112 protein-coding genes, 2 tRNA genes and 1 pseudogene are annotated in these 112,532 nt (G+C 66.5%); 73 read left to right on the top strand and 42 right to left on the bottom strand.

The window, feature by feature from the left end:
* Positions 1-531 precede the first annotated feature (531 nt).
* Positions 532-996, top strand: a complete 465-nt coding sequence (locus GL279_RS09960; RefSeq protein ID WP_155064476.1) for an NUDIX domain-containing protein — start codon at positions 532-534, stop codon at positions 994-996.
* Positions 997-1,353: 357 nt separating this feature from the next.
* Here the strand turns inward: GL279_RS09960 and GL279_RS09955 are convergent, their stop codons facing one another.
* Positions 1,354-2,610 carry a PP2C family protein-serine/threonine phosphatase gene (locus GL279_RS09955; protein WP_155064475.1) on the bottom strand — a complete coding sequence of 419 codons (1,257 nt, stop codon included), beginning with the start codon at positions 2,608-2,610 and terminating at the stop codon, positions 1,354-1,356.
* A 120-nt stretch (positions 2,611-2,730) separates the two neighbouring features.
* Here GL279_RS09955 and GL279_RS09950 point away from each other — a divergent pair, with 120 nt between their 5' ends.
* Entirely contained in the window at positions 2,731-3,078 is a 348-nt protein-coding gene (locus GL279_RS09950; protein ID WP_155064474.1) for an Hpt domain-containing protein, read from the top strand.
* Positions 3,079-3,115: 37 nt separating this feature from the next.
* Here the strand turns inward: GL279_RS09950 and ilvA are convergent, their stop codons facing one another.
* Entirely contained in the window at positions 3,116-4,357 is a 1,242-nt protein-coding gene (gene ilvA / locus GL279_RS09945; protein WP_155064473.1) for a threonine ammonia-lyase IlvA, read from the bottom strand.
* A 41-nt stretch (positions 4,358-4,398) separates the two neighbouring features.
* The gene (locus GL279_RS09940) at positions 4,399-5,187 is read right to left on the bottom strand and encodes a hypothetical protein (RefSeq protein ID WP_155064472.1); all 789 of its coding nucleotides are present in this window, start codon (positions 5,185-5,187) and stop codon (positions 4,399-4,401) included.
* Positions 5,188-5,303: 116 nt separating this feature from the next.
* Between GL279_RS09940 and GL279_RS09935 the strand changes: the two genes are divergently transcribed.
* From GL279_RS09935 to GL279_RS09910, 6 genes are all read left to right on the top strand, one after another.
* Positions 5,304-6,530 carry an argininosuccinate synthase gene (locus GL279_RS09935; RefSeq protein WP_155064471.1) on the top strand — a complete coding sequence of 409 codons (1,227 nt, stop codon included), beginning with the start codon at positions 5,304-5,306 and terminating at the stop codon, positions 6,528-6,530.
* A gap of 108 nt (positions 6,531-6,638) precedes the next feature.
* Positions 6,639-7,118, top strand: a complete 480-nt coding sequence (locus tag GL279_RS09930) for a VOC family protein (RefSeq protein WP_155064470.1) — start codon at positions 6,639-6,641, stop codon at positions 7,116-7,118.
* 41 nt (positions 7,119-7,159) lie between these two features.
* Positions 7,160-7,702, top strand: a complete 543-nt coding sequence (gene mog, locus GL279_RS09925) for a molybdopterin adenylyltransferase (RefSeq protein WP_155064469.1) — start codon at positions 7,160-7,162, stop codon at positions 7,700-7,702.
* 199 nt (positions 7,703-7,901) lie between these two features.
* Positions 7,902-8,816 (top strand): DnaJ C-terminal domain-containing protein, encoded by a 915-nt coding sequence (locus GL279_RS09920; protein WP_155064468.1) that lies wholly within the window; start codon positions 7,902-7,904, stop codon positions 8,814-8,816.
* Positions 8,813-9,163 (top strand): hypothetical protein, encoded by a 351-nt coding sequence (locus GL279_RS09915; RefSeq protein WP_155064467.1) that lies wholly within the window; start codon positions 8,813-8,815, stop codon positions 9,161-9,163. Before GL279_RS09920 ends, GL279_RS09915 begins: the two co-directional genes overlap by 4 nt.
* Before the next feature lie 89 nt (positions 9,164-9,252).
* Positions 9,253-11,418 (top strand): esterase-like activity of phytase family protein, encoded by a 2,166-nt coding sequence (locus tag GL279_RS09910; protein ID WP_155064466.1) that lies wholly within the window; start codon positions 9,253-9,255, stop codon positions 11,416-11,418.
* Here GL279_RS09910 and GL279_RS09905 read toward each other — a convergent pair.
* Genes GL279_RS09905 through ccmI form a run of 3 tightly spaced genes read right to left on the bottom strand, consistent with a single transcriptional unit; the run spans position 11,396 to position 13,302 of the window.
* Positions 11,396-11,578, bottom strand: a complete 183-nt coding sequence (locus GL279_RS09905) for a DUF1289 domain-containing protein (RefSeq protein WP_155064465.1) — start codon at positions 11,576-11,578, stop codon at positions 11,396-11,398. The genes GL279_RS09910 and GL279_RS09905 overlap by 23 nt on opposite strands.
* Before the next feature lie 33 nt (positions 11,579-11,611).
* Entirely contained in the window at positions 11,612-12,082 is a 471-nt protein-coding gene (gene ruvX, locus GL279_RS09900) for a Holliday junction resolvase RuvX (protein ID WP_155064464.1), read from the bottom strand.
* The gene (gene ccmI / locus GL279_RS09895) at positions 12,079-13,302 is read right to left on the bottom strand and encodes a c-type cytochrome biogenesis protein CcmI (RefSeq protein ID WP_155064463.1); all 1,224 of its coding nucleotides are present in this window, start codon (positions 13,300-13,302) and stop codon (positions 12,079-12,081) included. The genes ruvX and ccmI overlap by 4 nt, the downstream gene beginning before the upstream one ends.
* Positions 13,303-13,495: 193 nt before the next feature.
* Between ccmI and GL279_RS09890 the strand changes: the two genes are divergently transcribed.
* From GL279_RS09890 to der, 12 genes are all read left to right on the top strand, one after another.
* Positions 13,496-14,767: a sarcosine oxidase subunit beta family protein gene (locus tag GL279_RS09890; protein WP_155064462.1), complete on the top strand. Its 1,272-nt coding sequence runs from the start codon at positions 13,496-13,498 to the stop codon at positions 14,765-14,767.
* A gap of 154 nt (positions 14,768-14,921) precedes the next feature.
* A complete protein-coding gene (locus GL279_RS09885) occupies positions 14,922-15,161 on the top strand; it encodes a hypothetical protein (protein WP_155064461.1) in 240 nt (79 codons plus the stop codon).
* A gap of 87 nt (positions 15,162-15,248) precedes the next feature.
* On the top strand, positions 15,249-15,593 hold the full coding sequence (locus GL279_RS09880; protein ID WP_155064460.1) for a TfoX/Sxy family protein: 345 nt from the start codon (positions 15,249-15,251) through the stop codon (positions 15,591-15,593).
* Positions 15,594-15,596: 3 nt separating this feature from the next.
* Positions 15,597-15,965 (top strand): sarcosine oxidase subunit delta, encoded by a 369-nt coding sequence (locus tag GL279_RS09875; protein ID WP_155064459.1) that lies wholly within the window; start codon positions 15,597-15,599, stop codon positions 15,963-15,965.
* Entirely contained in the window at positions 15,962-18,895 is a 2,934-nt protein-coding gene (locus GL279_RS09870) for a sarcosine oxidase subunit alpha family protein (RefSeq protein WP_155064458.1), read from the top strand. Before GL279_RS09875 ends, GL279_RS09870 begins: the two co-directional genes overlap by 4 nt.
* Positions 18,888-19,406, top strand: coding sequence for a sarcosine oxidase subunit gamma (locus GL279_RS09865; RefSeq protein WP_155064457.1), 519 nt, complete (start codon positions 18,888-18,890; stop codon positions 19,404-19,406). Before GL279_RS09870 ends, GL279_RS09865 begins: the two co-directional genes overlap by 8 nt.
* A gap of 73 nt (positions 19,407-19,479) precedes the next feature.
* A complete protein-coding gene (locus GL279_RS09860; protein WP_155064456.1) occupies positions 19,480-19,917 on the top strand; it encodes a hypothetical protein in 438 nt (145 codons plus the stop codon).
* Positions 19,918-20,057: 140 nt separating this feature from the next.
* Positions 20,058-20,657: a superoxide dismutase gene (locus GL279_RS09855; protein ID WP_155064455.1), complete on the top strand. Its 600-nt coding sequence runs from the start codon at positions 20,058-20,060 to the stop codon at positions 20,655-20,657.
* A 235-nt stretch (positions 20,658-20,892) separates the two neighbouring features.
* Positions 20,893-21,798, top strand: coding sequence for an EamA family transporter RarD (gene rarD / locus GL279_RS09850; RefSeq protein WP_155064454.1), 906 nt, complete (start codon positions 20,893-20,895; stop codon positions 21,796-21,798).
* A gap of 83 nt (positions 21,799-21,881) precedes the next feature.
* A complete protein-coding gene (locus GL279_RS09845) occupies positions 21,882-22,577 on the top strand; it encodes a tetratricopeptide repeat protein (RefSeq protein WP_155064453.1) in 696 nt (231 codons plus the stop codon).
* A gap of 71 nt (positions 22,578-22,648) precedes the next feature.
* On the top strand, positions 22,649-23,971 hold the full coding sequence (locus GL279_RS09840) for a PQQ-binding-like beta-propeller repeat protein (protein WP_155064452.1): 1,323 nt from the start codon (positions 22,649-22,651) through the stop codon (positions 23,969-23,971).
* The gene (gene der, locus GL279_RS09835) at positions 23,968-25,443 is read left to right on the top strand and encodes a ribosome biogenesis GTPase Der (protein ID WP_155064451.1); all 1,476 of its coding nucleotides are present in this window, start codon (positions 23,968-23,970) and stop codon (positions 25,441-25,443) included. Before GL279_RS09840 ends, der begins: the two co-directional genes overlap by 4 nt.
* 4 nt (positions 25,444-25,447) lie before the next feature.
* Here der and GL279_RS09830 read toward each other — a convergent pair whose 3' ends face one another.
* The 3 genes from GL279_RS09830 to GL279_RS09820 all read right to left on the bottom strand — a co-directional run bounded on the left by GL279_RS09830 (position 25,448) and on the right by GL279_RS09820 (position 27,979).
* A complete protein-coding gene (locus tag GL279_RS09830; protein WP_155064450.1) occupies positions 25,448-26,173 on the bottom strand; it encodes a hypothetical protein in 726 nt (241 codons plus the stop codon).
* Between the two features lie 84 nt (positions 26,174-26,257).
* Entirely contained in the window at positions 26,258-27,550 is a 1,293-nt protein-coding gene (gene serS, locus GL279_RS09825) for a serine--tRNA ligase (RefSeq protein WP_155064449.1), read from the bottom strand.
* A gap of 63 nt (positions 27,551-27,613) precedes the next feature.
* The gene (locus tag GL279_RS09820) at positions 27,614-27,979 is read right to left on the bottom strand and encodes a SoxS protein (protein WP_155064448.1); all 366 of its coding nucleotides are present in this window, start codon (positions 27,977-27,979) and stop codon (positions 27,614-27,616) included.
* Between the two features lie 146 nt (positions 27,980-28,125).
* On the opposite strand from GL279_RS09820, the gene meaB reads away from it, so the two are divergent.
* Both meaB and rpmB read left to right on the top strand, forming a co-directional pair.
* Complete coding sequence (meaB, locus tag GL279_RS09815) at positions 28,126-29,085, top strand: methylmalonyl Co-A mutase-associated GTPase MeaB (RefSeq protein WP_155064447.1); 960 nt, start codon at positions 28,126-28,128, stop codon at positions 29,083-29,085.
* Between the two features lie 230 nt (positions 29,086-29,315).
* On the top strand, positions 29,316-29,591 hold the full coding sequence (gene rpmB, locus GL279_RS09810; RefSeq protein ID WP_155064446.1) for a 50S ribosomal protein L28: 276 nt from the start codon (positions 29,316-29,318) through the stop codon (positions 29,589-29,591).
* 123 nt (positions 29,592-29,714) lie between these two features.
* Here rpmB and GL279_RS09805 read toward each other — a convergent pair whose 3' ends face one another.
* Positions 29,715-30,344: an arylesterase gene (locus GL279_RS09805; protein ID WP_246175265.1), complete on the bottom strand. Its 630-nt coding sequence runs from the start codon at positions 30,342-30,344 to the stop codon at positions 29,715-29,717.
* A 339-nt stretch (positions 30,345-30,683) separates the two neighbouring features.
* Between GL279_RS09805 and GL279_RS09800 the strand changes: the two genes are divergently transcribed.
* Both GL279_RS09800 and mnmH read left to right on the top strand, forming a co-directional pair.
* The gene (locus GL279_RS09800; RefSeq protein ID WP_155064444.1) at positions 30,684-31,262 is read left to right on the top strand and encodes a L,D-transpeptidase; all 579 of its coding nucleotides are present in this window, start codon (positions 30,684-30,686) and stop codon (positions 31,260-31,262) included.
* Positions 31,263-32,312 (top strand): tRNA 2-selenouridine(34) synthase MnmH, encoded by a 1,050-nt coding sequence (mnmH, locus tag GL279_RS09795; protein WP_155064443.1) that lies wholly within the window; start codon positions 31,263-31,265, stop codon positions 32,310-32,312.
* On the opposite strand, the gene GL279_RS09790 is transcribed toward mnmH, so the two are convergent.
* The 10 genes from GL279_RS09790 to GL279_RS09745 form a co-directional block, all read right to left on the bottom strand.
* Entirely contained in the window at positions 32,274-33,086 is an 813-nt protein-coding gene (locus tag GL279_RS09790; RefSeq protein ID WP_155064442.1) for a purine-nucleoside phosphorylase, read from the bottom strand. The genes mnmH and GL279_RS09790 overlap by 39 nt on opposite strands.
* The gene (locus tag GL279_RS09785; protein WP_155064441.1) at positions 33,070-34,035 is read right to left on the bottom strand and encodes an ABC transporter permease; all 966 of its coding nucleotides are present in this window, start codon (positions 34,033-34,035) and stop codon (positions 33,070-33,072) included. Before GL279_RS09785 ends, GL279_RS09790 begins: the two co-directional genes overlap by 17 nt.
* The gene (locus tag GL279_RS09780; protein WP_155064440.1) at positions 34,035-35,126 is read right to left on the bottom strand and encodes an ABC transporter permease; all 1,092 of its coding nucleotides are present in this window, start codon (positions 35,124-35,126) and stop codon (positions 34,035-34,037) included. Before GL279_RS09780 ends, GL279_RS09785 begins: the two co-directional genes overlap by 1 nt.
* 64 nt (positions 35,127-35,190) lie before the next feature.
* A complete protein-coding gene (locus tag GL279_RS09775; RefSeq protein WP_155064439.1) occupies positions 35,191-36,798 on the bottom strand; it encodes an ABC transporter ATP-binding protein in 1,608 nt (535 codons plus the stop codon).
* Positions 36,798-37,784, bottom strand: a complete 987-nt coding sequence (locus tag GL279_RS09770) for a BMP family lipoprotein (RefSeq protein ID WP_155064438.1) — start codon at positions 37,782-37,784, stop codon at positions 36,798-36,800. Before GL279_RS09770 ends, GL279_RS09775 begins: the two co-directional genes overlap by 1 nt.
* Positions 37,785-37,865: 81 nt before the next feature.
* Positions 37,866-38,297 carry a GNAT family N-acetyltransferase gene (locus GL279_RS09765; RefSeq protein ID WP_343039767.1) on the bottom strand — a complete coding sequence of 144 codons (432 nt, stop codon included), beginning with the start codon at positions 38,295-38,297 and terminating at the stop codon, positions 37,866-37,868.
* Positions 38,294-38,881, bottom strand: coding sequence for a tRNA (adenosine(37)-N6)-threonylcarbamoyltransferase complex dimerization subunit type 1 TsaB (gene tsaB / locus GL279_RS09760; RefSeq protein WP_155064437.1), 588 nt, complete (start codon positions 38,879-38,881; stop codon positions 38,294-38,296). The genes GL279_RS09765 and tsaB overlap by 4 nt, the downstream gene beginning before the upstream one ends.
* On the bottom strand, positions 38,874-39,428 hold the full coding sequence (locus GL279_RS09755; protein ID WP_155064436.1) for a NifU family protein: 555 nt from the start codon (positions 39,426-39,428) through the stop codon (positions 38,874-38,876). The genes tsaB and GL279_RS09755 overlap by 8 nt, the downstream gene beginning before the upstream one ends.
* 62 nt (positions 39,429-39,490) lie before the next feature.
* Positions 39,491-40,093: a CPBP family glutamic-type intramembrane protease gene (locus GL279_RS09750; RefSeq protein WP_155064435.1), complete on the bottom strand. Its 603-nt coding sequence runs from the start codon at positions 40,091-40,093 to the stop codon at positions 39,491-39,493.
* A 1-nt stretch (position 40,094) separates the two neighbouring features.
* A complete protein-coding gene (locus GL279_RS09745; RefSeq protein ID WP_155064434.1) occupies positions 40,095-40,550 on the bottom strand; it encodes a universal stress protein in 456 nt (151 codons plus the stop codon).
* 171 nt (positions 40,551-40,721) lie between these two features.
* Here GL279_RS09745 and GL279_RS09740 point away from each other — a divergent pair, with 171 nt between their 5' ends.
* Positions 40,722-41,465: a sugar transferase gene (locus GL279_RS09740; RefSeq protein ID WP_343039766.1), complete on the top strand. Its 744-nt coding sequence runs from the start codon at positions 40,722-40,724 to the stop codon at positions 41,463-41,465.
* 117 nt (positions 41,466-41,582) lie between these two features.
* Positions 41,583-42,530 carry an NAD-dependent epimerase/dehydratase family protein gene (locus tag GL279_RS09735; RefSeq protein ID WP_155064433.1) on the top strand — a complete coding sequence of 316 codons (948 nt, stop codon included), beginning with the start codon at positions 41,583-41,585 and terminating at the stop codon, positions 42,528-42,530.
* Here the strand turns inward: GL279_RS09735 and truA are convergent.
* From truA to GL279_RS09720, 3 genes are all read right to left on the bottom strand, one after another.
* Positions 42,506-43,282, bottom strand: a complete 777-nt coding sequence (truA, locus tag GL279_RS09730) for a tRNA pseudouridine(38-40) synthase TruA (protein WP_155064432.1) — start codon at positions 43,280-43,282, stop codon at positions 42,506-42,508. The genes GL279_RS09735 and truA overlap by 25 nt on opposite strands.
* Complete coding sequence (locus tag GL279_RS09725; RefSeq protein ID WP_155064431.1) at positions 43,283-44,233, bottom strand: 5-bromo-4-chloroindolyl phosphate hydrolysis family protein; 951 nt, start codon at positions 44,231-44,233, stop codon at positions 43,283-43,285. It abuts the gene before it with no gap.
* Positions 44,234-44,427: 194 nt separating this feature from the next.
* Positions 44,428-44,501 (bottom strand) — tRNA-Gly (locus GL279_RS09720).
* A 102-nt stretch (positions 44,502-44,603) separates the two neighbouring features.
* On the opposite strand from GL279_RS09720, the gene GL279_RS09715 reads away from it, so the two are divergent.
* On the top strand, positions 44,604-46,052 hold the full coding sequence (locus GL279_RS09715; protein ID WP_155064430.1) for a TrkH family potassium uptake protein: 1,449 nt from the start codon (positions 44,604-44,606) through the stop codon (positions 46,050-46,052).
* Between the two features lie 75 nt (positions 46,053-46,127).
* Here the strand turns inward: GL279_RS09715 and GL279_RS09710 are convergent, their stop codons facing one another.
* On the bottom strand, positions 46,128-47,585 hold the full coding sequence (locus tag GL279_RS09710) for a peptidoglycan-binding protein (protein WP_155064429.1): 1,458 nt from the start codon (positions 47,583-47,585) through the stop codon (positions 46,128-46,130).
* A gap of 86 nt (positions 47,586-47,671) precedes the next feature.
* Here GL279_RS09710 and GL279_RS09705 point away from each other — a divergent pair, with 86 nt between their 5' ends.
* From GL279_RS09705 to glmM, 8 genes are all read left to right on the top strand, one after another.
* Positions 47,672-48,634, top strand: a complete 963-nt coding sequence (locus tag GL279_RS09705; RefSeq protein WP_155064428.1) for a glycine--tRNA ligase subunit alpha — start codon at positions 47,672-47,674, stop codon at positions 48,632-48,634.
* Positions 48,635-49,105: a DUF6446 family protein gene (locus tag GL279_RS09700; protein WP_343039765.1), complete on the top strand. Its 471-nt coding sequence runs from the start codon at positions 48,635-48,637 to the stop codon at positions 49,103-49,105.
* A complete protein-coding gene (gene glyS / locus GL279_RS09695; RefSeq protein WP_155064427.1) occupies positions 49,105-51,369 on the top strand; it encodes a glycine--tRNA ligase subunit beta in 2,265 nt (754 codons plus the stop codon). Before GL279_RS09700 ends, glyS begins: the two co-directional genes overlap by 1 nt.
* Positions 51,370-51,529: 160 nt before the next feature.
* A complete protein-coding gene (locus tag GL279_RS09690) occupies positions 51,530-54,091 on the top strand; it encodes a putative PEP-binding protein (protein ID WP_155064426.1) in 2,562 nt (853 codons plus the stop codon).
* A 216-nt stretch (positions 54,092-54,307) separates the two neighbouring features.
* Positions 54,308-54,847 (top strand): cell wall hydrolase, encoded by a 540-nt coding sequence (locus GL279_RS09685; RefSeq protein ID WP_155064425.1) that lies wholly within the window; start codon positions 54,308-54,310, stop codon positions 54,845-54,847.
* 96 nt (positions 54,848-54,943) lie between these two features.
* A complete protein-coding gene (locus GL279_RS09680) occupies positions 54,944-55,726 on the top strand; it encodes a dihydroneopterin aldolase (RefSeq protein WP_155064424.1) in 783 nt (260 codons plus the stop codon).
* Positions 55,727-55,769: 43 nt separating this feature from the next.
* The gene (gene folP / locus GL279_RS09675) at positions 55,770-56,738 is read left to right on the top strand and encodes a dihydropteroate synthase (RefSeq protein ID WP_155064423.1); all 969 of its coding nucleotides are present in this window, start codon (positions 55,770-55,772) and stop codon (positions 56,736-56,738) included.
* The gene (gene glmM, locus GL279_RS09670) at positions 56,735-58,078 is read left to right on the top strand and encodes a phosphoglucosamine mutase (protein ID WP_155064422.1); all 1,344 of its coding nucleotides are present in this window, start codon (positions 56,735-56,737) and stop codon (positions 58,076-58,078) included. The genes folP and glmM overlap by 4 nt, the downstream gene beginning before the upstream one ends.
* An 89-nt stretch (positions 58,079-58,167) precedes the next feature.
* On the opposite strand, the gene GL279_RS09665 is transcribed toward glmM, so the two are convergent.
* Entirely contained in the window at positions 58,168-59,292 is a 1,125-nt protein-coding gene (locus GL279_RS09665) for an FAD-dependent oxidoreductase (protein ID WP_155064421.1), read from the bottom strand.
* A 45-nt stretch (positions 59,293-59,337) separates the two neighbouring features.
* Positions 59,338-59,760, bottom strand: a complete 423-nt coding sequence (dksA, locus tag GL279_RS09660) for an RNA polymerase-binding protein DksA (protein ID WP_017998592.1) — start codon at positions 59,758-59,760, stop codon at positions 59,338-59,340.
* A 161-nt stretch (positions 59,761-59,921) separates the two neighbouring features.
* On the opposite strand from dksA, the gene GL279_RS09655 reads away from it, so the two are divergent.
* Both GL279_RS09655 and GL279_RS09650 read left to right on the top strand, forming a co-directional pair.
* Positions 59,922-60,761, top strand: a complete 840-nt coding sequence (locus GL279_RS09655) for an AAA family ATPase (RefSeq protein ID WP_155064420.1) — start codon at positions 59,922-59,924, stop codon at positions 60,759-60,761.
* Positions 60,762-60,772: 11 nt separating this feature from the next.
* Positions 60,773-61,210: a GNAT family N-acetyltransferase gene (locus GL279_RS09650; RefSeq protein ID WP_155064419.1), complete on the top strand. Its 438-nt coding sequence runs from the start codon at positions 60,773-60,775 to the stop codon at positions 61,208-61,210.
* Between the two features lie 67 nt (positions 61,211-61,277).
* On the opposite strand, the gene GL279_RS09645 is transcribed toward GL279_RS09650, so the two are convergent.
* The 9 genes from GL279_RS09645 to sucC all read right to left on the bottom strand — a co-directional run bounded on the left by GL279_RS09645 (position 61,278) and on the right by sucC (position 71,623).
* A complete protein-coding gene (locus tag GL279_RS09645) occupies positions 61,278-61,775 on the bottom strand; it encodes a lytic transglycosylase domain-containing protein (RefSeq protein ID WP_155064418.1) in 498 nt (165 codons plus the stop codon).
* Positions 61,776-61,930: 155 nt separating this feature from the next.
* Complete coding sequence (gene lpdA / locus GL279_RS09640; protein ID WP_155064417.1) at positions 61,931-63,325, bottom strand: dihydrolipoyl dehydrogenase; 1,395 nt, start codon at positions 63,323-63,325, stop codon at positions 61,931-61,933.
* Between the two features lie 45 nt (positions 63,326-63,370).
* Positions 63,371-63,763 carry an MAPEG family protein gene (locus tag GL279_RS09635; protein ID WP_155064416.1) on the bottom strand — a complete coding sequence of 131 codons (393 nt, stop codon included), beginning with the start codon at positions 63,761-63,763 and terminating at the stop codon, positions 63,371-63,373.
* Positions 63,763-64,020: a hypothetical protein gene (locus tag GL279_RS09630; RefSeq protein WP_155064415.1), complete on the bottom strand. Its 258-nt coding sequence runs from the start codon at positions 64,018-64,020 to the stop codon at positions 63,763-63,765. The genes GL279_RS09635 and GL279_RS09630 overlap by 1 nt, the downstream gene beginning before the upstream one ends.
* A gap of 374 nt (positions 64,021-64,394) precedes the next feature.
* Positions 64,395-65,948: a 2-oxoglutarate dehydrogenase complex dihydrolipoyllysine-residue succinyltransferase gene (odhB, locus tag GL279_RS09625; protein ID WP_155064414.1), complete on the bottom strand. Its 1,554-nt coding sequence runs from the start codon at positions 65,946-65,948 to the stop codon at positions 64,395-64,397.
* 1 nt (position 65,949) lies between these two features.
* Complete coding sequence (locus GL279_RS09620) at positions 65,950-68,916, bottom strand: 2-oxoglutarate dehydrogenase E1 component (protein WP_155064413.1); 2,967 nt, start codon at positions 68,914-68,916, stop codon at positions 65,950-65,952.
* A gap of 121 nt (positions 68,917-69,037) precedes the next feature.
* Entirely contained in the window at positions 69,038-69,364 is a 327-nt protein-coding gene (locus GL279_RS09615; protein WP_155064412.1) for a hypothetical protein, read from the bottom strand.
* A 176-nt stretch (positions 69,365-69,540) separates the two neighbouring features.
* Complete coding sequence (sucD, locus tag GL279_RS09610) at positions 69,541-70,425, bottom strand: succinate--CoA ligase subunit alpha (protein ID WP_155064411.1); 885 nt, start codon at positions 70,423-70,425, stop codon at positions 69,541-69,543.
* Between the two features lie 4 nt (positions 70,426-70,429).
* Entirely contained in the window at positions 70,430-71,623 is a 1,194-nt protein-coding gene (gene sucC, locus GL279_RS09605; protein WP_155064410.1) for an ADP-forming succinate--CoA ligase subunit beta, read from the bottom strand.
* Positions 71,624-71,932: 309 nt separating this feature from the next.
* On the opposite strand from sucC, the gene GL279_RS09600 reads away from it, so the two are divergent.
* Positions 71,933-73,951, top strand: a complete 2,019-nt coding sequence (locus tag GL279_RS09600) for a calcium-binding protein (protein ID WP_155064409.1) — start codon at positions 71,933-71,935, stop codon at positions 73,949-73,951.
* Positions 73,952-74,031: 80 nt separating this feature from the next.
* Here GL279_RS09600 and mdh read toward each other — a convergent pair whose 3' ends face one another.
* Positions 74,032-74,994 (bottom strand): malate dehydrogenase, encoded by a 963-nt coding sequence (gene mdh, locus GL279_RS09595; RefSeq protein WP_155064408.1) that lies wholly within the window; start codon positions 74,992-74,994, stop codon positions 74,032-74,034.
* A 233-nt stretch (positions 74,995-75,227) separates the two neighbouring features.
* On the opposite strand from mdh, the gene GL279_RS09590 reads away from it, so the two are divergent.
* From GL279_RS09590 to GL279_RS09530, 13 genes are all read left to right on the top strand, one after another.
* The gene (locus tag GL279_RS09590; RefSeq protein WP_155064487.1) at positions 75,228-75,962 is read left to right on the top strand and encodes a sulfite exporter TauE/SafE family protein; all 735 of its coding nucleotides are present in this window, start codon (positions 75,228-75,230) and stop codon (positions 75,960-75,962) included.
* A gap of 80 nt (positions 75,963-76,042) precedes the next feature.
* Positions 76,043-76,882 (top strand): HpcH/HpaI aldolase/citrate lyase family protein, encoded by an 840-nt coding sequence (locus GL279_RS09585; protein ID WP_155064407.1) that lies wholly within the window; start codon positions 76,043-76,045, stop codon positions 76,880-76,882.
* A 44-nt stretch (positions 76,883-76,926) separates the two neighbouring features.
* A complete protein-coding gene (locus GL279_RS09580; protein ID WP_155064406.1) occupies positions 76,927-77,469 on the top strand; it encodes an NnrU family protein in 543 nt (180 codons plus the stop codon).
* Between the two features lies 1 nt (position 77,470).
* Positions 77,471-77,677 (top strand): DUF1737 domain-containing protein, encoded by a 207-nt coding sequence (locus GL279_RS09575; RefSeq protein ID WP_155064405.1) that lies wholly within the window; start codon positions 77,471-77,473, stop codon positions 77,675-77,677.
* On the top strand, positions 77,674-78,708 hold the full coding sequence (locus tag GL279_RS09570; RefSeq protein WP_155064404.1) for a MaoC family dehydratase: 1,035 nt from the start codon (positions 77,674-77,676) through the stop codon (positions 78,706-78,708). The genes GL279_RS09575 and GL279_RS09570 overlap by 4 nt, the downstream gene beginning before the upstream one ends.
* A gap of 542 nt (positions 78,709-79,250) precedes the next feature.
* On the top strand, positions 79,251-79,643 hold the full coding sequence (sdhC, locus tag GL279_RS09565; RefSeq protein ID WP_155064403.1) for a succinate dehydrogenase, cytochrome b556 subunit: 393 nt from the start codon (positions 79,251-79,253) through the stop codon (positions 79,641-79,643).
* Between the two features lie 11 nt (positions 79,644-79,654).
* Complete coding sequence (locus GL279_RS09560; RefSeq protein ID WP_155064402.1) at positions 79,655-80,044, top strand: succinate dehydrogenase, hydrophobic membrane anchor protein; 390 nt, start codon at positions 79,655-79,657, stop codon at positions 80,042-80,044.
* Positions 80,045-80,053: 9 nt separating this feature from the next.
* The gene (gene sdhA / locus GL279_RS09555; protein WP_155064401.1) at positions 80,054-81,856 is read left to right on the top strand and encodes a succinate dehydrogenase flavoprotein subunit; all 1,803 of its coding nucleotides are present in this window, start codon (positions 80,054-80,056) and stop codon (positions 81,854-81,856) included.
* Complete coding sequence (locus GL279_RS09550; protein ID WP_155064400.1) at positions 81,856-82,212, top strand: hypothetical protein; 357 nt, start codon at positions 81,856-81,858, stop codon at positions 82,210-82,212. Before sdhA ends, GL279_RS09550 begins: the two co-directional genes overlap by 1 nt.
* The gene (locus GL279_RS09545; protein ID WP_155064399.1) at positions 82,212-82,520 is read left to right on the top strand and encodes a hypothetical protein; all 309 of its coding nucleotides are present in this window, start codon (positions 82,212-82,214) and stop codon (positions 82,518-82,520) included. The genes GL279_RS09550 and GL279_RS09545 overlap by 1 nt, the downstream gene beginning before the upstream one ends.
* 65 nt (positions 82,521-82,585) lie before the next feature.
* Complete coding sequence (locus GL279_RS09540) at positions 82,586-83,368, top strand: succinate dehydrogenase iron-sulfur subunit (RefSeq protein WP_155064398.1); 783 nt, start codon at positions 82,586-82,588, stop codon at positions 83,366-83,368.
* A gap of 118 nt (positions 83,369-83,486) precedes the next feature.
* The gene (locus tag GL279_RS09535) at positions 83,487-83,642 is read left to right on the top strand and encodes a hypothetical protein (protein WP_155064397.1); all 156 of its coding nucleotides are present in this window, start codon (positions 83,487-83,489) and stop codon (positions 83,640-83,642) included.
* A gap of 175 nt (positions 83,643-83,817) precedes the next feature.
* Entirely contained in the window at positions 83,818-84,654 is an 837-nt protein-coding gene (locus GL279_RS09530) for an urea carboxylase-associated family protein (RefSeq protein ID WP_155064396.1), read from the top strand.
* Here GL279_RS09530 and GL279_RS09525 read toward each other — a convergent pair.
* A complete protein-coding gene (locus GL279_RS09525) occupies positions 84,651-85,343 on the bottom strand; it encodes a metal-dependent hydrolase (protein ID WP_155064395.1) in 693 nt (230 codons plus the stop codon). The two genes, GL279_RS09530 and GL279_RS09525, sit on opposite strands and share 4 nt — an antisense overlap.
* A gap of 126 nt (positions 85,344-85,469) precedes the next feature.
* Here GL279_RS09525 and gatC point away from each other — a divergent pair, with 126 nt between their 5' ends.
* Genes gatC through GL279_RS09495 form a run of 6 tightly spaced genes read left to right on the top strand, consistent with a single transcriptional unit; the run spans position 85,470 to position 89,359 of the window.
* On the top strand, positions 85,470-85,757 hold the full coding sequence (gatC, locus tag GL279_RS09520) for an Asp-tRNA(Asn)/Glu-tRNA(Gln) amidotransferase subunit GatC (protein ID WP_155064394.1): 288 nt from the start codon (positions 85,470-85,472) through the stop codon (positions 85,755-85,757).
* Positions 85,754-87,238 (top strand): Asp-tRNA(Asn)/Glu-tRNA(Gln) amidotransferase subunit GatA, encoded by a 1,485-nt coding sequence (gene gatA, locus GL279_RS09515; protein WP_155064393.1) that lies wholly within the window; start codon positions 85,754-85,756, stop codon positions 87,236-87,238. The genes gatC and gatA overlap by 4 nt, the downstream gene beginning before the upstream one ends.
* 23 nt (positions 87,239-87,261) lie before the next feature.
* Positions 87,262-87,789: a hypothetical protein gene (locus GL279_RS09510; protein ID WP_155064392.1), complete on the top strand. Its 528-nt coding sequence runs from the start codon at positions 87,262-87,264 to the stop codon at positions 87,787-87,789.
* A complete protein-coding gene (locus GL279_RS09505) occupies positions 87,786-88,403 on the top strand; it encodes an N-acetylmuramoyl-L-alanine amidase (protein WP_155064391.1) in 618 nt (205 codons plus the stop codon). Before GL279_RS09510 ends, GL279_RS09505 begins: the two co-directional genes overlap by 4 nt.
* Before the next feature lie 27 nt (positions 88,404-88,430).
* On the top strand, positions 88,431-89,045 hold the full coding sequence (locus GL279_RS09500) for a TetR/AcrR family transcriptional regulator (protein WP_155064390.1): 615 nt from the start codon (positions 88,431-88,433) through the stop codon (positions 89,043-89,045).
* Entirely contained in the window at positions 89,042-89,359 is a 318-nt protein-coding gene (locus tag GL279_RS09495) for a DnaJ family domain-containing protein (RefSeq protein WP_155064389.1), read from the top strand. Before GL279_RS09500 ends, GL279_RS09495 begins: the two co-directional genes overlap by 4 nt.
* Positions 89,360-89,362: 3 nt before the next feature.
* On the opposite strand, the gene rlmJ is transcribed toward GL279_RS09495, so the two are convergent.
* Together rlmJ and GL279_RS09485 are read right to left on the bottom strand one after the other, a co-directional pair.
* Positions 89,363-90,139 (bottom strand): 23S rRNA (adenine(2030)-N(6))-methyltransferase RlmJ, encoded by a 777-nt coding sequence (gene rlmJ, locus GL279_RS09490; RefSeq protein ID WP_155064388.1) that lies wholly within the window; start codon positions 90,137-90,139, stop codon positions 89,363-89,365.
* A 543-nt stretch (positions 90,140-90,682) separates the two neighbouring features.
* Positions 90,683-90,898 (bottom strand): DUF1127 domain-containing protein, encoded by a 216-nt coding sequence (locus GL279_RS09485; RefSeq protein WP_155064387.1) that lies wholly within the window; start codon positions 90,896-90,898, stop codon positions 90,683-90,685.
* A gap of 335 nt (positions 90,899-91,233) precedes the next feature.
* Here GL279_RS09485 and GL279_RS09480 point away from each other — a divergent pair, with 335 nt between their 5' ends.
* The 9 genes from GL279_RS09480 (at position 91,234) to murD (ending at position 102,135) form a co-directional block, all read left to right on the top strand.
* Positions 91,234-92,340: an Mrp/NBP35 family ATP-binding protein gene (locus GL279_RS09480; protein WP_155064386.1), complete on the top strand. Its 1,107-nt coding sequence runs from the start codon at positions 91,234-91,236 to the stop codon at positions 92,338-92,340.
* Between the two features lie 696 nt (positions 92,341-93,036).
* Positions 93,037-93,537, top strand: coding sequence for a division/cell wall cluster transcriptional repressor MraZ (gene mraZ / locus GL279_RS09475; RefSeq protein WP_155064385.1), 501 nt, complete (start codon positions 93,037-93,039; stop codon positions 93,535-93,537).
* Position 93,538: 1 nt separating this feature from the next.
* Positions 93,539-94,507: a 16S rRNA (cytosine(1402)-N(4))-methyltransferase RsmH gene (rsmH, locus tag GL279_RS09470; RefSeq protein WP_155064384.1), complete on the top strand. Its 969-nt coding sequence runs from the start codon at positions 93,539-93,541 to the stop codon at positions 94,505-94,507.
* Positions 94,507-94,890, top strand: coding sequence for a cell division protein FtsL (ftsL, locus tag GL279_RS09465; RefSeq protein ID WP_155064383.1), 384 nt, complete (start codon positions 94,507-94,509; stop codon positions 94,888-94,890). Before rsmH ends, ftsL begins: the two co-directional genes overlap by 1 nt.
* Positions 94,887-96,692 carry a peptidoglycan D,D-transpeptidase FtsI family protein gene (locus GL279_RS09460; RefSeq protein ID WP_155064382.1) on the top strand — a complete coding sequence of 602 codons (1,806 nt, stop codon included), beginning with the start codon at positions 94,887-94,889 and terminating at the stop codon, positions 96,690-96,692. Before ftsL ends, GL279_RS09460 begins: the two co-directional genes overlap by 4 nt.
* Positions 96,693-96,706: 14 nt before the next feature.
* Positions 96,707-98,191, top strand: a complete 1,485-nt coding sequence (locus GL279_RS09455; protein WP_343039764.1) for a UDP-N-acetylmuramoyl-L-alanyl-D-glutamate--2,6-diaminopimelate ligase — start codon at positions 96,707-96,709, stop codon at positions 98,189-98,191.
* Positions 98,188-99,573 (top strand): UDP-N-acetylmuramoyl-tripeptide--D-alanyl-D-alanine ligase, encoded by a 1,386-nt coding sequence (locus GL279_RS09450; RefSeq protein WP_155064381.1) that lies wholly within the window; start codon positions 98,188-98,190, stop codon positions 99,571-99,573. The genes GL279_RS09455 and GL279_RS09450 overlap by 4 nt, the downstream gene beginning before the upstream one ends.
* On the top strand, positions 99,573-100,655 hold the full coding sequence (gene mraY, locus GL279_RS09445) for a phospho-N-acetylmuramoyl-pentapeptide-transferase (RefSeq protein ID WP_155064380.1): 1,083 nt from the start codon (positions 99,573-99,575) through the stop codon (positions 100,653-100,655). The genes GL279_RS09450 and mraY overlap by 1 nt, the downstream gene beginning before the upstream one ends.
* A gap of 79 nt (positions 100,656-100,734) precedes the next feature.
* On the top strand, positions 100,735-102,135 hold the full coding sequence (gene murD / locus GL279_RS09440; RefSeq protein WP_155064379.1) for a UDP-N-acetylmuramoyl-L-alanine--D-glutamate ligase: 1,401 nt from the start codon (positions 100,735-100,737) through the stop codon (positions 102,133-102,135).
* A 77-nt stretch (positions 102,136-102,212) separates the two neighbouring features.
* On the opposite strand, the gene GL279_RS09435 is transcribed toward murD, so the two are convergent.
* Positions 102,213-103,349: an OmpP1/FadL family transporter gene (locus GL279_RS09435; protein WP_155064378.1), complete on the bottom strand. Its 1,137-nt coding sequence runs from the start codon at positions 103,347-103,349 to the stop codon at positions 102,213-102,215.
* Between the two features lie 246 nt (positions 103,350-103,595).
* Between GL279_RS09435 and guaB the strand changes: the two genes are divergently transcribed.
* The 7 genes from guaB to GL279_RS09400 all read left to right on the top strand — a co-directional run bounded on the left by guaB (position 103,596) and on the right by GL279_RS09400 (position 112,152).
* Positions 103,596-105,044: an IMP dehydrogenase gene (gene guaB / locus GL279_RS09430; protein ID WP_155064377.1), complete on the top strand. Its 1,449-nt coding sequence runs from the start codon at positions 103,596-103,598 to the stop codon at positions 105,042-105,044.
* A gap of 171 nt (positions 105,045-105,215) precedes the next feature.
* Complete coding sequence (locus tag GL279_RS09425) at positions 105,216-105,710, top strand: hypothetical protein (protein ID WP_155064376.1); 495 nt, start codon at positions 105,216-105,218, stop codon at positions 105,708-105,710.
* Entirely contained in the window at positions 105,703-106,710 is a 1,008-nt protein-coding gene (locus GL279_RS09420) for a lysozyme family protein (RefSeq protein ID WP_246175263.1), read from the top strand. Before GL279_RS09425 ends, GL279_RS09420 begins: the two co-directional genes overlap by 8 nt.
* A gap of 65 nt (positions 106,711-106,775) precedes the next feature.
* Positions 106,776-107,921, top strand: coding sequence for an RsmB/NOP family class I SAM-dependent RNA methyltransferase (locus tag GL279_RS09415; protein ID WP_155064375.1), 1,146 nt, complete (start codon positions 106,776-106,778; stop codon positions 107,919-107,921).
* A gap of 60 nt (positions 107,922-107,981) precedes the next feature.
* Positions 107,982-110,027 (top strand): ATP-binding protein, encoded by a 2,046-nt coding sequence (locus GL279_RS09410; protein ID WP_155064374.1) that lies wholly within the window; start codon positions 107,982-107,984, stop codon positions 110,025-110,027.
* Positions 110,028-110,139: 112 nt separating this feature from the next.
* Positions 110,140-110,216: transfer RNA gene (locus GL279_RS09405), tRNA-Pro, on the top strand.
* A gap of 859 nt (positions 110,217-111,075) precedes the next feature.
* Positions 111,076-112,152: an NACHT domain-containing protein gene (locus tag GL279_RS09400; RefSeq protein WP_211371290.1), complete on the top strand. Its 1,077-nt coding sequence runs from the start codon at positions 111,076-111,078 to the stop codon at positions 112,150-112,152.
* Here the strand turns inward: GL279_RS09400 and GL279_RS09395 are convergent.
* Together GL279_RS09395 and GL279_RS09390 are read right to left on the bottom strand one after the other, a co-directional pair.
* A pseudogene (locus GL279_RS09395) lies at positions 112,071-112,406 on the bottom strand (transposase); the annotation flags it as partial. The gene GL279_RS09400 and the pseudogene GL279_RS09395 sit on opposite strands and share 82 nt — an antisense overlap.
* A 20-nt stretch (positions 112,407-112,426) precedes the next feature.
* The coding region (locus GL279_RS09390; protein ID WP_155064130.1) for a transposase domain-containing protein at positions 112,427-112,532 on the bottom strand (106 nt) is incomplete at its 5' end.

Below are 112,532 nucleotides of genomic sequence, written 5' to 3'. Positions count from 1 at the left end.
TTTGTTGGGGTTTTGGCTCGAAGTTCGAGTCCTCTCCTGGGCACCAAAAAAGCCCTGCAACCTTAACTGGTTGCAGGGCTTTTTCATTTCCGGGACTTGGGTTTCGCGGGGCGCCGGCTTTGGGTCGGTCTTGGGGCGGACCACGGCGGGCGACGATGATCGCGCATCGCGGCGAGCTATCTGCGCGTGGCTGGGGCGGGCACTTTCCAACGGGCGCGCAGATTGCGGCGCGGGCCGTCCACATGTTTTGTCCGGGCCGTCCTGCTGTTTTGCGGGCGGGTGATTCGCCCGGTCGCTTGGGCCCTCTGTCTGTCGTGCAGAAACTCGATGCCCTCGGATTCGCCTTGGCGCGTGGTGCGGTCGCGTCCCGGCTGCGAGGATGTCGATTCGCCCCCCGTGCGCTTCGCCTGTCAGTCCGGTCCGCGCCGGATCCGCCGGTCCTTGGGACAGGTGGCTGGCGCGGGCAGGCGCTTGACAACCCCGCCCGGCTGGCCCGCTGTTGCGGCGACCAGATGCATCAAAGGACCACCCATGATCCCGCGTTTCGGGCCGCCTCCGGGCCACCATTCCTATCGCCTGCGCCCCGGCGCCTATGCGCTGCTGATCCGGGGGGATGCCGCCCTGCTGACCTTTCAACAGGCGCCCGTGCCCGAGTTCCAGCTGCCCGGCGGCGGCATCGACCCGGGGGAATCGCAATTGCCGGCGCTGTATCGCGAGGTGCGCGAGGAAACCGGCTGGAGCATCGGCCTGCCGCGCCGGTTGGGCAGCTATCGCCGGTTCTGCTTCATGCCCGACTATGATTTCTGGGCCGAGAAGCTGTGTCACATCTGGCTGGCGCGGCCCATCGCGCGGCTGGCCCCGCCCTCCGAGCCGGGCCATTCCGCGCATTGGGTGCCGCTGGCAGAATTGCCCGCCCGTCTGGCCGATCCCGGCGCGCGTGCCTTCGCCCGGGGGCTGCTGTCAGGCCGCCATTCGCTACGGACCATCGGCTCCTAGTCGCAGCTTCGCGCGGTTGAATGGCCACAAAGCCGATTGACCGGCGGCCGGGGCGAGGGACAGCTCGTGGCGTGGCGTGGCGTGGCGTGGCGTGGCGTGGCGTGGCGTGGCGTGGCGTGGCGTGGCGTGGCGTGGCGTGGCGTGGCGTGGCGTGGCGTGGCGTGGCGTGGCGTGGCGTGGCGTGGGTTTCGCCCAGCGAGACGCTGCGGCGACCGCACAACCCGGATCCTGCCTTGGCACACCCGGTTTCGCGCCGCAGGGCGGTCCGGCGAACTGCCCGGCCTTTGCCGCCAAGCGGCCCTCTCGACCAATGCGGCCTGCCGAAACCCCGACCGGCGGATGACTGGCCCGCATGCCTCACCCCCCGCCCAGATATTCGATCAGCACCGCCGAGATGTCGTCGCTGCGCTTGCCGCCGGCATAGTTCGCTGCCGACCAGCAGATCGATTCCAGCAGCGCGTCGCCGCGCAGCAGGGCATTGGTGCGCAGGATCGCCTGCAAGCCTTCCTCGCCCAAGGGCTCGCCGCGGGCATTCTCGCTTTCGATCAACCCGTCCGAGCTGATGAACAGCCGGTCGCCCGGATGCAGACGAAAGGCGATTTCCTCGTAATCCGCCTCGGCAAACACCCCGACCGGCAGCCCGCCGGTGCCGACGATCTCGATGCTGGAATCGGCGCGCTGGATCACCGGATGGGGGTGGCCGGCCTGAACCAGCCGCAGGGTGCCTGCGTCATGGTCCAGCTCGGCATAGACCATGGTGAAATAGGATTCGGTGCGCAGCTCCTCAAGCATCAGCGTATTGAGTTGGCGCAGCACCTCGGCCGGCGCGCGTGGCTCGGCCGGGCCCTGCTCAGTCTGGCGCAGAGCGATATTGTGCTCGGAGCCGCCCGACAGCATCGCCGCAAGCCGGGCGCTGAGCAGGGCGGCGGCGACGCCATGGCCCGACACGTCCAGCGCAAAGATACCGACGCGGCGGCTGCAGATCGGAAAGAACCCGACCAGATCGCCGCCGATATGCCCCGCCGGCCGCATCAGCAGCGACAGTTCGAACCCGCCAAAGCGGCCGTGGCGTTCACGCACCAGCCCCTGTTGCAGCCGCTGCGCCTCGCGCAGGTCGCGGTCCAGCGCCGCCTGGGTTTCGCGCAGCTGGGTCAAGGTTTCCTCAAGCTGCATATTGGCGTTGCGCAGCCTTTCCTCCATGCGCAGGATGCGCTCGCCCGCCGAAAGCCGCGCCAAAAGCTCGGCGCCCGAGACCGGCTTGGTCAGGAATTCATCCGCCCCCGCCCGCAGCCCCTCGGCCACGTCCTTTTTGTCGTCGCGCGAGGTCAGCAGGATAAAATAGCCATAGCGGTCGGTCTGCATCTCGCGAAAGCGGCGACAGAATTCCAGCCCGGTGCGCCCGGTCATCATCCAGTCCGAGATGACGATGTCGGGTCGGCTTTGCAGGCATATCTGCATGGCCTCTTCGCCATTTGCTGCCTCGATCACTTCATAGCCCGCACGTTGCAGCTGGACCGCCAGCGTCCGGCGCTGTGCCCTGCTGTCATCGACAAGCAGAACCGACCGCCAGACCGGCGGTTTCGAGCTGGGAGGAGGGGCCTGCGGAATCATCATGGCCGATGCATAGCGCGTCAGCGTTGAAGAACCCGTTAATGCCGAAAATTCTTCCAATCTGCACGCGAAGGCGGAAATGCATGATATGAATGGTGCATTGATTCTCCCTTGGGTTGCCGAATGTTGGACTGGAACCGCATCCATGAATTGCGCAGCGAAGTCGGCGACGACGAATTCAAGCTGATCCTGGAGCTGTTCCTGGATGAGGTTGAAACGGTGCTGATGCGGCTGAAGCGGCGCCCCGTCGCGCGGCTGGCTGCGGATCTGCACTTTCTCAAGGGCTGCGCGTGGAATCTGGGCTTTCGCAGCTTCGGCATGCTCTGTGACGAGGGCGAAAAGCTGGTGGCCGGCCGGCGCAGCGCGACCTTTGATCTGGAGGCCGTGATCGAAAGCTATTCGCTGTCAAAGCACCAGCTGATCCGCACGCTGGCGCAGGAGCAGGCGCAGCCGAAGGCGCTGCGGGCCTGACATCCCGAGCGGCAGCCTATCGGGACGGCCCGCGCTGCTAGATCAGGAATTCGGCCAGCACCGGGTCGCGGGTGATGTCGCGATAGCTGATCCCGGCCCCCTCCAGCCGCTCGCGCAGCCGGTCCAGATTTTCGGGCGCCGTGGTCTCGATCCCGATCAGGATCGAGCCAAAGTTGCGCGCCGATTTCTTGAGATATTCGAAGCGCGCGATATCGTCATCCGGTCCCAGCAATTGCAGGAAATCGCGCAAGGCGCCCGGTCGCTGCGGCATGCGCAGGATGAAATAACGCTTCAGCCCCGAATAGCGTTGCGCGCGTTCCTTGACCTCGGGCAGGCGCTCGAAATCGAAATTGCCGCCCGAGCACAGGCAGACCACGCGTTTGCCGGCAAGATCGGGAATGTCGCGCAACACGTCGACCGCCAGCGCGCCGGCGGGTTCAAGCACGATGCCCTCGATATTGAGCATTTCCAGCATGGTGGCGCTGATCCGGTCCTCGGGCGCCGGATAGACCTGATCGGGCGAAAAGCGCGAAAGCAGCCGATAGGGCAGGGCGCCGATCCTGGCCACCGCCGCGCCATCGACGAAATTGTCCACCGCCGGCAGCGTCACCGGCCCGCCCTGTGTCAGCGCCTCGCGCAGGCTGGCGCCACCCTCGGGCTCGGCAAAGGCTGCGGCGCACCCCGGCGCCAGCTCGGCAAACAGTGCCGTCACCCCCGAGGACAGCCCGCCCCCGCCCACCGGCAGCACGATCAGGTCGGGCGCGCCACCCAGCTGTTCAAGGATCTCCAGCCCGGTCGTGGCCTGCCCCTCGATCACATCGGCATCGTCAAAGGGCGACAGGAACGCCGCGCCTTCGACCCGGGCGAATTCCTGTGAGGCAGCCAGCGTCTGGTCGAAATAATCGCCGGTCAGCACGATGTTGACCGCGTCGCCGCCGAACATGCGCGTCTTGTCGATCTTTTGCCTGGGCGTCGTCACCGGCATGAAGATGGTGCCGCGCGCGCTGAAATGCCGGCAGGCAAAGGCCACACCCTGGGCATGGTTGCCGGCGCTGGCACAGACGAAATGCGCCGCGCCCCCCCGCGCCACCACCTTGCGCATGGCGTTGAAGGCGCCGCGCAGCTTGTAGCTGCGCACGGGCGTCAGGTCTTCGCGTTTCAGCCAGATCTCGGCGCCGTATTTCGCCGAAAGGTGGTCGTTCTTCTGAAGCGGGGTCGGCTCGAAGAGGTCGCGCAGCGCGACCTCTGCCTGGCGGACAGAGGCGGCAAAGTTTTCCATAGGCTTGGGAATGGCGCGAAATCAGCGGATAAGCAAGGGTTTCAGCGTGTGCCCCCAATGACGTCCCGCCGATGGCAGGACAGGGCGATGATGCGCCGCTCGGCCGCGAGATAGCCCAGGACCTGCTCATCGCCCACAAAGGCCACGCGGGTCACGCCTGCGGGCCAGCCGGTGGTGTCGCAGCGGTGATCAGGGTGAAAATCGGTCGTGATCGCCACGCGGGTCACCAGAACGCGGGCACGTTGCTCCAGGTGCATGATCGAGCCGAGCGCCCAGCCGATCAGCACTGCGGCAATGCCATAGGTCAGCAGATCGCCCAGCAAGCGCCGGCCACCGATTTTCCCCAAGATCCCGGCCAGCAGGGTCCAGCTCACCAGAACGATCGTCACAGTGAACGCGACCAGCACCAGCACACTCAGCGCGCCCAGAAGCACACCGAGATAGCCTGCCACCATCAGGGCGGCCGGGAACAGATCAGGCGCCTCGCGAAAGATCGCATTCACCAGCCCTGCGGCGAAATACCGCCCGAACACCACCAGCGGCAGCGACGCCAGAAACGTGCCGGCCGCCACCCATCCCGGATGGAAGTTCCAGATATCGGGCACCCGGATCAGCCAGCAAAACACCAGCAGCAGTGGCGACAACGCGACGGCGCCGCCGATCAGGGTGCCTGTGACACCCGGCGGCGGGGCCAGCACCATGACCGCCAGACCAAGCCCCGCCAGCGATATCACCACCAACGACACGGGCAGGCAGGCCCGCCGCAACTGCCGCAATTTCTGCCGCTGTCCGATCCACCATGCCCGGAGGGCGCGCCCCTGATCCAGCATCCCGCTTCGCTTTCCACCGCCCCAGCAACGACAGGCCGTCTTATTCACGCCCTTCCTCTTGTGACAAGCGGCGAATGGCCCTATTCCCCTTCGAAATTCCACGAAGGGTTAACCGCATGTCCGACGCGCCGAAAAAAGTCGTCCTTGCCTATTCGGGCGGGCTCGACACCTCGATCATCCTGAAATGGCTGCAGACCGAATATGGCTGCGAGGTCATCACCTTCACCGCCGATCTGGGCCAGGGCGAGGAACTGGAACCGGCGCGCGCCAAGGCGGAACTGCTGGGCATCAATCCCGAGAACATCCATATCGTCGACGTGCGCGAGGAATTCGTGCGCGATTTCGTCTTCCCGATGTTCCGCGCCAATGCGGTCTACGAAGGCCTCTATCTGCTCGGCACCTCGATCGCGCGCCCGCTGATTTCGAAGCATCTGGTCGAGATCGCGCATCAGCACGGCGCCGATGCCGTGGCGCATGGCGCGACCGGCAAGGGCAACGATCAGGTCCGGTTCGAGCTGTCGGCGCTGGCGCTGGATCCGTCGATCCGGGTGATCGCGCCCTGGCGGGAATGGAACCTGAATTCGCGCACCAGCCTGATCGAATTCGCCGAACAGAACCAGATCCCGATCGCCAAGAACAAGCGCGGCGAAGCGCCGTTCAGCGTCGATGCGAACCTGCTGCACACCAGCAGCGAAGGCACCGTGCTGGAGGATCCGGCCGTCGAGGCGCCCGATTACGTCGCCCAACGCATCGTGGCCGTCGAGGACGCCCCGAATGAGCCCGAATTCATCGAAGTCACCTTCGAGCGGGGCGATGCCGTCGCCATCAATGGCGAGGCGCTGTCGCCTGCGACCATCCTGACCCGCCTGAACGAAATCGGCGGCAAGCATGGCGTCGGCCTGCTGGACTTCGTGGAAAACCGCTTTGTCGGCATGAAATCGCGCGGCGTCTATGAGACCCCCGGCGGCACCATCCTGCTGGAGGCGCATCGCGGCATCGAACAGATCACGCTGGACAGCGGCGCGGGCCACCTGAAAGATTCGATCATGCCGCGCTATGCCGAGCTGATCTACAACGGCTTCTGGTTCTCGCCCGAACGCGAGGCGCTGCAGGCGCTGATCGACAAAACGCAGGAGCATGTCACCGGCACCGTGAAGCTGAAGCTCTACAAGGGCTCGGTCCGCACGGTTGCGCGCTGGTCGGATCACTCGCTCTATAGCGAAAAGCACGTCACCTTTGAGGACGACGCCGGCGCCTATGACCAGAAGGACGCGGCGGGCTTCATCCGCCTGAACGCGCTACGCCTGAAACTGATTGCGGCCCGCAACGCCCGCGTCAAATAAGCGCACGTCCATCCAGATTCCCCAAGGCCGCGGCATCTGCTGCGGCCTTCTGCATGTCGCGGAACGCGACGCGCACCCCGGCGTTGTCCCGACAGGGAGGACAAACCGATGACGATTCCCGCAAACAGCGTCTGCCTGTGGTTCGACAGGGATGCCGAGGCCGCAGCACGCTTCTATACCGAGACCTTTCCCGACAGCCGGATCACGGCCATCTACAAGGCGCCCGGTGATTACCCCTCGGGCAAGGCGGGCGATGTGCTGGTGGTGAATTTCACCGTGCTCGGCATCCCCTGCATCGGCCTGAACGGCGGCCCGGTCTTTCACCACAGCGAGGCCTTCTCGTTTCAGATCGCGACCGCGGATCAGGCGGAAACCGACCGTTACTGGAACGCCATCACCGGCAATGGCGGTCAGGAAAGCGATTGCGGCTGGTGCAAGGACCGCTGGGGCATCTCGTGGCAGATCACGCCCCGGGTGCTGATCGAGGCCATGGCCGTCGGCGGAGACGAGGCCGCGCGGGCCTTTGCCGCGATGATGACGATGCGCAAGATCGACGTGGCCGCGATCGAGGCGGCACGGCGCGGCTAGCCCGCTTCCCTTTGCCGCCGACCGCGGTCAGGATGCGCGCCATGACCCAGGATACTCGCCCCGCCCGCATCGCCATCGTGACCGTCTCGGACCGCGCCTCGCGCGGCGAATACCCCGACAAGGGTGGCCCGGGGGCCGAGGACTGGCTGCGCGCCACCATCACCTCCCCCATGCAGATCACCCGCAGGATCATTCCCGACGGGCGCGCCAGCGTGGCAGAGACGCTGCGCCGGCTCTGCGATGTCGAAAACGCCGACCTGATTCTGATCACCGGCGGCACTGGTCCGGCCCCGCGCGACGAAACCCCCGAGGGCATGGGTGATATTATGGAAAAGGAACTGCCCGGCTTTGGCGAGGAAATGCGCCGTGCCAGCCTGCGCGAGGTGCCGACCGCGATTCTGTCGCGCCAGACGGCGGGCATTCGCGGCAAGACGCTGATGATCACCATTCCCGGCAAACCCTCGGCCATCGCCACCTGCCTTGATGCGGTCTTTGCGGCGGTGCCCTATTGCCTTGACCTGATCGGCGCCGCCCGGATCGAAACCGATCCCGCCCGCATCGCGGCATTCCGTCCCAAGGCCTGAGTTCTTTCGTGCCCAAATATCCCGGGGGGACGCACTTGCGCTCCCGTCGAGGGGGCACAAGGGCGTGGGGGCAGAGCCCCCGGCACCCCGCGCCCCGCCCTGCCGGATCTGGACAAATCACGCTGCCTCATGTCCCATGCGCGGAACGGGCGGCGCGACATGCGCGTTGCCCGCAAGACTTCTGAAAGGACGGAACGCGATGGCCGATGATCCCTACAAGGCGCTTGGGCTCAGCAAGACGGCAAGCCAGGACGAGATCAAAAAGGCCTATCGCAAGATTGCCAAGACCGACCACCCCGACCTGAATGCCGACCCGGCGGCGCATGAACGCTTCAAGGCGGCGGCGGCAGCCTATGACCTGCTGAAAGACCCCGAGCAGCGCGCCCGCTTCGACAAGGGCGAGATCGACGCCTCGGGGCAGGAACGGCCGCAGCGGCAATATTACCGCGATTACGCGCAGGCCGGCGACAATCCCTATCGTCAGGGCCAGCCGGATTTCGAGGATCTGTCGGACGTGTTCTCGGACCTGTTCGGCCAGCAGGGCTTTCGCGGCGCGCGCGGCGGCGGGGCGCGGAGTTTCGACATGCGCGGTCAGGATCAACGCTTCACGCTGGAAATCGACTTCATGACGGCGGCGCGCGGCGGCTCGACCCGGATCACCATGCCCGATGGCGCGGTGCTTGAGGTCAAGATCCCCGAAGGCGCCCGCGATGGCCAGATTATCCGGCTGCGCGGCAAGGGCGGCATCGGCATGGGCGAGGGCGCGCCCGGCGATGCGCTGCTGACGCTGGTGGTCGCGGATGATCCCGACTGGCGCCGCGACGGCGACGATGTGGAAACCACGCTGCCGATCTCGATCGATGAGGCGGTGCTGGGCGGCAAGGTCGAGGCCGAGACCATCGACGGGCCGGTCATGCTGACCGTGCCGCGCGGCGCCAGCTCGGGGCAAAAGCTGCGCCTCAAGGGGCGCGGCCTCAAGGGCGAGGGCGGCAAGCGCGGCGACCAGCATGTCGTGCTCAAGATCGTCATGCCGCCCAAGATCGACGACGAGCTTGCCAGCTTCATGGAAAAATGGCGCCAAGACCATGGCTATGACGCCAGGAGGGGAAAATGACTTCGCGACATTATACCCTGACCGAGGTGCTGCACCGGCTGCCCGGTATGGGGCAGCCGCAGCTGGACCACTATATCCGCGCCGGCGTCGTGGTGCCGGTGCAGTCGCAGACCGGCCCGCTGTTGCGCGAACTCGACATCGCCCGGCTCAATCTGGTGATGGAGCTGACCGAGGGCTATCACCTTGACGACGAGGCGCTGACGCTGGTGCTGTCGCTGGTCGATCAGCTGCACGGGCTGCGCGGCGATATGCGCGCCATGCTCGACGCCGTCGCGCGTGAGCCGGCCGAGACCCGGCTGCGGTTGAAAACCGCGATCCGCGAGGTGCGGGTGGTCCTGCGCGGCTGATCTGTCGCAAAACCGTCACCGCTTTGCCGGCGGCCTGTCATGCTGAACGGGCACATCCCCTGACGACACATAACCGTCCGAGGATTTCGATGCTGTTCCGCACCTTCTGTTCCATGCTGGCGCTTGGCGCTACCTGCCCGGCGCTGGCCGAACCCGTCTTCAACCGCATCTCCAGCTTTGCCACCGTGGACAACATGGCTGCGGGTGAGGATCGCGCCCGCCCCACCTCGGCCGAGATCATGACTGCGACGCCGGATGGCAACGAATTGATCTATTCCGACAGCCCGCTGGGGGCGATCGGCCTGATCGACATCACCGATCCCGCCGCTCCCAAGCCCTTGGGCAATATCGCCATGGACGGCGAGCCGACGACGACGGTGGTGCTGGGCGAAACCGCCTTTGTCGGGGTCAATACCTCGGAAAGCTACGTCAAACCTTCGGGCGTGCTGCGCTCGGTCGATCTGAAGACCAAGAAGGTGGTGGCCAGTTGCGATCTGGGCGGGCAGCCCGATTCGGTCGCGCTGTCGCCGAAACATGACATGATCGCGATCGCCATCGAGAACGAGCGCGACGAAGATGTGAATGACGGCGCCCTGCCGCAGATGCCGGCGGGCTTTGTTGTCCGCCTGCCGATCAAGGACGGCCAGCCGGATTGCGCGGGCAAGCAGGTGATCGAGCTGACCGGCCTGGCCGAGGTTTCGCCCGAGGATCCCGAGCCCGAATATGTCGACTTCAACGCCAATGGCGATCTGGTCGTCACGCTGCAGGAAAACAACCATATCGTGGTGATTGGCGCGGACGGCAAGATCGCCAGCCATTTCAGCGCTGGCAGCGTCGATCTGCAAGGTGTGGACACCGAAAAGGACGGCAAGCTGGACTTTACCGGCAGCCTCAAGGCCGTGGCGCGCGAGCCCGACACCGTGGCATGGCTGGACAATGACCATTTCGCCACCGCCAACGAAGGCGACTGGAAGGGCGGCTCGCGCGGCTTCACCATCTGGAAGCGCGACGGCAGCGTGGCCTATGATTCCGGTCCCGATTTCGAACATGCGCTGATCCGCATCGGCCATTACCCCGAACATCGTTCCGGCAAAAAGGGCGTCGAGCCCGAGGCGCTGAAGTTCGCCGAATTCGACGGCCAGAAGCTGCTGTTCGTCGGCTCGGAACGCGGCAATGCCATCGGCGTCTATGACGTGGCAAGCCCGGCCCAGCCGAAGCTGTTGCAGATCCTGCCCTCGGGCATCGCCCCCGAAGGGCTGGTGGCGATCCCGGCCCGCAACCTGATGGCCAGTGCCAATGAGGCCGATCTGGTCGAGGATGGCGGCGCCCGCGCCCATGTCATGCTCTATGAACGCGCCGAGGGCAAAGCCGCCTACCCGACGCTGGTCTCGGAAAAGCTGCTGGGTTGGGGTGCGCTGTCGGGCCTGACCGTCGATCCGGCCGATGCCTCGGTGCTTTATGCAATCAGCGACAGCGCCTATAAAGCGCAGCCCTCGATCTATCGCATCCAGACCGGGCAGCAGCCGGCCACGATCACCGACAAGATCGTGCTGACCAAGGATGGCGAGCCCGCGAAAAAGATCGACCTCGAAGGCATCGCCGCCGATGGCAAGGGCGGCTTCTGGCTGGCGTCTGAAGGCAACCCGGACCCGGAAAAGGCCGTGCCGCACCAGATCCTGCATGTGGACGCCAAGGGCGCGATCCAAAAACAGATCGAGCTGCCCGCCGATCTGGTCGCCGGTTCCACCCGCTTTGGCCTTGAAGGCATCGCGGTGGCTGCCGATGGCACGCTGTGGATGGCCGTGCAGCGCGAATGGAAGGACGATCCCAAGGGTCAGGTCAAGCTGCTGAACTTCAACCCCGAAACCGGCGCTTGGGCCGGCGTGCGCTATCCGCTGGACAAGGGCGAGGGCTGGGTCGGCCTGTCGGAACTGGCGATCCACGGCGACCGCATGTATCTAATCGAGCGGGACAATCTGGTCGGTCAGGCCGCAGCGCTGAAGCAGGTGACCTCGGTTGCGCTGAAGGATCTCAAGCCCGCGCCGCTGGGTGGCGATCTGCCGCTGGTCGAAAAGCGCGTCGAGCACGACCTGATCCCCGACCTGAAGCAATGGAAGGGCTATGTGCAGGACAAGGTCGAGGGCATGGCCATCACCCCCGATGGCACGGTCTGGACCGTGACCGACAATGACGGCGTGGACGATGCCTCGGGCGAAACGCTGCTGTGGTCGTTCAAGCTGGGGGCGGCGCAGTAAACCGCGCCTTGCGATCCGGCAGGCTGGCCATCACGGCCAGCCTTTCGGCCTCGGTCATGCCGCCCCAAGTCGCGATTTCATCAAGCGTGCGCCAGCAGCCCAGACACAGGCGGCTGGCGGGCTCGATCTGGCAGATCTTGATGCAGGGCGTGCTGACCATGGGTTGGGTGACCGGTGCGTGACGTGACGGGCCTCAGCCCGCCAGATAGCGCAGCCGGTCCAGCGCCCCTTGCAGGATGTAGCCCGCCGCGACCTGATCGATGACCTCGGCGCGGCGCTTGCGCGAGGTATCACCCTCGAGCAAGGCGCGTTCGGCGGCGACGGTGGACAGGCGCTCGTCCCAGAAGGCGATCGGCAGCGGCGTCAGCCGTTCCAGATTGCGGGCAAAGGCCCGGGTCGACTGCGCGCGCGGCCCCTCGCTGCCGTCCATGTTGAAGGGCAAGCCCAGCACGATGCCGACCAGCGCCCGTTCGGTGGTGATCTTCAGCAGGGCCTGCGCGTCCAGCGTGAATTTCTCGCGCCGGATCACCAGTAGCGGCGAGGCGACCGAGCGCAGACCGTCGCTGACCGCGACGCCGATGGTCTTGGTGCCCAGATCCAGCCCGGCCAGACCGCCGGTGCGGGGCAGGGCGGCGGCGAAATCCTCGATAGCGGTGCAGATCATTGCAGGCTCGCCTTTTTCGCTGCGGCCTCGATCACGGCCAGCCCTTCGGGCATGGCGGCAAAGCGCGTGCGCGCCTCGGCCAGAATGTCGCGGGCATGGGCGTCCTGCCCCATCACCACCAGCGCGCCGATCAGCCGCGCCCATTCCTCGGGCGTGCCGCCTTGGCTGGCCAGCCGGGTTTCAAGCCCCTTGACCATATTGCCGATCATCTCCTGACGCTGCGCCGGGGTCATTTCCTGCGCGGCGGCGACCGCTGCGGCATCCGGGCCGGGCAGGGCGCCCGGCGCAGCCGGGTCGGGCGGGGTGTAATCGGGCTGGCCCGCGAACCACGCCAGATCGGTGATCGAGGCGCGGATCGGCTGGATCCATGGCGCATTCTCGGGGCCTTCGGCCAGCAGCGTCGCCCAGATCGGAAAGGCGCGGTCGGGCCGCCCGTTCTGGATCTGCAACAGCCCGGCCATGAAGCGCGCCTGCGGGTTCTGCGGGTCCAGTTGCAGCGCCCGCGCCATCTCGATCTCGGCGTCGCGGGTGATCAGCCCGCCGGCGGCCTCGACGGCCAGCGCGGCCAGCCGGGCGTGATCGGTGGCCTCGGCCTTGTCGCCCTTGACCGCGACCAGCCGGGCCTGCGCCTCTTTGGCGGCGACCAGATTGCCCAGACGTTCTTCGTGCTCGGCCAGCAGCTCCAGCCCGCGCGTGTCATCGGGGTGCTGCGCCACGGCGCTGCGCAATTGCGCGATCAGCGCCAGATATTCGGCATCGGGCGTCGGGCGCTGCGGCTGCGGCGCGGATTTCTCGGCCTCGGCCTGCGTCGGGCGGCGGTCGTAGCTGGCCTGCGCCTGCGCGATGCGGGCGGCGATCGGCTCGTCGGGCCGGTCCGGCGCGCCGAGCTGGCGGTAAAGCAGGGCCGCGCCCGCCAAAAGGACCAGCAGCACCAGCGCCGCCACCGGGCCGCCGGGATTGCGCACACCGGTGGTTTCGCGTTGCAGGGCGCGGTCGGCGGCCAGCACCTTGCGGCCGATCTCGGCGCGCAGCCGCTCGGCCTCGGCCGGTTCGATCAGCCGGCGCTCGACATCGCGGCCGACCTCGCGCAGCTGGTCGCGATAGACCCGCAGGTCATAGGCCGCCGCCGGCTCCTGACCGGTTGCGCGCCGGCGCAGCAAGGGCGCGGCAACCGCCGCAGCCACCGTCAGCGCCAGTGCAGCGCAGATGATCCAGAACATCGCTCACTCCCATGCGGCCCCCGGTGTCATAGCCGGTTTGGCCGTCGCGAAACAGTCAAAGCCCTGCGACATTAGATACGGAACATCTGCGCCGCGGACTGACGCATTCTGACAATTTTCCCGTCGCAACTCGGCTTGCCCGAAAGCCGGGAAAATCAGACTGTAGCTTCCGACGAGTCGCGAGAGGTCCAGCATGTCCGCATCCCCCACCAACAGCACCGGAAAATATTCGGTCTTCGCCATCGCGCGCGAGGCGATGCGCCTGCACAGCGGATGGAAACGGGCCTGGCAGAGCCCCGAGCCCAAGAAGAAATACAAGGTCGTCATTATCGGCGCCGGCGGTCATGGCCTGGCCACCGCCTATTATCTGGGCAAGAACCACGGCATCACCGATATTGCCATCATCGAAAAAGGCTGGCTGGGCGGCGGCAACACCGGCCGCAACACCACCATCATCCGCTCGAACTATCTGCAGGATCCTTCGGCGGCGATCTTCGACAAGGCGCTGAAGCTTTACGAGGGCCTGTCGCAGGACCTGAACTACAACGTCATGTTCAGCCCGCGCGGCCTGCTGATGCTGGCCCAGACCGAGCATGAGATCCGCGGCTACAAGCGCACGGTCTATGCCAACCAGCTGCAAGGCGTGGCGACCGACTGGGTCAGCCCGCAGCAGATCAAGGAAATGCTGCCGATCATCAATATCGACGGCCCGCGCTATCCGGTTCTGGGCGGTCTTTATCAGGCCCGCGGCGGCACCGCGCGCCATGACGCCGTGGCCTGGGGTTATGCCCGCGCCTGTTCGGCCATGGGTATGGACATCATCCAGAACTGCGAAGTCACCGGGGTCGAGACCGCCAACGGTCAGGTCAAGGCCGTGAACACCGGCAAGGGTCGCATCGAATGCGACAAGCTGGCCATCGTCGTCGCCGGCCACTCCTCGGTCGTGGCCGAGATGGCGGGCTTCCGTCTGCCGATCGAATCCGTGGCGCTGCAGGCGCTGGTCTCTGAACCGATCAAGCCCTGCTGCGATCTGGTCATCATGGCCAACACCGTCCACGGCTACCTGTCGCAATCCGACAAGGGCGAGATGGTGATCGGCGGCGGCACCGACGGTTTCAACAACTATTCGCAGCGCGGCTCGTGGCAGCATGTCGAGGAAACCGTGCGCGCCCTGATCGAAACCTTCCCGATGCTGTCGCGGCTGAAGATGCTGCGGCAATGGGGCGGCATCGTGGACATGACCGGCGACCGCTCGCCGATCCTGTCGAGCACGCCGGTCGGCAATATCTTCGTCAACTGCGGCTGGGGCACCGGCGGCTTCAAGGCGATCCCCGGCTCGGGCTGGGCGATGGCCGAGCTGGTGGCCAATGGCCGTCCCGGCCCGCTGGCGGCCGAGTTCGGGCTGAACCGCTTCCGCGAAGGCCGCTTCATCGACGAAAGCGTCGCCGCCGGGGTGGCGCACTGATGCAACCCCTGCGCGTATTCACGCTTTGCCCCAATCTGGATGGGCCGTTTCCCGCCCATTTTGGGGTGCGGCGGAAAAACGTGCAAATTCAATGGAACTCTTGCCCGAAAGGGGGCTTAATTGGGCATGTCACCATGACCAAGGAGTTCCCAACATGGCCGAACAGAACAAGAGCAACCTGTGGCTCATCATCGGCGCGATCGTCGTCGTGCTGGCCATCGTTTACTGGTTCATGTCTGCGGGCACCCCGCCGGCCACTGCGCCTGAACCGGCCACCACTTCGGCGCCCGCTGCCCCTGCTGCCGGCACCGATGGCGCCGTCAGCGTCGAGCCTGCTGCCCCGGCAACCCCGGAAACGACCGCTCCGGCCACTCCCGCTCCGTCCAGCAACTGACGGATCGGCGGCGGCTGCGGCTGCCGCAACGCTTCTGGCCCGGGGAAGCATCGCTTCCTCGGTGCCTGCCGGCCCGGAGGCGCTGTGATGGTGCGCGATCCGGGGCTGGAAGAAATGCTGCACGAGGATCTGGCGGCGCTTGAGGTCGAAGCCTCGCGCCTGACCGAAAAGCCGATGTTCGGCGGCCTGTGCTTTCTGCTCGATGGTCACATGCTTTGCGCCTGCCGCGAGGACCGTGCGATGTATCGCGTCGGTCGCGCGCATGAAGCGCAGGCGCTGGCGCTGGCCGATACCAGACGCATGGTCCACAACCGCCGGGAATATCCCGGCTGGGCCTGGCTGACCGGCGAATCCCTTTCCAATGACAAGACGCGTGCCCGGCTGACCGCCTGGGCGCTGGATACCGTGCGGGCCCTGCCGCCCAAGGAGTGATGCATGCTGACCCTGACCTGTCCCTATTGCGGCAATGCCGCCGAAGAGACCGAACTGGCCCCCGGCGGCGAGGCGCATCTGAAACGCTTTGGCCCCGGCTCGTCGGACGAACAGTTCGAGGACTATCTTTTCGCCCGCAAGAACCCCAAGGGCGTGCATTTCGAACGCTGGCGCCATGCCTATGGCTGCGGCAAGTGGTTCCTGGCCGCGCGTGACACGGTGACGCTGGAGGTCTTTGGTACCTACAAGGCCCAGACCCCGAACCCGACCCCCGAGATCGTGGCTGCGGTCCAGGCCAAGCGGCCGAACTGGACGCCCGACTGGACCTCCACCCCTGCAACGACCACCTCCGCCGAAAGCCTGACCGAATGAGCGATAACGGACCCTTCCGCCTTTCCCGGGGCGGCCGCCTGATCGACCGCGCCTATCAGCTGCCCTTCCGCTTTGACGGTCGCCAGATGCGCGGCGTGCAGGGCGACACCATCGCCTCGGCGCTGCTGGCGAATGGCCAGCTGATGATGGGCCGCAGCTTCAAATACCACCGCCCGCGCGGTCCCGTCGCCTCGGGCGCCGAGGAACCCAACGCGCTGCTGGGTCTGGGGCAGGGCGGCCGGTTCGAACCGAACCAGCGCGCCACCACGACGCCGCTGGTCGGCGGCATGGTCACGACCAGCCAGAACTGCTGGCCCAGCCTGAACTTCGACATCGGCGCGGTGAACAACAAGCTGTATCGCTTCCTGCCGGCGGGCTTTTACTACAAGACCTTCATCCATCCGCGCCCGGCATGGAAACACCTGTTCGAGCCGATCATCCGCCGTTCGGCCGGTCTGGGCAAGGCCCCGACCGAGGGCGATCTGGACACTTATGAACAGGCCTATGGCCATGCCGATCTGGTCGTGGTCGGCGGTGGCATCGCCGGTCTGACGGCGGCACTGGAAGCGGGCCGCACCGGCAAGACCGTCACCCTGCTGGAGCAGACGCCGCAATTCGGCGGCCGCACGCCCACCGACCATGCCGATGGTCAGGCCCGCATCGACGCTCTGCTGGCCGAGCTGCACGCCCTGCCCAACGTCACCCTGCGCCGCAATACCATGGCGACCGGGCTTTACGATCACGGCTATCTGATCGCCCGCGAGGCGCTGGCCGACCATGATCCGAACGCCGGTATCCCGCGCCAGCGCCTGTGGCGCATCCGCGCCGGCCATGTCGTCGTCGCTTCGGGCGCGCTGGAACGTCCGCTGAGCTTTGCCGGCAACGACGTACCGGGCGTGATCCTCGCCTCGGCCGTGCGTGACTTCGTCGACCTTTACGGCGTGGCGCCGGGTCGCAACCTGGTCGTCGTGACCAACAACGACGATGCCTATCGCACCGCGCTGACCGCGCTGGATGCGGGTCTGGCCGTGGCCGCCGTCATCGACGCCCGGCCCACTGCGCAGGGCGCCCTGCCCGAAGCGGTGCGGGCGCGCGGCGTGCGCGTGCTGACCGGCAGTGCCGTTGCCGGCATCAAGGGTGGCCAAGCGGTCGAGGGCGTCAAGCTTTGCGCCCATTCCGGCTCGGGCGACGTGACCGAGGTCATCGCCGCCGATTGCGTCGCCATGTCGGGCGGCTGGTCGCCGGTGGTCCATCTGTGGAGCCATTGCGGCGGCAAGCTGAGCTGGTCCGAGGACCGGGCGATGTTCTATCCCGATCTGGCCCGTCCGCCGACCGGCGCCGATGGCGCGGCGATGGCGACCCCGCTGGGCGCCGCTGCCGGCGATCTGACCGTCGCCGAGGTGACCGGCGCGGTGGCCGAACAGCCGCTGCTGCCCGTCTGGGTCATGCCGGTGAACGCCACCCGCAAGATGAAGTTCAAGATGTGGCTGGATTTCCAGAACGACGTGAAAGTGTCGGACGTGGAACTGGCCGCGCAAGAGGGCTACCAGTCGGTCGAGCACACCAAGCGCTATACCACGCTGGGCATGGCCACCGACCAAGGCAAGGTCAGCAACATCAACGGTCTGGCGGTTCTGTCCAAGGCGCTGAACCAGCCGATCCCGGCGACCGGCACCACGACCTTCCGTCCGCCCTATACCCCCCTCACTCTGGGCACCATCGGTGCCGAGGCGCGGGGCGAGCTGTTCCAGCCGCTGCGCAAGACCGACATCCACGGCTGGCATGAAAGCAATGGCGCTTTCTTCGAGCCGGTCGGCCACTGGCGCCGCCCCTATTGCTATCCGAAGGCGGGCGAAAGCCATCACGATGCCGTGGCACGCGAGATCCGCGCGGTGCGCGCCTCGGTCGGCACGCTGGACGCCTCGACGCTGGGCAAGATCATCGTCAAGGGGCCGGATGCCGGCAAGTTCCTCGACATGATGTATACCGGCCTGATGTCGACGCTGCCGGTCGGCAAATGCCGCTATGGCCTGATCTGCAACGAAAACGGCTTCCTCGTGGATGACGGCGTGGCGGCGCGCCTGTCCGAGGACACCTGGCTGGTGCACACCACCACCGGCGGCGCCGACCGCATGCACGCCCATATGGAAGACTGGCTGCAATGCGAATGGTGGGACTGGAAGGTCTATACCGCCAACGTCACCGAGCAATGGTCGCAGGTCGCCGTGGTCGGCCCCAAGGCCCGCGTGCTGCTGGAACGTCTGGGCGGGACCATCGACCTTTCGGCCGAGGCGCTACCCTTCATGGGCTGGGCCGAGGGCGAGATCGCCGGCATCCCGGCGCGGATCTTCCGCATCAGCTTCTCGGGCGAGCTTTCCTTCGAGGTCGCGGTGCCCGCCAAGCGTGGCCGCGAGTTCTGGGAAAAGCTGCATGAGGCCGGTCGCGATCTCGGCATCACCCCCTACGGCACCGAAGCCATGCACATCATGCGCGCCGAAAAGGGCTTCATCATGATCGGCGACGAAACCGACGGCACCGTGATCCCGCAGGATCTGGGCATGTCCTGGGCGATTTCCAAGAAAAAGCCCGACTACATCGGCAAGCGTGCCCAGGAGCGCAGCTTCATGTCCTCGCCCGAGCGCTGGAAGCTGGTCGGTCTGGAAAGCGTCGACGGACGTGTTCTGCCCGATGGCGTCTATGCCGTGGCCGAAGGCAGCAACGCCAATGGCCAGCGCAACACGCAAGGTCGCGTGACCTCGACCTATATGTCGCCGACGCTGAACCGGCCGATCGCGATGGGTCTGGTGCTGCATGGCCCGAACCGCATGGGCGAGGTGCTGGAATTCCCGGTGCAGGGCGCGGAAACCTACAAGGCGCGGATCGTCGATCCGGTGTTCTACGACAAGGAAGGGAGCCGGGCGAATGGCTGAGGCGCTGGCGAAAATCACCGAACTCAAGGATCTGGGCATGGTCCAGATCCGCGCCGACCTTGTGCGGGCGGGCGATGCCATCGCCGCCGCCACCGGGCTGGCGATGCCGGCCGCGAATGCGACGGTCACGGATGGCGCGCGCACCCTGTGCTGGATGTCGCCCGACGAGCTGCTCTTGGTCCTGCCCAAGGCCGAGGCCCGCGAGGCCACGCAGGCTCTGGCCGACGCGCTGTCGACCGAACATGCGCTGGTGCTGGATGTCAGCGACATGCGCGCGGCCTTTGCCATCGAGGGCGCGCGGGCTGCGCAGGCGCTGGCCAAGCTTTGCCCTGCCGATATCGCCGCCATGCCTGCCGACGGCATCCGCCGCACCCGTGCGGCGCAGGTCGCCTGCGGCATCTGGCGCCGGGGCGAGGGCTTCGTGCTGATCGGCTTCCGCTCGGTCGGCGATTACATCGGCGGCCTTCTGCGCGGTGCGGCACGGCCGGGCACGGAACTCGATCCGCGCTGATCGCCGCTTCGTGTGTTTGCGGGCGGCGCGAGGCAGGGGTATGGCAGGCCGAACACCTGCCGGAGCCCCCGCCATGCGCCGCCTTTTCCTTGCCCTTGCCCTGATCGCCGCCGGCCCCGCTGGCGCGCAGGAATTCGGCGCAGCGCCACCGCCCAAGGTGATGATGTGCCGGCTGCAGGATGACAGCGGCACCGGCTGGGTGCCCGATTTCCTGATGCTGACCCGACAAACCGCCGGACCGCACAGCGGCCGGATCGAGGTCTTTGACCCGATCCTGCAACGGCTGGTGCGCCGCCCGGTCCCGGCCTCAGTCACCGCCGATGATGCGGCCGCGCGCAGCTATGGCTGGGCGCTTTCGGGGGTGCGCAACCAGTCGGGGCAATATGCCGCCCGGCTGGACTATCGGCTGACGGTGCGCAAGGTCGATGGCCATGCCTGGCTGACCGTCAGTGCCCAAGGCTATGAAAACACCATGCAGGGGCAGGGCAACTGCATGTCGCCTCAGGACTGAGGGCGATATGGCGCGCCGTCGCCCGGAACCCATGTGCGGGCCGGGCGTTGGCCCGCGACGGTCCGTGCAGGTCGGGGCTTCCCACCCGCCTGTGCCTGTGCCAGAAACCGTGATCGAAACTGCTGGAAAGGAACTCGAAAATGGCCTTTACCCTTCCCGATCTGCCCTATGCCCATGACGCGCTCGCCGCAGGTGGCATGTCCAAGGAAACGCTGGAATATCACCACGACAAGCACCACAAGGCCTATGTCGACAAGCTCAACGAGCTGGTCGCCGGCACCGAGTGGGACGGCAAGAGCCTTGAGGACATCGTGACCGGCACCTACCAGTCCGGCGCGGTTGCCCAGAACGGCATCTTCAACAATGCCAGCCAGCACTGGAACCACAGCCAGTTCTGGGAAATGATGGGCCCGAACGCCGGCGCCATCCCGGGCGCGCTGGAAAAGGCGCTCACCGAATCCTTCGGCTCGGTCGACGACTTCAAGAAGAAATTCTCGGAAGCCGGTGTCGGCCAGTTCGGTTCGGGCTGGGCTTGGCTCGTCAAGGACAAGGACGGCAGCCTCAAGATCACCAAGACCGAAAACGGCGTGAACCCGCTGTGCTTCGGCCAGACCGCGCTCCTGGGCTGCGACGTGTGGGAGCACAGCTACTACATCGACTTCCGCAACGCGCGTCCGAAATATCTGGAAAACTTCCTCAACAATCTGGTGAACTGGGAAAACGTGGCCTCGCGCCTCTGACCCGACCCGGCATGACGATCGAAAGGCCCGCCCCACCCGGCGGGTCTTTTTCTTTCGTGGCGAAATATCCCGGGGGAACGTCCTGCCGGCCCCGTCGAGGGGCCGGCAGGACGTGGGGGCAGAGCCCCCGGGCCAACCTTGCCACCAAGGCGAATCCGGCGCATCACGGAACCCGGCGCGCCACAGGCCAGCGCGTCACGGGCCAGCCGCAGGCCCGCGCAAAAGGGATCACGACATGAGCGAATGGGGCAAGGGCTTCTGGGCGATCATTCTCGTCTGCGTCACATGGGGCCTGTCGCCGATCTATTACCGCGAGCTGGCCGGCGTGCCCGTGCTCGAGGTGCTGGCGCATCGCACGCTCTGGTCGCTGGTCTTTTTCGTCGCGTTGCTGGCATGGCAGGGCAGGCTGGGCGAATTCTGGCAGGCGGCGACCGGGCCACATGCCCCGCGCGTGGCGCTGGCGGCGCTGCTGGTCTCGGCCAATTGGGGTCTGTTCATCTGGTCGGTGCAGGCTGGCCATGTCGTGCAAAGCTCGCTTGGCTATTACATCTTTCCATTGGTCACCGTGGCCCTGGGCCTTGTGGTCTTTGGCGAGCGGCTGAGTCTGGCGCAGGGGCTGGCGGTGATGATCGCGCTGGCGGCGGTGGTGATCCTGACCATCGGCCTTGGCGTTGCGCCCTGGATCAGCCTTGGGCTGGCCATCACCATGGGGCTTTACGGGATGGTCAAGAAATCCCTGCCGCTGGGCCCGGTGCTGTCGGTCGCCTGCGAGGTGGCGCTTCTGGCGCCGCTGGCGCTGGGATGGCTGGCGCTGCAGGCCCTGGGCTGGCTGCCGCAAGGCTGGCTGCATCCGCTGGCCTTTGGCGCCTCGGCGCGCATCAGCGGGCTTTTGGTGTTTTCCGGCGTCATCACCGCGCTGCCCTTGGTGCTCTTTGCCTATGCGACGCGGCGGATCGAGCTGACCACCGTAGGGCTGATGTTCTATCTGAACCCGACGCTGCAATTCCTTTGCGCCGTGCTGATCTTTGGCGAGCCGTTCACGCGCTGGCACATGATCGCCTTTGCCATGATCTGGGGGGCGCTGGCGCTGTATTCCGGGGCCAGCCTGCGCCAGTCGCGCCCGCCACGCCGGGTCCCGTGATCGGGCCGCGCGCGCCCGGCATTGGCAAAAGGCAGAAAGCCCGTATAGAACAGCGCCAAAGAAAAGGATGACGCGGGAACGACATGGCCAACCAGAACGACAGCTTCATCGACGAGGTGACCGACGACCTGCGCCGCGACCGGCTGTTCCGGGCGTTCCGCCGCTTTGGCTGGATCGCTGTTCTGGCCATCGTCGCACTGGTCGGCAGCGCTGCCTGGCGCGAATACAGCCGCAACCGCGACGAAAAGGCCGCGCAGGCCTGGGGGGACGCGGTGCTGGCGGCCCAGCAGGCGCCCGATCAGGTCGCGGCGCTGTCGGGCATCGACGCGGACGGCTCGACCGGCCGGGCCTTGGTCACGCAGATGCTGGCCGCCGGGGCCGAGGCAGATGCCGGCCTGACCCAGAAGGCCGCCGACCGGCTTGAAACCGCGGCGGCGACCGTCGCAAGCGATCCGATCCTGCACGATCTGGCGCTGCTCAAGGCGGTGATGCTGGCTGGCACCTCGATGGATGCGGCGCAGCGCGATTCGATCCTTTCGCAGCTGTCCAAGCCCGGCGCGCCCTATGAGCTGCTGGCGCTGGAACAAAAGGCCATCGCGCTGATCGGCGCCGACCGCAAGGATGATGCCGTGGTGCTGATCCGGCAGATCCAGCAAAAGGACGGGCTCTCCGAGCCCTTGCGTCGCCGGCTTGGCGAGATGATGATCACGCTTGGCGCCGCGCCCGAGCCGCAGGACGGACCCGGACCCCAGACCATGACGGTGGCTCCGGCGAACTGAGGCGCCGGACCAGGACGAAGCAGGCCGGCCCGCAGCAAATGCAGGGCGTGCCGGTCAAAGAGGAGACAGCAATGACCCGGTTGCCCCTGATCGCCGCCTTGGCGGGGCTGACGGCCCTGAGTGCCTGCCAGAACAAGGACGTGATCCTGCCCGGTGAACGGCTGGACCCGCGCGCGGTATTCTCGCCCGATGGCGGCGCGGTCGTGGGCGCCCCGGCGCCGGTCTCGGCCGCGCTGCACCTGCCGCCGGTGCGCGGCAATACCGACTGGCCGCAGCGCGCCGGCTCGGCCAGCCATGCCTCGGGCAATATGGCCTTGGGCCAAGGCACCAACCGGATCTGGTCGGCGGCGATCGGCACACCCTCGGACCGGCGCCACCGCGTCACCGCCGATCCGGTGGTGGCGGGCGGGCTGATCTTTACGCTCGACAGCGAATCCACCGTGACCGCCACCACCACCGGCGGCGGCCGGGTGTGGAGCGTCGATCTGCGCCCTGCCGGCGAATCCGAACGCAGCGTCTCGGGCGGCGGTGTCGCCTATGAGGGCAACCGCGTCTTTGTCACCACCGGCTATGGCGAGCTGGTCGCCATGGACCCGCGCGGCGGTGCCGTCGCATGGCGGCAAAAGGTCGATGCCCCGGTCAGCGGTGCGCCGACGGTGCAGGATGGCGTGGTCTATCTGGTCGGGCGCGATGCGCAGGGCTGGGCGGTGCGCGCCAGCGACGGCAAGGTGCTGTGGCGCGTGTCAGGCACCGATGGCATGGCCGGCGTCATGGGCGTCGCCGCCCCGGCGATTCAGGGCGGCACCGTGGTCTTCCCGTTCTCGAACGGCGGACTGATGGGCGTCGAGGCGAAATCCGGCAACCAGCTCTGGACCGCCAATGTCGGCGGCTCGCGGCTGGGCCGTTCGATCGCGCTGTTCCGCGACATGACCGGCGATCCGGTCATCGCCGGCGACACGATCTATGCCGGCACCAGCTCGGGCAAGGTCGGTGCCTATGACCTGACGACCGGAATGCAGAAATGGGAGGCGCCCGAGGGCGCGTCGAGCCCGGCGCTGGTGGCCGGCAATTCCGTGTTCCTCGTCAACGATCAGGCGCAGCTGATCCGGCTGGATGCCGCCACCGGCGGCCGGGTCTGGGCCCAGAAGCTGCCCTATTTCACCAAACAGATCGTGCGCAAGCAGGACAAGGTCTGGAACCACTATGGCCCGGTGCTGGCCGGATCAAAGCTTTACCTTGCCGGCTCGGACGGCTATCTGCGCGTCTTCGACCCCGCTTCGGGCGCTCTGATCGGCACGGCCGAGATTCCGGGCGGCGCCGCTGCGGCCCCGGCTGTCGCGGGCCAGACCCTTTATGTCGTCACCCATGGCGGCCAGTTGATCGCATACAGATGAGCTTTACCCTCGCCATTGTCGGGCGGCCGAATGTCGGCAAGTCCACCCTGTTCAACCGTCTGGTCGGCAAACGGCTGGCGCTGGTCGATGACCAGCCCGGCGTGACCCGCGACCTGCGCGAAGGGCAGGGGCGTCTGGGCGACCTGCGTTTCATCGTGGTCGATTCGGCCGGTCTGGAAATGGCCGATGACGACAGCCTGCAAGGCCGCATGCGCCGCCTGACCGAGCGCGCTGTGGACGAGGCGGACGTCTGCCTGTTCGTGATCGACGCCCGCATCGGTGTCACGGCAGCCGACGAGTATTTTGCCGAGATCCTGCGCCGCCGCGCCAAGCACGTCATTCTGGCTGCCAACAAGGCCGAGGGCCGTGCGGGCGAGGCCGGCGCGATGGAGGCCTATGCCCTTGGTTTGGGCGAGCCTCTGCGCGTCTCGGCCGAGCATGGCGAGGGCATGGACGACCTTTACCGCGCGCTGCTGCCGCTGGCCGAGCAGTTCGAGGCGGCGAATGTCCAGCAGGCGCCGGAAACCGACGTCGACCTGTCCGAGGATGACGACGAGGACGACGACGAAAGCTGGCGGCCCTCGGCTGCCAAGCCCCTGCAGATCGCGGTGATCGGCCGTCCCAATGCCGGCAAATCCACGCTGATCAACAAGATCATCGGCGAGGACCGGCTACTGACCGGCCCCGAGGCCGGGATTACCCGCGATTCGATCAGCGTCAGCACCGATTTCATGGGCACGCCGATCCGCATCTTTGACACCGCCGGCATGCGCAAAAAGGCGCGGATCACCGACAAGGTGGAAAAGCTGTCGGTGGCTGACGGCTTGCGCGCCGTGCGCTTTGCCGAGGTGGTCGTGGTGTTGCTGGACGTGGGTATCCCGTTCGAACAGCAGGACCTGCGCATCGCCGATTTCGCCGAGACCGAGGGCCGCGCCGTGGTCATCGCCGCGAACAAATGGGATCTGGAAGAGGACAAGCCGCACAAGCTCAACGAGCTGCGCGAGGCCTTTGAGCGGCTCTTGCCGCAGCTCAAGGGCGCGCCTCTGGTCACCGTCTCGGCCCGCACGGGCAAAGGGCTGGACCGGCTGCACAATGCCATCCTCAAGGCGCATGAGGTCTGGAACCGCCGCGTGCCGACCGCGCGTCTGAACCAGTGGCTGGGCGCGATGACCGAGGCGCATCCGCCGCCGGCACCGGGCGGCCGCCGTATCCGCCTGCGCTACATGACGCAGGTGAAAACCCGGCCGCCGGCCTTCGTGGTGATGGCGACGCATACCGACAAACTGCCCGACAGCTATCAGCGCTACCTGATCAACGGCTTGCGGGTGGATTTCGACATGCCCGGCACGCCGATCCGGCTGACGTTCCGCGATCAGGGGGCGAAGAACCCCTACAAGGAAAAAGCCAACAAGATCAATCAGTCCGGCGCCCTGTCCAAGCACAAGCACCGGCAGAAGCCCAAGGGCGAATAGCCTTTTAGGTCGAGGCCTGCACCAGCGCCACGGCAATGACCGCGATGGCCAGCACCGCCATTGCGGCCAGCCCGATGCTGGCCAGCATCGCCCCCGCTGCAATGGCGATCAGCCCCCAGATTAGTGCGATGCTGTAGGAAATTGTCCGGCCCAGCCGCAGCTGTATATTGACGCTCAGCAGTGTCGCCAGCATCAGGCTGATGGCGGCGGCCAGCAGCGGCGGCGCACCCAGCCGGTATTGCAACACCGATGCCAGCATCGCCATCCCGGCCAGCGTCGCCCAACCGGCGGCAAAGGCCAGAGTGGCGCTGCTGCGACCCCGTCCGTCATGGCGCAGCCCGGCCAGCGCCGCGCGCAGCAGCGCCACCAGCATCAGCCCCGCCAGAGCCAGCGCCGCGACCGGCTGGTGCAGTTCCAGCCAAGGCCAGAAGGCACCGGCCAGCAGCCCGACCTCCAGCGGGCCCTGTGCTGGCGCGGCCTCCGGGTCTTGGCGGCGCAGCGCGTGATAAAGCAGCCCGCAGCCCAGAACCGCCATCAGCGACAGCGCCACCGGCGATTGCGGCGCCAGCAGCAGATCGACCATGTCGATGGGGTTGTCGGCCATCGGCGTGGCCAGCGCATCATCCGGGGCCAGATGCGGCGCGTTCAACAGGCTCAGCCCGTGCAGCAGCAGGCTGGCGATGAACGCCAGCACTGCGCCGATCAGCAGGGGTGTTCCTCTGCGCCTCATGCAAGCCGAACGTTGCCGGCCATGGGCAGGTTGCGCGGATTCGCGGCCGCCTTGAAAATTCCCGCTAAGGTTGTGGCGCCGGCCTCAGGCCAGCGTGCCGTCCGCCGCCAGCCGGGTCTTGCCGCCCAGATAGGGGTGCAGCGCCTGCGGCAGCTCGACCGAGCCATCTTCCTGCTGGCCGTTTTCCAGCACCGCGATCAGCGTGCGCCCGACCGCCAGACCCGAGCCGTTCAGCGTGTGCACGAACTCGGGCTTGCCGCCGCCTTCCGGGCGATAGCGGGCGTTCATGCGCCGCGCCTGGAAATCGCCGCAATAGCTGACGCTGGAAATCTCGCGATACTTATCCTGACCGGGCAGCCAGACCTCGAGGTCATGCGTGATGCGGGCGCCAAAACCCATGTCGCCGCCACACAGCACGATGGTGCGATAGGGCAGGCCCAGCCGCTCCAGCACCGCCTCGGCGCATTTCGTCATCCGGCCATGCTCGGCCAGACCGCTTTCGGCATCGGTGATCGAGACCATCTCGACCTTCTCGAACTGGTGCTGGCGCAGCATGCCGGCGGTATCGCGCCCGGCGCTGCCCGCCTCCGAGCGGAAGCACTGGCTATGCGCGACCATGCGACGCGGCAGGCTGGCCGCCTCGACGACATCGCCGTTCACGGTATTGGTCAGCGTGACCTCCGAGGTCGGGATCAGCCACCAGCCCTCGCGGGTCTGATAGCTGTCTTCGCCGAATTTCGGCAGCTGACCGGTGCCATACATCATGTCCGACAGCACCAGCACCGGGGTCCAGGTCTCTTCCAGCCCATGCTCGCTGCTGTGCAGGTCCAGCATGAATTGCGCCAGCGCGCGCTGGACGCGGGCGACGCCGCCCTTCAGCACGACGAAACGCGCGCCCGACAGCTTGGCGGCGGTCTCAAAGTCCATGCCCGGCTTGACGCCCGCGATCTCGAAATGCTCGCGCGGGGCGAAGTCAAAGGCGCGCGGCGTGCCCCAGCGGCGGATTTCGACGTTGTCATCCTCGTCCTTGCCGGGGGGCACGCTGTCGACGGGCAGGTTCGGGATGGTCAGCAGCAGGTCGCGCAACTGGGCGTCCAATGCGGTCGCCTCGGCCTGCATGGCGGCAACCTCGTCCTTCTTGGCGCTGACAAAGGCGCGCAGCCGTTCGAATTCCGCCTCGTCGCCGCGTCCCTTGGCGGCGCCGGCTTCCTTGCTGGCCTTGTTCTGCTCGGCCTGCGCGGCCTCGGCGCTGGCGATGCGGGCACGGCGGTCGGCATCCAGCGCCAGAATCCCGGGCGAAACCGGCGCCAGATTGCGCAGGGCCAGCGCCGCGTCAAAGGCGGCAGGGTTTTCGCGGATGGCGCGGATGTCGTGCATGATGCTTCCCTCGGACAGGTTCTGCCGATCCAGATAGCGCAAGCCCCGGCGGGGCGAAAGCCTTCAGCCCAAGCCCCGCGCCTGGGCGAGCATGTGCTGCAACACCGCAAAGAACCGCGTCGCACCCGGATAACCCTCGAATCGCGCCATTTCGATGCCATCGCGAAGCAGGATAAAGCTCGGCGTCAGCCATGGCATGCGGTCCAGTGCCAGCCCGTCGGGATAGGGGCCGTCCACATCCACCATGAACAGCGGCGCCGCCCGCCCCTCGGGATGCTGGCCATAGACCGGCCCGATCTCGCGGTCCCATTGCGCGCAATAGACGCAGCCCTTGCGGCGCACCATCATCAACCGCAGCGCAGGGGCAGCCTGCGCAGGCCGCACCGCAAGGATGGCCAGACCGGCCAGCAGGATCCGTCGTCTCAACATGGCGCCGGACCCTATGCCCGCCCCGGCAATGGCGCAAGCGCGGCGTTTACAGTTCTTTCGTGGACAAATATCCACGGGGGCGTGGGGGCAGTCAGCCCCCACATGAAACGCAGGCCGGGAACCGCATAAGATCGGGAGCGCAAGAGATGGATGAACTGACCGATCCCTTGATCCGGGGCGACCGCCGTGCCTTGTCACGCGCCATCACGCTGGTCGAAAGCACCCGCGCCGATCACCGCACCCGGGCCTTGGCGCTGCTGGCGGAACTGCCGTCGCGGCAGGCGCTGCGCATCGGGCTTTCGGGCACGCCGGGCGTCGGCAAATCCACCTTCATCGAGGCCTTCGGCAAGATGCTGACCGCTCAGGGCCTGCGCGTCGCGGTGCTCGCGGTCGATCCCAGCTCGGCGCGTTCGGGCGGCTCGATCCTTGGCGACAAGACCCGGATGGAACTTCTCAGCCGCGATCCCAATGCCTTCATCCGCCCCTCGCCCTCGCGCGCGGAGCTGGGCGGCGTCGCGCGCCGCTCGCGCGAAACCGTGCGGCTTTGCGAGGCGGCGGGTTTCGACGTCGTGCTGATCGAGACGGTGGGCGTGGGCCAGTCCGAAACGCTGGTGGCCGAGATGTCGGACCTGTTCATCCTGCTCCTGGCCCCCGCCGGTGGCGATGAGCTGCAAGGCGTCAAGCGCGGCATCATGGAGATCGCCGACCTGATCCTTGTCAACAAGGCTGATGGCGCGCTGCGCGACACGGCCCTGCGCACGGTGGCCGATTACGCGGGTGCGTTGCGGCTCTTGCGCAAGCGGCCCCATGACCCCGAGGGCTTCCCCAAGGCGCTGCCGGTCTCGGCCTATTCGGGTGAGGGGCTGGATCTCGCCTGGGCCGAGATGACGGCACTGGCCGATTGGCGCCGGAACGGGGGGCATTTCGAGGCCCGCCGCTCCGAACAGGCCCGGCATTGGTTCCTGTCCGAGCTGCGCGCCGGTCTGTTGGCGCGGCTGGAACAGCCGCAGGTCCGCGCCCGCCTGCGCGAGACGGGCGAAGCCGTGGCGCGGGGCGAAGCTGATCCCGACAGCGCCGCGCAGGCCATGCTGGACTGGCTGGCCTGACCGCGATTCGCCGTCACGGAGGGCGTCATTGGGGCTGGACAGGCGCGGCGCCATGCCGCAATCCCTGCAAGCCTTGGGGTTTCGCCGGGCATCGGGGCACAAACCCCGGCGAAAAGGCTTGACCTCTGCGCCATCTGCGCGTATTTCCCCGCAGACCTAATTCCGGGCGCTGCCTCGCGGCGCCCTTTCATATTGCGGGCAACCGCTCAACGAATCGAAGGAACAAGATCATGTCGCGCGTTTGCGAACTGACCGGCAAGGGCCCGATGAGCGGCAACAACGTGTCCCACGCCAACAACAAGACCCGCCGCCGGTTCCTGCCGAACCTGAACGAGGTCTCGCTGATCTCGGACAAACTGGGCCGTAGCTACCAGCTGCGCATCTCGGCCGCCGCGCTGCGCTCGGTCGACCACCGTGGTGGTCTGGACGCCTTTTTGGCGAAAGCCAGCGACACCGAGCTGTCGGACCGCGCCCTGAAGATCAAGCGCGAACTGGCCAAAGCCTGATTCGCCCAAGGATAGCGGCGGGCTGGACGATTCGCAGCCCACGCCGATCCTGATCGCGCCCTGCCGGTAACGGCGGGGCGTTTCGCATTCCGGTCCGGCGAACCCGACCTGCGGTCCGCCGCCTCAGCTGCCGTCGGCGTCGGGCAGGCTGACCTTGGCCAGCAATGCCTCGACCTCGGGCCCCAAAGCTCCCACGATCAGATCGACGCCGGCGGCCGAGGCATGCACGCCATCGCCCTGCAGCAGCTCCGACCAGCGCGTCCGGGGCTGCGCCACCAGCGGCGCATAAAGGTCGGGATAGAGCAGGGTGCCGTGGCGCTGCGCCAGACGCGGCCAGATCGCCGCCCATTCGGCCTGCTCAACGGCACCAGCGCGCGGGTTGGCGATGCCGACCAGCAACAGCGGCATGTCCTTTTGCCCGGCCTGCGACAGGATCGAGCCGAGGTTGCCCTCGGCCGCCCTGACGCCCAGCCCGGCGATCATGTCATTGCCGCCCAGCTCGACCATCACCGCATCGGGGTGGTGGCGCGCCATCGAATAGCCGATGCGCACGCGTCCGCCGGCGGTGGTGTCGCCCGACAACCCGCCGTTCAGCACCACCACGTCATGGCCACGATCGCGCAGCCATGATTGCAGGCGCGGCACCAGCCCCTCGCTGGGCTTCAGCCCATATCCTTCGGTCAGGCTGTCGCCAAAGGCCAGCAAACGGATCTGCCGCGCCTGCGCCGGATTGGGGGCAGGCAAAGTCAGCATCAGGGCAAAAGCCACAGAAAAAGCGCGCAGGAACATGCGAATCGATACGATCTTGCCTAAGGTTACATGGCCGGGCCCGCTGCCCGCGCCGCTGCGGCCAGCCTAGCAGAAATCGCACCGGAATGGGAACCGCCCGGTCCGCGGGTGCCGCGCCATTGCAACCCTGCCCGGAAATCCGCCCGCGTTGCCTGCCGCCCCGGCACTGCTGCCTGCCGCCCCGCGATGCAAAGCGGGCACGTTTGCCCGGCCAATGCAGGGCGTCATGGCGCTTTGAGTTGATTGCCCGCGAGCAAGACGTTACCGCCTTGGACAAGAGTGATCGAATTCAGGACCGTATTGATGAACCGCCGTCAGATGCTGATGCTGTCCGCCTCGCTGATCGCCGCACCGACCCTGGTGCTGGCGCAGCCCAAGGCGCAGCCCGTGGCCGCCAAGGCCGAACCCAAACGCGACCCCTATGTCCCGACCGAGGTGGCGATCCGCCCGGATTTCGAGGTTGGCAGCATCGTCGTGGTCTCCAAGGATTTCTTCCTGTATCACGTCATCGCGCCGGGCCGCGCCATCCGCTACGGCGTCGCCGTGGGCAAGGACGAACTGGTCTGGAAGGGCCGGGCCACCGTCGGCCGCAAGACCGAATGGCCCAGCTGGAAACCCACGCCCGCGATGATCAAGCGCAAGCCCGCGCAATACGGCAAATGGGCCGATGGCATGCCGGGCGGCCCGACCAATCCGCTGGGCGCGCGCGCGCTGTATCTTTACGACGCCAAGGGCAATGACACCTCGATCCGCATCCATGGCACGACCGAGCCGAATTCGATCGGCCGCGCCGTCTCGAACGGCTGCCTGCGCATGCGCAACGAGGCGGTGATGGATCTTTATGAGCAGGTGCCGGTCGGCACGCCCGTCTACGTCTACTGATTGGACATCCGTCTGACATCGCTGTCGGATCCGGCGCTTGCCGGGTTCGACACCATCATCGACGCCCGCGCACCCCTGGAATATGCTCAGGATCACCTGCCCGGCGCGATCAACCTGCCGGTGCTGTCGGATGACGAACGCGCGCAGGTCGGCACCATCTACAAGCGGGTCTCTCCGTTCGATGCGCGCAAGCTGGGCGGCGCCATGGTCGCGGCCAATGTCGCGCGCCATATCGCCGGGCCGCTTGCGGGCTTTGGCGGCGGCTGGCGGCCCTTGGTCTATTGCTGGCGTGGCGGCCAGCGCTCGGGGGCGTTTGCGACCATCCTTGCCCAGATCGGCTGGCGCGTCGGGCGGATCGAGGGCGGCTACAAGGCGTGGCGCGCCTTGGTCGTCCAGCGGCTGGCGGCCCCGCCCCGCGCGCCCGTGGTGGTGCTGGACGGCAATACCGGCAGCGCCAAGACCCTGATCCTGACCCGGCTGGCGGCGCGCGGCCATCAGGTCATCGACCTTGAAGCGCTGGCCAACCATCGTGGCAGCCTGTTCGGGGCCATGCCCGGTGGCCAGCCCAGTCAGAAGCTGTTCGAAAGCCGTCTGGCCATGGCGCTTGAGACGCTGGACCCGACCCGGCCGCTGCTGGTCGAGGCCGAAAGCACCCGCATCGGCGCGCTGAACCTGCCGCAAGGCTTGTGGCATGCGATGATCGCCGCGCCGCGCATCCGGCTGGACGTGCCCGCCAAGGCCCGCGCCGCCCATACCGCCAGCGCCTATGCCGATGCCGGTGACGATCCGCAGGCGCTGGCCGCGATCATCGACAGCCTGCGCCCGCTGCACCCGGCCGAGCGTATCGCCGAATGGCAGCGCCTTGCCTTGGCGCGCGACTGGCCGACCCTGTCGCTGACGCTGCTGCGCGACCATTACGACCCGCGCTATGAGAGGCACCGCGCCCGCCATGACGATGGCCGGGCGGCGGTGGTCACCCTGCCCAGCCTGTCCGATCTGGAGGCCGCTGCCTCAGCCGTCGAGGCGGCGATCGCGCAGAAAGCGCCTTAGCACCCTTTCCAGCTTGGCCGCGCCCAAGGGCGCCATGGCCTTGGTATGCTCATGGCTGATCGATTCGTTCGACAGCCCCGCACCCATATTGGTGATGACCGAGATCGCCGCGCAGTCGAGGCCCAGAAACCGCGCCAGAATCACCTCGGGCACGGTGGACATGCCCACCGCATCGGCGCCCAGAACGCGGGCGGCGCGGATCTCAGCCGGGGTCTCGAAGCTTGGGCCCGAGAACCAGCAATAGACCCCCTCGGGCAGATCGACGCCTTCGGCCTTGGCGGCAGCGCGCAGACCCGCCCGAATCATGGGATCATGCGCGGCGGTCATCGGCACGAAGCGCGCATCCGTAGGCTCGCCGATCAGGGGATTGGTGCCCGCGAAATTGATATGATCCGACAGCAGCATCAGCGATCCGGGCGGCATCTCGGGGCGCAGGCTGCCCGCCGCATTGGTCAGGATCAGCCGGTGGCACCCCAGCGCCTGCAACACCTCCAGCGCCGGGCGCATGGCATCGGCGCGGCCCGATTCATAGTAATGCGCCCGCCCGCCCAGCACGGCCACCCGCCGCGCCTCCAACTGACCGATCACCAGCTGCGGCACATGCCCCGAAACCCCCGCATGCGGAAAGCCCGGCAGCTCGGAATAGGGGATCGCCACGCCCTCGACCGCTGCTGCCAGGTGCCCCAGCCCCGAGCCAAGGATCAGCGCGAATTCCGGCGCCTCGGCCCCGGCCCGCGCCCGGATCAGATCGGCCAGTTCAGCGTTCCTTGACATAGGGCTCTCCGCCCGCGCGCGGCGGGATGGCACGGCCGACGAAACCGGCCAGAATGATGACGGTCAGGATATAGGGCAGCGCGTTCATGAACATCGAGGGCACGGTGACAAAGCCCAGATCCAGATTCGGGAAACGGTTGGCAATCGCCTCGAGCAGCCCGAACAGTAAACAGGCCCCCAGCGCCCCCCAGGGCCGCCATTTGGCAAAGATCAGCGCCGCAAGCGCGATGAAGCCGCGCCCGGCGGTCATTTCCTTGACGAAGCCTGCCGAGATCGCGGTGGCCAGATAAGTGCCCGCGATGCCGCAAAGCAGGCCGCAGATCAGCACCGCCGCGTAGCGCAGCCGCGTGACCGAGACACCGGCCGTATCGACCGAGGCCGGATTTTCCCCCACTGCCCGCAGCCGCAGGCCAAAGCGGGTGCGATAGAGCACCCACCATGTCAGCGGCACCGTCGCCAGTGCCAGATAGACCAGCACCGAATGCCCCGAGATCAGATCGGCATAGATGCGTCCCAGCACCGGCACCCCGCGCAGGGCATCGGCAAAGGGCAGGGTGATCTCGGTAAAGCGGGCCGCCCCCTCCAGCGACGGGGTGCGCCCGCCAAGGCCAAAGATCTTCTGCCCCAGCAGCACGGTCAGCCCCGACGCCAGAAAGTTGATCGCCACCCCCGAGATCAGCTGATTGCCGCGAAAGGTGATCGATGCCAGCCCATGCACCACCGCCAGCGCCACCGCCCCGGCGATGCCCGCCAAAAGCCCCAGCCATGCGTTGCCGGTGGCATAGGCGACCGAGGCCGCGCAGAACGCCGCCATCAGCATCTTGCCCTCCAGCCCGATGTCAAAGACGCCGGCGCGTTCGGAATAAAGCCCGGCCAGACAGGCCAGCAGCAGGGGCACCATCAGCCGCAGCGCGGAATCGAGAATCTGGATGACCGTCGCGAAATCCATCAGTCCCTCTTGCCGCTACGTGCGAAAACCCATTCCAGCGGCCGGCGCACCATATTGTCCAGCGCGCCGGTGAACAGGATCACCAATGCCTGAATGACCACGATCAGCTCGCGCGGGATCGTGGTCCACAGCGCCAGCTCGCCGCCGCCCTGATAGAGAAACCCGAAAAGCAGCGCCGAAAGCAGAATGCCGAACGGATGGTTGCGCCCCATCAGCGCCACGGCAATGCCGATAAAGCCCGCACCCTCGACCGAGTTCAGCACCAGCCGCTCGGCCTCGCCCATGACGTTGTTGACCGCCATCAGCCCGGCCAGCCCGCCCGAGATCAGCATGGCCAGCACCGTGATCCGGACCGGCGAGATGCCGGCATAAAGCGCCGCCGGCTCGGACTTGCCAAAGGCGCGGATCTCATAGCCCAGCCGCGTGCGCCAGATCAGCAGCCAGACCAGCACACAGGCGGCCAGCGCAATGAACAGGGTGATATTGGCCGGCGTGTTCTTGCCCCAGGTGATGCCAAAGGCCAGCGCCATCTCCGAGAGCTTCGGCAGATGCGTCGCCGCCGGGAAATTGGCCGAGGCGGGGTCCATGCTGCCGACCGGACGCAGCACATTGACCAGCATATAGTTCAGCAGCGCCGCCGCGATGAAGTTGAACATGATCGTGGTGATGACGACATGGCTGCCGCGCCGGGCCTGCAGCCACGCCGGGATCAGCGCCCAAAGCGCGCCGAAGCCCGCCGCCCCGATCATCGCCGCAGGCAGGGCCAGTGCCCAATGCGGCCAGGGCAGCGACAGGATCACCAGCGTCGCGCCCAGCCCGCCCATGGCCGCCTGACCCTCGCCGCCGATGTTGAAGAGCCCGGCGTGATAAGCGACCATCACCGCCAGCCCGGTAAAGATGAAGTTCGTCGCATAATACAGCGTGAAGCCCCAGCCATAGCTCGACCCCAGCGCGCCCTCGACCATGACCTTCAGGGCCTCGACCGGGCTTTCCCCGATCGCAAGGATCACCAGCGCTGAAATGGCAAAGGCCAGCAGCACGGAAATCAGCGGCGTCAGGATCACATCCGCCCATCTTGGCAATCTGCCCATCAGCCGTTCCCCGCGCCTGCGTTTCTTTCGTGCCCAAATATCCCCGCCGGAGGCACCTGCCCTGTCAAACTGCACCTCCGCCCGGTTCGGTGCCGGGCGCTTGGGCTGGCGGGATCGCCTCGGTTGCCGGCACGACGGCCGGATCGACCCCGGCCATCAGACAGCCCAGATCGCCGCTCGTGGTCGCCTTGGGCAGGCGCTCGCCCATGATGCGGCCATCAAACATCACCGCGATGCGGTCCGACAGCGCCATGATCTCGTCCAGCTCGACCGAAACCAGCAGCACCGCCTTGCCCGCGTCGCGCAGCGCCACGATGCGCTTGTGGATGAACTCGATGGCGCCGATATCGACGCCGCGCGTCGGCTGGCCGATCAGCAACAGGTCGGGATTGCGCTCGACCTCGCGGGCCACGACGATCTTTTGCTGGTTGCCGCCCGAAAAGTTCTTCGCCGCCAGATCCGGGTTCGGCGGGCGCACGTCGAACCGTTCGATCTTGCCCTGCGCATCGGCGCGGATCGCGGCATGGTCCATCAAGGGGCCGCGATTGAACTCGGGCGCATCCTGATAGCCAAAGGCCACGTTCTCCCAGGCCGAGAAATCCATGATCAGCCCCTCGACCTGACGGTCCTCGGGGACATGGCCGATCCCGGCGCGACGCCGCGCGCGGCCATCGCTGCCCGACAAGGGCAGCGGCTGGCCCTTCAGCCGGATCTCGCCCTCCAACCTCGCGCCGGCCTCGGGATAGCCGCCGAGGATCTCCAGTAGCTGCGTCTGGCCATTGCCCGCGACCCCGGCGATGCCCAGGATCTCGCCCGCGCGAATGTCCAGATCGATGCCGCGCAGCCGCTCGACGCCCTCGGCATCGACCATGCGCAGCCCGCGCAGCTCCAGCACCGGCGCGCCGGGCGTGGCGGGGGCCTTGTCGACCCGCAGCAGCACCTTGCGCCCGACCATCAGCTCGGCCAGCGCGGCCGGGCTCGTCTCGGAGGTCTTGACCGAGGCCACCATCTCGCCCCGCCGCATCACGCTGACATTGTCGGTGATCTGCATGATCTCGCGCAGCTTGTGGGTGATCAGGATGATGGTTTTGCCTTCATCGCGCAGACCGCGCAGGATGCGGAACAGATGGTCGGCCTCGGCCGGGGTCAGCACGCCGGTCGGCTCGTCCAGAATCAGGATATCGGCCTGACGATACAGCGCCTTCAGGATCTCGACCCGCTGCTGGTGCCCGACCGACAGCTCCTCGATCAGCGCATCGGGATCGACCTGCAATTCATATTCGCGCGCCAGCCGCTGCAATTCGCCGCGCGCCCGCGCAAGCGAGGGGCGCAGCAGGCGGCCATCCTCGGCACCAAGGATGACGTTTTCCAGCACGGTGAAATTCTGCACCAGCTTGAAGTGCTGGAACACCATGCCGATCCCGGCCCGGATCGCCGTCTGGCTGTCGGAAATCACGATCGGTCGACCGCCGATCAGGATCTCGCCGGCATCGGGGCGGTAAAAGCCGTAAAGGATCGACATCAGCGTGGACTTGCCTGCGCCGTTCTCGCCGATGATGCCATGGATGGTGCCGCGCGGCACCATCAGGTCGATCCCCTTGTTGGCCTGCACCGGACCAAAGGCCTTGGAGATCCCCCGCAATTCGATTGCGGGGGTGTCGTCCGTCGCCATCACTTCACCGGGCAGGTATTGTCCGTCATGTAGTCATGCACCTTGATCGCGCCGTCCTTGATGCCGGTTTCGGCCTTGGCGACGCTGTCGGCCATCTCGGGGGTGATCAGCGGCTTGTTGTTGTCGTCCATCGCCACCGACACCCCGCCCGAGGCCAGATCCATCAGCTTGTGGCCCGGTTTCACGTCCGCGCCGGCCTTGAACGCCTCATAGACCGAGTTGTCGACACCCTTGACCATCGAGGTCAGCACCTGGCCCGGATGCAGGTGGTTCTGGTTGCTGTCGACGCCGATGGACAGGATCTTGGCGTCCGCTGCCGCCTGCAGCACACCGATGCCGGTCGCGCCGGCCGCTGCATAGATCACATCCGCCCCCTGCGAGACCTGCGCCTTGACCAGCTCCCCGCCCTTGACCGGATCGTTCCAGGCGGCGGGCGTGGTGCCGGTATAGTTGATGATCAGCTTGCCATCGGGCTTGGTCGCCTTGAAGCCCTGCGCATAGCCGCATTCGAACTTATGGATCAGCGGGATGTCCATGCCGCCGACAAAGCCGACGGTGCCCGATTTCGAGGCCTCTGCCGCCAGCACGCCCGCCAGATACGAGCCCTGCTCCTCGGAGAATTCGACCGATTGTACGTTGGGCTTGTCGACGCTGGTGTCAATGATGACGAATTTCGTGTCGGGATAGTCCGGCGCCACCTTGTCCAGCACCTCGCCAAAGGCAAAGCCGGTCATGACGATCGGGTTGGCCCCGGTTTCGGCCAGCCGGCGCAGCGCCTGTTCGCGCATCGCCTCGGACTGCATCTCCAGTTCCTTGTAGCTGCCGCCCGTTTCCGCCTTCCAGCGTTCGGCACCTTGATAGGCGGCCTCATTGAAGCTTTTGTCGAATTTTCCGCCCAGGTCGAAGATCAGCGCCGGATCGGCAAAGGCAGCAAGCGGCATCAGGGTCAGCGCGGCACCGGCCAGCAGCGATTTCATCAGGGACATTTGTTGAACCTCAACCTATTGCGGGCGATTCAGCCCGGGAATTCCCCGATTAGGGCGCAAGCGCCCAAGGCCGTCAACCGGCTAGAGCGCCCGGCTCATCAGGATCGCATCGACGCCCGGTGCATAGTAATTGCGGCGCAGGCCGGTCTGGGCCCAGCCTTCGGCCAGATATAGCGCCTGCGCCGCAGCATTGCCCGCAGCAACTTCCAGAAAGGCGCGATCGGCGCCGCGTTCGCGCGATCTTGCGTAAAATTGCGCCATCAGTTCGCTGGCGATGCCTTGGCGGCGGGCCTCGGGTGCGACTGCAAGGGTCAGCAGTTCGGCCTCGTCGGCGATGGCGCGGCCGATCAGGAACCCTTGCGGCCCGCTCAGCAGAAAATTCAGCGGGCTGGACAACAGATCCTCGATCTCGGCGGCGGTCCAGGGGCGCGGGTGGCTGCCAAAGCAGCGCAGATGCAGATTGGCCAGCCGGTCGGCGGATTCAGGATCAATCGGCGCGCGGTCATGGCTCACAGGATCACCGGGCCTCGGTCGAGTGCCGGGGCGGCATCGGCGGGGCGCAGGTAGATCGGCGCCGGGCGCGGCAGATCGGGCTGCCCGGCGCGGTCCAGCGCGATGCGGGCAATGGCGACGGCCAGCGGCTGGCGGGGCGCCAGCAGCGGCGGGCCCGGCGGCAGCATGTGCAGCGGCGCCTGTGCCGGACTGCTGTCGCCTTGGCCGAAGTCCTGCCAGATCACCTCGTCACCGCGCGCGGGCAGCGCCACCCGGCAGGGGCGTGGCAGGTCCAGCGCGGCGGCCTCGGTCAGGCCGACGCCCACCGCCGGGATGCCCAGCGACAGGGCAAGGCCGCGCGCCGCGGCGACCGCGATGCGGATGCCGGTGAAATTGCCCGGCCCGGTGCCGACGCCCAGAACGTCCAGATCCCGCCAGTCCGCCCCGGCCTCGGCCAGAACCTCGGCCAGCAGGGGAAACAGCCGTTCGGCCTGACCCTTGGCCATGTCCTCGTGGCGCTGGACCAGCACGCGGTCCCCGTTCAGCAAAGCGGCCGCGCAATGCGCGGCCGATGTGTCGAAGCCAAGCGAAAGCCGTCTAGCCAACGGGACGAACCTCGGTGACTTCCGGGATGTAATGGCGCAGCAGGTTCTCGATCCCCATTTTCAGCGTCAGGGTCGAGGACGGGCAGCCCGCGCAGGCGCCCTGCATGTGCAGATAGACCACGCCGCGATCAAAGCCGTGGAAGGTAATGTCGCCGCCGTCCTGAGCCACGGCGGGACGCACGCGGGTGTCCAGAAGCTCCTTGATCTGGGTGACGATCTCGGCGTCTTCGCCCGCTTGTTCGTTATGGGCGCTTTGCACCGCGCCTTCCATGACCGGGGCGCCGGACTGGTAATGCTCCATGATCGCGCCCAGAACCGAGGGCTTCAGATGGTCCCAGATGGCGTCATCGGCCTTGGTGACGGTCACGAAATCCGAGCCAAGGAACACGCCCGCGACGCCCGGCACCGAAAAGATCCGCTGCGCCAGCGGGCTGGTCGAGGCCCCGCTTGCATCCGGGAAATCGGCGGTGCCCGTGCCCAAAACGGTTTCGCCCGGCAGGAATTTCAGCGTGGCGGGATTCGGGGTGGTTTCGGTCTGGATGAACATGAAGCGGCTCCTTTGCCGGGGATATGGGGATCCGGGGGGTGGCAAGTCAAGGGAAACCGGCCCTATCCGGGGGCATGCGCCGCCACCGTGGCAAAGGTCAGGACATTGACCAGCGCATGCCCGATCGCGCCGGCGCCCGCCGTGCCACCCCGCAGCCGCGCCAGCGTTGCCGGCACCGCCAGCAGCGCTGCCCCGCCCAGCAATTGCAGCGCGGCCATGCCGGCCGGGCGAAAGGCCACCGCACCGGCCAAAGGCGCAAGATGCCACAGCACAAAGATCAGCCCCGGTGCCAGCGAATCGCGCCAACTGCGCAGGCGGGGCAGCAGCGCGCCGCGCCAGAAGGCCTCTTCCAGCGCGCCGTTCAGCGCCGCAGCCAGCAGCACCGCCGCCAGCACATGCGGCGACAGCCGCACCAGCGCCGGCAGGCCCGATGGCGCCGCCAGCCCTGCGAGCAGCACAAGACCATGGATCGCGGGCAGGCCGGGCCGGGCGGGGCGCAGCGACCAGCCCCGATGCCGCCACAGCGCCACGGCCAGCAGCAGCCAATAGACCGCCAGCCCCAGCCCAAAGCCCGGCACCGGCGGCAGCCATTGCGTCAGGGCGCGAAACAGCAGCGCCAGCGGGCCGGTCAGCACAAGGGCGGCGCAGGCCAGCCGCCGGTCCATCTCAGGTGATCTTTTCCAGCCGCTCGCGCGAAATATCGCCGGGAACGATGGTGATGGGACAGGGCAGGCTGGCCATTTCCCGCATCACCCGCGTGATCAGCGGCCCCGGTCCCGCGCTGTCGGTCGAGGCGGCCAGCACCAGCACCCCGATCTCGGGGTCCTCGCTGATCTGGGCCAGCAGCTCGGTGCCGGGCTCGCCCTCGCGCACGATCAGCTCGGGCTCGACGCCAGGACGGTCGCGCATCCATTTGGCAAAGACATCGAAATGTTGCTGGATCCGCTCATAGGCCTCGGCGCGCATGACATCGGCCACGCCAAAGCCGTGCTGGATCTCGGCGGCCGAGATCACCGCCAGCACCTGCACCGCGCCATCGGTATGGGCCGCGCGCATCGCGGCATAGCGGATCGCATTCAGGCATTCGCGCGTATCGTCAAGAACGACAAGGAATTTCCGCATGATAGGACCGGTCCAGCCGTCGGGGATCTGTTCCCGCAATGCGCAAAGACTGGCCGAAAGGACACGGTTTCGCAAGTCTGTCACGCTTTGCTTCTTGCGTCGGTTTGCTTTTGCAAGGTGCTATGTTAGGGCAAATCGTTAACGAGCAGCTCGATACAACGGGATCCGAACGTGACAATCCACCAGGACTGGGACAAGGCAGATGTCGCGGGGCTGGCAAGCCTTCCTCAACCCGAGATGTCCTGGTTCAAGGGCAGTGCCGAGGTTCCGCGGGGGATGCCAATTTCGAAACGGGTGTTCGACATCGTCCTGGCGTTGGTGCTGCTGGTGCCGCTGTCGATCGTGATGGCGGTCTTTGCCGTGGTGTTGCTGATCGCGCAGGGCCGGCCGATCTTTTACGCCGCGCCGCGGATGGCGACGCCGACGCGCCGCTTCATGCATCTGAAATTCCGCACCATGCTGTGTCAGGACGACGATTCAGGCGTCACCGGCGCGCATAAGCATTGGCGCATCACGCCGCTGGGCCGTTTCATGCGCCGCACCCGCGTCGATGAATTGCCCCAGCTTTTCAATATCCTGATGGGCGACATGAGCTTTGTCGGCCCGCGTCCGACCATCGGCGAATATGTCGAGCGCTTTCCGCTGGTCTATGGCCAGATCCTGAAAAGCCGCCCCGGCGTCACCGGGCTGGCCACGCTGATCTATCACCGCCACGAAGACCGGATTCTGGCCCGCTGCAAAAGCGCCGAGGCGACCGAGGCCGCCTATGCCCGCCGCTGCCTGCCGACCAAGCTCAAGATCGACATGATCTATCAGCGCAACCGCGGTCTTGGGCTGGATCTGTGGATTCTGTGGCGCACGCTGCGGATCGTTCTCTACAAGGACGAGCGTCCGCGCCGTCACGGCCGCCGCTAGGCCCGCCGCGCCGGTTTCGGGCGCGAATCGGTCGGCGAGGTCGGTTTTGCACCGGATGGGGACTTGACGGCGCCGCGCGCTTGGTCTCTCCATCGCCGCCGAATTACGGAGGCAGGGTTGCAGCACAAGGTTCTGGTGACGGGGGGCGCGGGCTTTATCGGCAGCCATCTCGTCGAGCGTCTGCTGGCCCGTGGCGAGGCGGTGACGGTGCTGGACGACCTGTCCAGCGGCCGGCCGCAGAACCTGCCCGCCGGTGTCCGGCTGGTGCGCGGCGACATTCTGGACGGCGGACTGCTGGGCAAGCTGGCCCGCGATGCCGACAGCATCTTTCATCTGGCCGCGCTGGTTTCGGTGCCGGAATGCAATGCGGACTGGCTGGGCGGACATCGCATCAATCTGGGCGGCAGCATGGCGGTGCTGCGGGCGGCGCAGCAGGCCGGCAATGTGCCGGTGATCTATGCCTCATCGGCGGCGGTCTATGGCAACCGCTCGGGTCTGGCCTGCGCCGAGGACAGCCTGCCCCTGCCGATCTCGCCCTATGCCGCCGACAAGCTGGCGACCGAGCATCAGGCCCGCGCCATGGCCGAGATCCACGGGCTGGCCTCGGTCGGGCTGCGGTTCTTCAACGTCTATGGGCCAAGGCAGGACGCGGCCTCGGCCTATGCCGGGGTGATCTCGAAATTCTGCGCCAACCGGCTGGCCGACCGGCCGCACCAGATCTTTGGCGACGGCGGGCAAAGCCGCGACTTCATCGCCGTCTCGGATGTGGCGCAGGGGCTGCTCTTGGCGCGCGAATCGCTGGCGCGGCGGGCGGGCGCGCGGGTCTATAACCTGTGCACCGGGCAGCAGACGACGCTGCTGGACCTTGCCGCCGCCATTGACCACGTGTCGGGCCGTGCCGCGCTGCCGATCCGGCATCAGCCGGCGCGGGGCGGCGATATCCGGGCCTCATGCGGCGCTCCCGATCTGGCGGCGCGCGAGCTGGGCTTTCGCGCCGCGACCGGGATCGAGGCGGGGCTGGCCACGCTTTGGGCCTCGCTTCAGGGAAAGGGCGCCTCGGGGTAGCCCACGCCGGTCAGATACAGGCCCTGCGGCGGGCAGACCGGGCCGCAGGCGGCGCGGTCGCGGGCGGCCAGCGCCTCGGCCACGCGTTCGGGCGGCCATGACCCGGCGCCAACCCGCTCCAGCGTGCCGACGATAGAGCGCACCTGATTGTGCAGGAACGACCGTGCCCGCAGGTGAAAGCGGTATTCCCAGCCCTGCGGGATCGCCAGCGCCTCGATGTCGATCTGGTCCAGCGTCTTCACCGGGCTTTTCGACTGGCACATGGTCGAGCGGAAGGTGGTGAAATCATGCAAGCCCACCAGATGCGCCGCGCCGGCCCGCATCGCCTCGGCGTCCAGCGGGTTCTGCACCTGCCAGACCCGGCCGCGTTCATGCGTGACCGGGGCGCGGCGGGCGATCAGGCGAAAGCTATAGCGCCGTTCCCGGGCCGAAAAGCGGGCGTGGAATTCGTCACCCACCCGCGCGGCGGCAAGGATCGCGACCGGGGCGGGCTTCAGATGCCAGTTCAGCGCCTCGGACAGGCGGAACGGGTCCCAGTCGCGGGCCAGATCGGCATGGGCCACCTGACCCGTGGCATGGACGCCGGCATCGGTGCGCCCGGCGGCGGCGATGCGGGCGCCGGCGGCAAAGCCCGGATCCAGCCGCGCCAGCGCCGCCTCGATGGCGCCTTGAACGCTGGGCTGGTCCGATTGGGCCTGCCAGCCCGCAAAGGGGCCGCCGTCATATTCGATCAACAGGGCAAAGCGGGGCATTCAGCGGGTCTTGTCGGTTTCGCGCGGGATCAGCAGGTCGTCCAGCGTCAGCGCACGCGACAGCTCATCGGGGCGCGGCGCCTCGCGTTCCAGCCGTTCGCGCAGCACGCCGATCTCGATGTCGAGGTTCACGCGGTCGCCCTGCACCAGCGCCTCGCGCCGCTGCTCGAACCGGGTTTCAAGATCGGTCAGCATGGTTTCGTAATCCTGCCGCGCGCGCGGGTCGCGGGTCTGGGCGTAGAGATCGGCGAATTTCACCGTCGCGTCGCGGGCTGCCTGCAGATAGACGCCAAGATAGCGCCGCGCCGCCGAGGCATCGCCCGGCGCCTGCTCGATGCGGGAAAACAGCGCCCGGGCCGAGGCGGCGAACATGGCCAGCCGCGCTTCGAGCCGACGGTCGCCGGTGCGCAGGATGGCGTCCTGCATTGCGCTCAGATGCGCCTCGGCCTCGGCCAGCAGGCGATGGGCGCGGTCCTGCGCGACGCTGTCCACGCCCTCCATGCCCTTGTCGCGCATCGGATCGGCGCCAAAGGCCAGCCAGTGCAGCGCCAGCCCCGCCAGCCCGATCAGGCCGGCCCCCGCCGCCGCATCGGGCGAATAAGAGCCGATCGCCAGCCCCAGCCCGGTCAGCACGCCGCCGAACAGCTTGCGCGGGATGGCGGGACGGCGGGCGATGGGGCGGGCGTCATATTCCGCCTCGGCCTGCAGCCCTTCGCGGGTCAGCCCCATGCCGGCGGCCACCGCGCCAAAGGCCAACAGATGCGCGACGAGCCCGGCCGGATCCTGCCCAAAGGCGGTCAGCAGGAATGGCACCGCCATGACGGTGATCCAGCGCGTGCGCGATTGCAGCGGATGGCGGGGCACCACCGGGCGCGGCGCGGCGCGCGCCGGATCAAGCGGCTGTCCGGCAGAGGATTGCGGCGAGAAACGGCCGCCGAAGCGCCGGGCCATGGCCTAGCCCGCACCCCAGAGCGCCGCATAGAGCGTCAGCCCCATCAGCAGGAAAAAGGACAGGCGCTGCGTCGCTTTGCGGGACATGGGTTTCCTTTCGGCCAGACGCGGATTGCTGCTCAACGGGATATAGGGCTGCGCTGGCGCAAACGGAAGTGCGGGCTTGGCCGGGCCGGGGCGCATGGGAAGGGGGATGGAGCGGGTGATGGGAATCGAACCCACGTATTCAGCTTGGAAGGCTGCTGCTCTACCATTGAGCTACACCCGCATCAACCTTGCGTATAGGGGGCCCAAGCGCGCCATGCAAGCCTGAGGCGGCAAATCGGCGGCGTGGCTTGACGGCGCGCGGGCGGCGCGGCAAGCAAGGCCAATGATCGACATTCGTCCCGTGGCCAATACGATCGGCAAGCTGGTCATCACGCTGGGCGCGGCGATGGTCCTGCCGATGGCTGTCGATCTGTGGGCCGGCGATCCGCATTGGGAAAGCTTTCTGCAATCCTCGGTCCTGACCATGCTGGTCGGCGCCTTTATCACCCTGTCCACCGGCGGCAGCGACAAGACGCTGAGCATGGAGCAGGCCTTTCTGATGACGGCGGCGATCTGGGCGGTGCTGCCGGCGGCGGGGGCGGTGCCCTTCATGATCGGCGCCCCGCATGCCAGTTTTACCGACGCCTATTTCGAGGCGATGTCGGGGCTGACCACCACCGGCACCACCGCCTTCGTGGGCTTGGATGATCTGCCCAAGGGCACCAACCTGTGGCGGGCCTTTCTGAACTGGGCCGGCGGCCTTGGGATCATCGTCGTCGCCATGATCTTTCTGCCGGTGATGAAGGTCGGCGGCATGCAGTTCTTCAAGTCCGAGGGTTTCGACACGCTGGGCAAGATCCTGCCCCGCGCCTTCGACATCGCGCGCGAGACCACCGGGGTCTATGTCGCGCTGACCGGGGTCTGCATGCTGGTGTTCATCCTGCTGGGCATGACCGGTTTCGATGCGCTGGTGCTGGCGTTGTCGACCTGTTCCACCGGCGGGTTTTCCAATTACGATGCCAGTTTCGCGCCCTTTATCGGGGCGGCGGAATATGCGGCCTCGTTCTTCATGATCCTGGCCTCGATCCCGTTCATCCGCATGGTGCAGCTGATCCGGGGCTCGGCCCAGCCCCTGTGGCGCGACGTGCAGGTGCGGGCCTATCTGCGCTGGACCTTCTATGCCATCGCAGCCATCGTCGCCTATCGGCTGCTGTGGCTGGAGGCCAAGCATCCGCTGGATGTAATCCGCGAGACGACGTTCAACGTGATCTCGACCTTTTCGGGGACCGGGTTCGCCTCGACCGATGTGCAGCAATGGGGGCATTTCCCGTTTGTCATTCTGGTCATCGTCGGGCTGATCGGCGGCTGCACCGGCTCGACCTCGTGCTCGGTCAAGGTGTTTCGCTATCTGGTGCTGATCCAGGCGGTCAGGACGCAGCTGCGCCGCATGCAGTCGCCGCACCGGATCTATCCGCTGCTTTATGACGGCCAGCCGCTGGAGCGGGATGTGGTCGATTCGGTGATGTCGTTCTTTACCCTGTTCATGCTGACATTCGGGCTGCTGATCGTCGGGCTGGCGATGACCGGGCTGCATCCGCGCACGGCGCTGACCGGGGCATGGACCGCCATCGCCAATGTCGGCGTGATCTGGGGGCCGGAGCTGAGCGCGAATGGCGCGGTCAAGGACATCCCGACGGCGGCGAAATGGCTGATGGCGCTGGGGATGTATGTCGGGCGGCTGGAGCTGCTGACCGTGCTGGTGCTGTTCATGCCGCGATTCTGGCGCAGCTAGGCGCGGCAGGGCGGCGGGGACGCCGGTTGCCCCGCCGGTGCCTCCGGCGGGGATATTTGTCCACGAAAGAGGCCGTCAGTTCGCCGGGATCATGTCCGTGGGTGCCGTGCCATTGCCGGGGGCAAAGCGGGCGAGGCGGTCAGAGATTTCGGTGGCGATGCGGCGCTGGCTTTCGGCGTCCTGTGCCGGCCAGATCAGCACGAAGCCCTGCACCATGCCTTCGACGACCCGGCCCTCGGCATGCCCGATATGGGTCTGGTTGCGGCCGTCGAGGGTGATGCTGCCGCGCTCGACCCGGCGCTGCGGGGCGGGCACCCAGCCAAGCGCGGTGACGAGCCCGGCGAGGTCCAGCATTTCCTGCTGGCCGCCGGGTTGCGAGAACAGGATCAGCGCCGCGCCCGAGCCATCCTTGGGGCCATAGATCGAGAGTTGCCGCTCGGTCCGGTCGAATTGCAGCCGGGCCATGGGGGCGGGCAGTTCGAGGCCGGTGTGATCGTCGCGCAGGGTTTCGAGCCCGGCCTCGGCGCGCCATGCCTCGCGCCGGCGCAGCAGTTCCTGCATGGCGCTGGCCGGGTCGGGCGAGGTGCGCAGGCGCAGGATTTCCTCGGCGATGGCCTTTTGCGTCATCGGGCCGTCCTTGCCGTCGATGGCGCCGTCGTAATGGCCGGCCCAACGCAGCGCGCTCTGGATGTCCTGCAGGGGTGGCATCGGCACGGGGGCGGCATCGGCAGCGGGTGGTGCGCCCAGTTCAGGCCGGGCGCCGATGATGGTGATTTCGCCCATGTCCTTGCCCGGAGCCAGGAAGGCGTCCTTGGGGACTGCCCCTGCGGCACGGAAGGCCTTGAGCCAGGCCTTGCCGGTCGCCTCGTCCATCGGGCCGAAGCCCACGGCAAGGCGGCCGTTCGGCAGGGTCCAGAGCCCGGCCTCGGGCAGGGACTGGCGCCATTTCGCGAGGATCTCTTCGGCCTTGGCGCGGTCGGCGCTGGATTCGAGGCGCAGGAAGAATTGCTCGGGCGCGGCGGGGGCGGGGTCCGGCTGCGTGGCCGGCGCGGCGCTGTCGGCGGCGGCGACCGGGGCGTTCAGGACCGGATCGGCGGGCAGGGTCTGGGTCGGCTCGGCCGGGGTGGCGGTGGCCTGCGGGAAGGTCGAGCCGGCACCGGCCGGGATGGCGGTGTCGGCCGGGGCGGCATCGGTCGTGGCGGTGGGGGCAGGTGCGGCGCCCGCCGGCGTCAGATCGCGCCCCTCGGCGCTGGCGATGAAGCTGTCGCCCGGCACCTTGCCGGCCTGTTTCAGCTCGGCCAGCCGGCCGGTGGCCTGTTCGCGCGGCATTGGCCCCAGCGCGATCGCCACCCAATTGTCGCCGGCCGGGAAGGTCACCACATCGGGAAATTGCGCCGCCCAAGCCGTGGCGGTCTGGGCTGCGGCATCGCCACCGCGCTTGGCCTCGATGCGGATCACCACGTTCTCGGCCCAGGCGCCCGTTACCCCCAGAACCGGCAGGGCTGCACCCAAGACCACCGCAAAGCGCCGCATCAGAACCTCCGTCTCATTGACCCTGCGCCGCCCTCTGCCTAGAAGGCGGCAGACATTTCCTGCCAGTTATGCCGAAGGAATACGTGATGACCAGCCCCAAGGACAATCAGACGGCGAAACCCGTCTGTTTTCAGGACGTGATCCTGCGCTTGCAGTCCTATTGGGCGGCTCAGGGCTGCGCGGTGCTGCAGCCCTATGACATGGAGGTCGGCGCCGGCACCTTCCACCCCGCGACCACCCTGCGTTCGCTGGGTGCGCGCCCCTGGGCTGCGGCCTATGTCCAGCCTTCACGCCGGCCGACCGATGGCCGCTATGGCGAGAACCCGAACCGGCTGCAGCATTATTATCAGTATCAGGTCATCATCAAACCCAGCCCCGAAAACCTCCAGGAGTTGTATCTGGGCAGCCTGAAGGCGATTGGCCTTGATCCGATGATCCATGATGTCCGCTTTGTCGAGGACGACTGGGAAAGCCCGACGCTGGGCGCCTGGGGTCTGGGCTGGGAGGTCTGGTGCGACGGCATGGAGGTCAGCCAGTTCACCTATTTCCAGCAGGTCGGCGGGCATGACTGTCGCCCCGTCTCGGGCGAGCTGACCTATGGGTTGGAGCGTCTGGCGATGTATGTGCTGGGGGTGGAACATGTCATGGACATGCCCTTCAACCACCCGGACAGCCCGATCCCGCTGACCTATGGCGACATCTTCCGCCAGCCCGAGCGGGAATATTCGCGCTGGAACTTCGATCAGGCCGATACCGCGACGCTGCTGCAGCACTTCAAGGATGCCGAGGCCGAATGCGACCGCATTCTGAACGCGTCCGAAACCGACAGCGCGGGCCGCAGCATCCCGATGGCGCATCCGGCCTATGATCAGGCGATCAAGGCCAGCCATCTGTTCAACCTGCTGGACGCGCGTGGTGTGATCTCGGTCACCGAACGTCAGGCCTATATCGGCCGCGTCCGGGCGCTGGCCAAGCGCTGCGCCGATCTTTTCGTGACGACCTCGGCGGCGACGGGCGAGCCGCTGCCTGCCTTTCCCGCCGGTGCATAAGTGAACGGCCGCATTCCCGCGCTGATCCTGATCGCTGCCGCCGTCGCGGCGGGCGTGGGCGTGTGGTATGCGCAGGAATACGGGTTTTACGACCGGATCGATCCCTCGGCCGCAGCGCTGACCGTGATCGCCGATGGCAAGCCGGTGGCTTTGGCGACCAATGGCGTCGAGGCGATCGACGCTGACAGCTCGCCCATCCGCTGGCGTGCCTGCTTTCATCTGACCAAGCCGCTGCCCGCCGATGCCGAACCCTTTGCCCAGCCGACGCCGCTGATCGCGCCCGGCTGGTTTTCCTGTTTCGACGCCGGCCGGATCGCTGCCGATCTGGCCTCGGGTGCCGCCCATGCCTATCTTGGCCAACCCGAGATCCGCCCCGATGTGGACCGGGTGATCGCCGTCTATCCCGATGGCCGCGCCTATGGCTGGCACCAATTCAACGACAAGACCCCCGAACGCGGAGTGATGGACTGATGCCCGACCTTCTGATCGAACTCTTTTCGGAAGAGATCCCGGCGCGGATGCAGGGCCGCGCGCGCGAGGACCTGAAAAAGCTGGTCACGGACGGGCTGGTTCAGGCGGGTCTGACCTATGCCAGCGCCGGCGCCTTTTCGACGCCGCGCCGGCTGGTGCTGACCGTCGAGGGGCTGACCGCCCACAGCCCGACCACGCGCGAGGAACGCAAGGGTCCGCGCACCGATGCCCCCGAGGCCGCGCTGGAGGGCTTCCTGCGCTCGACCGGGCTGACCAAAGACCAGCTTCAGGCGCGCGACGACAAAAAGGGCCAGGTCTGGTTCACCGTGATCCAGAAACCCGGCCGCCCTGCCGCCGACATCGTCGCCGAGGTGCTGGAGGCGGTGATCCGCAACTTCCCATGGCCGAAATCCATGCGCTGGGGCGCGGGCTCGCTGCGCTGGGTGCGTCCCTTGCATTCCATCATTTGCCTGCTCAGCGATGAGGCGGGCGCGACTGTCGTGCCGCTGAGTGTCGAGGGCATCATCTCGGGCAACACCACGCGCGGTCACCGCTTCATGGCGCCCGACGCCTTCACCGTGTCGGGCTTCGACGATTACGCCGCGAAACTGCGCCGCGCCAAGGTGATGCTGGACAGCGCCGAGCGCGAGGCCGCGATCCGGCAAGAGGCCGCGAACCTCGCCTTTGCCCGCGGCTGGGAGATCATGTCTGACGACAGCCTGCTCTCCGAGGTCGCCGGTCTGGTCGAATGGCCGGTGCCGCTGATGGGCGCGATCGAGGACCGCTTCCTGTCGCTGCCGCCCGAGGTGCTGCAAACCTCAATGAAGGAACACCAGAAGTTCTTCTCGGCCCGCACCCCCAAGACCGGCCGGATCGAGGGCTTCATCACCGTCGCCAATATCGAGACTTCGGATCACGGCGAGACGATCCTGAAAGGCAACCTGCGTGTGCTGGCCGCGCGTCTGTCCGACGCCGCCTTCTTCTGGGACAATGACCTGCGCGAGGCGCGTGCGGGCATGACTGACTGGGCCGAGGGCCTGAGATCCGTGACCTTCCAAAGCCAACTGGGTTCGCAGGCGGACCGCGTCGCCCGCATCGCCGCGCTGGCGCGCGAAATCGCGCCCTTGGTTGGCGCCGACCCCGATCAGGCCGAGGAAGCCGCGAAGATCGCGAAACTCGACCTGCGCTCGGCCATGGTCGGCGAATTCCCCGAGCTGCAAGGCACCATGGGCCGCTATTACGCGCTGGAGGCTGGTCACCCCACTGCCATCGCTGACGCCGCCCGCGACCACTATTCGCCGCTGGGCCCGTCGGACGCCGTGCCTTCGGCGCCTGTCTCGGTCGCGGTGGCGCTGTCCGACAAGCTGGACACGCTGACCGGCTTCTGGGCCATCGACGAAAAGCCGACGGGTTCCAAAGACCCCTTCGCGCTGCGCCGCGCCGCGCTGGGGGTGATCCGGCTGGTGCTGGGGAATGGCGTGCGGGTTGGGTTTGAAGAACTCGCTAAGAGAGTTATTGACCGCGAGTATCTGCCGGCTGCGCAGAGTCTTGGTGAAGATGAGATTGCATGCGCCGGTGAACTGCGGAGAAACTTGAACGATCCGAATTGGCAGCCGACGCTTTTGTCTGGTTTCGCATCGCGCGCCGATGCAGAGGCTGAGCTTTCCAAACGCCAAACTACTGCCGATGAGGCAATCCGTCATCGTGGTGAGGTGAGCGAGCGGCTCGAAGCTATCCCTGCCGACCTCCTCACCTTCTTCCACGATCGCCTGAAGGTCTTCCTGAAAGACCAAGGCATCCGCCACGACATCATCGACGCCGTTCTCAGTATGCCCGGCAATGACGACCTCGTGCTGCTGGTCAACCGCGCCACCGCGCTCAATGACGTGCTCAAGACCGACGACGGCACCAACCTGCTGCAAGGCCTCAAGCGTGCCTCGAACATCCTGACCCAGGCCGAGGCCAAGGATGGCGTCGAATACAGCTTTGGCGCCGATGTCAAATTCGCCGAGACTGATCAGGAACGCGCCCTCTTTGCCGCCCTCGACAAGGCCGAGCCCGCGATCCGCGAAGCTCTCCGCCTTGAGGATTTTCAGGCCGCGACCCAAGGCATCGCCACGCTGCGCGCGCCCATCGACGCTTTCTTCGAGGCGGTGCAGATCAACACCGACAACCAGATCGTGCGGCGCAACCGCCTGAACCTGCTGTCGCGCATCCGCGAGGCCGGCCGCCAGATCGCCGATTTCGGCAAGATCGAGGGCTGACGCGCTTCTTTCGTGCGCAAATATCCTGGGGGAACGCCTGCCGGCCTCCGTTAAGGAGGCAGGCAGGCGTGGGGGGCAAAGCCCCCCGGGCCCCGCGACAGGTTCCGGCTTTTCTTCGCGCTTGCAGCATGGCGCGGCACATGCCTAATCTGTTGCCACCATGACATTCCTCACCCAATCCGACGCCATCCTTGAAATCACCCCTGCGGCGGCGGTTCATACCGCGCAGCACGGCTGGCGGGCCAAATGCCTGCAGCGTCTGGTGCGGATGGATCTACCGGTCCCGACCAGCTTTGCCATCTCGGCGGATGCGGTGCGCGCCATCGCCGCCGGGCAGATGCCCGACCGCAGCCGCCTCGCCAGCATGATCGAGCGCGCCGACGGGCTGGTCAGCGTGCGGCCCTCGGCGGCCAATCCGGCCTGGGGTGGTCCGGGCACGGTGCTGAACGTGGGTATCAACCACGACCGCCACGCCCGGCTGGTCGCCAGCCATGGCAGGGCGGCGGCGGATGCGCTCTACATGGGCTTCGTGCAATCCTATGCCATCCATGTCGCCCGCCTCGACCCCGACATGTTCCCCGACAGCGAGGGCGGGCTCGAAGCCAGCCTGCGCGCCTATGAGCATGAGACCGACGAGGAATTTCCGCAGGATCCGGCCCGCCAGCTGGCCGAGGTGCTGCGCTCGATGGCGCGGGCCTGGGACGGGCCGACGGCGCGGCTCTTGCGGCAGGCCAAGGGCGCCCCGGCGCAGGCGCCGCTGGGTCTGGTCGTGCAGGACATGGCGCTGGCCATCGGGCCGGGCGTTACCGGCTCGGGCAGCATCCAGTTCATCGACAGCATCACCGGCATCCCGCGCCTGACCGGCCGGTTCCGCGGCCAGACGCAGGGCCGGTCCAAGGGCGAGGGCGCCGAGACGCTGTATCTGACCCGCGATCCGCGCGGTCCTTCGTTCGAGGAGGCGGCGCCCGAGGTCTTTGCCGATCTGGTCCGCTTTGGCGTCGCCGCGCGCGAACGCCTGCGCGAGGAAATGCAGATCGAATTCGTGGTCTCGGACAGCCGGCTCTCGATCATCGACGCCACGCGGGTCAGCCGCAGTTCGCGCGCCAGTGTGCGCATCGCCACCGCGCTTGCCCGTGACGGCATCATCCCGCCCGAAGAGGCGGTGATGCGGGTCGAACCGCGCGCGCTGTCGGATCTGCTGCATCATCAGGTCGATCCGCGCGCGCCCCGCGACATCATTGCGCGCGGCATCAATGCCAGCCCCGGCGCCGCCACCGGCCGCATCGTCTTTACCGCCACCGCCGCGCAAGAGGCCGAGGCGCGCGGCGAACGCAGCGTGCTGGTCCGGCGTGAAACCGTGCCTGAGGACATCCGCGGCATGCACGCCGCGGTCGCCGTGCTGACCGAACGCGGCGGCATGACCAGCCATGCGGCGGTGATCGCGCGCGGCATCGGCCTGCCCTGCATCGTCGGCGCCTCGGGTATCAGCATCGACGCCCGCGCCCGCACCCTGACCGTGGGCGGCCGGGTCTTTCACGCGGGCGACGAACTGACCATCGACGGCACCTCGGGCGAGGTTCTGGCCGGCGCCGCCGAGATGCTGGAACCCGCGCTGGACAACAGTTTTAGCCAGCTTCTCGACTGGGCGGACCAGCATTGTCGCATCCGCATCCGCGCCAATGCCGACACGCCCGAGGACGCCCGCACCGCCCGCATGTTCAAGGCGCAGGGCATCGGCCTGTGCCGGACCGAGCATATGTTCTTTGACGAGGAACGCCTGCCGGCCATGCGCGAGATGATCTTTGCCGACAAGCCCGAGGACCGGCGGCTGTCGCTGGAACGCCTGCTGCCGATGCAGCGCAGCGATTTCGCCAAGCTCTTCGAGATCATGGCCGGGCTGCCGGTGACCATTCGCCTGTTCGACCCGCCGCTGCACGAATTCCTGCCGCATGACCGCGAAGGCATGCGCGAGCTGGCGGAATCGCTGGACCTGCCCTTGTCGGACGTGACCCGCCGGGTCGAGGCGCTGTCCGAATTCAACCCGATGCTGGGGATGCGCGGCGTACGGCTGGGCATCACCGTGCCGGAAATCTACGACATGCAGGCCCGCGCCATCTTCGAGGCGACGGTGCTGGCCAGCGAAAACGGCGATCCGGTGGTGCCCGAGATCATGATCCCGCTGGTCAGTGCCCGGCGCGAGGTCGAGCTGGTCAAGAACCGCATCGATGCGGTCGCCGCCGCCGTTCGCAACGAAAGCCGCAAGGACTTTACCTATCGGCTGGGCGTCATGGTGGAAACGCCGCGCGCGGCGCTGCGTGCCGGCGAGATCGCCGAACATGCGGCCTTCCTGTCCTTCGGCACCAACGACCTGACGCAGATGACCTATGGCCTGTCGCGCGACGATGCCGGCCGCTTCATGGGCACCTATGTCAGTCAAGGCGTCTATGCCGAGGACCCGTTCCACATCCTCGACCGCGACGGCGTGGGCGAACTGGTCGCCATCGGCACCGAGCGCGCCCGCAGCCACAAGCCGGGGATCACCATTTCGGTCTGCGGCGAACATGGCGGCAACCCGGAATCGATCGCCTTCTGCTTGCGCGCCGGGGTGAATTATGTGTCCTGCTCGCCGTTCCGGGTGCCGGTCGCACGGCTTGCTGCGGCGCAGGAATCGATTCTGATGCAGCGTGAATCGGCGCAAATGACCCCTCCGGCGCAGTCGTAGCGTCGGCGGGTTTTGGCAGGATCTGGCCCGTTAAGGATTCTCGGCTCGGCGGGTTCCTGCCTAAATCAAGGAAAATCAGGCGATTTTGCCAGATCACGCCCAAGTGGGGTAGATCGTCGGCCCCGGTCTGGGCCCTTTTAGCGCCAGATAAGGGTCCGAAGCGGCCCATGGCGAAATCGTCCGGGACAGTCTTCCGGCCCCTAGACCAGGATCAACATGTCGACACCTCTGTCGTGGATGGCGCGCGTTTCCCTGTGTGTTGCCCTTGCGCTTTCTGCGGCCGTGGCCACCCCCGCCGCTGCCGAAACCCAATCCCAGATCACCTACCAGACCGGCAGCCGTGCCGCGATGGTGCTGCCCCAGGCCCAGCCGGTCAGCCAGAAAGACCTGCAATGCCTGTCCGAGGCGCTGTATTTCGAGGCCCGCGGCGAGGGCTCGCAGGGCCAGCGCGCGGTGGCCGAGGTCATCCTGAACCGCGTCGATCACCCGCGTTTCCCCAAAAGCGTCTGCGGCGTGGTCAATCAAAGCGGCCAGTTCACCTACAAGAAAACCCGCATCCGCGAGCGCGGCGCCTTTGCCCGCGCCCAGCAGATCGCCAAGGCGGCGCTGATGGGCGCGCCGCGCAACCTGACCAATGGCGCCACCTATTTCCACACTGGCGGCGTCCGCCCGTCGTGGTCCAAGCGCTTCGAGCGCACGGCCCGTATCGGCAGCCACATCTTTTACCGCACCGACCGCCGGCTGGCGTCGAACTGATCCCCGGCCCCGTTGCGGCGCGGCTGACGCATTTATGCAAGGCTTTGCATGGCCCCATCCCTTGCGGTGGGGCCATATTTCGTGACAGATCAGGCCATGGACCAACCCGACCGCATCCACCTGCGCGATTACATCGTCTCGGCCGAGATCGGCGCCTTCCAGACCGAGCGCGGCGCCCGTCAGCGTCTGCGTTTCGACATCGACGTCGAGCTTGCCCAGCATGTCATGGGCGTGGATGACGAGGTCGACCGCATCCTCAGCTATGACATTCTGACCGGCGCGGTGGCGGCGGGGCTGGCCGACCGGCGTTATGACCTGCTTGAGACGCTGGCCGAAAAGATCGCGGCACAGGTGCTGGCGCATCCGCGCGCGGCGCAGGTGTCGGTGACGGTGCAAAAGCTGGACCGCATCCCCGGCGCGCTGGGGGTGACGCTGGTGCGCCGACAGGCGCGGGTCGAGGCCGATGAGACCGCCGCCCCGGTGCGGGTGCTGTTCCATGGCGCCGAGGTTGCGCTGCCCGAGGGGGCGCTGGTGCTGATCCCCGAAGATCCGGCCCTGCCGCTGCCGCAGGGCGGCAACCCGCGCGAGGTGCAGTTGCTGGCGCTGGATCAGGCGGCATGGGCCTTGGCCGGGCATCTGGGCCTGACCGTGGCCGACAGCCGGACCGAGCTTGACTGGGCCGCGACCGAGGGCCGCGCCGTGGTCTGGGCGCCGGCGCGCATGGTGCGCGACGTGGCGGGCCTGCCGCCCGAGCCGCATGCGCTGGCCTTCTGGCTGGCCGAGCGGCTGGCGGCCGAGCGCCTGGACTGGGCCCTGCCCGAGGGTGCGGCGCTGCCGCCCGTGCCGGCAGGTTTCCGCATCCCCGGCTCGCGGCTCTGATCCCGGCATTTGCCTGATTGCGCGGCGGGGCGTAAGGAAGCGCATGGAATATTTTCGCCCCATCCCGTCCGAAACCGGGCACTGGCTGCTGGCCGGCGGCTGGGTCCGGTTTTCGCAATTCGAGCTGTTGCAGCGCGGCGCCGCCCCCCGCATCGTCGACAGCGCCCCCGAGGCGGTGTTGCAGGCCTTGACCACGCCGCGCGCCGATGTGCTGGGCCTGTCCTTGGACCGGCCCCGGATCATGGGCATCGTCAATGCCACGCCCGACAGCTTTTCGGATGGCGGCCGCTATGATGGCACCGTGCAGGGCCGCAGGCTGGTGGCGGCGGGTGCGCAGATTCTGGACGTGGGCGGGGAATCGACCCGCCCCGGCGCGCAGGAGGTGCCGGTGGGCGACGAGATCGCCCGCGTCACCCCGGTGATCGCCGAACTGCGCGGGCTGGCCGGGATCTCGGTCGACACGCGCAAGGCCGAGGTGGCGCGGGCGGCGATCGCTGCGGGCGCGGGCATGGTCAACGATGTTTCGGGCCTTGATTTCGACCCGGCACTGGCCGGGGTGGTGGCGGAAAGCGGCCTGCCGCTGTGCCTGATGCATGCCCAGGGCATTCCGGAAACCATGCAGGACGATCCGAGCTACGACGATGTCCTCTTGGATGTCTATGACGCGCTGGCGCTGCGGATTGCGCGGACCGAGGCGGCGGGCATCGCGCGGGCGCGCATCGTGATTGATCCGGGCATTGGTTTTGGCAAGACGCAGGCGCATAATCTGGCGATCCTGCGGCGGATCTCGCTGTATCACGGGCTGGGCTGTGCCGTTCTGCTGGGGGTGTCGCGCAAGCGCTTCATCGGCAGCATCGGCGGGGCCGAGGTTGCGGCGGACCGGGCGGCCGGGACGCTGGCGGTCACCCTCGCCGGGGTCGCGCAGGGCATACAGATCCACCGCGTGCATGACGCGGAAGAAACAAGGCAGGGCCTTGCCCTATGGCAGGCCGTGACCGGAGGGGACATATGAGCAGAAAGCTTTTCGGGACCGATGGCGTGCGGGGCCGCGCCAACTCCTATCCGATGACCGCCGAGATGGCGCTGCGTCTGGGCGCGGCCGCCGGGCGCTATTTCCGCCGCAAGGGCGAGGATCGTCACCGGGTCGTCATCGGCAAGGACACCCGCCTGTCGGGCTATATGCTGGAAAACGCGCTGACCGCCGGGTTGACCTCGACGGGCATGAACGTCCTGCTGCTGGGGCCGGTGCCGACGCCGGCGGTGGGCTTTCTGACCCGTTCGATGCGGGCGGATGTGGGCATCATGATCTCGGCCAGCCACAATCCGGCGGCGGACAATGGCATCAAGTTCTTTGGCCCCGACGGGTTCAAGCTGTCCGACGAGGCCGAGGCCGAGATCGAAAGCATCGTCGCCGGCGAGATCGAGCCGGCGCAGCCGCAGAACATCGGCCGCGCCAAGCGCATCGATGACGGCCGCGGCCGTTATGTCGAATATGCCAAGACCACCTTCCCCCAGGGCCAGCGTCTGGACGGGCTGAAGGTGGTGATCGACTGCGCCAATGGTGCGGCCTATCGCGCCGCGCCGGACGTGCTGTGGGAACTGGGCGCCGAGGTGATCGCGCTGGGGGTGACGCCGAACGGGCACAACATCAACGATGGCGTCGGTTCGACCCATACCGCGGCCTGCGCGCGGGCAGTGCTGGAGCATGGCGCCGATATCGGCATCAGTCTGGATGGCGATGCCGACCGGGTGATGATCATCGATGAAAAGGGTCAGGTGGCGGATGGCGACCAGATCATGGCGCTGCTGGCCGGGCGTTGGGCCGAGCAGGGCCGGCTGCGCGGCGGCGCGCTGGTTGCGACGGTGATGTCCAACCTTGGGCTGGAGCGGTTCCTGCAGGGCCGCGGCCTGCGGCTGGAGCGCACCGCGGTTGGCGACCGCTATGTGGTCGAGCGGATGCGCGGCGCGGGCTTCAATCTGGGTGGCGAGCAATCGGGCCATATCGTGATGACCGATTACGCCACGACCGGCGACGGGCTGATCGCCGGGCTGCAATTTCTGGCCGCGATGTCGGACAGCGGGCGCAAGGCCTCGGATCTGGTGGCGCAGTTCGAGCCGGTGCCGCAGATGCTGAAAAATGTGCGCTATGCGCAGGGCGCCGATCCGCTGTCGGTCGAGGCGGTCAAGGCCGAGATTGCGCGGGCCGAGGCGCGGCTGGATGGCTCGGGCCGGGTGCTGATCCGCAAATCGGGCACCGAGCCGCTGATCCGCGTCATGGCCGAGGCCGAGGATGAGGCGGTGCTGCGCGAGGTCGTGGACGGCATCGTGGCTGCGGTCGAGAAGGCGGCCTGAGGCATCTGGACTGACATGCGGGGCCGCCGCGCGGGTGGCGGCCTTGGCATGGGTATTTGGAAAATGGTGAAAGACTGCGCCGGGCGCGATCAGATCGCGGTCGGGTCGTAGTCGTAGAGCCAGGCGAAGCGCTCGATCAGCCGGGTGGGGGCGAGCCGGTTCACGGCGCGCAAACCGGCATGGGCGACGGCGCGGGTCGGGCCCTTGAGATGATAGTTGCGGGCATTGGCATTGGCGGCCTCGACGATGCGCTCGCAGCGCGGTTTGCGCAGGTTTTCATAGCGGGCGAGTGCCTGCGGCAGCGGTGCGGCATCGAGGCAGGCGGCGAGGATCCAGGCATCCTCAATCGCCATGACTGCGCCTTGCGCGAGGAAGGGCAGGGTGGGATGCGCGGCATCGCCGATGAGTGCAATGGCCGGTTCCTCGGCCGGGGGACGCTGCCAATGCGCGGCGACCGGATGACGGAAGAGACCCCAGAGATTGACCTGATCGATCCGGGCCAGCCAGCCCGGCACCGGCCCGCCGAAATGGCCGAAGGCGGCGCGCAGATCAGCGGGATCGCCGGGATGGGACCAGCCTTCTTCGCGCCAGTCCTGACGTTCGACTACGGCGACGATATTGCGCAGCCCGCCGGCCAGCGGATAGCTGACGAGATGGCGGCCCGGCCCCATGAACACCTGCGCGGCGGGTGCGGCGCCGGCTTCGGCCGGGATCAGGCAGCGCCATGCGGTCTGGCCGGTGAAGAACGGCGTCTCGGATCCGTTGAGCAGCGGGCGCAGCCGGCTTTTCACCCCATCGGCACCGATGACCAGATCGGCCTGCGGCGGCGTGGTGACCTGCTGGCCCAGCCGGATGTGGGCGCCGGCAGAGGTGGCGGCCTCGGCCAGCATCTCGACCAGACGGGCGCGGTGGACAAGGCGGAAACGGTCCTGTGGCCGGTGGCGGGCAAGATCGAGCCGCGCGACCGGGCGGGCAGAGGAATCACAAAGCTCGACCTGTTCCGAGGCCAGCGAAATCTGCTGGAAGCGCGGCCAGAGCCCCAGCGCGTCAATGACGCGGATTGCATTGGGCGAGATCTGCAGCCCGGCGCCGACCTCGCGCAGTTCCGGGGCCTGTTCCAGCACCGTGACGCTTGCGCCGCGCCGGGCCAGAGCGGTGGCGGCGGTCAGGCCGGCAATGCCGGCACCAATGATGCAGATATCCAGATCGGGCATGAGCCTGGCCAGAAAGGGTCAAGGGGGCCAAAGCCGCCTTGACCATCAGTCGTCGCGATGGACGCGTTCGCGCCGCTCGTGCTTTTCCTGCGCTTCCAGCGTCATCGTCGCGATCGGGCGCGCGTCCAGCCGTTTCAGGCTGATCGGCTCGCCCGTCATCTCGCAATAGCCGTATTCGCCGGTCTCGATGCGGCGCAGCGCCGCGTCGATCTTGCTGACCAGTTTGCGCTGGCGGTCGCGGGTGCGCAATTCCAGCGAGCGGTCGGTTTCCTCGGATGCGCGGTCGGCAAGGTCGGGGACATTGCGGGCACTGTCCTGCAAGCCTTCCAGCGTTTCCGCCGATTGGTCCAGCAGCTCTTGTTTCCATGCAATCAGTTTGCGGCGGAAATATTCAAGCTGCCGCTCATTCATGAAGGGTTCGTCTTCGGCGGGGCGATAATCTTCGGGCAGAAAGGTCTGGGCTTTCATCGTTCCTCCGGAAACCGGGCGAATGGATGCCCGATCCTTGCCGGTCCCATAAAGGATGGGCGGAGGAATGTCACTATGCCTTTCCCGCAGTCCGGGCGCTTCGCTTGCGCAGCATCGCCGCCGGTTCTAGGCTGCCCCGGATCGGGCAGAAGGACGAAGCGATGCAGTTTTCCTCGACAGACACCTATGTGGCGCCGCCCGATCTGGCCATGGCCGTCAATGCCGCGATCACGCTGGAGCGGCCCTTGCTGGTCAAGGGTGAACCCGGCACCGGCAAGACCGAACTGGCGCGGCAGGTGGCGGCGCGGCTGGGCCTGCCGATTCTGGAATGGAACGTGAAATCAACCACCCGCGCGCAGCAGGGGCTTTATGAATACGATGCCGTCTCGCGGTTGCGCGACAGCCAGCTGGGCGAGGCGCGCGTCCATGACATCGGCAATTACATCCGCAAGGGCAAGCTGTGGCAGGCCTTTGAGGCGCCGCAAAAGGTCGTGCTGCTGATCGATGAGATCGACAAGGCCGATATCGAGTTCCCGAACGATCTGTTGCAGGAACTGGACCGGATGGAATTCCATGTCTACGAAACCGGCGAGACGATTCGCGCCCGGCAGCGGCCGGTGGTGATCATCACCTCGAACAATGAAAAGGAATTGCCGGACGCGTTCCTGCGCCGCTGCTTTTTCCATTACATCCGCTTTCCCGATGCCGAGACGCTGAAGCGCATCGTCGATGTGCATTTTCCGGGGCTGAAGCCGCGCCTGCTGGACGAGGCGCTGAGCCAGTTTCTGGAGCTGCGCGAGGTGCAGGGGCTGAAGAAAAAGCCCTCGACCAGCGAGCTGCTGGACTGGCTGAAGCTGATCCTTGCCGAGGATCTGGCGCCCGAGGATCTGCAGCGCCCGGCGGGTGAGATGCTGCCGAAACTGCATGGCGCGCTGCTGAAGAACGAACAGGATGTGGCGCTGTTCGAGAGGCTGGCCTTTCTGGCCCGCCGGCAAAGATGATGGGAGACAGCATGATCCGCAGCCTGCAACCCGGCGATCGCGCCGAATGGCAGCGGCTGTATCAGGGCTATCAGGCGTTCTACGGCTTTCACGACCGCCCGGCGGAATTCTATGACAAGGCCTTTGCCCGGCTGATGTCGGATGATCCGCGCGATTTCCACGGGCTGGTGCGGCAGGACGGCGCGCGGTTGCTGGGGCTGGTGCATTACGTGTTCCACCCCAATCTGTGGCGCGATGAGGGTGTATGCTATCTGCAGGACCTGTTCACCGATGCCGAGGCCCGGGGCCGGGGCGTGGCGCGGGGGCTGATCGAGGCGGTCTATGCCGCCGCCGATGCGGCGGGCGTGCCGACGGTCTATTGGCTGACCGCCGAGGACAATTACGCCGGGCGAATGCTGTATGACCGGGTTGGCAAACGTTCACCCTTTCTGCGCTACAACCGCCCCTAGGCTGACCGCGCGGCAATGCAAAAGGCCCCCGCCGCGGCAGGGGCCTTTTCGATAAGGGGCGCTAGGATCAGCGCAGGCCGGATTCTTCCAGCAGGCCTTTTTTCTTGGCCTCGTTGTAATAGCCGCGCGAATACCATTTCACCGCGCCGTCGTAATTGCCGCCGGCGACCACATAGGCGCCGCGCAGGTATTTGACGCCGTATTTCAGGTTGGTTTCCGCATCCAGCAGACCCGTGGCATTGCCCCGATAGCCCATGCCGCGCGCGGTGGCGGGCAGCATCTGCATCAGCCCGTAATAGGGGCCATTGCGGGCGCCGGGACGGTGACGCGATTCGCGGATGATGACGCGGTGCACCAGATCGACCGGCACCTGATATTCGGCGGCGTATTTGTTGATGAGCCGGCGCAGCTCGGGCGTTTCGTTCGCGTGCAGGCCGACGGTTTCGGCAGCAGTGGCGCGCGGTTCGACCAGATAGCGGCGGTCGGGATCGACCCGGTTGTCGCCGCAGGCGCTGGTCGCGGCCAGCAGGCTGCCCAGCACCAACAGTCGGAACATGGATTTCATGACTGCCCTCGTGATGTCATTCCCTTCGATTAGCCACAGGGCAGGCGGGCGGGGAACCGAAAGATAAGGGCCGCGCGGTGTTGCGCGGCCCTGTCGGCGGTTTATTGCCGTCAATTTCCGGTTGTATCGGTGGAGATCCGCCGATGGGCGCCGATTCAGACGTGAATGGCGCCGCTGCCGCAGGCCAGAGCCGCCTCGCGCACCGCTTCCGAACAGGTCGGGTGGGCGTGGCAGGTCAGGGCGATATCCTCGGCTGCGGCACCGAATTCCATCGCCACGCAGACCTCGTGAATCATCTCGCCGGCATTCGGGCCGATGATATGGCAGCCCAGAACGCGGTCGGTTTCCGCATCGACGATCATCTTGACGAAGCCATCGGCCTGGAACAGGGCCTTGGCGCGGGCATTGCCCATGAAGGGGAACTTGCCGACCTTGATCTTGCGACCGCTGTCCTTGGCGGCCTCTTCGGTCAGGCCAACGCTGGCCACTTCGGGGGTGGTGTAGATCACGCCCGGGATGACGTTGTAATTCACATGGCCATGCTTGCCGGCAACGACCTCGGCCACCGCCATGCCCTCATCCTCGGCCTTGTGGGCCAGCATCGGGCCGGGAACCGCGTCGCCGATGGCATAGATGCCCTTGACGCTGGTCTGCCAGTGATCATTGACCTTGACGAAGCCGCGCTCGGTCATTTCGACGCCCAGCTTGTCAAGGCCAAGGCCCGCGACATAGGGGCGGCGGCCGGTGGCGACCAGCACGCAATCGGCGTCGATCACATGCTCGCTGTCGTCCTTGCGCAGCTTGTAGGTGACTTTCGCGGTGCCGTTGTCGGTCGTGACGCCCGAGACGGCGGCGCCGAGGACGAATTTCAGGCCCTGCTTGGTCAGGATCTTCTGGAACTGCTTTTGCACCTCGCCGTCCATGCCGGGGGTGATGAAGTCGAGGAATTCGACCACGGTCACCTCGGCGCCCAGACGCGCATAGACCGAGCCAAGCTCAAGGCCGATGACGCCGGCGCCGATCACCACCATGGATTTCGGGATGTTCGGCAGGACCAGCGCGCCGGTCGAATCGACCACGACGCCGCCGGCATTGTCGACCTCGACCCCCTTCAGCGCCGAGGGTTCGGAGCCGGTGGCGATGACGATGTTCCTGGTCTCATAGGTGGTGTCGCCGACCTTGACCTTGCCGGCGCCCTCGATCTCGGCCCAGCCCTTGATCCAGTCGATCTTGTTCTTCTTGAACAGGAATTCGATGCCCTTGGTGTTGGTGCCGACCGTCTCGGCCTTGTAGCTTTGCATCTGCGACCAGTCGACGTCGACATGGGCGTTCATCAGGCCCATCTTGGCGAAATTCTCGTGGCTTTCGTGCAGCATGTGGCTGGCGTGCAGCAGGGCCTTGGACGGGATGCAGCCGACGTTCAGGCAAGTGCCGCCAAGGGTTTCGCGGCCCTCGACGCAGGCGACCTTCAGGCCCAGCTGGGCGGCGCGGATGGCGCAGACATAGCCGCCGGGGCCGGCGCCGATCACGATCAGATCATAGGTGGACATTCAGGTCTCCTTAACAGGTCCGGCGCCGCACGCGCCGGTTCGGGTCTATGAGAAAAGGCTGGTGACGATCATCACCATTGTGGCCAGAAACCCCACGCCCCAGATCGCCGAGCGCCAGGGCGACCAGCCCAGGGCATAGGCGGGCACGTAGAGGATCCGCGCAATCAGATAGGCCCAGGCGCAGATCGCCGTCACCTCGCCGCCGCTGTCGGTCAGCGCGACCAGAAGCACGGCGATGGTGAACAGGATCAGCCCCTGGAAATGGTTGTCCACCGCGCGCCGCAGCCGCCCGGTGCGGGCCGAGAATTCGGGCTGGGTGTCGCGGGGGCTGGCGTTCCAGCGCGCCCCCACGTCGCCATTCATCGAGACGGCGGCCAGCCCGATCTGCGCTGCCTGAAGCAGCGCAGCCAAGGCCAGAGCGGTGGTTTCAGCCGCCATCAGACCGTCTCGACCAGATGGAAATCGGTGTCGGTGACCCCGGCCTGACTGTTGAAGACGCCAGCCGCGCCCTGCAGATAGTCACGCGCCGCCGGGGCGTCGCTGACGGCAAAGAGCGCCCATGCCGTGCGGTCGTTTTCGCGCCAGAGCTGCAGCAGCGACAGGCCGCTGTTGCCGCGATCCTCGGCGTCATCGTCGAAGGCGGTCTTGAAGGTGGCGTAATTGGCGAAGCTGTAGCGGGCGATCATCTGGGTCATGGTTCGGCTCCTGGCCTATGGGGGGCGCGGACGGGCCGGCAGGCCGCGCGATGGATCGAGGTCGGGCCGAAAGGCTGCCCGCATTTTGCCGGTCGTGACCGCAACGATCCGGGGCGGGTTTGGGTTGCCGGAACGGCGGGTGCCACGCGCTGCGTGCGTTGCCCGGGCAACAGTCCGGGGCCGATCCGCATTTCACCCAGCAATTGCAGGCGATTGCGCTGTGACAGCCGTGCAGCAGGCGTACACCGCGCGTACACAGGTCGTACACCGCCGGATGCACCGCCCGATGCACCTCTGGCCCGCCGAGCAGGACCGGGATGCGCGCGCCCGGTCCCGGCGGGGCCGGAGGCATGGGGCGCGCGCATCGCCATGGTTCAGAGATCCATCAGCAGGCGGCGCGGATCTTCCAGGGCTTCCTTGACGCGCACGAGGAAGGTCACGGCGCCCTTGCCGTCGACGATGCGGTGGTCGTAGCTGAGCGCCAGATACATCATCGGGCGGATCACCACCTGACCGTTGATCGCCACCGGGCGTTCCTGGATCTTGTGCATGCCCAGAATGCCCGATTGCGGCGGGTTCAGGATCGGCGATGACATCAGCGAGCCATAGACGCCACCGTTCGAGATGGTGAAGGTGCCGCCCTGCATTTCAGCCATGGTCAGCTTGCCGTCGCGGCCCTTGGCGCCGAGTTCGGCGATTTCCTTTTCGATCTGGGCAAAGCTTTTCTGATCGGCATCGCGCAGGACCGGAACCACCAGACCGTTCGGGGTGCCGACGGCCACGCCCATATGGACGAAGTGCTTGTAGACCACATCGCCGCCGTCGATTTCGGCATTGACCTCGGGCACTTCTTTCAGGGCGTGGCAGCAGGCCTTCACGAAGAAGGACATGAAGCCCAGCTTGACCTTGTGCTTCTTCTCGAACAGGTCCTTGTATTCGTTACGCAGGTCCATGATGCCCTTCATGTCCACCTCGTTATAGGTGGTCAGCATCGCGGCGGTGTTCTGCGCATCCTTGAGCCGGCGGGCGATGGTGGCGCGCAGGCGGGTCATCTTGACGCGTTCCTCGCGCGCGGCGTCATCGGCCGAGCTGGGCGCGCGCGGCGCGGCGGCCGGGGTCGGCGCGGCCGAGGCCACCGGGGCGGAGCCGGGGCGGCCGACATCCTCTTTCATGACGCGGCCATCGCGGCCGGTGCCGGTGACGGCATCGCGCGAGACGCCGGCCTCGGCCATGGCTTTCTTGGCCGAAGGCGCGTCCTCGACATCCTTGCGCGGGGTCACGGTTTCCGGGCCGGCGCCGGGCGATTCAACGGCAGCGGCCTTTTTCGCCTCAGGCTCGGCCTTGGCGGGGGCGGGGGCGGCGGCACCGGCGGCGCCTTCGGTGATGATGGCGAGGCGGGCCGATGCGTCCACGGTCTCACCCTCGGGGGCGAGGATCTCGGCCAGAACGCCAGCAGCGGGGGCGGGCACCTCGACCGAAACCTTGTCGGTTTCCAGCTCGCACAGCATCTCGTCCTGCGCGACGCTGTCGCCGACCTTCTTGAACCAGGTGGCGACGGTCGCCTCGGTCACGCTTTCGCCCAGGGTGGGCACCATAACATCGACGGACTTTCCGCTCATCTTTCCTTGTCCTTCCTTGGGCTTCGCGCCCGCTTCAGCCTTGGGCAACAATTCTTCGGGGCCGGCGTCGCCCTGCTCGGCGATCATCGCCAGCAGCGCATTGGGCGTCACCGTCTCGCCCTCGGGGGCGAGGATTTCGGCAAGCTTGCCGGCGACGGGCGAGGGCACCTCGACCGTCACCTTGTCGGTTTCCAGCTCGCACAGCATTTCGTCCACCGCCACCGTGTCACCCGGTTTCTTGAACCAGGTGGCGACGGTGGCTTCAGAGACCGATTCCCCCAAAGTGGGGACGCGCAACTCGACGGGCATCTCAGGCCCCGATCGTGACGGCTTCGGTCACCAGCGCCTCTTGCTCGGCCTTGTGGCGCGAAGCGAGACCCGTGGCCGGCGAGGCCGAGGCGGCGCGGCCGACATAGCGGGCACGGCCATGCTTGGCACCGATGCGCGACAGCACCCATTCGATGTTCGGCTCGACAAAGGACCAGCCGCCCATGTTCTTGGGCTCTTCCTGACACCAGACGATCTCGGCGTCCTTGAAGCGTTCCAGTTCCTTCGACATGGCTTGCGCCGGGAAGGGATAGAATTGCTCCAGACGCAGCAGATAGACGTCATCGGCGCCGGCGGCATCACGCGCGGCCAGCAGGTCGTAATAGACCTTGCCCGAGCTGATGACGACGCGCTTGATCTGGTCGTCGGGTTTCAGTTGCAGCTCGGAATGGCCGCGTTCGGCATCGTCCCACAGCACGCGGTGGAAGGTCGAGCCGGTCTGGAATTCCTCGGCCTTGCTGACCGCCATCGGGTGACGCAGCAGCGATTTCGGCGTCATCATGATCAGCGGCTTGCGGAAGGGACGCTTGAGCTGACGGCGCAGGATGTGGAAATAGTTCGCCGGCGTGGTGCAGTTGGCGACGATCCAGTTGTCCTCGGCCGACATTTGCAGCCAGCGTTCCAGCCGGGCCGAGCTGTGCTCGGGGCCCTGGCCTTCGTAGCCATGCGGCATCAGCACGACGAGGCCCGACATGCGCAGCCATTTCTTTTCGCCCGAGTTGATGAACTGGTCGAACATGATCTGCGCGCCGTTGGCGAAGTCGCCGAACTGGGCTTCCCACAGGGTCAGCGTGTTCGGCTCGGCCAGCGAATAGCCATATTCGAAGCCCAGCACCGCATATTCCGACAGCATCGAGTCGATGACTTCGTAACGCGCCTGCCCGCCCCGGATGTGGTTCAGCGGATAGTAGCGTTCCTCGGTGACCTGATCGATGAAGGCCGAATGGCGCTGCGAGAAGGTGCCGCGCGTCGAGTCCTGACCGGCCAGACGCACCGGCGAGCCCTCGACCAGCAGCGAGCCGAAGGCCAGCGCCTCACCGGTGGCCCAATCGAAGCCCTTGCCGGTTTCGAACATCTGCTTCTTGGCGTCCAGAAGCCGGCCCACGGTCTTGTGCAGTTCAAACCCGTCAGGCGCGCGGGTCAGCGCGGTGCCGATCTCGGCCATGGTGTCGGGGGCGATGCCGGTCTGACCGGCGGTGTATTCCTCGCCCTCGGCTTCGAGGCCCGACCATTTGCCGTCCAGCCAGTCGGCCTTGTTCGGCTTGAAGTTCTTGCCGACCTCGAATTCCTCGTTGAGATGCGCCTGGAAGGCGGCCTTCATCTCTTCGATCTCGCCTTCGGGCACGAGGCCGTCGGCGACCAGACGGTCGGTGTAGAGTTGCAGCGTGGTCTTGTGGCCCTTGATGTTTTTATACATCGCCGGGTTGGTGAACATCGGCTCGTCGCCTTCGTTGTGACCGAAGCGGCGATAGCAGAAGATGTCGATGACCACGTCCTTGTGGAACTTCTGCCGGAACTCGGTCGCCACGCGCGAGGCGTGGACCACGGCCTCGGGGTCGTCGCCGTTGACGTGGAAGATCGGCGCCTCGACCATCAGCGCGATATCGGTCGGATAGGGCGAGGTGCGCGAGAAATGCGGCGCGGTGGTAAAGCCGATCTGGTTGTTCACCACGATATGGATGGTGCCCCCGGTGCGATGGCCGCGGATGCCCGAAAGCTGGAAACATTCCGCGACGATGCCCTGACCGGCGAAGGCCGCGTCGCCATGCAGCAGGATCGGCAGCACTGCGGTGCGATGCGTGGTGTCCGACAGCTGGTCCTGCTTGGCGCGGACCTTGCCCAGCACGACCGGGTTCACCGCCTCGAGGTGCGAGGGGTTGGCGGTCAGCGACAGGTGGACGGTATTGTCGTCGAAGGTGCGGTCCGAACTGGCGCCGAGGTGGTATTTCACGTCGCCCGAGCCGTCCACGTCATCGGGCTTGTAGCTGCCGCCCTGGAATTCGTGGAAGATGGCGCGGTAAGGTTTGCTGAGCACATTGGCCAGCACCGACAGGCGGCCGCGGTGCGGCATGCCGACCACGATGTCCTTGACGCCAAGCGCGCCGCCGCGCTTGATGATCTGCTCCATCGCGGGGATCAGCGCCTCGCCACCGTCAAGGCCGAAGCGTTTGGTGCCCATGTATTTGACGTGCAGGAACTTTTCGAAGCCCTCGGCCTCGACCAGCTTGTTGAGGATGGCGCGGCGGCCTTCGCGGGTGAAGGCGATTTCCTTGCCGTAGCCCTCGATCCGTTCCTTGAGCCAGGCGGCTTCCTCGGGGTTCGAGATATGCATGAACTGGATGGCGAAGGTGCCGCAATAGGTGCGCTTCATCAGATCGGTGATCTGGCGGATCGAGGCGATCTGCAGGCCCAGCACGTTGTCGATGAAGATCGGCCGGTCCATGTCGGCCTCGGTAAAGCCGTAGGTGCGCGGGTCAAGCTCGCCGGTGTCGGGCACTTCGCGCATGCCAAGCGGGTCCAGATCGGCGTGCAGATGGCCCCGGATGCGGAAGGCGCGGATCAGCATGATGGCGCGGATGCTGTCCAGAACGGCGCGCTTCAGCTGGTCGTCGGTCAGGCTGACGCCCTTTTCACCGGCTTTCGCGGCGATCTTGTCCAGCGCGGCCTTGGCCTCGGCCTTGGGCAGCATCGGCCATTCGCCGGTCAGCGCCGCCGTGGTGTCATCCGAAGGCGCCGGCGGCCAGTCGGCGCGGTGCCAGCTTGCGCCCTTGGCTTCGCGGGTGACGGTCGCCTCGTCATCGCCGAGGCTGCGGAAAAAGGCATCCCATGCCGCGTCCACCGCCGAGGCGTCCTTGGCCCACTGGCCGTAGAGCTGTTCGACATAGGCCGCGTTATGGCCCTGCAGAAAGCTCGAATCGTGAAAGGTTGCGTTGGGGGATTGATCGTTCATTTCTGATCGTCCAGTTGCTTGCCGTCGCGCTCAGGCGGCTGGGAAAGGGGCAGAGAGCGTCTCTGCGGTTCGGGCCGGGCCTGCGCCGGTCTTGGGGTCGTCAGTCACGGGGGCGGTCGGGTCAGGCACAGATGATATCGAACTTGACCGCGCCCGGATCGTCGGTTGGCGCATCGAGAGGCAGCCGCTCGATCCTGGAGACGGCACGTCGTTCCAGACCGCACAACGCGCGCGCGGCCTGCTGCTCGGCGCCGACGGGGGCGCGGGCCGGGTGAAAGATCACGCGCCAGCCGGCATCGTTGCGATTGACGGTGCGCACCGCCTCGCTGGGCAGGCCGGTGGTCTGGTGCAGGTTGGTGCGGGCGGGCACGCCGCCGCGCAGGATGTCCTCGGTCGGACCGCGTCCGCAGGCGGCGGCCGCCAGCGCCAGCGTGGCGACGGCCAGCAACCGAATCCCGCGCCGGACCCTGAAGGGCCGGGCAAGATGATCGGGGCTGATGCTTCTGCGGTCCAATTTTCCACCTGTGGCGGTATTGCGTAGCCCCTGACAAGGTAGGCAGGGGCTACGCCTAAGTCAAAAGTCTTACGAATTCGTGACCGGTTCCGGCCCCGAATCCCGGCACTTTACCGCCCGAGCGCCTTCAGAACGGCCTCGCCCAGACCTGCCGGGCTGTCGGCGACGATGATCCCGGCCGATTTCATGGCCTCGATCTTCGATTCCGCGTCGCCCTTGCCACCCGAGACGATGGCACCGGCATGACCCATGCGGCGGCCCTTCGGCGCGGTGCGGCCAGCGATGAAACCGGCGGTCGGCTTCCAGCGGCCCTTTTTCTTCTGCTCGGCCAGGAATTCGGCGGCCTCTTCCTCGGCGGAGCCACCGATTTCGCCGATCATGATGATCGATTCGGTTTCCGGATCGTCCAAGAACATGCGCAGCACGTCGATGTGCTCCATGCCCTTGATCGGGTCGCCGCCGATGCCCACGGCCGAGGATTGGCCCAGACCCACGTCCGAGGTCTGTTTCACCGCTTCATAGGTCAGCGTGCCCGAGCGCGAGACGACGCCCACCGAGCCGCGACGGAAGATCGAGCCCGGCATGATGCCGATCTTGCATTCGTCCGGCGTCATGATGCCGGGGCAGTTCGGGCCGATCAGCAGCGAGTTCGAGCCTTGCAGCGCGCGCTTCACCCGCATCATGTCCAGAACCGGGATGCCCTCGGTGATGGCGACGATCAGCGGGATCTGGGCGTCGATGGCTTCCAGGATCGAATCGGCCGCGAAGGGCGGCGGCACATAGATCGCGGTCGCATTGGCGCCGGTTTTCGCCACGGCCTCATGGACCGAGTTGTAGACCGGCAGGCCCAGATGTTCCGAGCCGCCTTTGCCGGGGGTCACGCCGCCGACCATCTTGGTGCCGTAAGCGATCGCCTGTTCGGTGTGGAAGGTGCCCTGAGACCCGGTGATGCCCTGGCAGATGACTTTGGTGTCTTTGTTAACGAGAACGGCCATGGAATTACCCCTTCACCGCTTTGACAATTTTCTGGGCGGCGTCCGACAGGTCATCTGCGGCGATCACGTTCAGGCCGGATTTCGAAATGATCTCTTTGCCCAGCTCGACGTTGGTGCCTTCCAGACGCACGACCAGCGGCACTTGCAGACCGACCTCTTTCACGGCGGCGATGATGCCTTCCGCGATGATGTCGCAGCGCATGATGCCGCCGAAGATGTTGACCAGAATGCCTTTGACGTTCGGGTCCGAGGTGATGATCTTGAACGCCTCGGTGACCTTTTCCTTGGTCGCGCCGCCGCCGACATCAAGGAAGTTCGCGGGCTCGGCCCCGAACAGTTTGATGATGTCCATGGTGGCCATCGCCAGACCCGCGCCGTTCACCATGCAGCCGATCTCGCCGTCGAGCGCGATGTAGTTCAGGTCGAACTTCGAGGCGGCCAGTTCCTTGGGATCTTCTTCGGTCTCGTCACGCAGCGCGAGGATGTCGGGCTGGCGATAGAGCGCGTTGTTGTCGAAACCCATTTTCGCGTCGAGGCATTTGATGTTGCCTTCGGGGGTCACGATCAGCGGGTTGATCTCCAGCATCTCCATGTCTTTTTCGATGAACATGCGATACAGGTTTTTCACCAGCGCCACGCATTGCTTGACCTGACCACCGGTCAGACCCAGCGCAAAGGCCACGCGGCGGCCGTGGAAATCCGAAAGCCCCGAGGCCGGATCGACCGAGAAGCTGACGATCTTTTCGGGGGTCGAGGCCGCGACCTCCTCGATGTCCATGCCGCCTTCGGTCGAGGCGACGAAGCTGATGCGCGAGGTGCCGCGATCAACCAGCAGCGCGAGGTAGAGCTCGCGCGCGATGTCGCTGCCGTCTTCGATATAGATGCGGTTGACCTGCTTGCCGGTTTCGCCGGTCTGATGCGTGATCAGGGTGCGGCCCAGCATCTGGCGTGACAGTTCCTCGGCCTCGGCCACGGATTTCGCCAGACGGACGCCGCCTTTGTCACCGGCTTCCTTTTCCTTGAAATGGCCCTTGCCGCGACCGCCGGCATGGATCTGCGCCTTGACGACCCAAAGCGGGCCGTCCAGCTCGCCGGCGGCGGTCTTGGCCTCGTCGGCCTTCATCACGACCCGGCCGTCGGAGACCGGAGCGCCGTATTGGCGCAGCAGCGCCTTGGCCTGGTATTCATGGATGTTCATCGTCATTCCCCGCTAAGATCGGTTGGCCGGCTTGTGGCATATTCGCAGACCCCTCCAAAGCGCCAAGAGTCGGAAAATGCGGAAAATCGACCTGTTTCCAGCTTTTGTGATCACATAAAATCAAGCTGTGATCGCAAAACTTTCCGCCGTTACCGCAAGCAACTGCCGGGCCCGCGCCGGGGGCTGAGGCCGGGCCCTGTACCGGGTCATCGGCAGGTGCCGATCCGTCCAGATTTGCTTTGACAAGTTCGTCTGCGGCGGCAGAGCTTCTTGGCGACAAAGGCGCATTCAGAACAAGTGAGACGCAAGATGGCGATTGATGGAAGTAGCGGCGCGGATACGCTGAATGGCACCTCGGGCGCGGATGTGATCAACGGTCTGGCCGGCAATGACCGCATCACCGGCAACGGCGGCAATGACACGCTGAACGGGGGCACCGGCGATGACACCTTTTACATTGGCGGCACGGATTTTGGCATCGACACGTTCAACGGTGGCGACGGCGCAGATGTGATCCGGCTGTCGGGCAATGTCACCGTGTCGCAGCTGTCGCTGGATGCCGCGCATCTGACCAGCACCGAGACGCTGGATTTTTCCTATTACGACATTGCCGGCACGGGCGGGGCGGATGTCTTTGATCTGAGCGGGCTCACTTATGCGAGCAGCTATGACTGGATCAAGATGAACGATGGTGACGACCGCTTTACCGGCTATAGCGGCAAGGATCTGGTCGATGGCGGCTCGGGCAATGACACGCTGAACGGGGGCGCTGGCGGGGATTCGCTGATTGGTGGTTCGGGCAACGATCAGCTGATCGGCGGCACCGGCGATGACACCTTCTATATCGGCGGCACGGATTCGGGGATCGACACCTTCGACGGCGGTGATGGCGCAGACATCATCCGGCTGTCGGCCAATCTGACCGTCGCGCAGCTGTCGCTGGATGCTGCGCATCTGACCAGCACCGAGACGCTGGATTTTTCCTATTACGATATCGCCGGCACGGGCGGGGCGGATGTCTTTGATCTGAGCGGGCTGACCTATGTGACCAGCTACGACTGGATCAAGATGAATGACGGCGACGACCGCTTTACCGGCTATATCGGCAATGACAAGATCGACGGCGGCTCGGGCAATGACACGCTGAACGGGGGCGCCGGTGCGGATTCGCTGATCGGCGGTTCGGGCAACGATCTGCTGATCGGCGGCACCGGCGATGACACTTTCTATATCGGCGGCACGGATCCGGGGCTCGATACGTTCAACGGCGGCGACGGTGCCGATGTGATCCGGCTGTCGGGCGATCTGACCGTGTCGCGGCTGATGCTGGACGCCGCCCATGTCAGCGGCGCCGAGACGCTGGATTTCTCCTATTACGATATTGCCGGCACCGGCGGCGCGGATGTGTTCAATCTGAGCGGCATCCGCACCGTCAGCAGCTATGACACCATCGAGCTGGAGGATGGCGACGATTATTTCCTGGGCTATGGCGGCAATGACAAGGTCGAGGGCGGCTCGGGGCGCGATACGCTGATCGGCGGGGCGGGCGATGACCGGCTGGACGGCGGCGATGGCGTCGACCTGACCGGCTATGGCAATGCGACCAGCGGCATCCGGGTCAATCTGGCGCTGACCGGGGCGCAGGTGATCGGCGGCGGGCAGGGCAGCGATACGCTGTTGAATATCGAGAACGTCAATGGCTCGGCCTATGCCGATACCATCCTTGGCAGCGCCGGGGCGAATGTGTTGCAGGGTGGCGGCGGCAATGATCTGCTGAACGGCGGCATGGGCAATGACACGCTGAACGGCGGCGCGGGGATCGACACTGTGGCCTATGGCAATGCCAATGCCGGGGTGACGGTGAACCTTGGCCTGACCACGGCGCAATTCGTCGGCGGCGGCCATGGCAGCGATCTGCTGATCGGGATCGAGAACGTCAACGGCTCGAATTACGGCGACCGCCTGATCGGCAGCGCCGGCAACAACGTGCTGCAGGGCGGCGGCGGCAATGACGTGCTGAACGGCGCGGCCGGCAATGACATGCTGAGTGGCGGGGTCGGGGCGGATGTGCTGACCGGCGGCGCCGGGGCGGATGTGTTCCTGTTCGGCACCGGCTTTGGCGCTGACCGCATCACCGACTGGCAGGATGGCATCGACCATATCCGCATCACCGCCGGCACCTGGCAGGGGACACGCTATGACAGTTTCGACGACCTGCACATCAGCCAGTCGGGCAGCAATGCGCTGGTCAGCTTTGGCGGCACCACGATCACGCTGGTCAATGTGAACGCCTCGGCGCTGGGTGCCTCGGATTTCAACTTCGTCTGAGGCGTGGGCCACGGGCGCGCAAGGAAAAACCCCGCAGGCAGCGCCTGCGGGGTTTCATGTTTGCCGTCAGGCGGGCCGGATCAGGCCAGCGTCGGGTCGATGCCCTTGCAGGCCGCGACCAGACCTTTGACGGCGTCGACCGACTTGTCGAACATCGCCTGTTCCTCGGCGTCCAGCGCGATGTCGATGACCTTTTCGATGCCACCCGCACCGATCACGGTCGGCACGCCGACATAGAGACCGTCAAGCCCGTAGGCGCCCTTCACATAGGCGGCGCAGGGCAGGACGCGCTTCTGGTCCTTGAGATAGGCTTCGGCCATTTCGACGCCCGAGGCGGCCGGCGCGTAGAAAGCCGAGCCGGTTTTCAGCAGGCCGACGATCTCGGCGCCACCGTCGCGGGTGCGCTGGATGATGGAGTCCAGTTTCTCTTGCGTGGTCCAGCCCATCTTGACCAGATCCGGCAGCGGGATGCCGCCGACGGTCGAGTAGCGGGCCAGCGGCACCATGGTGTCGCCATGGCCGCCCAGCACGAAGGCCGAGACGTCCTTGTTCGACACGCCGAATTCCTGCGCGAGGAAATAGCGGAAGCGCGCCGAGTCGAGCACGCCGGCCATGCCGACGACTTTCTCGGCCGGCAGGCCCGAGAATTCGCGCAGCGCCCAGACCATGGCGTCGAGCGGGTTGGTGATGCAGATCACGAAGGCGTTCGGGGCGTGCTGGGCAATGCCCTCACCCACGGATTTCATGACCTTCAGGTTGATGCCCAGCAGGTCGTCGCGCGACATGCCCGGCTTGCGCGGCACACCGGCGGTGACGATGCAGACATCGGCGCCCGCGATGTCGGCATAGGCGTTGGCGCCTTTCAGATCGGCGTCGAAACCTTCGACCGGGCCCGATTCGGCGAGATCCAGTGCCTTGCCCTGAGGGGTGCCTTCGGCGATGTCGAACAGGACGACGTCGCCCAGTTCCTTCATCGCGACCAGATGTGCGAGCGTGCCGCCGATCTGCCCCGCGCCGATGAGTGCGATCTTGGGTCGGGCCATAGTCAACCTCCGATTTCCATGATGGTTCGGGCGGTTGGGTAGTCCCTTGGAATGAGAATCGCAAGCCTCGGCGGCACCCCTGCGGCAGTTTTGCGGCATGATGGCGCGAGGTCAGGCGCTAACATGGGCATCCGGCAGGGGCGGGCCCGGCCCGGCGCCGCCCTTGCGGTGCGCGGCCCTGCGTCCTAGCGATACGGCCGAGGGCGCCGGGCAGCACAGGAGAGGCGATGGGACTGGATATCTGGGGCTGGGCGCTGGCATGGGTGGCGGCCTTCGCGATCGGGCTGGCCAAGGGCGGGCTGTCGATGGTGGGGGTGATCGCGGTGCCGCTGATGGCGCTGGTGATGTCGCCGGTGCAGGCGGCGGGGATCCTGCTGCCTGTCTATATCGTCTCGGACATCGGCGGGCTGATCGCCTTTCGCCGCGATTTCGACCGCCGGGTGCTGGCGACGCTGCTGCCGGGGGCCGTCGCCGGCATCGGGCTGGGCTGGGCCACCGCGCATCTGGTTGAGGAGCGTCAGGTCGGGCTGATCGTCGGCGTGATCGGGCTGGCCTTTGCGCTGAACGCCATCCTGCGGCCGCGCGCCTCGGCCGTGCAGCGCGCGCCTTCGCTGGGCCGGGGCAGCTTCTGGGGGGTGCTCTCGGGCTATACCAGCTTTGTGTCGCATTCCGGCGCGCCGCCCTATCAGGTCTATGCCCAGCCGCTGGGCATGGCGCCGATGACCTTTGCCGGCACCACCACGGTGTTCTTTGCGGTCTGCAACGCGGTCAAGCTGGTGCCCTATGCCATGCTGGGCCAGCTGTCGGCGCATAACCTTGGCATTGCCGCCGTGCTGATGGTGCCGGGGCTGATTGGGGTTGCCTGCGGGGTCTGGGTCCTGCGGCGGATGTCGCCGGTGGTGTTTTATCGTTTCATCACATGGGCGCTGGTGCTGGTCTCGGTCCGGCTGATCTGGTCGGCGCTCTGACGCCGCGCTGCGGCAAAACAGGGCTTGCGATTCGCGTCCTTTGCGGGCAGCTTCGCGCAAGATTATTACGCGAGGCCCGCATGACCCGTCCCTATCGCTCTGTCCTTTATATTCCTGCCGCCAATGCCCGGGCGATGGAAAAGGCCCAGGCCCTGCCTGCCGATGCCATCATCTTTGATCTGGAGGATGCGGTGGCGCCGGCGGAAAAGGTCGGCGCGCGCGAGCTGCTGACGCAGGCGCTGCTGGCCGATTACGGCGGGCGGGCGCGGATCGTACGGATCAACGGGCTGGACACGGAATGGGGCGCGGGCGATGCGCGTGCCTTCGCCAGCGGCGCCGATGCGGTGCTGATCCCCAAGGTCAGCCGCGCCGCCGATCTGGACCGGGTGGCCGAGCTGGTACCGAACACGCCGCTGTGGGCGATGATGGAAACCTCTGAAGGCATGCTCAACGCCGCCGAGATCGCCGCGCATCCGCGTCTGGCCGGCATGGTCATGGGCACCAATGATCTGGCCAAGGAGCTTGGCTCGCGGTTTCGCGCCGACCGGCTGCCGATGATGGCGGGGCTGGGCCTGTGCCTGCTGGCCGCCCGCGCGCATGACCGGGTGATCGTGGACGGGGTGTTCAACGCCTTCAAGGATGAGGACGGGTTGCGCGCCGAATGCGAACAGGGCCGCGACATGGGCTTTGACGGCAAGACGCTGATCCATCCCGCGCAGCTGGCCATTGCCAACGAGGTCTTTGCCCCCTCCGAGGCCGAGGTCGATCTGGCCCGCCGGCAGATCGACGCCTTTGACGAGGCCAAGGCGCAGGGCAAGGGCGTCGCGGTGGTCGATGGCCGCATCGTCGAGAACCTGCATGTCGAGACCGCGCGCAAGACGCTGGCGCGGGCGGACGCGATTGCCGCGCTGGCGGGATGATGCCAAGCTGACGGCCTGCTACATCCAGCGAAAGGCAAAGCCAGATGTTGATCCTGATCCTTGGCGTGGCCCTGTGGTGGGCGGCGCATCTTTTGAAGCGCGTGGCGCCCGAACTGCGCGACCGGCTGGGGCGCGGCGGCATCGCCGGGCTGCTGGTGCTGTCGGTGGTGCTGATGGTCGTGGGCTACCGCATGGCGGACGGGCCTTACTGGTGGGGGGCCTCGGCGCCGCTGAAGGGCATCAACAACCTGCTGGTGCTGGCGGCCTTTTATCTGTTCGCCGCCGACGGGATGAAGACGCGCATCACCGCGCGCATCCGGCATCCGCAACTGACGGCGGTGTCGCTGTGGGCGCTGGCGCATTTGCTGGTCAACGGCGATCTGCCAAGCTTTGTGCTGTTCGGCGGGCTGCTGGTCTGGGCGCTGGTCGAGATGGTGGTGCTGAACCGCGCGCAACCGGTCTGGGTGCCGCCGGCCGGGCCGTTCCCGGGGCGCAAGGAAATCATGGCATTGGCCGGTGCCGTCATCGTCATGCTGGTGGTGGGGCTGATCCACAGCTGGCTGGGCTACAACCCTTTCGGAGGCTGAGATGCCGAAAATCTATCGCCTGCTGACCGAGGAGGACACCTCGGCCTTTTGCCACAAGGTCAGCCTGGCCCTGTCGAAAGGCTGGGAGTTGCACGGCAGCCCCGCCTATGCCTTTGACGCGGCCAGCGGCATCATGCGCTGCGCGCAGGCCGTCACCAAGGACATCGAGACCGAATATCACCCCGACATGAAGCTGGGACAGCAATGAGCAAGACCAATCCGGGCCGTTTCTTCGAGGATTACCGCATCGGCGACGTGATCCGCCATGCCGTCCCCCGCACCGTCGCCGAAGGGGAACGGGCGCTGTATCATGCGCTCTATCCCGCGCGGCATGCGCTGTATTCCAGCGATGAATTCGCCGCAGATTGCGGGCTGGATGGCTCGCCTCTGGATGATCTGATCGCCTTTCATGTCGTGTTCGGCAAGACCGTGCCCGACATCAGCCTGAACGCGGTGGCCAATCTGGGCTATGCCGAGGGGCGCTGGCTGAAGCCGGTCTGGCCCGGCGACACGCTGCGGGCGGAATCCGAGGTGATCGGGCTCAAGGAGAACTCGAACGGCAAATCCGGCGTGGTCTATGTCCGCACACGCGGGCTGAACCAGATGGGCGAGGCGGTGCTGGAATATGTGCGCTGGGTCATGGTGCGCAAGCGCGACGAGACCACGCCCGCGCCGGCGCCGGTGCTGCCGGACCTCGCCAAGGCGGTGGCTGCGGCGGATCTGGTGATCCCCGAGGGGCTGACCTTCGCGGATTACGATTTTGAGCTGGCGGGCGAGCCGCATCGCTGGGGCGATTACGCCGTGGGCGAGATCATCGACCATGTCGATGGCGTCACCATCGAAGAGGCCGAGCATATGCTGGCCACCCGGCTGTGGCAGAACACCGCCAAGGTGCATTTCGACGCGACCTTCCGCGAGGATGGCAAGCGGCTGATCTATGGCGGCCATGTGATTTCCATGGCCCGCGCGCTGAGCTTCAACGGGCTGGCCAATGCGCAGATGATCGTGGCGCTGAATGGCGGGGCGCATGCCAATCCCTGCTTTGCCGGCGACACGGTGCGGGCGTGGTCCGAGGTGCTGGACAAGGCCGAGACCTCGGTGCCGGGCATCGGCGCCCTGCGTCTGCGGCTGGTCGCGCATAAGGGCGCGGCTGGTGATCACAAATTGCGCGACGATCAGGGCAAGTACCATCCGCAGGTGCTGCTGGATCTGGATCTGTGGGTGCTGGTGCCGGTCTGAGCGGTGCCGCGCGGTCCTGATCGGGCCGGGCCGGGCCGCTTTGCCGCCCGCGCCCGGCTGTCGGTGGCCGGCCCGCGGCGCGGGCGTCATACCGTCCGCGCCGATGCCATGAGGGGCGCTTCGGGCAGAGCGGAGGCCCCCGCCGCCGGGCGCGATGTCACCGGCTTTTACCCGTCGCTTCCGCCGATTGCAGGGGCTTTCGCGCCGCGCCGGGCGCTGGCCCGATCTGGCGCCGGGTTACGTGGCGCGGGGCAGGGGCCACGGGCACCGGGCGAAAATAGTGACAAAATCACTTGGGTTTTTCGGCCTGCCCATGCGCGGTCTTGCGCGCGGTCAGATGATACCGCTAGCAGATTCGTGACCGTGATCACATGCGGCAAGTGCGTGATCACAAAGTCCGGATTTTCGTGATATTCTTGATTTCATCTGGCGCAGGGCCGTGACAGCTGCGACAAAGTAACTAGAAGCAGACCCAATTTCTCGGCCAGCCCTCGCCGCCAGCCGCCGCGCGCTGAGGGCCCCTGAACGCAGGAGAGCACACCATGGCTGACGTCAACCGGGGCAACCGGCCGCTGTCACCGCATCTGCAGGTCTATCGCCTGCCCCTCGCCGCAGTCACCTCGATCCTGACCCGCATCACCGGCCATGCGCTGGTCGCGGGCATCGTGCTGATCGTCTGGTGGCTGGTTGCCGCCGTCAGCTCGGCCGGCGCCTTTGCCTGCGCCGATTGGGTGGTTCGGTCCTGGCTGGGCTTCATCATCCTGACCGGCGCGATGTGGGCGCTGTGGTATCACCTGCTCGCCGGTCTGCGGCACCTGTTCTATGACGCCGGCTATGGGCTGGAGATCGAGACCGCGCAAAAGACCAGCCAGGCGCTGATCGCCGGTTCGGTCGTGCTGGCGTTGCTGACGCTGATCATCTTCTTCCTGTTCTGAGGGGCCCGGACATGCGCTACATTACCCCGCTGAAAGCCGCCGAGGGCCTCGGCTCGGCCCATGAGGGCACCCAGCATCACTGGGCGATGACCGTTTCGGCCGTCGCGCTGCTGATCCTGACGCCCCTGTTCATGATCACCGTGGGCCGTGCCATCGGCCTGCCGCGCGAGCTGGTGCTGGCCTATTTCGCCCGGCCGTTCCCGGCGCTGATCACCGCATTGTTCGTCATCGTCGGCATGCTGCACTTTATCAAAGGCACGCGGATCATGATCGACGACTATTTCCAGGGTGGGGTGCGCAAGGGCGCCATCATCTTTTCCGTCATCTTCGGCTGGGCGGTGATCGCCGCTGCCGTCTACGCGCTGGCCCGTATGGGTCTTGGCGCGATCGTCGTGCTGTGAGGTTGCGCAATGGCTGACTACAAGATCCAGACCCACGACTATGACGTGGTTGTCGTCGGTGCCGGTGGCGCCGGTCTGCGCGCCACGCTGGGCATGGCCGAGCAGGGGCTGCGCACCGCCTGCGTGACCAAGGTGTTCCCGACCCGCAGCCATACCGTGGCGGCACAGGGCGGCATCGCCGCCAGCCTGTCGAACATGGGCCCCGACAACTGGCAGTGGCACATGTATGACACCGTCAAGGGCTCGGACTGGCTGGGCGATACCGACGCGATGGAATATCTGGCGCGCTCGGCCCCGGCGGCGGTCTATGAGCTGGAACATTACGGCGTGCCGTTTTCGCGCACCGAAGAGGGCAAGATCTATCAGCGCCCCTTTGGCGGCCACACCACCGAATTTGGCGAAGGCCCGCCGGTGCAGCGCACCTGCGCCGCTGCCGACCGCACCGGCCACGCCATCCTGCACACGCTCTATGGCCAGTCGCTGAAGGAAAAAGCGGAATTCTTCATCGAATATTTCGCGCTGGATCTGGTCATCACCGACGGCAAATGCACCGGCGTCGTCTGCTGGAAGCTGGATGACGGCACCATGCATGTCTTCAACGCCAAGATGGTGGTGCTGGCGACCGGCGGCTATGGCCGTGCCTATTTCAGCGCGACCTCGGCCCATACCTGCACCGGCGACGGTGGCGGCATGGTGGCGCGCGCGGGCCTGCCGCTGCAGGATATGGAATTCGTGCAGTTCCACCCGACCGGCATCTACGGCTCGGGCTGCCTGATCACCGAGGGCGCGCGCGGCGAAGGCGGCTACCTGACCAACAGCGAAGGCGAGCGGTTCATGGAGCGTTACGCTCCGACCTACAAGGACCTCGCCTCGCGCGATGTGGTCTCGCGCTGCATCACGCTGGAGATCCGCGAAGGTCGCGGCGTGGGTGAGCACAAGGACCACATGTTCCTGAACCTGCAGCACCTGCCGCCGGAAAGCCTGCATGAGCGTCTGCCGGGCATTTCCGAATCGGCGCGGATCTTTGCCGGCGTCGATGTGACGCGCGAGCCGATCCCGATCCTGCCGACCGTGCATTACAACATGGGCGGTATCCCCACCAACTATTGGGGCGAAGTGCTGAACCCGACCGAGGCCAATCCCGATCAGACCTTCCCGGGCCTGATGGCGGTGGGCGAGGCGGGCTGTGCCAGTGTGCATGGCGCGAACCGTCTGGGTTCCAACTCGCTGATCGACCTTGTGGTGTTCGGCCGGGCCGCGGCGATCCGTGCGGGCGAGGTCATCGACCGCGCCAGCCCGATCCCGCTGACCAACAAGCCGGCGGTGGATGCGATCCTTGATCGGTTCGACCGCATCCGCAACGCCAATGGCTCGGTGTCGACCGCCGAGCTGCGGCTGGAGATGCAGCGCACCATGCAGGCCGATGCGGCGGTGTTCCGCACCGACAAATCGCTGGCCGAGGGCGTCGAGAAGATGGAGGCGATTGCCGCCAAGCTCAACGACATCAAGGTCACCGACCGCAGCCTGATCTGGAACAGCGACCTGATGGAAACGCTGGAACTGACCAACCTGATGCCGAACGCGCTGGCGACCATCGTTGCCGCCGAGGCACGCAAGGAAAGCCGCGGTGCCCATGCCCATGAGGACTGGCCCGAGCGCGATGACGTGAACTGGCGCAAGCACTCGCTTGCGTGGATCGAGGGGAACGAGGTTAGACTGGACTATCGGCCCGTCCATCTCGACCCGCTGACCACGCAGGACGAGGGCGGGATCGATCTGAAAAAGATCGCACCTAAAGCGAGGGTTTACTGATGCGTCTTCCTGTCGTCCTTACCGTTGCCGCGCTGGCCCTGTCGGGCTGCGTGGTGCAGAACCCCGGTGGCATGCCGCCGCCGGCCAATCTGCCGCCGCCGGTGGTTACGCCCAATCCCGACGCTGCCGTGCGCAGCTCGGCCCGGGTGGTGATCAACCGCGAAATGGCGCGGCGCCTGCCCGGCGCCAATGTCGCGCCCTATACCGATTGCGTGCTGCAGAACGCCACCACGGCGGAACTGGCCGATATCGCGCAATCGGCCAATGCCAGCGGCGCGGTGGCCTCGGTCGTCGGCCGTCCGGCGACGACGCAATGTATCGCCGGGGCGGCAGCGGCCGCCAAGCGGACCGCCTGATGCGGGCCGGCGCGCAGCTGATCCTGATCCCGCTGGTGCTGGGACTGGCGGGCTGTGCGCCGATCCCGGTCGAGCAGGCCGAGCGCGCCTGTCTGGCCGATGCCCGCGACGCCACCGGCCCGCGCACCCAGATGGGCATCGGCGTCGGCTCGCACGGCTATCGCGGCGGCTTTGTCCAGATCGGCGTGTCGTCGGATTACATCATGGGACGCGACCCGTCGAAGGTCTTTCAGGACTGCGTCATCCGCCGCTCGGGGAAGCTGCCCGAACGGCCGCTTTATGAGCAACCGGGCTGGGGGGCGCGATGATGCCCGCAGCCAAACCGCTGACCGCATGACGGCCTAACGGCAGTCAGACCACCAGGAGTAGCCCAATGGTCCAACTTACCCTTCCCAAGAACAGCCGCATGCGGGTCGGCAAGACCTGGCCCAAGCCCGAGGGCGCCAAGAACGTCCGCCGCTTCAACATCTATCGCTGGGATCCCGATACCGGGGAAAACCCGCGCATCGACACCTATTTCATCGATCTGGACAAATGCGGCCCGATGGTTCTGGACGCGCTGATCAAGATCAAGAACGAGATCGACCCGACGCTGACCTTCCGCCGGTCCTGCCGCGAGGGCATCTGCGGTTCCTGCGCGATGAATATCGACGGCGGCAACCATCTGGCCTGCATCTTTGGCATCGACGAGGTCAAGGGCAAGGACGTCAACATCTACCCGCTGCCGCATATGCCGGTGGTCAAGGACCTGATCCCCGACCTGACGCATTTCTATGCCCAGCACGCCTCGGTCCAGCCCTATCTGATCACCGAGACGCCGACGCCCGACAAGGAATGGCGCCAGTCGATCGAGGACCGCAAGAAGCTGGACGGGCTTTATGAATGCGTGATGTGCGCGTCCTGTTCGACCTCGTGCCCGAGCTACTGGTGGAACGGTGACCGCTATCTGGGCCCGGCGGCTTTGCTGCACGCCTATCGCTGGATCATCGATTCGCGCGACGAGGCGACCGGCCACCGGCTGGACAGCCTTGAAGATCCGTTCAAGCTGTATCGCTGCCATACGATCATGAACTGCACCAACACCTGCCCCAAAGGGTTGAATCCGGCCAAGGCGATTGCCTCGATCAAGCATATGATGGTCGACCGGGTGGTGTGACCTGCGCTGAGGTCATGGCCGGTATACGATGATATGCCGCGCTGCAGAGTGGAAAATTCTGCGGCGCGGCGTTACATCTCTGGCCGGGGAGCAAACTGGAATAACCCCGGAGACCATGATGACCACCGAGACTGTCGCCCGCTCCGCAGCTGAAACCGCCGCTTCGCAAGACGCGCTGGCCGTGCTGGAGCAGATGTTCGGCTATTATGAGCCGCTGGCCACCGCGCCGGTCGCCGTTGCCGACGATTACGAAGAATACGCGCTCGCCGCCTGATCCGGCCCGAGCCTGCCCCTTGCGGGCCTTCCAGCGCGGCTATCTGGCCGCGCTTTCGTATTTCCGGGCCTGCGTCTTGCCGGACCGCCCGTGCCAATTTCCCTGCGCCAGTGCGTGACCTTTGCCCCGCCACAAGGGTTGTCGCCGGACCCGGTCATGGCCTAGCATCGCCGCCATGAGCTACATCATTCCGCAAGACGCCGCCGAGCGCCGGGCTGTCCGTCCGGTCATCTGCTATCCCAATGACACTTTGCCCGACCCCGATCTGTTGCGCCTGTCCGATCTGCGGATGACGGCGCGCAAGACCGGGGAATGTCTGGTCCCCGCGCGCGAGGGCCGCTGCTTTCGCGTGCCCGCCGGGCATTTCTTTCGCATCTCCAGCATCGAGGGGCCGCAGGTCGGCGATCTGAACCTGTGGTCGGCCGCCGACCCGCGCGAGCGGTTCTATTCCGGCAAGACGCGCGCCCTGCATGGCAGCCACCTGACGCGCGGTGACCGCATGTGGTCCAGCTTTCCGCATCTGCGCCCGATGGCGACGGTGACCGAGGATACGCTGGAATGGTATGGCATCGACGAATTCGGCGGCTCGGTGCATGACGTGATCGGCACCCGCTGCGACCCCTATACGCATCATCTGCTGAGCGGCGGCGACGATTACCATCATTGCTGCCATTCCAACCTGACCCGCGCGCTGGCCGAAGAGCTGAACCAGCCCTGCGCCGAGGTCGAGCCCTTGGTGCATGACGTGCTGAACGTGTTCATGTGCACGGGCTTTACCCATGACACCGGGCAGTATTTCATGAAGGCAAGCCCGGTGCGTCCGGGCGATTACATCGAATTCTTTGCCGAGATCGACCTGATCGGCGGGCTGTCGGCCTGTCCGGGCGGCGATTGCAGCGCCGAACATTCCAGCGACACCGCCGCCTGCCATCCGCTGCTGGTCGAGATCTTTGCACCGGCCGGCCCCATCGACCGCCCGGCGCCGCAGCCCAGCGGATATCGCTGGCCCTAAAGCCGGATCGGCACCAGCACCTCGGGCTCGATCACATTGACGCCCGGCAGGCCGGCGCGCAGCGCGTCGGCGTTCTGCTCCAGCAGCGGGAAGGTGCGGTAGTGGCAGGGGATCACGGTGCGGAACTTGAAATAGCGCCGCGCGGCATAGGCGGCGCGCTTCATGTCCATGGTGAAATGCCCGCCCGCCGACAGGATGCCGATGTCGGGCTGGTGGTAATCGCCCATCCAGTCCATATCGGCCATGATGTCGGTGTCGCCCGACAGATAAATCACATGGCCTTCACCGGCGATCATATAGCCCGACTCGTGGCCGGCGTAGACCGGACCTTCGTTGCCCTCCATCGATGAGGAATGGCTGGCGTTCACCATCGTCACTTTCGCGCCGCCCAGATCGACGGTGCCGCCCTTGTTGAAGCCCGCGCCTTCGATGCCCTGATGCGTCTGCCACGTGGTGATCAGGTCATAGATGCCGACCACCGGGATCTTCAATTCCCGCGCGATCGACAGCGTGTCGCCGGTATGGTCGCCATGGCCGTGGGTGATCAGCACATGGGTGGCCCCGGCAATCGCCTCGGCGCGCTTGTCATCGGGGAACATCGGGTTGCCCGACAGCCAAGGGTCGATCAGGATCACGGCCTGTTCGATTTCCAGACGGAAACCGGAATGGCCCAGCCAGGTCAGTTGCATGTGACGCTCCTTTTCATGTGCCGGCATCCTGCCAATCCGGCGGCGGCGGGTAAAGTTCCGCCGCATCCGCCGCTTGCCCCGCCGGGGCGCGCCTTGTAAACCGCGCGCAAGCGAAAGGAACCCGACATGGCGATTACTCAGGATGAAGCCCGCAAGGTCGCGCATCTGGCGCGGATCGCGGTCGATGACGCGGACCTGCCGGCACTTGCGCAGGAGCTGAACGGCATCCTGCATTTCATGGAGCAGCTGAATGAGGTCGATGTCGACGGCGTCGAGCCGATGACCGGCGTCGAGCCGATGCGCCTGAAACGCCGCGAGGATATCGTCACCGATGGCGAGATGCAGGCGCTGATCCTGAAGAATGCCCCCGATGCCCGCGAGGGCTTCTTTGCCGTGCCGAAGGTGGTGGAATGAGCGATCTGAACAAACTGACCATCGCCGGCGCCCGCGACGCACTGGCCAAGGGTGAAACCACTGCGGTCGAACTGACCGAGGCCTGCCTGTCGGCCATCGATGGCTCGGGCGCGCTGAATGCGTTTGTCCACAACACGCCCGAGATGGCACGCGACATGGCCAAGGCTGCGGATGCGCGGCTGCAGGCCGGCAATGCCGCGCCGATGACCGGGATTCCGGTGGGGGTGAAGGATCTGTTCTGCGTGCGTGGCGTGCCGTCGCAATCGGCCAGCCGCATTCTGGACGGCTTCCTGCCGCAATACGAATCCACCGTGACGCAGAACCTGTGGGATCAGGGCGCGGTCATGCTGGGCAAGCTGAATCAGGACGAATTCGGCATGGGATCGTCCACGGAAAACAGCGCTTATGGCGCGACCGTGAACCCTTGGAAGCTGGATGATGGCGTGGCGCGGACCTCGGGCGGCTCGTCGGGCGGTTCGGCGGCTGCGGTAGCGGCGGATCTGTGCCTTGGCGCGACTGCGACCGATACCGGCGGCTCGATCCGCCAGCCTGCGGCATTCACCGGCACGGTGGGTCTGCGCCCGACCTATGGCCGCGTCAGCCGCTGGGGCGTGATCGCCTATGCCAGTTCGCTGGATCAGGCGGGGCCGATCACCAAGACGGTGCGCGATGCGGCGATCATGCTGGGCACGATGGCATCATGCGATGCGAAGGATTCGACCAGCGCCGACCGTCCGGTGCCGGACTATGAGGCCGCGCTGACCGGCGATATTCGTGGCAAGCGCATCGGCATTCCGCGCGAATACCGCATCGAAGGGCTGTCCGACGAAATCGACGCGCTCTGGGGCCAGACCGCCCAGATGCTGAAGGATGCCGGCGCCGAGATCGTCGACATCAGTTTGCCGCATGCGAAATACGCGCTGCCGGCCTATTATGTCATCGCGCCGGCCGAGGCGTCCTCGAACCTGGCGCGCTATGATGGCGTGCGCTATGGCCGCCGCGCGAAGCTGGGCGCGGGCGATGGCGTGGTCGAGATGTATGAAAAGACCCGCGCCGAGGGCTTTGGCAAGGAAGTGCAGCGCCGCGTCATGGTCGGCACCTATGTGCTGTCGGCGGGCTTCTATGACGCCTATTACAACCGCGCCCGCAAGGTGCGCGCGCTGATCAAGCGCGACTTTGATCAGGCCTATGCCAGCGGCATCGACGCGATTCTGGCACCGACCACGCCCAGTTCGGCCTTTGCGCTGGGCTCTGCGGATGCCAGCAATCCCGTCGAGATGTATCTCAATGACGTGTTCACCGTGACGCTGAACCTGGCCGGCCTGCCGGGGATCTCGGTCCCGGTGGCGCTGGACCGGCAGGGCCTGCCCCTGGGCATGCAGCTGATCGGGCGGCCGTGGGACGAAGGCGGGCTGTTGAACCTTGCGCAGGCGGTCGAATCTGCGGCAGGCTTTACACAGAAACCTTCGCGCTGGTGGTAGGCCGGCCAGAACGGGAGTGACCGATGCGCCCTCTGCTGATCCTGTCCTTGCTGGCCCTGTCCGCCTGCGCTGAGAATGCCGGCTGGAACCCGAATTACAGCGCCATCAACAACGGTTCGGATTACGCCAAATACCTGCAACAGCGTGAAGCGGCGCTGCACGGGCGCGGTGCCGTTCCGGCGGCCATCCCGGTGCAATTGCCGGTAAAGGCGCCGACCGCCGCCGAGATCGCCGGCACGCCCGGCACGACGGTCGTGGCGCCCGCCGTGGTGGTGCAGCCGGGCCAGCGGGTGGTGGCCCAGCCGGTGCCGGATCTGGCACGCTATGCCAATCATGAGCGGCAGTTGCCGGGGCAGGCGGTCTATCAGCGTCCGGGTGGCTCGGCCGCGCGGGCGGCGCAGCTTTGCGGCGCCTTCGGCTCGGCTGACGCGGCGCAGCGCACGTTCATTCTGGCTGGCGGCCCGGTGATCGACCCGCGCGGGCTGGACCCGGACGGCGACGGCTTTGTCTGCGGCTGGGATCCAAGGCCCTATCGCCGCTCCGGACTTTGAGCCTTTCGCCCAATCACGGCGACCGGCGCGGGCAGGTGCCCTCGCTGGTCGTTTTGCATTATACCGGCATGGTGGACGGCGCCTCGGCGCGGGCGCGGCTCTGCGACCCGCAGGCCGAGGTCTCGGCGCATTGGCTGATCCATGAGGACGGGCTGACCGAGGCGCTGGTTCCCGAGGACCGCCGCGCGTGGCATGCCGGGGCCGGATCGTGGCAGGGGCAGGGCGATGTCAATTCGCGCAGCATCGGCATCGAGTTGGTCAATCCCGGCGACCGGCCCTTTCCCGAACCGCAGATGGCGGCGCTGGAGGATCTGTTGCGGGGCATCATGGCGCGCTGGTCTATCCCGCCCGCCGGCGTCATCGCCCATTCCGACATGGCGCCCGAGCGCAAGATCGACCCCGGCCCGCGCTTTGACTGGCGCCGGCTGGCCTTGCAGGGGCTGGCGGTCTGGCCTGCGGGCCTTGGGCCGGACCTGCCGCTGGACGAAAGCCTGAGCCGGATCGGCTATCCCGAATGCCCGGCGCGGCTGGCGGCGTTCCGGCTGCGGTTCCGGCCTTGGGCCGAGGGGGCCGAGGATGCGGTGGATCGCAGGATCGCGGCGGGGCTAGTCTAAGTCGGAAATCAATCGTATGATTGATTCATGGATGACGGGAAACAGCCTTATCTGCGCAAGGATGAGCGCCGCGCAATGATCGCCCAAGCCGCGCGGGCGCTGATCGTGGAAAACGGCTATGCGGGCCTGCGCACCCGCGATGTGGCGGCGCTGGTCGGGATCAATATCTCGACGCTACATTTCCATGTGGCGAACAAGGCCGCTTTGGTGGCGCTGGTGGCCGAGACCACGCGCGATGCCTTTCTGGACCTGCTGCCGCCCGCGCCCGATCCGACGCGACCGGCGCGGATGCAATTGCGGGCCGAGGCGCAGGCCTATTTTCAAAGCCTGCGCGACCGGCCCGAACTGGCCGCCTGCTTTGCGCAGTTGATGCAGATTGCCGCAAGCGAACCGGCGATTGCCATGCAGATCGATGGTTTCACGCAGGGCTGGTGCCAGCGCTATGCCGAAATTCTGGCGATTGGGCGCGTGCAGGGCGTGTTCCGCGCCGATCTGGACCCGTTGGCGGCGGCGCTTGCCATGACCGGGGCGCTGACGGCCTTTGCGCCGCGCGGTCCCAAGGGGCTGGGGATGTTCTGGCCCGTATTCGACGAATTGGAGCGCGCTTTTCTAGCCCCGCCTTGCGTGGAGGACCGAGTATGAAGTTTTCGGATATGGCGGAACGGCAAATCCTGAAGGCCAAGGCCGAGGGGCAGCTGGACAATCTGAAAGGTGCTGGCAAGCCGCTTGATCTGTCGGGAGACGGCAGTGCCGATGCCATCGGCTTTCGCATCATGGCCGAGGCGGGCGCCCTGCCGCGCGAGATCCAGTTGCGCAAGGCCGTGGCCGAACAGACCAAAGCGATGCGGGAGGCCCCTGACGAGGCCACGCGCAAGGTGGAGATGAAAAAGCTGGCCGATCTGCAATTGCGTCTGGATATCGAGCAGGAATCGCGGCGCAGATTCCTTGGCAGTTAGGCGCTAGAGCCCGGCGTAAAGCGTGGCGAGCCGCGCAGCTTCAGCTTCCAGCCCGTAGGGCGGGTTGATCACGAACATGCCCGAGCCGACCATCCCGTGCCCCGGACGCGCGGGCGGAAAGCGGACCTCGGAGAGCAGCGCCTCGGGGTGGTCGCGCATCAGTGCCCGGACCATCGGTGCCTGCCGGTTATCGGTCAGGATCGGATACCACAGTGCGATGACGCCGACGTTCCACTTGCCAGACAGCTTGGCGATGTGGCGCGGCACCGATTCGTAGTCGGCCTTGACCTCATAGCTGGGGTCGATCAGCAAAAGCCCCCGGCGCGGGGTGGGCGGGCAGAGGGCGTTGGCCATCTGAAAGCCGTCCTGCGCGTGCAGATGTGCGAATCCCGCGACCTGAGCCAGTGCGGCATGCTCGGCGGGGTGCAACTCGGCCAGATGGGCATTGTCCTCGGGGCGCAGGAAATAGCGCGCGATCAGCGGCGAGCCGGCATAGGCCGCGGGGCCATGCAGGGTGCGGATCTGGTCCAGCGCCTGATTGAGCGGGTGATCCTCGGGCAGCCAGCCCTCGGCCAGGGCGCGGGTGATGCCGGCGCGGGCCTCGCCGGTCTTGGCGGATTCCGCGCCAGACAGGTCGTAAAGCCCGCGCCCGGCGTGGGTTTCCAGATAGCTGAGCGGTTTGGGCTTGGCGGTCAGGTAATCCAGCATCCACGCCAGAAGGGCGTGCTTGTGCAGGTCGGCCAGATTCCCGGCGTGATAGGCGTGCTGATAGGACAACATGCGCTGCGCATAAACCCATGGGCCGGAAATGAAAAGCGGCGGTGCCCAGGGAGGAGGAGGGGCACCGCCGCGCAACGCTGGCCCAGGGAGGAGGAGGGGCCGCGTATAGGTGCGGCAATGGCAGGGAGGAGGAGGCCATTACCGCTATCAGGCGCCCCAGGGAGGAGGAGGGGGCGCCGAATTCCGTTCCGCCGCAGGGCGGAGAGCGGCGGCACCCTCCAGGGAGGAGGAGGGGAGGGTGCCGCCTGTCGCACAGGACCCAGGGAGGAGGAGGGGTCCCGCTGCTTAGGGTCGGCGGCGCCCTCAGGGAGGAGGAGGAGAGCGGCCGCCTGAACTGCGTGGCCCAGGGAGGAGGAGGGGCCCCGCGGTATTTTTTGGCGACTTCCCCAGGGAGAAGGAGAGGGGAAGTCGCCTTGACCGTAAGACCCAGGGAGGAGGAGGGGTCTTACCGTATCGGAGTGGCGGCATCCTCAGGGAGGAGGAGGGAGGATGCCGCCTGAACCCGGACCCAAGGGAGGAGGAGTGGGTCGGGTATCGTAATTCTTATTTCGCGCCCCAGGCGGCTTCGTAAGCCACGTTGCGGATCATCGAACGGCTCATGCCGAGGTCGGCCAGCTCGCGGGCGTTCAGGTCGTTCAGTTCGCGAACGGTCTGACGATAGACGGCGCGGCGGGCCATGTAGTCGCGGATGCCGGCGAACAGGCCAGCGTGGTCAGCGCGGTTGTGCAGTGCGCTTTGGTTCAGGTGCAGAACAGCCATTTGCCTAACTCTTCCTAATTTCGGATGCGGCGTAGCGGTCCGTGGGATCGTCGTCGCTTTGTTAGGGCCAACATGAGGGCTTTGCTGCATCTGCACAATAGACAGTGGCGTGATGCTGCTATGCGGAAACTGCATTGCTTTCCGGCAGGCCGTTGCAATCGCTTAATAAAGTTTAACCTTACGGCCATGTCTGGGACTGTTCCCCGGAATCCATGGGTAATCGGCGGCGGGTGACGCGGGGAAACAGGGGTTTACGCTTTGTCGCAGGTGCGCCGCCTTGCCGACCCCCGCCGAAGTTGCCATGTTGCGCCTGCTTGCACTGCCGGGGGATCAAGATGGCTGCCACACGCGAAACTGTGCTTTTCGAGTTACAGAAGGTCGCCCTTGCCGGCGGCGCGAACCTGGTTTCGGCCGATATGGTGCGCGCGCTGAACGTCGAAAACGGCGTGGTGCGATTCGTCATCGAGGCGCCGGACGCCGAATCCGCGCGTGGTCTTGCCGCCGTCGAGGCCGAGGCCGAGCGCTTGCTGCGCGCGCTGCCGGGGGTGGACAAGGTCCAGATCGTTACCACGGCCCCGGCGGGGGCGCGGGGCGCTGCGGCACCGCAGGTCACCGCGCGCTCGGGCGCGGGGGCGCCGCCCAGCCTGACCATCGGCCGTCACCCGACGCCGCAGGCCGGGCCTTTGCCGGTCAGCGGCGTTGCGCGCATTCTGGCCATCGGCTCGGGCAAGGGCGGGGTCGGGAAATCGACGCTGACCTCGAACCTTGCGGTAGCGCTGGCACGGCAGGGGCGGCGGGTCGGCCTGCTGGACGCCGATATCTATGGTCCGTCGCAGCCCCGTATGCTGGGCCTGACCGGGCAGCGCCCGAAAAGTGACGGTCAGATGATCGAGCCGCTGCATGCTTATGGCGTGACGGTCATGTCGCTGGGTCTGATGATGAAAGAGGGCGAGGCCGTGGTCTGGCGCGGCCCGATGCTGATGGGCGCGCTGCAACAGATGCTCAATCAGGTGAAATGGGGCGAGCTGGACGTGCTGTTGGTCGATCTGCCGCCCGGCACCGGCGATGTGCAGCTGTCCTTGTGTCAAAAGGCGCAGGTCTCGGGCGCGATCATCGTCTCGACGCCGCAGGATGTGGCGCTGATCGACGCGCGCCGCGCCATCGACATGTTCAACAAGCTCAAGACCCCGGTGCTGGGTCTGGTCGAGAACATGTCTACTTATATCTGTCCGAATTGCGGCCATGAGGCGCATCTGTTCGGCCATGGCGGCGTCGCGGCCGAGGCGGCGGCGCTGGATCTGCCCTTCCTGGGCGAGATTCCGTTGAACATCGAAGTGCGGTTGGCCGGCGATGGCGGCGCCCCGGTCGCGGCCGGGGACGGGCCGGTGGCCGATGCCTTTGGCCGGCTGGCGGCGCGGCTGATCGCCGGCGGCATGGCCTAAGCAACGCCCTGGCATCCTGTTGTCCCGGCCCGGCGGTCATCGCCGGGCCGGACTGCTGTCGGGGTGGCGGGTTCGCTCTGGGAAAACCTGGGAATGGGTCGCCGCCTCGAATCACCGGCCTGTGAACCGGCGTGATGGCCCGGATTTTTCGGGCCGCGCACGCCGAATCGTGAAGCACACGCGCAGGTAGAATGGGGGCGAGCAGCCCCGGATCGGGAGGTCCGGGAACGATTCTGGGAAAATGTGGGAAATATGCCGCGCCGGTTCGACCTACTAGATATAGTAGGTTGACCTAGGGTCAAAAACCACACTTTCCTTGTGGTAACGAGTGTTGAGATGATGTTCCGTGCGTGTTCCCGGCGGGCAGCGCCGGCATTGAACCGCCCGTGCCAAACAAGCCCATTGCTTCCCATGAAATCCCATGGCATCTCTGTGCTCACGGAAAGGGGCTCAAGGGCGACAAGACCCCAAGGCGTAAAGCAGGCTTCATACAGGCACCCGCTTTCCGACAAAAGGCTTCTGCGGCGCGCGAGCAGCACCTCCCCCAGGTGGCGCGAAAGCAGAGAGCGATCCCCGAAACTACGGGGCCCAGAGATGGGAACGAGGGCGGCGGATCGGGCAGTGGCAGCAGCCCGATCCGCCCTTTCCTTTTCCGGCAAACGGAAAAGGTCGGGACAGTGAAAGGAGGGCGCGCCCTTGGCACGCCGGTTCAGAGGGTCGGAAGAGGTCAAGGTGGACGCGAAAGGTCGCGTTTCCATCCCCGCCAAGTTCCGTCGCATCTTTGAAGCCTCCGATCCCGATTTCGAAGCCGGCAAGCGCGCGCAACTGGTCATCGTCCACGGCACCCGCGACTGGAACTGGCTGCAGCTGTTCACCATCGAGGCCATGGAAGAGATCGAGGACGGCATCGCCCGCATGCCGCGCGGCTCGGCCGCCCGCAACCTGCTGGAAAACATCTATCAAGGCCATGCCGACGAGGCCGAGATCGACGGCGACGGCCGTCTGGTCCTGCCGCAGAAGCTGCGCGAAAAGATCGGCCTGACCGACAGCGCCTTTTTCATCTCGGCCGGCGACAGCCTGAAGGTCTGGACCCCCGAGGCCCATGCCGAGGAAGAGCGCGCTTTGGAAGCCCGCGTCCCGGAACTGGAGCCCGGCGCCGATCCGCTGTCGCTGCTGTCGCTGGCAGAGGAAGGCTAGCATGGCCGAAGATCCGCATATTCCCGTCCTGCTTGGCCCGCTTCTGCGGGCCGTCGCGCCTGTTGAGGGCACTTGGGTCGATGGCACCTTTGGCGCCGGCGGCTATGCCCGTGGCCTGCTGGCGCAGGGCGCGGCCGAGGTCATCGGCATCGACCGCGATCCCAGCGTGTTTGCGATGGCGGCGGCATGGTCGGGCGAATACGGCGCGCGGCTGCGGCTGGTGCAGGGCACATTCTCGGATCTGGACAGCCTTGCCGGTGAGCCGGTCGATGGCGTGGTGCTGGATCTGGGCGTCAGCTCGATGCAGCTCGATCAGGCCGAGCGCGGGTTTTCGTTCCTGCGCGACGGGCCTTTGGACATGCGCATGGGCACCGACGGCCCGACCGCGGCCGATCTGCTGAACACCGCCCCCGAGGCGGTGATCGCCGATGTGCTGTATCTTTATGGCGAGGAGCGCGCCTCGCGCCGCATCGCCAAGGCCATCGTTGCCGCGCGTCCGCTGAGCCGCACCGGACAGCTGTCGGATATCGTCTCGGGCTGCTTGCCGCGGCCCAAGCCGGGGCAGAGCCATCCCTCGACCCGGGCGTTTCAGGCAATCCGCATCTGGGTCAATGACGAATTCGGCCAGCTGGTCGCGGGGCTTGCGGCGGCGGAACGCGCGCTGCGTCCGGGCGGCAAGCTGGCAGTGGTCAGTTTCCATTCGCTCGAGGACCGCATCGTCAAGCGCTTCATGCAGGCGCGTTCGAACAGCGCCGGTGGCGGCAGCCGCTATGCCCCAGAGGCGCAGCGCGACGAGGCGGCCTTCACGCTGCCCTTCCGCCGCGCCATCGGCCCGGACGAGCATGAGCTGGGGGTGAACCCGCGCTCGCGTTCGGCCCTGCTGCGCGTCGGCATCCGCACCACGGCGCCGGCGGGCCGCGTCGATTCCGACGCGCTGGGCCTGCCGCTTTTGACCGAGAGGCGCGGCTGATGCGGTCGCTGCTTTATCTTGTCACCTCACTGATCGTCATGGGGCTGGCCTTTTGGGCCTATCGCGAGAATTACCGCACCCAGGCCGCGCTGAACGAAATGGGCGGCGTGCAAAGCCAGATCGCGTCGCTGCGCGAGGATCTGGGCGTGCTGCGTGCCGAATGGGCCTTTCTGAACCGCCCGCAGCGCCTGCGCGAGCTGGTGAACCTGAATTTCGACAAGCTCAAGCTGGGCCCCTATGATTCCAGCCAGTTCGTCGATGTGAACCGGGTGCCCTTCCCGACGCAGAAAGCCCCGGCCGCCACGCCCGGCCAGCCCGGAACCACCCCTGCCGAGCGCCCGGCAGGGTTCCCGCCCGTCAGACCACAGGAGAGGACGCCATGATCCGCACCCCGCTGCGCCCTTTGGCCCGCATTCTGCGCGCGCGCGAAAAGGGTGAGAATCCCGATGCCATCGAGGCCGAGAACCGCGCCCAGCGGCATGCGGCGATTCAGGACAAGGCGCGCAGTCATGCCCAGAACCGGCTGCTGTTCATGTCCTGCGCCTTTGCCGTGGCCTTTGGCATCGTCGGCCTGCGCATGGGCGCCATGGCTGCCGGTCAGCCCAGCGAACCGCGCACGCAGGTCAGTGGCGCGCAGATCATCTCGCAGCGCGCTGATATCACCGACCGCCGTGGCCGGGTGCTGGCGACGAACCTGCTGACGCATTCGCTTTACGCCCATCCGCGCCAGATGATCGACCCGAACGGGGCGGCCGAAAAGCTGGCGGCGATCTTTCCCGACCTCAAGGCCGACCGGCTGAAGCAGGATTTTTCGGGCAAGCGCAGCTTCCTGTGGATCAAGAAGAAGATCTCGCCCGAGCAGATGCAGGCCGTGCATGACATCGGCGAGCCGGGGCTGCTGTTTGGCCCGCGCGAGATGCGGCTTTATCCCAATGGCAAGATCGCCAGCCACATTCTGGGCGGCGCGACCTTTGGCAAAGAGGACGTGGCCAGCGCCGAGGTCGTGGGCATCGCCGGCGTCGAAAAGGCCTTTGACCGCTGGCTGCGCGATCCGGCCAATGATGGCGCGCCGCTGTCGCTGTCGCTGGACCTGACCGTTCAGGCCGCGATGGAGGAAGTGCTGGGCAACGGCATGCGGGTGATGAGCGCCAAGGGCGCCACCGCCGTGCTGATGGAGGTCAAGACCGGCGAGATCGTCGCCATGGCCAGCCTGCCCGATTTCGACCCCAACGACCGGCCGCGCCCGCTGCTGAAGGGCGATCCTTCGGACAGCCCGCTGTTCAACCGCGCGGTGCAGGGCCAATACGAGTTGGGCTCGACCTTCAAGATTTTCCCGGTGGCGCAGGCGCTGGATCTCAAGCTGATCAACCCGGCGACGATGATCAACACCCATACGCCGATGAAGATCGGCAAGTATCTGATCAACGATTTCCACAATTACGGCGGCCAGCTGTCGGTCACCGACATCATCGTGAAATCCTCGAACGTCGGCACGGTGCGGGTGGCGCAGCTGCTGGGCCCGGAACGGCAAAAGGAATTCCTGAAGAACCTTGGCCTGTTCGAGCCGACGCCGATCGAGATGAGCGAGGCGCCGACCGGCAAGCCTCTGGTGCCGCAACGCTGGCCGGCCGTGACCTCGGCCACGGTGGCCTTTGGCCATGGTCTGGCCGCGAGCCCGCTGCACCTTGCCACCGCCTATGCCACCATCGCCAATGGCGGCAAGCGGGTGCGCCCGACGCTGGTGCATGACCGCAGCCAGCGCGAGGGCGAGCAGGTGCTGTCGCCTGCGGCCGCGCATACCGCGCTGCAGCTGCTGCGTCAGGTGGTGACGCGCGGCACCGCGCGTTCGGCCGATGTGCCGGGCTATGAGGTCGCGGGCAAAACCGGCACCGCCGACAAGCCGCGTCCCTCGGGCGGGTATTACAAGAACAAGGTGGTGGCGACGCTTGCCTCGGTCTTCCCGGCCAGCGATCCGCAATATGTGCTGGTGCTCAGCCTTGACGAGCCGACCGTGGGTCTGGCGGGTGGCGGCGAAAGCCGCACTGCCGGCGCCACCGCCGCGCCCGTCGCGGGCGAGATGATCCGCCGGCTGGCGCCGCTTCTGGGGCTGCGGCCGCGCACGGACCAGCCGCTGCCCGTGGTTGAACGGCCGCAAGCGAATGGGCTAAAGCTCGTCTCGAACTGAGAAACGGGGTTTTCGTGACTGACAGGGCATTGCGGCTGTCCCAGCTGGGGCTTCGGGGCGACAAGGGGCGTGACCCCGAGGTGATGGGGATCGCGGTGGATTCCCGGCAGGTGGGGCCGGGCTGGCTGTTCGCAGCTCTGCCGGGCTCCAGCGTCCATGGCGCCGAGTTTATCCAATACGCGCTGCGCCAGGGCGCGGGCGCGGTGCTGACCGACCGGCAGGGCGCGCAGATCGCCGCCGATCTGCTGGCCGGGTCCGATGCCGCGCTGGTGGTGGCCGAGGACCCGCGCGCGGCGCTTTCGGGTGCGGCGGCGCTGTGGTTCGCGCGTCAGCCCGAAACCATGGTCGCGGTCACTGGCACCTCGGGCAAGACTTCGGTGGCCAGCTTTACCCGGCAGATCTGGCAGGCGCTGGGCCACAAGGCGATCAGCCTTGGCACCATGGGCGTGCAAGGCGATTACCAGGCCAAGCTTGCCCATACCACGCCCGATCCCCTGACCCTGCATCGCGTGCTGGCCGAGGCCGCGGCTGCGGGCGTTACCCATGCCGCGATGGAGGCATCCAGCCACGGTCTTGACCAGCGCCGGCTGGACGGGGTGCGGCTGAAGGCGGGAGCCTTCACCAACTTCAGCCAGGATCATCTGGATTATCACAAGAACTTCGACGACTACTTCGCCGCCAAGGCGCTGCTGTTCGACCATGTGCTGGACGAAGGCGCGGGCGCGGTCGTCAATATCGACGACCCGCGCGGCCGCCAGATGGCCGGCATCGCCCGTGAACGCGGCCTGCAACTGACCACCATCGGCAAGGATGAAGGCGCCGATCTGCGCATCCTTGGCCAGCGCTACGATGCCACCGGGCAGGATCTGCGCTTTTCGTGGCAGGGTCAGGCGCATCTGGTCCGGCTGGCGCTGATCGGCGGCTTTCAGGTCGAAAACGTGCTGGCGGCCTCGGGGCTGGTGATCGCGGCTGGCGATGATCCGGCGCGTGTGTTCGAAACCCTGCCGGGCCTGACCACGGTGCGCGGCCGCATGGAGCTGGCCGCGATCCGCGAAAACGGCGCGGCGGTCTTTGTCGATTACAGCCACAAGCCGGGCGCGCTGGCCTCGGCGCTGCAATCGCTGCGCCCGCATGTCATGGGCCGCATCATCGTGGTCTTTGGCGCCGGCGGCGACCGCGACCGGCTGAAGCGCCCGCTGATGGGAGAGGCGGCGCGGGATTTCGCCGATGTGGTCTTTGTCACCGACGACAACCCCCGTTCCGAAGATCCGGCAGCGATCCGGGCCGAGGTGATGGCCGGCGCCGGCCCCGAGGCCATCGAGGTTGGTGACCGCGCCGAGGCGATCCTGCGCGGCGTCGATGCGCTGCAACCGGGCGATGCGCTGCTGATCGCCGGCAAGGGTCATGAAACCGGGCAGATCATCGGCAGCGATGTCTATCCCTTTGACGATGCGGAACAAGCCTCGGTCGCCGTGGCTGCGCTGGATGGCAAGATATGACGCTCTGGACATCTGAAGCCGCAGCTGCCGCCACCGGCGGCCGCACCACCCGCGATTTTGCCATCATGGGCGTGTCGATCGACACCCGGACGATCCAGCCGGGCGATCTGTTCGTCGCGCTGCAGGCGGCGCGGGATGGCCATGATTTCGTGGCGCAGGCGCTGGAAAATGGCGCCGCCGCCGCGCTGGTCAGCCGCATCCCCGAGGGCGTCGCGCCTGACGCGCCGCTGCTGGTCGTGCCCGATGTTCTGGCCGCGCTCGAGGCCTTGGGCCGTGCCGGTCGCGCGCGGATGCAGGGCAAGGTGATCGCCATCACCGGCTCGGTCGGCAAGACCTCGACCAAGGAGATGGCGCGCATCGCCCTGACCGGGCAGGGGGTGATCCACGCGGCCGAGGCCAGCTACAATAACCACTGGGGCGTGCCGCTGACACTGGCGCGGATGCCGGCGGATACCGATTTCGCCATCATCGAAATCGGCATGAACCACCCCGGCGAGATCGAGCCGCTGGCCCGTCTTGCCCGCCCGCATGTCGCCATGATCACCACCGTTGCTGCCGCCCATCTCGAAGCCTTTGGCGCCATCGAGGGCATCGCGCGCGAAAAGGGCGCGATCTTTCAGGGCCTGCAACCCGCCGGCCATGCGGTGATCCCCGAGGATCTGCCGGTCACGCAGACCCTGCGCGATTGCGCCGACGCGGCGGGCGCGCTGGTCATCGGCTTTGGCGCACATGGCATGGCGCGGCCGCTCAAGGCCGAGACGACCGATGGCGTGACCGAGGTCCGCGCCCGCATTCTGGGCGAGACCGTGGATTTCAGCCTTGCCACCGCCGGCACGCATTTCGTGATGAATGCCGTGGGCGTGCTGGCCGCGCTCTCGGCTGCCGGTGCCGATCTGGATCAGGCCGCGCGCCGCCTGTCGGACTGGCGCCCGCCGCTGGGCCGTGGCGCGGTCGAGGATCTGGCCGGCATCCGCCTGATCGACGACGCCTATAACTCAAATCCGACCTCGCTTTCGGCGGGGCTTGCGACGCTGGCGCGGCTGACCGGCGGGCGCCGGGTGGCGATCCTTGGCGACATGCTGGAGCTTGGCCCCGACGAGATCGCGATGCACGAGGCCATGGCCGGCGATGCCGCCATGGCGGCGGTGGATCTGGTCCATACCGCCGGACCCCGGATGCGCGCCCTGCATCAGGCGCTGCCTGCCGCGCGGCGCGGGCTTCATGCCGACAGTGCTGCCGAACTGGGCGAGCGCATCGCCGAGCTGGTCACCGAGGGCGATATTGTACTTGTGAAGGGGTCGAAGGGCTCGAAGGTCTCGACGGTGGTTGACGCGCTGCGGCGAACCCGCCAAAGCACGCCTCCTGGCGAAAGGACAGAGTAATGCTTTATTGGTTTACCAATCTCTCTGACGGCGGAGATTTCTTCAACCTTTTCCGCTACATCACCTTCCGCGCCGGTGGGGCATTCTTCACCGCGCTGATCTTTGGCTTTCTGTTTGGCCGGCCGCTGATCGACCTTTTGCGCCGCAAGCAGAAAAAGGGCCAGCCGATCCGCGACGACGGCCCGCAAAGCCACCTGTCCAAGGCCGGCACCCCCACCATGGGCGGCCTGCTGATCCTTGCCGCGCTGACCGTCTCGACCCTGCTCTGGGCCCGGCTTGACAATGGCTATGTCTGGATCGTGCTGCTGGTGACGCTGGGCTTTGCCGCCATCGGCTTTGCCGACGACTATGCCAAGGTAACCAAACAGCACCACGCCGGGCTTTCGGGGCGGGTGCGGCTGCTGATCGGGCTTTGCATCGCCGCCGCTGCTGGCGCCGCCGCCGCGCATCTGCATCCGGCCCCGCTCAGTGGTGAGCTGGCGCTGCCCTTCCTCAAGAACACGCTGATCAACCTGTGGATCCTCTATGTGCCCTTTACCGTGCTGGTGATCCTCGGCGCGGCCAATGCGGTCAACCTCACCGACGGGCTCGACGGTCTGGCGATCATGCCGGTGATGATTGCCGCCGCCACCTTTGCGGTGATCGCCTATATGGTCGGCAACGCCAATTTCGCCAATTACCTCGGCGTCCATTTCGTTCCCGGCACCGGCGAACTTGCGGTCTTCGTCGCAGCACTCATCGGCGGCGGCCTCGGCTTCCTGTGGTATAACGCGCCCCCGGCAGCGGTCTTCATGGGCGACACCGGCAGCCTCGCGCTTGGCGGCGCTCTGGGCGCCATCGCCGTCGTCACCAAGCACGAGATCGTTCTGGCCATCGTCGGCGGCCTCTTCGTGGTCGAGGCGCTCAGCGTCATCATCCAGGTGCTCTACTTCAAGCGCACCGGCAAGCGCGTCTTCCTGATGGCGCCGATCCACCACCATTTCGAGAAAAAGGGCTGGGGCGAGGCGCAGATCGTGATCCGCTTCTGGATCATCGCGCTGATCCTTGCCCTGATCGGTCTCGCCACGCTCAAGCTGCGCTGACCCTTCATCACTTCACAAATACCCTCGGGGGGTCCGGGGGGCGAAGCGCCCCCGGCCTTCCTTCAGCGAAGGCAGAACCATGATCCCCGTCCAAGGCGTCGAAAACCAGACCATCGCCGTGCTCGGCCTCGGCCGCTCGGGCCGCGCCACCGCTGCCGCCCTGACCGAGGGCGGCGCGAATGTCGTCGTCTGGGACGACGGCGTCGACACCCGAGACAAGGCGGCAGCGGACGGCATGACCGTCCTCGACCTCACGCGCGAGGCCAATTGGGACGGCATCGCCGCCCTGATCACCAGCCCCGGCATCCCGCATCTCTATCCCAAACCGCATCCGGTCATCGCCATGGCCTATGCGCTGGGCGTGCCGGTCGACAATGACATCGGCCTGTTCTTTCGCAGCTTCGCCACCCGCGACTGGGAAAGCTACGACACCACGCCGCGCGTCATCGCCATCACCGGCTCGAACGGCAAATCCACCACCACCGCGCTGATCCACCACATCCTGCGCGAGGCCGGCCGCCCCACGCAGATCGGCGGCAATATCGGCACTGGCGTCTTGTCGCTTGATCCGGCCCATGACGCAGAGGTCGTGGTGCTGGAACTCTCCAGCTATCAGACCGATCTCGCACGCGCGCTGACGCCGGATGTCGCCGTCTTTACCAACCTGTCGCCCGACCATCTGGACCGCCACGGCGGGCCCGGCGGCTATTTCGCTGCCAAGCGCCGGCTTTTCGCCGAGGGCGGTCCCGACCGCGCCGTAATCGGCGTCGATGAGGTCGAGGGCCGCTATCTTGCCGACCAGCTTGCCATGGCGCCGTCGGATGATCGGGTGATCCGCGTTTCGTCTGGGCAAAAGCTCGAACGCTTCGGCTGGTCGGTCTTTGCACGCAAGGGCTATCTCTCGGAATACCGCAAGGGCCGTCAGGTCGCCTCGATCGACCTGCGCGAGGTCAAGGGCCTGCCGGGCGAGCACAACCACCAGAACGCCTGTGCCGCCTATGCCGCCACCCGCGCCGTCGGCATCGCGCCGCGTCAGATCGAGCAGGCCTTCCACAGCTTCCAGGGACTGCCGCATCGCAGCCAGCGCGTCGCCGAGATCGGTGGTGTGGCCTATGTGAACGACAGCAAGGCGACCAATGTCGATGCCGCAGCCAAGGCGCTGACCGCGTTCCAGAACATCCGCTGGATTGCCGGCGGTATGGGCAAGGACGGCGGCATCGAGGCGCTGCAGCCTTTCCTTGGCAATGTGGTCAAGGCCTATCTGATCGGCCATTCGGCCCGCGACTTCGCCCTACAACTGGGCCAGACCCCGCATGAGGTGCTGGAAACCATGGATCAGGCCGTCGCCCGCGCCGCAGCCGAGGCGCAGCCCGGCGATACCGTGCTGCTGGCTCCGGCGGCCGCCAGTTTTGACCAATATCCGAATTTCGAAAAGCGCGGCGAGCATTTCACCGCGCTGGTGCAGGCGCTGCCGCGCTGATCAGGGCCGGTCGCCCTCTTGCCACGTAAAAGGCCCCGGCGCGCGACCGGGGCCCCGTCATCCTCGTCCCGCCGGGATCAGAAACTGTAGCCGATGCGCAGCCCCACGCCCCAGGCGTCATTGCCTGACATATTGGCCCGGGCCACGTCCGGCGTGCCGGTTTCGGCTTGGGCATCGCCCAGCTTGATATAGCTGACGCCGCCGGTGATCTTGATATTGTCCTGCGTATAGATCGCGGCCAGTGTCACGCCCTTGCGCCCGTTGGTCGGTGCCAGCGGCGAGACCAAATCGTCACCGCCCGGTTCATACATGAACGAGACCAAGCCGGACCAGTTCTCGGTGAACTTGCGGCCAAGGCCGATGGTATAGGTCGTGGTGTCCTCCAGCTCGACCAGCCCGCCGTCGACGCCAAAGCCCGAAGGCGGCGCCGTGACCAGCATCTGCGGGTTCACCCGGAATTCGGACCATTTCACCCAGCGGATCGAGCCGAAAAGCAGCGTGTCCGGGGCGATGCCGGCCTGACCCTCCAGAACCCAGCTGCGCGGCGTCTTGACCTTGGTCTTGCTGTCGAGCTGGCCAAAGGCGCTGGATTCGGTGGTGTCGAATTCATGCTCGACCGGCGAGTTGTAGGTCAGCGAGACGCGGGCGGCGATATCGGGTCGTTCCCATGCCATGCCTGCGACCCAGCCCATGCCCCAGGCGCCGTCCAGCTGGACGTTATAGCCCGACAGCGGGCCATAGGCCGCGCCGCTCAGCGTCACCTCGGCATCGGCATGCGAGCCGCGGATCCCGCCATGGACCGAGAAATTGTTTTCGAACTTGTAGCGCAGCAGCGCGGTATAGGTGGTCGAGTTCACCGTGACCCCGGTGCCGCCCAGCACGACCGAGCCGCCTTCGGCCGTGGCCTTGTAGCCCAGATCGGCCCCGAAGGGCTGTTCAAGGATGAAGGCGCCCGACAGCGCATCGCTGAACTGGTGCTTGTAGGCAAAACCGGCAAAGCCATAACCCTTGGCCACGTCACCGGTCGAGGTGCCGCCATAGGCCGGCAGGTCGCGCCCCGACAGTTTCGGATTGACGCCGCCAAAGCTGACCTCGGCATGGTTCCCGTCCTCGAACAGGATGGCCAGCGATTGCGGTGCGCGTTCGATCCCGCCGGCAAAAACCGGCGCGGTGCTGCCCAACAGCATGCCGATTCCGGCCAGAACATTCTTCATGATCGCGATCCTTCTTGCGCCGATCCTGATGCGGGCGCTTGTGTCAAGCCTGCGTCATTGGGCGAGTTCACGTCAATGATTTCGCTGCCTTGCGACCCGGTTTGGTCCTACGCAATCTTGACGTGTGCTCAGAACGCCACGTCTCGCGTGAGAAAAGCCGGCCGGTGGGCCACGCGATGCTCTGGACAATCCGGCGGCTCCGTGAAATGGGAAACTGCCAAACGAACCCCTGACAAGGATGCTCCCATGCAGATTCGTGAGGCTCTGACCTTCGATGACGTTCTTCTGGTTCCTGCGGCGTCCTCGGTGATGCCCTCGACCGCCGATGTGACGACTTTCGTCACCCAGCAGATCCGGATGAATATTCCGCTGCTTTCCAGCGCCATGGATACCGTGACCGAAAGCCGCATGGCCATTGCCATGGCTCAGGCCGGCGGGATCGGCGTGATCCACCGCAACCTGACCGCCCAGCAGCAGGCCGATGAGGTCCGCCGGGTAAAGCGTTTCGAATCCGGCATCGTCTATGATCCGGTGACCCTGACCCCCGACCAGACCATCGCCGATGCCCGTGCGCTGCAGGAACGCTACAATGTGACCGGTTTTCCGGTGGTCGATGCAAGTGGCCGCGTGGTCGGCATCATCACCAACCGCGACATGCGCTTTGCCAATAGCGACGACATGCCGGTCAAGGCTGTGATGACCGGCGAAAACCTTGCCATCCTGCGCGAGCCCGCCGACCGGGCCGAGGCCATCAGCCTGATGAAGGCGCGCCGCATCGAAAAGCTGCTGGTGACCGACGGCGCGGGCCGTCTGACCGGGTTGCTGACACTGAAAGACACCGAAATGGCGGTGCTGAACCCCTTGGCCTGCAAGGACGGTCTGGGCCGGCTGCGCGTCGCCGCCGCCTCGACCGTGGGCGACGAGGGCTATGAGCGCAGTCTGGCGCTGGTCGATGCCGGCGTGGACATGGTGGTGATCGACACCGCCCATGGCCATTCCGAAGGCGTGGCCAAGGCCGTGGCCCGCATCAAGTCGCACAGCAATGAGGTTCAGGTCGTGGCCGGCAACGTCGCCACTGCCGATGCCGCGCGCGCGCTGGTCGATGCCGGTGCCGATGCGATCAAGGTGGGGATCGGGCCGGGCTCGATCTGCACCACGCGGATCGTGGCGGGCGTCGGTGTGCCGCAACTGACCGCGATCATGGATGCCGTGCGCGGTGCCGGCGACGTGCCGGTGATCGCCGATGGCGGCATCAAGTTCTCGGGCGATTTCGCCAAGGCGATCGCGGCGGGGGCATCCTGCGCCATGGTGGGTTCGGCCATCGCGGGCACTGATGAGTCCCCGGGCGAGGTGATCCTGTATCAGGGCCGTTCGTTCAAATCCTATCGCGGCATGGGCAGCCTTGGCGCCATGGCGCGCGGCTCGGCCGACCGCTATTTCCAGAAGGATGCAGCGTCGGACAAGCTGGTCCCGGAAGGGATCGAGGGGCAGGTGCCTTACAAGGGTTCGGCCGCTGCGGTGATCCACCAGCTGGTCGGCGGGTTGCGCGCTGCCATGGGCTATACCGGCAATGCCACCGTGGCCGAGATGCGCGGCGGCTGCGAATTCGTGCGCATCACCGGGGCGGGACTGAAGGAAAGCCACGTCCATGACGTGCAGATCACCCGCGAAAGCCCGAACTACCGGCTGGGCTAACCTTATCTTAACGGATCCCTGCGAGGATTGCCGGACTGGCAGCAGGGATCCGTCGGATGACTCGGAACATCGACAGACAGATTGTGCGGGGCTTTCGGGCCCCGTCGGCATTTCGGCATCGGCGGGACATGGGGGCGCGGCACGCTTGCGCCCCCATGCGGGGGGCCTGGCATGGCTGAGGCGGGGCGCGGGATGGGCGGTCCGCCGATGTCTGGTATGGCGCGGCATTTCGCAGGGCCGGTGCATCTGCCGCAGGTGAACATGGATTCGCTGCTGTTCGGCCAGCAGGCGCTGCGCGAGCTGAACGTGGCGGTGACCCCGAATTGCAAGGAGCAGGCCGGCGTGATCCTGCTGCTGTGCCATGATCTGGACAGCAAACCCTCGCGCGAAATCCGGGTGGCGATTTCCTGCGAGCGGGCGCTGATCTGGAAGGAAACCACCGGGGTCGAGCTGCAGGAGCGGCTGGCACGGATGCGGCAGGTCGGGCGGGAATATTACCTCGATACGCCGCTGATGCAGATCCGTCTGGAAGGGGTCGCGCGCGAGCGCGAGATCACCTCGCAGATGGATCGCAAATATCGGGTCTCGGTTTTTGAGGTGGCGCGCTGGTCCTATCGCGGGCAAAGCGGCAGGCTGCTGACGCGGGGGCGCCCGGTCGGTGGTTAAAGGCGGATGGCTATGGTGCGCGCTGCGGCGGCTGATGCTGGCGGCGGTGCCGCTGGTTTGCGGGACGGCCTCGTGGGCGCTGCCGCCGGCCGATATCTGCGAATGGGCGGCGGGGCAGGCGGCGCGGGAAACCGGTGTGCCGATCGACATTCTGGGCGCGCTGACCCTTACCGAAACCGGCCGCCGGATCGAGGGCAGCGTGCGGCCCTGGGCCTGGAGCGCCAATGCCGAGGGCGAAGGCACGTGGTTCGACGACCCGCAAAGCGCCGTGGCTTTCGCTCAGGATCGGGTGGCGCAGGGGCGCACCAATATCGACATCGGCTGCTTTCAGCTGAACTATCGTTGGCATGGTGGCGAGTTCGCCTCGGTGGCGCAGATGTTCGACCCGCTGGAAAATGCGCGCTATGCCGCGCGGTTCGTCAGCCGGCTTTACGCCGAGACTGGCGACTGGCGCACCGCCGCCGGCGCCTTTCATTCGCGCACGCGGGCCTATGCCGACCGCTATCTGGAGCGGTTCGACACGCTGCGGGCGATGCTGCGCGACCGTGGCTTTCAAGGGCTGGCCGGCGGTCCCGAAACCTATAACAGCTTTGCCGCGATTTCCTCGGGCAGCCGCAAGAAGGTGCGGGAACGTGTGATGCTGCTGGGCGCGCCGCTGGGCACCGGGGTCACCGGCCTGCCGGGCTCGCTGGCGGCGGTGGGGCAGGGGCGCGGCGCGGCCATCGCCGGTGCCAAGGGGGCGCTGGTCACTGCCGCGCGCGGCCCGCTGTTTGGCGCCGGGGTCGAACGCACCCGCCGCATTGCCCGCCCTGCCGCGCCGCCCGGACCCGATGCCCTGCCCGATGGCGTCACGCTGGCGCTGGCGGATGACCCGGGCCCTGCAGAGCAGATGCCCGACATCCCCGGCCCGCAGCCCTATACCGGCCCGCCGGTGTCCGATCCGGGGCCGCAGCACTTTACCGGCGAGGATTTCGACATTGAGATCCTGAACCACCCCTGACGGCAGCGCATTGACAAAACCCGCCCCGCCGCCTTTCTGGGCGCATCTCATTTGGGGCGATTGCCATGACACCTGCCGCGCGTGCGCAAGCGGCGATCCAGATTCTGGACCGCATTCTGGCCGGCGAGCCCGCCGAGGCGGGGCTGCTGCGCTGGTCGCGCGCCAGCCGCTATGCCGGCTCGGGCGACCGGGCGGCGGTGCGCGATCTGGTCTTTGATAGCCTGCGCCGGCGCAATTCGCGCGCGGCGCTGGGCGGGGCGATGACCGGGCGCGGCCTGATCCTTGGCATGTTGCGCGAAGAGAGGCGCGACCCCGGTCTGCTGTTTTCCGGCGAGGGCCACGCGCCGGCCCGCCTGTCGGAAAGCGAGCTTTTGGCGGGCCGCACGCCGAGCGCCGACGAGGCGCTGGACCTGCCCGACTGGCTGTTGCCGTTGTGGCGCGGGTCGCTCTCTGATCAGGCCGGGCCGATTGCCGCTGCCATGCGGGACCGTGCGCCGGTCTGGCTGCGGGCAAACAGCCTGCGCGCCAGTCCGGCACAGGCCATCGCGGCGCTGGCGGTGGACGGGATCGTCGCGAGGCCGCATGCCACCCTTGCCACCGCCCTGCGGGTTGAGGAGGGCGCGCGCCGCCTCGTCGCCGCCTCGGCCTATCGCGACGGTCTGGTCGAGCTGCAGGACCTGTCGCCGCAGCTGGCCTGCGCGGCGCTGCCGCAGGCGGGGCGGGTGCTGGATTACTGCGCGGGCGGCGGCGGCAAGGCCTTGGCTTTGGCGGCGCGCGGCAGCGATGTCACCGCCCATGACGCCGATCCGCAGCGGATGTCGGACCTGCCGGCCCGCGCGGCCCGCGCCGGGGCGCGGATCCGGCTGGCCCAGACGCGCGAGCTGCGCGGTGGTTTCGATCTGGTGCTGACCGATGTGCCCTGTTCGGGCAGCGGCACCTGGCGCCGGACGCCCGACGCGAAATGGCGCCTGCAGCCCGCCGATCTGCAGCGGATCCTTGAGGTGCAGGCGCAGATCCTGCAGCACGCCTCGGTTCTGGTCGCGCCGGGCGGCTGGCTGACCTATATGACCTGCTCGCTGCTCGACGCCGAGAATGGTGGCCAGATCCGCGGCTTTCTGGCAAGCGATGGCTTTGCACTGGTCGATGAGCGGCGGTTCACGCCCCTAGACGCTTCGGATGGCTTCTATCTTGCGGTGATGCGCCGGTGTTAACCTGACATTAACCGGGCTGGCCTAATCAGGACGCGTCGGCTTGCAAGAAGGGGAGGCGCCATGACGTCGGATCGGGCAGAGGCTCTGCGCTCGGCGCAGCTGTTGGTGCCGTTTCTGGCCTTGCCGGCGCTTTTGGGCGCCCTGTGGATCGCGATTGCGCCGCGTGGTGAAAACTACGCGATCCTTCTGGCGCTCGGCAGTGCCGTCATTGCGCTATACCTGCTGGGCGGTGCGATCTCGGCGCTGCATCTGCGGCGCGGCCATGCCATTCGCCGCGATCTGTCGCGGTTGCGCGGTCCCTTGGCCGCGCATGGTGCCGCCGCGATGGCCGTCGGGCCCGAAGGCCGTATCCTGCGCCAGAACGATTACGCGCTGGGCGCGATGGGCGATCTGGCCGGGCGCAGAATCCACGAGGTCTTGGGCCGCTGCCATGCCGATCCGCAACTGGTCTGGCAGGATATCGGCGCGGCGCTGCAACGCTGTGGGCGCTTCAACGCCGATCTTGGCCCGGCCGGGCGCTATCTGGTGACCCGCGCCAGCGGTGGCGAGGTGCAGCTGTGGCTGGCCGAAGAGCCGGGTCCGGCCCAGCCCGCCCCGCAAGGTCAGGGCGAGGAATTCGACCGGCTGCCGGTGTCGTTGCTGACGCTGGACGCCTCGGCCACTATCCTGCGTATCAATGACGCCGCCCGCGAGCTGCTGGGCGATGCCGCGCCGGGGCAATCGCTGTCGGCGCTGCTTGACGGGCTGGGGCGCGAGATCGGCGATTGGGTGTCGGACGTGCATGCGGGCCGGACCATCGGTGGCGCCGAGGTGCTGCATTTGCGCGCAGAAGGCAGCGACCGCTTTGTTCAGGTCAGTCTGAGCCGCTGTCATGGCGATCATGTCACGGCGGTGCTGTCCGATGCCAGCGCGCTCAAGACGCTTGAGGCGCAGTTCGTCCAAAGCCAGAAGATGCAGGCCATCGGTCAGTTGGCGGGCGGGATTGCGCATGATTTCAACAACCTGCTGACCGCAATCACCGGGCATTGCGACCTTTTGATGCTGCGCCACGACAAGGGCGACCCGGATTATGCCGACCTCGACCAGATCAGCCAGAATGCCAATCGCGCCGCGGCTTTGGTGCGACAGCTGCTGGCCTTTTCGCGCAAGCAGACGCTCAAGCCGCAGATCATGGACCTGCGCGATACGCTGTCGGACCTGACGCATCTGCTGAACCGGCTGGTAGGCGAGCGGATCGTGCTGACCTTTGACCATGACCCATCGCTACGGATGATCCGCGCCGACCGCCGGCAGCTGGAGCAGGTGATCATGAATCTGGTGGTGAACGCGCGCGATGCCATGCCGCAGGGCGGCGACATCACCGTCACCACCGACAACCTGCAATTGGCGAGCCCGACCGAGATCGGCCGCGCCACCCTGCCGCCGGGCGATTACGTCCGGGTGCAGGTGCGCGATCAGGGCTGCGGCATCGCGCCGGACGAGCTGATCAAGATCTTCGAGCCCTTCTATACCACCAAGCGGACGGGCGAGGGCACCGGGCTGGGTCTTTCGACCGCCTATGGCATCGTCAAGCAGACGGGGGGCTACATCTTTTGCGACAGCACCTTGGGCGAGGGCAGCACCTTTTCCCTGTTCTTCCCGGCACATGACAAGGATGAGGCCAGCGCCCCCGCCCCGGAGCCGCAGCGCGTTGTCGCCCACGTCCGGCGCGAGCAGGAGGCGACGGTGCTGCTGGTCGAGGACGAGGCGCCCGTGCGCGCCTTTGCCAGCCGCGCGCTGAAGCTGCAGGGGTTCAATGTGCTGGAGGCCGCCTGCGCCGAGGACGCCCTGTCCCTGCTCGCGAACCAAAGCCTGAACGTCGATGTCTTCGTCACCGATGTGGTGATGCCGGGCATGGACGGGCCGGCCTGGGTGCGCACCGCGTTGCGCGACCGTCCGCAAAGCCGCGTGATCTTCATGTCGGGCTATGCCGAGGATGTCTTTGCCGAGGGGCATGCCCCGGTGCCGAACTCGGCCTTTCTGGCCAAGCCGTTTTCGCTCTCGGACCTGACCACGCTCGTGGTGCGCCAGCTTGATATGCCCGCGCCCGAGACCGAGCAGGCATAGCCCGTTCGCACTGGCCGGACCCGGCAGATCCGGGTCCGGCCAAGCATCGACGCAAAAACCTGTTTTCTGCTCTTGCATTCGCCGGGCCGACGGGATACCTGCGCTCCACGGTCGGAGCGTAGCGCAGCCTGGTAGCGCACCTGCTTCGGGAGCAGGGGGTCGGAGGTTCGAATCCTCTCGCTCCGACCATTTTCCCGATGATAAGAAGCAGATAGTTCTGCCTTTTTGATCACAGAAGTTGCCTCTTGAAGAGGCAAAAATTCCTCAAATAGTTGAATTATAACAGAATAATTACGCTCGCTCGACGAGTCTACAGGTGGGTTGACTGAATGCTGCTATCGGCGTTAACGGCAGTGCCTGCCGATGCCTCAGGGCGGTCAATCACTCATACTGCCACGTGTTCGTCTGCTGCGCAGAGTCTCCGTTTAGATCGGCGATAGGGGCGGAAAGCCGTCTGACGGCGGCGCGGCGGCGCTGCCGCCGAAATCTTGATGAAGCAGCCGTTCAGGAAGGCCGCAGCGAACAGAGTGCCGAAACGGCCCACAGGGCGGCTGTCTGGCGGCGGCGCAGCATTGCATGTGCAGCAAGCTGGAGCAGCAGACGATCAGACACACCGCAGCGGGCAAGCTCACCGGATCGGTTGGAAGACCGCGAGAAGAAGGATCGCCGCGATGCTGGATTGCTGACGAAGCTGAATCGGACCGGGAACTGACGGCCGTTTAGGAAGGTCCTGCCTGTGGGGTAACCTCCGCGGGATCAAAAAAAGAGTGTGCGCAAATTAGGGCTATGCGAACTATGCCTTGAGCCCCCAATCCTGCCAGAGCGCAGCGATTTGCCTACGGCGGGCAGCGCGATGGCGAGCCAGAACCCATCCTTGCAACGCATCATTAGGCTTGTATCATGGGCACCTACGAAAGCTTCGACAGAGGGCCATAACAGTCTGCAAAGGCTTCCGATCTATTTCGATTGCTCAAGGTAGAGCCTTTCGGCGCGCGCTTTTAGTGGAATACCCTGTGCGGGTTAGGACTTTAACGACTATATCCGTGATATGTCTGGAAACTTCAACGATTTCATTGATCTGGATCGGACCTTTCGCGATCTTGCCACCTCCGATGAGGATGGTGACGAAGCGAAGATGGTGCGGCTTTTTGCCCGGAACGCATCAACGCGTTGGGCGGATCTCTTAGCCGAGCCACGCGTCATCGTGCTTGCAGAGGCCGGTTCGGGAAAGACGGAGGAGATTCGGCACATCTGCCGTCGCCAACGCGCCGAGGGCAAGCCGGCCTTCTTCCTGCGCATTGAGCATGTTATCGACGAATTCGAGACGAGTTTCGAAGAGGGGGATCTCGAGGACTTTGAGGCCTGGCTCAAGTCGGACGATCGAGGCTGGCTCTTCCTCGATTCCGTGGACGAGGCGCGCCTGCGCGATCCCAAGGATTTTGAGCGTGCCATCCGCCGCATTGGGAAGCGGATTGAGCGTGCCCTACAGCGCACGCATATCGTCATCACGGGCCGCATGGAGGCGTGGCGCCCTACGACCGACCTCTTGTTGTGCCGGACCAACCTGCGTTGGGAGGCGCCGGCGAAAGAACCCAACGAGGCGCCCGCGCCCCAGGGGGGATATGCGGTCGTAGCCGAGCGAGTGGCGAAGCGTGAGAATAAGCACGCCCCGTTCCGCATCGTGACCCTCGAAGATCTGCACGGCGTTCAGGTCGAAGCCTTTGCGATCGCCAAGGGTGTGACCGACATCAAAGCCTTCACTAAAGCCGTAGAGCGTGCCGAGGCGTGGCCGTTCACAACCAGGCCTCTCGATCTTGCCGAAACTATTGAGTTTTGGAACGATTACCATCGGATCGGCTCTCGGTTCGACCTGATGAAGAGCAGCATTGCCAAGCGCCTTGAGGAGCGGGATCAGGACCGGGCCGATGCGCGGCCGATCGCAGTCGACCGCATTCGCGAGGGCGCCCGCCTTGTCGCCGCAGCCACTACGCTCTGCCAAGAATCGGCCATCCGCATCCCCGACGGAGATAAGAATACCTTAGGTCATGTTGACAAATGGCGGAGCCAGAGCCTGATGCAGGCGACGTCTACGAAGCCGAGGAAACTGTCTGCGGTTTTGTCGTAGCGGGTTGCCAGCCGGCGGCTGTTTTTCAGTTTGCTGAAGCAGCGTTCGACCATGTTGCGCAGGGTGTAGATGGTCATGTCGACAGCCTTACGCACCTTTCGGTTCTTTCGCATTGGGATCATTGGCAGGGCGTTGCGGCTTTCGATGTCTTCCCGAATTTTATCAGAGTCGTAGCCCCTGTCGGCGACCAGAACTTCTGGTCGCGGCAGGTTGTCTGCCATCACCATATCATAGCCGGTGTAGTCGGAATCCTGGTAAGCGCGACGACGAGGCCCTATGCAGCGAGGCTTGACGCTTGGTCGTAGCACCAGGGCATGAGGTCCTCGATGCGGGATCTGGGGTGTCCGTCGAGGATGGCCCGGAGGGTATCGGCGAGGTAG

The sequence above is a fragment of the Paracoccus limosus genome, from assembly GCF_009711185.1.
GTDB classification, from domain to species: Bacteria; Pseudomonadota; Alphaproteobacteria; order Rhodobacterales; family Rhodobacteraceae; genus Paracoccus; species Paracoccus limosus.
Note: the sequence above shows the minus strand (reverse complement) of the source record. Positions and strands in the feature narration are given on the sequence as shown.

Coding starts and splice junctions, on each gene's coding strand:
- GL279_RS09960 (WP_155064476.1), top strand. CDS start 532: ATGATCCCGCGTTTCGGGCCGCCTCCGGGCCACCATTCCTATCGCCTG.
- GL279_RS09955 (WP_155064475.1), bottom strand. CDS start 2,610: ATGATGATTCCGCAGGCCCCTCCTCCCAGCTCGAAACCGCCGGTCTGG.
- GL279_RS09950 (WP_155064474.1), top strand. CDS start 2,731: ATGTTGGACTGGAACCGCATCCATGAATTGCGCAGCGAAGTCGGCGAC.
- ilvA (WP_155064473.1), bottom strand. CDS start 4,357: ATGGAAAACTTTGCCGCCTCTGTCCGCCAGGCAGAGGTCGCGCTGCGC.
- GL279_RS09940 (WP_155064472.1), bottom strand. CDS start 5,187: ATGCTGGATCAGGGGCGCGCCCTCCGGGCATGGTGGATCGGACAGCGG.
- GL279_RS09935 (WP_155064471.1), top strand. CDS start 5,304: ATGTCCGACGCGCCGAAAAAAGTCGTCCTTGCCTATTCGGGCGGGCTC.
- GL279_RS09930 (WP_155064470.1), top strand. CDS start 6,639: ATGACGATTCCCGCAAACAGCGTCTGCCTGTGGTTCGACAGGGATGCC.
- mog (WP_155064469.1), top strand. CDS start 7,160: ATGACCCAGGATACTCGCCCCGCCCGCATCGCCATCGTGACCGTCTCG.
- GL279_RS09920 (WP_155064468.1), top strand. CDS start 7,902: ATGGCCGATGATCCCTACAAGGCGCTTGGGCTCAGCAAGACGGCAAGC.
- GL279_RS09915 (WP_155064467.1), top strand. CDS start 8,813: ATGACTTCGCGACATTATACCCTGACCGAGGTGCTGCACCGGCTGCCC.
- GL279_RS09910 (WP_155064466.1), top strand. CDS start 9,253: ATGCTGTTCCGCACCTTCTGTTCCATGCTGGCGCTTGGCGCTACCTGC.
- GL279_RS09905 (WP_155064465.1), bottom strand. CDS start 11,578: ATGGTCAGCACGCCCTGCATCAAGATCTGCCAGATCGAGCCCGCCAGC.
- ruvX (WP_155064464.1), bottom strand. CDS start 12,082: ATGATCTGCACCGCTATCGAGGATTTCGCCGCCGCCCTGCCCCGCACC.
- ccmI (WP_155064463.1), bottom strand. CDS start 13,302: ATGTTCTGGATCATCTGCGCTGCACTGGCGCTGACGGTGGCTGCGGCG.
- GL279_RS09890 (WP_155064462.1), top strand. CDS start 13,496: ATGTCCGCATCCCCCACCAACAGCACCGGAAAATATTCGGTCTTCGCC.
- GL279_RS09885 (WP_155064461.1), top strand. CDS start 14,922: ATGGCCGAACAGAACAAGAGCAACCTGTGGCTCATCATCGGCGCGATC.
- GL279_RS09880 (WP_155064460.1), top strand. CDS start 15,249: ATGGTGCGCGATCCGGGGCTGGAAGAAATGCTGCACGAGGATCTGGCG.
- GL279_RS09875 (WP_155064459.1), top strand. CDS start 15,597: ATGCTGACCCTGACCTGTCCCTATTGCGGCAATGCCGCCGAAGAGACC.
- GL279_RS09870 (WP_155064458.1), top strand. CDS start 15,962: ATGAGCGATAACGGACCCTTCCGCCTTTCCCGGGGCGGCCGCCTGATC.
- GL279_RS09865 (WP_155064457.1), top strand. CDS start 18,888: ATGGCTGAGGCGCTGGCGAAAATCACCGAACTCAAGGATCTGGGCATG.
- GL279_RS09860 (WP_155064456.1), top strand. CDS start 19,480: ATGCGCCGCCTTTTCCTTGCCCTTGCCCTGATCGCCGCCGGCCCCGCT.
- GL279_RS09855 (WP_155064455.1), top strand. CDS start 20,058: ATGGCCTTTACCCTTCCCGATCTGCCCTATGCCCATGACGCGCTCGCC.
- rarD (WP_155064454.1), top strand. CDS start 20,893: ATGAGCGAATGGGGCAAGGGCTTCTGGGCGATCATTCTCGTCTGCGTC.
- GL279_RS09845 (WP_155064453.1), top strand. CDS start 21,882: ATGGCCAACCAGAACGACAGCTTCATCGACGAGGTGACCGACGACCTG.
- GL279_RS09840 (WP_155064452.1), top strand. CDS start 22,649: ATGACCCGGTTGCCCCTGATCGCCGCCTTGGCGGGGCTGACGGCCCTG.
- der (WP_155064451.1), top strand. CDS start 23,968: ATGAGCTTTACCCTCGCCATTGTCGGGCGGCCGAATGTCGGCAAGTCC.
- GL279_RS09830 (WP_155064450.1), bottom strand. CDS start 26,173: ATGAGGCGCAGAGGAACACCCCTGCTGATCGGCGCAGTGCTGGCGTTC.
- serS (WP_155064449.1), bottom strand. CDS start 27,550: ATGCACGACATCCGCGCCATCCGCGAAAACCCTGCCGCCTTTGACGCG.
- GL279_RS09820 (WP_155064448.1), bottom strand. CDS start 27,979: ATGTTGAGACGACGGATCCTGCTGGCCGGTCTGGCCATCCTTGCGGTG.
- meaB (WP_155064447.1), top strand. CDS start 28,126: ATGGATGAACTGACCGATCCCTTGATCCGGGGCGACCGCCGTGCCTTG.
- rpmB (WP_155064446.1), top strand. CDS start 29,316: ATGTCGCGCGTTTGCGAACTGACCGGCAAGGGCCCGATGAGCGGCAAC.
- GL279_RS09805 (WP_246175265.1), bottom strand. CDS start 30,344: ATGCTGACTTTGCCTGCCCCCAATCCGGCGCAGGCGCGGCAGATCCGT.
- GL279_RS09800 (WP_155064444.1), top strand. CDS start 30,684: ATGAACCGCCGTCAGATGCTGATGCTGTCCGCCTCGCTGATCGCCGCA.
- GL279_RS09790 (WP_155064442.1), bottom strand. CDS start 33,086: ATGTCAAGGAACGCTGAACTGGCCGATCTGATCCGGGCGCGGGCCGGG.
- GL279_RS09785 (WP_155064441.1), bottom strand. CDS start 34,035: ATGGATTTCGCGACGGTCATCCAGATTCTCGATTCCGCGCTGCGGCTG.
- GL279_RS09780 (WP_155064440.1), bottom strand. CDS start 35,126: ATGGGCAGATTGCCAAGATGGGCGGATGTGATCCTGACGCCGCTGATT.
- GL279_RS09775 (WP_155064439.1), bottom strand. CDS start 36,798: ATGGCGACGGACGACACCCCCGCAATCGAATTGCGGGGGATCTCCAAG.
- GL279_RS09770 (WP_155064438.1), bottom strand. CDS start 37,784: ATGTCCCTGATGAAATCGCTGCTGGCCGGTGCCGCGCTGACCCTGATG.
- GL279_RS09755 (WP_155064436.1), bottom strand. CDS start 39,428: ATGTTCATCCAGACCGAAACCACCCCGAATCCCGCCACGCTGAAATTC.
- GL279_RS09750 (WP_155064435.1), bottom strand. CDS start 40,093: ATGGACCGGCGGCTGGCCTGCGCCGCCCTTGTGCTGACCGGCCCGCTG.
- GL279_RS09745 (WP_155064434.1), bottom strand. CDS start 40,550: ATGCGGAAATTCCTTGTCGTTCTTGACGATACGCGCGAATGCCTGAAT.
- truA (WP_155064432.1), bottom strand. CDS start 43,282: ATGCCCCGCTTTGCCCTGTTGATCGAATATGACGGCGGCCCCTTTGCG.
- GL279_RS09725 (WP_155064431.1), bottom strand. CDS start 44,233: ATGGCCCGGCGCTTCGGCGGCCGTTTCTCGCCGCAATCCTCTGCCGGA.
- GL279_RS09715 (WP_155064430.1), top strand. CDS start 44,604: ATGATCGACATTCGTCCCGTGGCCAATACGATCGGCAAGCTGGTCATC.
- GL279_RS09710 (WP_155064429.1), bottom strand. CDS start 47,585: ATGCGGCGCTTTGCGGTGGTCTTGGGTGCAGCCCTGCCGGTTCTGGGG.
- GL279_RS09705 (WP_155064428.1), top strand. CDS start 47,672: ATGACCAGCCCCAAGGACAATCAGACGGCGAAACCCGTCTGTTTTCAG.
- glyS (WP_155064427.1), top strand. CDS start 49,105: ATGCCCGACCTTCTGATCGAACTCTTTTCGGAAGAGATCCCGGCGCGG.
- GL279_RS09690 (WP_155064426.1), top strand. CDS start 51,530: ATGACATTCCTCACCCAATCCGACGCCATCCTTGAAATCACCCCTGCG.
- GL279_RS09685 (WP_155064425.1), top strand. CDS start 54,308: ATGTCGACACCTCTGTCGTGGATGGCGCGCGTTTCCCTGTGTGTTGCC.
- GL279_RS09680 (WP_155064424.1), top strand. CDS start 54,944: ATGGACCAACCCGACCGCATCCACCTGCGCGATTACATCGTCTCGGCC.
- folP (WP_155064423.1), top strand. CDS start 55,770: ATGGAATATTTTCGCCCCATCCCGTCCGAAACCGGGCACTGGCTGCTG.
- glmM (WP_155064422.1), top strand. CDS start 56,735: ATGAGCAGAAAGCTTTTCGGGACCGATGGCGTGCGGGGCCGCGCCAAC.
- GL279_RS09665 (WP_155064421.1), bottom strand. CDS start 59,292: ATGCCCGATCTGGATATCTGCATCATTGGTGCCGGCATTGCCGGCCTG.
- dksA (WP_017998592.1), bottom strand. CDS start 59,760: ATGAAAGCCCAGACCTTTCTGCCCGAAGATTATCGCCCCGCCGAAGAC.
- GL279_RS09655 (WP_155064420.1), top strand. CDS start 59,922: ATGCAGTTTTCCTCGACAGACACCTATGTGGCGCCGCCCGATCTGGCC.
- GL279_RS09650 (WP_155064419.1), top strand. CDS start 60,773: ATGATCCGCAGCCTGCAACCCGGCGATCGCGCCGAATGGCAGCGGCTG.
- GL279_RS09645 (WP_155064418.1), bottom strand. CDS start 61,775: ATGAAATCCATGTTCCGACTGTTGGTGCTGGGCAGCCTGCTGGCCGCG.
- lpdA (WP_155064417.1), bottom strand. CDS start 63,325: ATGTCCACCTATGATCTGATCGTGATCGGCGCCGGCCCCGGCGGCTAT.
- GL279_RS09635 (WP_155064416.1), bottom strand. CDS start 63,763: ATGGCGGCTGAAACCACCGCTCTGGCCTTGGCTGCGCTGCTTCAGGCA.
- GL279_RS09630 (WP_155064415.1), bottom strand. CDS start 64,020: ATGACCCAGATGATCGCCCGCTACAGCTTCGCCAATTACGCCACCTTC.
- odhB (WP_155064414.1), bottom strand. CDS start 65,948: ATGCCCGTCGAGTTGCGCGTCCCCACTTTGGGGGAATCGGTCTCTGAA.
- GL279_RS09620 (WP_155064413.1), bottom strand. CDS start 68,916: ATGAACGATCAATCCCCCAACGCAACCTTTCACGATTCGAGCTTTCTG.
- sucD (WP_155064411.1), bottom strand. CDS start 70,425: ATGGCCGTTCTCGTTAACAAAGACACCAAAGTCATCTGCCAGGGCATC.
- sucC (WP_155064410.1), bottom strand. CDS start 71,623: ATGAACATCCATGAATACCAGGCCAAGGCGCTGCTGCGCCAATACGGC.
- GL279_RS09600 (WP_155064409.1), top strand. CDS start 71,933: ATGGCGATTGATGGAAGTAGCGGCGCGGATACGCTGAATGGCACCTCG.
- mdh (WP_155064408.1), bottom strand. CDS start 74,994: ATGGCCCGACCCAAGATCGCACTCATCGGCGCGGGGCAGATCGGCGGC.
- GL279_RS09585 (WP_155064407.1), top strand. CDS start 76,043: ATGACCCGTCCCTATCGCTCTGTCCTTTATATTCCTGCCGCCAATGCC.
- GL279_RS09580 (WP_155064406.1), top strand. CDS start 76,927: ATGTTGATCCTGATCCTTGGCGTGGCCCTGTGGTGGGCGGCGCATCTT.
- GL279_RS09575 (WP_155064405.1), top strand. CDS start 77,471: ATGCCGAAAATCTATCGCCTGCTGACCGAGGAGGACACCTCGGCCTTT.
- GL279_RS09570 (WP_155064404.1), top strand. CDS start 77,674: ATGAGCAAGACCAATCCGGGCCGTTTCTTCGAGGATTACCGCATCGGC.
- sdhC (WP_155064403.1), top strand. CDS start 79,251: ATGGCTGACGTCAACCGGGGCAACCGGCCGCTGTCACCGCATCTGCAG.
- GL279_RS09560 (WP_155064402.1), top strand. CDS start 79,655: ATGCGCTACATTACCCCGCTGAAAGCCGCCGAGGGCCTCGGCTCGGCC.
- sdhA (WP_155064401.1), top strand. CDS start 80,054: ATGGCTGACTACAAGATCCAGACCCACGACTATGACGTGGTTGTCGTC.
- GL279_RS09550 (WP_155064400.1), top strand. CDS start 81,856: ATGCGTCTTCCTGTCGTCCTTACCGTTGCCGCGCTGGCCCTGTCGGGC.
- GL279_RS09545 (WP_155064399.1), top strand. CDS start 82,212: ATGCGGGCCGGCGCGCAGCTGATCCTGATCCCGCTGGTGCTGGGACTG.
- GL279_RS09540 (WP_155064398.1), top strand. CDS start 82,586: ATGGTCCAACTTACCCTTCCCAAGAACAGCCGCATGCGGGTCGGCAAG.
- GL279_RS09535 (WP_155064397.1), top strand. CDS start 83,487: ATGACCACCGAGACTGTCGCCCGCTCCGCAGCTGAAACCGCCGCTTCG.
- GL279_RS09530 (WP_155064396.1), top strand. CDS start 83,818: ATGAGCTACATCATTCCGCAAGACGCCGCCGAGCGCCGGGCTGTCCGT.
- GL279_RS09525 (WP_155064395.1), bottom strand. CDS start 85,343: ATGCAACTGACCTGGCTGGGCCATTCCGGTTTCCGTCTGGAAATCGAA.
- gatC (WP_155064394.1), top strand. CDS start 85,470: ATGGCGATTACTCAGGATGAAGCCCGCAAGGTCGCGCATCTGGCGCGG.
- gatA (WP_155064393.1), top strand. CDS start 85,754: ATGAGCGATCTGAACAAACTGACCATCGCCGGCGCCCGCGACGCACTG.
- GL279_RS09510 (WP_155064392.1), top strand. CDS start 87,262: ATGCGCCCTCTGCTGATCCTGTCCTTGCTGGCCCTGTCCGCCTGCGCT.
- GL279_RS09500 (WP_155064390.1), top strand. CDS start 88,431: ATGGATGACGGGAAACAGCCTTATCTGCGCAAGGATGAGCGCCGCGCA.
- GL279_RS09495 (WP_155064389.1), top strand. CDS start 89,042: ATGAAGTTTTCGGATATGGCGGAACGGCAAATCCTGAAGGCCAAGGCC.
- rlmJ (WP_155064388.1), bottom strand. CDS start 90,139: ATGTTGTCCTATCAGCACGCCTATCACGCCGGGAATCTGGCCGACCTG.
- GL279_RS09485 (WP_155064387.1), bottom strand. CDS start 90,898: ATGGCTGTTCTGCACCTGAACCAAAGCGCACTGCACAACCGCGCTGAC.
- GL279_RS09480 (WP_155064386.1), top strand. CDS start 91,234: ATGGCTGCCACACGCGAAACTGTGCTTTTCGAGTTACAGAAGGTCGCC.
- rsmH (WP_155064384.1), top strand. CDS start 93,539: ATGGCCGAAGATCCGCATATTCCCGTCCTGCTTGGCCCGCTTCTGCGG.
- ftsL (WP_155064383.1), top strand. CDS start 94,507: ATGCGGTCGCTGCTTTATCTTGTCACCTCACTGATCGTCATGGGGCTG.
- GL279_RS09460 (WP_155064382.1), top strand. CDS start 94,887: ATGATCCGCACCCCGCTGCGCCCTTTGGCCCGCATTCTGCGCGCGCGC.
- GL279_RS09450 (WP_155064381.1), top strand. CDS start 98,188: ATGACGCTCTGGACATCTGAAGCCGCAGCTGCCGCCACCGGCGGCCGC.
- mraY (WP_155064380.1), top strand. CDS start 99,573: ATGCTTTATTGGTTTACCAATCTCTCTGACGGCGGAGATTTCTTCAAC.
- murD (WP_155064379.1), top strand. CDS start 100,735: ATGATCCCCGTCCAAGGCGTCGAAAACCAGACCATCGCCGTGCTCGGC.
- GL279_RS09435 (WP_155064378.1), bottom strand. CDS start 103,349: ATGAAGAATGTTCTGGCCGGAATCGGCATGCTGTTGGGCAGCACCGCG.
- guaB (WP_155064377.1), top strand. CDS start 103,596: ATGCAGATTCGTGAGGCTCTGACCTTCGATGACGTTCTTCTGGTTCCT.
- GL279_RS09425 (WP_155064376.1), top strand. CDS start 105,216: ATGGCTGAGGCGGGGCGCGGGATGGGCGGTCCGCCGATGTCTGGTATG.
- GL279_RS09415 (WP_155064375.1), top strand. CDS start 106,776: ATGACACCTGCCGCGCGTGCGCAAGCGGCGATCCAGATTCTGGACCGC.
- GL279_RS09410 (WP_155064374.1), top strand. CDS start 107,982: ATGACGTCGGATCGGGCAGAGGCTCTGCGCTCGGCGCAGCTGTTGGTG.
- GL279_RS09400 (WP_211371290.1), top strand. CDS start 111,076: ATGTCTGGAAACTTCAACGATTTCATTGATCTGGATCGGACCTTTCGC.